Origin of the sequence: Serratia sp. MMO-28, from assembly GCF_037199905.1 — a bacterium.
Taxonomy (GTDB): domain Bacteria; phylum Pseudomonadota; class Gammaproteobacteria; order Enterobacterales; family Enterobacteriaceae; genus Chania; species Chania oryzae.
The window spans coordinates 230427-323825 of the sequence record NZ_JBBCVB010000002.1 but is presented as its reverse complement, the minus strand read 5'-3'; the positions used below and the strand labels follow the sequence as shown (position 1 = coordinate 323825).

The following is a 93399-nucleotide window of genomic DNA, read 5'->3' as shown; positions in this document are numbered from 1 at the left end:
GGAAAGGTTGATGTTGCTGTTGCGCAGCACCCAGCTTCCCGCACCATTGAGGGCATTATTCAATGCAGTCAAGGTGCCGCCCGCATAGGTATCAAAAATCAGCGTGCTGCCACTGCCGATATTGACACTGCCGCTACCCAGGTTGGCGTTTTGTGTAGCGGTCAGGATACTGTTGCCCACCAAGTCGAACAGACCGGCAAAGCCGGAGTTCGCACCAATCAAGATGGTTGATGAGCCATTATTGAGCTGTACTGTAGAACCGCTCACCCCACTTAGAGGATTACCCAGATCGCCCGCAAAGCCACTGAGCAGCAGTTGCGCGGTGGCATCTGTTAAATCCACCGCCGCAGTGCCAAGATTGGCGGCACTGGTGACGGTCAGGCTACCGTTAGTGTTAACATCAAAAATGCCACTGAAGCTGTTATTACCCGTCAGCCCGATCGCGGCGTTGGCATTCACGGTGCCCGAGCCACTGAGCACATTGGTAAACGCTGGATTCGCACTATTCAAATTCAGGGTACCGTCAACCTCAACCCCCCCACTGCCCAGATTACCCGCCCCACTGAGCGTAGTGATCGCCCCCGAGGCCACCGTGGTTTGCGCCGATAGCCCGCTGTTTGCGCCCGTCACGGTGAACGTGCCGCCATTGATATTCAGCGCCCCGGCACCGCTCAGCCCTCCTGTTCCACTCGACGTACCGCCATTGGTGATGTTCAGGGTGCCGCCAGCCAGGTCGACGGTGCCTACGTTGCTCAACGCATCCACGGTTTGCTCATTGCCCGCCAGATTAACCGTTGCCCCAGTAGCCACATCGAGCAGTGAGGTGTTCCCCAGAGAATGACTGGCTCCCAGCGTCAGGCTACCTGCATTGACGGTGGTAGATCCCGTGTAATCATTCAAACCATTACTGAGGGTCAGCGCCGTGTTATCGGCCCCAATCGCCAGATTACCAGCACCGGTTAACTGTGAGGTCAGCGTGGTATTACTGGCCCCGTTAGAGGTCAAGGTCAGCGTTTGCCCAGCTTGCAGATCCGACTTCGTCAGTTGCTCATGGATACTCAACCCCAGATTACTGAAACCATAATTGCTGACCAGATCAAAATCGTAGGTATTCACCGCGACCACTTGGCCGCCCTGTATATAGTCTGCCGTGGTTCCCGTCAGCAGGTTATTACCCAGTAAATCCTGCAGTTGGAGCCGTGCTAAGTCCGCAGCGGAAAGCGCATTGCCACTTTGCACCAGATCGGTAAAAGCCCCAGCATTGAGATCTAAAATATTACCGGCGGTCAGCAACGTAGGGTCGGCCTGGATCACCGAATTCCCGGTGACGGAGAGTAAACCCGCCCCTGTACCGCCACCGGTACTGATCAAGCCCCCCGGTGAAAACTGCAAAGTGCCGCCGTTAAAGACCAGATCCCCCACATTATGCACACCGGGATCCAGAGTGAGAATCCCTCCGGCTGAGTTACGCAGCGTGGCGTTATTCAGCGCACTGGAATTGAGGCCCGACAAATTGAACGTGGCATTACTGATATCCACGGTACCGGCAAAGTCACTACCGGCACCGACGCCAAAATCAAAGGCACCGCCCGTGTCGTTGATATTCAGCAAGCCCGTACCGGTCAAGGCATTGTTAAACGTCCCGCTATTGGAAAAATTCAACACGCCGTTAAGCGCAATCGAAGCGGTACCGAACTGGTTAAACGCATTAGCGTTTAATATGCCACCCGCATCAATCTGCCAGTTACCGGCAAAAGTGCTGGCCGCGTTTAGAGTGACATTGCCAGCCGACTGCACCCGCGCATTGCCTGTGCCACCGAGAATAGCGCCAAATGCGCCGTTATAGGTATTACCGAACAACAGGCTATTACCGGCAGCCAGATTGACATTGCCGCTGGTAATATTACTGCTGTCACTCAGGGTAATCTGGGAGTTGCCGGTCAGATTAATATCCGCGAAGTTTTGCAGCCGGGTTGCGCTGTTCAAAGTGCGGGTAGAGTTGCTCAGGTTCAGCGTATTGGTGCCGCCCCCCGCATTCAGCACCCCTAAAGAGGTGGTACTGCCGTTGGTGAGGTTATTGACATTGAAGGTGTCGTTACCGGCTCCGGTATTCACCGTATAGATCGTGGCGCCATCGTTAATGTTAACGATATTATTACCGGCCCCCAGATCGATGATCCCGGTACTGACCGAGCCACTGTTCAACGTCAGCGTATCCGCCCCTGTGCCGCTGGTCAGCGAACCCAATGTACCGTTGTTAACGACGGTATTACCGCTGTTCCCCATGGAAACGCTGCCGCTGATGCTCCCGTTATTGGTCAATGTCTCGGCAATACTGTTGCCAAAGGTGATGGCGGCAGCCCCCCCGCTGGCATTGATCGTCGTATTAGGTCCGACGGTGACGGCACCTCCGGTGGCACCCGAGGTCGCAATGCCCGTCGCCGCTGCACTGTTGACATTGATATCCAGGTAAGCGGAAGAAAGATCGAGCGAAGTCGTTGAACTGATCCCGGTGACTGTTCCACTTCCCGTCAGATTGATAGCGTTATTTGCCAAACCTTGCAGGAAGTTAAGGCCTGCCAGGGTGGTGAACACCGTGCCGCTGGTGGCATTAAATTGGACATTACTGAGATTGACACTCCCAGATGCGCCTTTAGCAATGGCACTGCCGGTTCCACCCAGGTTGAAAATGGTGCCAGTTAACGTCTGGATGCCCAGGTTGCTTGCACCGATGGTCAGGCCGGTAGCCACACCGGTGGTCGCTATCGTTCCGTTGACAAGATTAAGCACAATGTTGTTGCCGAGCGTAATACCGCTACCCCCGGTCGCCGTGATTGTCCCACCGGTACTATCTACCGAGATAACTTTACCGGCAGTCGTCGCATTCAATGCCAAACCGGCAGTGGTGCTGGTAATCGAACCGCTGTTGGTCAGCGTGACAGTGCCGGTGCCGTTATGAGTGAGTGCCACACCGGCAGTGGTACTGTTAATCGTCCCAGCGTTAGTAACATCTACCGTGCTGCTCCCCGCATCTGTGACACTGATCCCGGTGGCTTTTCTGATCGTCCCTTCCGCCTCATTGCGCACCACCACTTTGCCCGAGGAGTTAGCAGTGACGTTAATCCCAGTGCCAGCAGTGACATTTGCCGTGCCATCAGACATGGTCGCCGCTGAGCGGATATAAATCCCTCCCGTACCGGTAGTTTTGGAGGCAAGGATGCCATCGTTAGCGGCACCAGCGGCCACCACCAGATTTGACCCCGGAGCCAGGTTGTAGATCACATCGTTAGGCGAAGCCGGGCCATTGTAAATCACTGAGTTCGTAGCAGTACTGGAGGCATTGCTGATCACATCTCCCGCCGGATTATGCATGATGACAATAGCCCCGGGGCCAAATAAGCCGGTGCCCGAATTATAAGAGCCTATCTTCACGCCGTAGTTAGCCGCGCCCAATAGATTTTGTGTAGTTAATGCAAAATTTAATTTGGCGCCGTCGTCAATTTGAAAACTATAACTAGGTTGACCTACACCAACACTACCATCACTATTGGTAAGACGAGAACCAATAATTTGCACATCAGCAGTATTAGTAAAGGTAATCAGACTATTGGCGGGGCCACCATTTGTCCAAAAGACAGCAGGAAAATTAGGGCTATCGATAGCAGTTAAATGATATCGCCCCGTCATTTCAATGTGACTAGTAAGAACAGATTGGCGACCAGTACCAAAGGTCAATAAAAGATCCTGATTAAAATTACCCAGTGTTACCTTACCTATATTGTTAGGCGTTACTATAGTATCCAGCCCTAACGCTGCAATTTTACCATCAGGCACGCTTCCAATATTATCGATGCTGATATTCAGTCTGGAATCGGCATCTTGAGCGGAGAATATTCTACTGAAACTGAGGCTGGGATTAGCGAGTGATGTCGCGATAGCGTTAAAGTTAACAACACTGAAGGTTGCATTACCGCTCCATGGCCCATTAACAGCCGTATTACTCAGAAAGAAAGCTCCGGTATTCATGGTCAAAGTATGACCACCGCCATCCAGAACCAAATTTTGCCGATTACCTGAAACCAAGTTAACAGCATAAGCAAGGACAGGGTTAGTTCCACCAGAATTAACAGTATTAGCTGAGTTTTGCACGATATCGTTAGTGAGTAATATGGTCGTTGCCGTGCTTCCTGCTCCCGTTCCCAAGGCTGCTGCCAAGGCGGCACTGGTTCCTACCGTCACGCAACTGCCACCCGAAGCATTACATTCAGCCACAGTAATCGCATAAGCATTGTTATAAATCGTCAGGGCGGAAAATAGTGACAAGGCTACAGCGCTATTTTTGAAAAATTTACTACTTTCTTCTTTTTTATCAGAATGTTGCTGATTGCAGCTACTATGGCTGGCCGTTTTCTGTTTTGTATTGGTAAGTTCACTAACCACCACCCAAACCTGCAATGCAGCACTCCATATGACTCTGTAGACCTTGTTCATAAATGTTCCTTTAAAAAATATGATAACTATCAGCCATAATTGAGCTATGTACCGCCTTCGATTCGGTGTTATGTAGTGGCGTGATTTAGCGAGAAAAACGGATTCAGGTTAAATCTAGCTCTGTCCCGTTAAAAAGCAAACAAACCGTTTGCGGTTCAGATTGATGTTGGCGCTTCTTTATTGAAACTACGATAAGAATCGTGTCAGTATCAGGCCATATTAATTGCTGATACAGACAAACATTAACTCTTAATAAAAGGGGCTTTGTTAATGGAATGGTCGCCCCCTAAATCCTGTGCCACAATGAGAAGATAAATCGTCACTACTACTTGAGCGGAACGACCATCATGAACGTTCAAACTATCGGTATCGATTTGGCAAAACAGGTTTTCCAGGTCCACGGAATTGACGAGCACGGCAAGCGGTTGTTCAATAAGCAACTCAAACGTGCAAAGAGGCTTTCCTTTTTTGCCAATGTCCCCCATAGGCCGGTAGCGTCGATGACCAGGTGAGAGATTTCACCACGGGTTGGCGTTTTTATGCTGATGCTAACGCTCTTTGCCCGTTTGCTGACCAGAGAGTAATCCGGGCAGCGCAACGGCAGAGCCATCAGCTTAAAAATCGAGTCAACAAAGCCCTGTAAAGCCCGAAGCGGCAAGTTGAATACGCGCTTCATCATCAAGACCGTGGTAATCGCCATCTCGGTGTAGTGAAGCGGTCGGCCACGACCTTCAGGTTGTGTACTGTCAGTCCACACGGCAATCGCAGATTCATCAAGCCAGACCGTCAGAGGGTCGCGCTGCCTGAGTGCTTTGTTGTAAGTTGACCAGTTGGTGATTTTAAACTTTTGCTTTGCCATGGGAACCCGATGCTGAAACGACTGTAGCGCTCAGATCCGCCAATCTTCTGAAGGTTCGATTTATTCAAAGCACCTGTACGGCAGTGAACAATTAGCCGCGCAATTTACCGACATGCTTTACTTTCTAAGCTGCCTGTACGGCAGTGAACGACGAGATACTTTTCAATCATGCTTTCAATTTTTTCTAAGCTGCCTGTACGGCAGTGAACTACTGCGAGTTACTTTGTTTCTTAACCCACTTGTTTCTAAGCTGCCTGTACGGCAGTGAACCTTCGTTAGCAGGTTCATCTTCAACCACCGCATTTCTAAGCTGCCTGTACGGCAGTGAACGTAAATAAAACTTTTTCATTATCATAAACTACTTTCTAAGCTGCCTGTACGGAAGCAAACGTCAAGTCAACACAACTCCACTCAATTCGACTAATCTTAGTTTTTAGCTTTATTTTATAAATGGTTATCTATTTTCATTGTCAACACGGTTCAACTGACGCTACCCTCTATCAACAACTATTTGGGGGCCCAAATGGGGGCCCTAAACATCATTTCTACCCGAGGTTATCATGTCACGACAACCTGCCAAGAGCCTGAGTGCACTGGATATCAGGAACGCCAAACCCGGTGATAAAGAATACAAGCTCTATGATGGTAACGGGCTCTACCTGTTGGTCAAACCCAACGGAGCCAAATACTGGCGTATGAAGTATCGCATCTATGGTAAAGAGAAAAAGCTGGCTATTGGTGTGTATCCTGAAATCTCTTTGGCACAGGCACGTATCGAACGGGAAAATGCCCGTAAACTGCTGGCTGAAGGCAAAGACCCCAACACGCTGAAACGAACCACGCGAATCTCTGAGAAACGGCATCATGAAGATACCTTTGAAGCCATCGCCATGGAGTGGTTTAACTACAAATCACAACAATCTGGTGCCTGGGTGGCAACCCATGCAGACGATGTAAAATCGGGGCTGGTCAATGATGTCTTTCCCCATATTGGCAAAATCCCCATTCGGGACATCACCCCTAGGTTATTGCTGGACGTGCTGCGTCGGATGGAAAAACGGGGTGTATTTGTTCGCCTGCGTAAAGTGCGTCAGCACTGCCATCAAATCTTTGTTTACGCCATCGCGCTTGAACTGGTCAATTCCAACCCGGCCAGTGATTTGGCAAAACTGCTCAAAACCCCGGTATCTGACAACCTGCCGCATCTGAAAGAAGAAGAGTTGCCAGAGTTTCTTCGCACGCTATCAGCCTATGAGGCTAACCCGGTATTGCAGATTGCCACTAAAATATTGCTGCTGACGGGGGTCCGTACCATGGAGTTACGACTGGCAGAATGGGGAGAGTTTGACTGGGAAAATTCAGTGTGGACCATACCGGCAGAGAAGATGAAAATGCGACGACCTCACCTGGTTCCGTTGTCTCGTCAGGTGGTTGTGTTATTAAAACAACTTCAAACACTGACGGGAGGGCACCGCCTGTTATTACCTGGACGCAATGCCCCAGATAAACCCCGTGCGGAAGCGGTCATTAACCATACGCTTTATGCTTTGGGGTATAAAGGGAGGACAACCGGCCACGGGTTTCGCCATACGTTAAGTACTATCTTGCATGAGAAAGGGTTTAACACAGCCTGGATTGAACTCCAGTTAGCGCATGTGGATAAGAACAGCATCCGTGGTACCTATAACCATGCCCTGTATTTGGAACAACGGCGAAATATGATGCAGTGGTATGCTGATTACATCGATAGTCTGGAAAGTGCAAACACAACAGCATAAATGCTCAGCCCGTCGAGGGCTGAGCATTACTTTTCTTTTTTTATACATTACTTAGGGCATGTATTTTTTTAGGGAGTATCGCTTCATCCTGAAACCTATGGCATCATTCTTCGTTCCAGCTAGTGAGCTTGAAATTTTGCTTTGCCACGGTACACCGTTGTTCTCTCAGAAAGAGAGTGATCTGATCCTACTGCTCAACAATGCCACAGGCAGAACAATTTTATCTGTTGATAGCCTAAAAATAGGCACTCTCTGTTTTTTCGTCTTATCTCCGTTAATGCGACAGAGTCGGATTATTAGCCGATTTTTGTCAAATTGTGTAGATACCCGAGTGGTCAAGGCCTGATTTTGGTCAAGACTTAACATCTTTATACGCCGAGACAACCACCTGCGGGATAAAGTGGCGCACTTTAACCGAAGTCTTAACGCTACAAGCCAAAGGGGGTACACAGCAGCAAATAGCAAACGCCGACCACGCGATAATCAACGCAGTCCGGGTACAGCGCGCTGGCGATAATTTGCGGCGTGGTAAGCGATGCCGCGGCAGGAAGCGCTGCGGCAGCTACCAGCATGGCAAGCAATGAACGCGGCAGTCTCATGGGCGACTCCTCTCCCGCAGTTCGCTGGCCTGACGAATGTCCGTCGTGCCATACACCACGTCCCGATCGTCAAACACCATCGCCGGGACCTTCTGAATACCCAGTTGCCAGGCTTTCAGTACGCCCTGCCAGGCCTCGGCAATCTCTGCTGCTGCGCCACGTTGCCGACTACCTGACGGCTTTTACCTAGCGTCGGCATTTGCCAATAGTTTCCATAATAAGCATTCCAGGTTACTCCCCCAAAACGAGGGAGTGTGGCACTTACCGCACCCGAGGTGGCCAAAATTGGACGATGATCACCCCGGAAACCTGCTCACTTTTGCACTTTGTTTTACACACCGGCAGACAATGGTACTCAAAACCCAAACTGGATGGTGCCATAGGGGGCCTGGCGTGATCCTCTTGCTTGCAAGTTGGGAACTTGGAGAACCGCTTTACTTAGCCTACCGAAAGAGGGAGTTCTATTATCTTTTTAACTAGCGTATTCAAGTTTTTGCACTCAATGATAAAATCAAAATCCACATCAATATCTGTGTTTACCTGCTCCTCTAGATATTCACACAATTGAATTATATCTATTGAATCCAGTCCTAAAGAGGATATTTCTGCTTCCATATGCTTTTCATTGAAGCTTTTTGATACGTGTTGTAAGCCCCAGCTTAATATTAAACCCTTTAATTGCATCAGTTCCATTTTAACCTCTAATCCACAGTTGAAAAATAAGTTTTTATTATGCCAAGCTCATTGTTAATATATAATTCCTTACATTTCTGACGCCGAATTTTACCACTTGATGTCATAGGGATAGTTGACGGTTTTATCAGTGCAATACAATAAATAGGAATGGTGAACTCTTTGTACACTGAGGTTCGAATGTCTTTTATTACCTTATCAAAATCAGCATTTTTGTAGTGGGTTCTCTTTAGTTCATGAACTAATATCAATCGTTCTTTTTTATCAAGGTAAATTGAAAATGCAGCACAACGTTCACTTTTAAGAGCTATATTTGAACGACTACTACACAATTCTATGTCTTGAGGGTAAATGTTTCTCCCATTAAAAATCAATAGGTCTTTCGTTCGTCCAGTGATGTAGATATTTTCACCATCACTAAACCCTAAATCACCTGTATTCAAGTAATTTTTGAACTCTATATCACCATGTATATGATTATTGAACGTTGCTTTAGAGTGTCTTGTATTATTCCAATAACCGATTGAATTACTTGGGCTATTTATCCAAATTTCACCCACCTGCATACGGACTAAGGCTTTTTTAGTTTCACTATCCACTATAGTTACGGAGTTTTCAAATAAAGGTTTTCCAGAAGAAACCAGCACAGTTTTCTCTTTTGTAGAGTCTGCCTGGTGTAATTTTATTTGACCTTTTTCATAGGAGTCTCTTTCAACATTTAAGTAAATAGGCGACTGAGCCTTATCTGCACCACTAATAATAAGCGTTGACTCTGCCGTTCCATAGCATGGGTAAAATGATGACTCTTTAAATCCACAGTTTCTAAAAGCCATGCTAAATCTTTTTAAAGTACCTGCACGGATAGGTTCGGCACCATTAAATGCCACCTCCCAACTTGATAAATCAAGTTCTCTCTTATCTTCTTCCTTGATGCGTTCAGCACATAGGTCGTACGCAAAATTTGGAGCCCCACTGACTCTAGCTCTATATCGAGATATAGCGTTTAACCAATTAACAGGATTCTGTAGAAAATTATTGGGAGCCATAAATATAAAAGGTTGGCCTATATAAATAGCCTGAAGAAAGTTACCGATTAGTCCCATATCATGAAACAACGGCAACCAAGAAACATATACCGATTCACTGAAATTTCTAAAACCTTTTTTAAGAAGGATCTGATTCTCGATCAAATTGTCATGTGAAATAATCACCCCTTTTGGGGCTCCTGTCGATCCTGAAGTAAACTGTAAGAAGGCGGTATCACTTCCAGTAACGTGAACCGGAAGCTTGGGGGAAGAACTAACTAAATCTTCGTATGATTGAATCGCAATCCGGAGATTGTGTATGTGGATTCGCGAATTAACTAATAACTTTGGATAGAAATCCTCAACAATAACAGCCAATTTTGCATCTGTACTTTCAATTATTCCTTCAACTCTAACCCAGTCAGACTGCCTTTTGCCGGGTATTGGTAGCGGTATCGGTATAACCCCGGCATAAAGACACCCAAAAAAAGCCACTGCAAATTCGTATGAAGATTGAAATAATAATAAGACCCTATCACCCACATTAACTCGGCTACGAACTCCAGCGGCAAATTTCATTGCTAACTCATGTAGTTCTGAATATGTCATTGCAGGCTTCGCAATATCTCCGTTGGATATGAATATTAATGCTGTTTCATCAGGCTTTACTGAGGCCAGATCAGATAATATTTCAACAAAGTTTTTTAATATATTTTTATCAGCATGATTAACTTCTAAATCTATTATATCTTCTGTTATACGCATAATCATTTTCCGTTAGAATACATGTCATTCAGATTTTTTTGTAGTCTTAGTTTAGAGCCTATCCCAATAGGAGTTTATTCCACACAATAAGCCCACAGGAAAAATGCAACATCCCTTGGTAGTTATCGGTTTTTTTCTCCCACCGGGTCAATAAACGACGATACCGATTCAGCCAGCTGTGTGTCCGTTCGACCACCCAGCGCCGAGCTTTCTTGCCCGGCTCTTTTTTCAACGACTCTAACTCCGTTTTTCTGCCTTGAATATGGGGAATATAACGCCTCGCTTTTAACTCCTGTTCCAGCCATTCCGCTTTGTAGCCGTTATCCAGACATAAGTGTAATCGAGCGCCGGGTTTCCCTGTTTGAAGTGCATCAAGCGTTTCCTCCACCAGATTGATGTCGTGAACATTTGCCGCCGAGACAACGCAGAAGAGCGGCAATCCGTTGGCATCGGTCAGTAGGCTGCGCTTTACTCCCTGTTTTCCTCTCTCTGTCGGGTTGCGGCCCGTTTTTTTGTGCCCGCAAGGGGGGCTTTGGTCATACATCCATCGAGGGAAAGCCATGACCAATCGATACCCGACAATTTCTCACTTTTGAGCAACCCATTTTGCCAAAAACGTTCAAAAACACCGACGCAGTCCATTCCTGGAAGCGGAGCTGGAGGAACATATTCCTGTCGCCTTCAGCGCATTCCATTGGCATCCAGTACGTAGGACAAAGAAAATGGCATTCATGGCAGCCCGGTTATCCACTCGACGACGATGGCGGCCTAGGGGGTGATGAGTCTTATGTACGGGAAGCAACGGTTCCATTTGGGCCCATAACTCGTCAGAAATTAACCAGCCTGTTTCCATGATTTAGTCGATATCTATTTAACGTTTTTCCACATCGTTATAGACAATCCCTATTGGGATAGGTTCTTAATAACTCCATGGATTGTATCACTTGTGCTAGGGAATTGAGACCATCAAAATAGTTACACTACTAATGCGTTATGAGCCCTTATAGAAAAATAAGAAAAGAGGATTCCCAAACCCTTTTAGGGCCTAAATTGTAAAAAATTCGATATATCTTCTTCTTGCTTGCTTTAAAAATTAATTACACTATATCAATAACCCTCTACTATGTAAGAGTATTAATTATTTTCTTATCAAGCTCAGGGCATCCATTAAAATCAGAAAATTTTTGCAATTCATCTATTAAGCTTAAATAAAAAAAATCCCTATCAAATAGATTATTTTCTAAAAACAGGCCCAATACTTCAAAGCGCTTTTCAGCGCGATGAGCTTTACAATCAACTCTACCAATAAGTTTTTCATTATATAATATTGGCAAGCAAAAGTATCCATACTTTCTCTTATTCGGAGGAGTATAGCACTCAATCCTATAGTTAAAATCAAATAGTAAATTCAATCTCTCTCTGTGGATCACCAAATTATCAAAAGGTGATAGAATCTTCAAAGAGCAATCAGAGGGAAGGTTTTTTTCGTATTCAATTGAATCTACATAAAATTCCCTTGAGTCATCAAGAACAATCTTCTTTATGATCCCAGATTGGATCCGATCATTGAGCCCCTGACGCATGGCCTCCCTCAGTGGTTTACCCGTTTTCAGATGCATTAATTGCTTCCAGACAAATACACCGTGAGCTCTAATCGTCGTATCAAGAATGTATTCAGTATACTCGCTGATTGTTGGCTCACTCGTATTCAGACCATCGGGTAAACAGCGCTCGGGCAAGTCATAGACTTTTTCCACTCCATTGCGTTTGCAAATCATAATATCGCCCCGCATAAATAAGACCTCTAAGGCACGTTTTCTGGGGCCTGAATTAAACCAATTACTCTTTTCATTGGTCTTTTTTTCCATGCTTCTTACCTGTAGAGGCCCATCCGCTTTAATATGGGCCAATATCTCATTCATCGATTTCTCATCAGAATATTGATAGTATCTATTTTCACCTCGTCGTACTGAATTAATATGTGGTAATGAAAACCGAAAGTCCTTCATTGGTAAATATGATGCGGCATGATACCAATATTCAAAAATATCCTTACTCGCGATAAGTTGGTTTAGATGATCAGGAGCGTAGTTTGGTACTCGGTTCCATAGCACATGATGATGTGCCCGCTCAACGATAGAAAGCGTATCAATCTGCACATATCCTAGATGTTCAATAGCACTCAGTGTTCCATTAATATCATTACTGAATATTTTCTTTGATAAAAGGCCCTGTTTCGACAATGCTAACCGTCTCAATTGGTTCAACTGCTCCATAATCTCTCCCTTATAAATTACCTTCATAGCTCAGACAGTTATACCTTTCATGCCTCGAGTTGCTTGGGTGTTGGCTGTGCCCTGTCGACCCAGTCACATAGTTATCTATGCTCCTGGGCCCTCCAGTGCTTGCCTCCTACAAGCAACTCGAATTATTTTGTGTAAATGGAGGTTAATCTACAAAAGGTGAAATTATATCTTTAGAAAAAGCTTTACTGGCTGATACATGTGACAGGTTATTTTTTAGATAAGTATGTAAATGTGGGAATAGTTTTAACTCCACTTTCGCATGAACAATACCAGTCAGTATTTCGCACATAATTAAATCTGCAACTGTAAAATAATCATTTACTAAGAATCCATTCTTTTCAATCTGTTTTTCTAACATTGATAAACAACGTAATATCTCAGCTTGTTCTTTTTCGGCGATTGCTGTATTGCGAGATTTTTCATCTAACCAGGTTAAATTTAAAGAAGCAATCTCAATATGATGTTCTAGCTCCGTCATTGCCCAAACAGCCCATTGAAGCAACACCGCTTCATCTATTACATTGTTTACATACAAGGTCGTAGGTGCGTATTTTTTTGCAAGATATAAGCAAATAGGAATAGATTCAAATAGTATAAATCCTGAATCATCTAACACTGGAATTTTAGCATTTTGGTTAATTTCTCGAAAGTCAACAGAACCCGTTCCTTCGCTTCCAAGTTTTACTTGTATCTCTTCATAGGGAACTTCCATTAACTCCAAAATCCAACGAACTCGGTTTGCGCGGGAGTAAGGGTTGCCATATAATATAATCATAATAAGATATCCTCAATGTTATTGTCTATAATTTAATATTAACTGAATGAATTAATCAGTCATCTCAGTTAAGTATTTATTGTGAAAATGCTTGATAGATTCTTCATACTCTTGAGCAAAAGCGCCAATGCCTCCATATTCAGAATACATACCCTCTTGAACTCGTTCACATAATTCTACATCCTCTTTATTTACATTATAATTTTGACTACTTCCTCCACTTTCATAATACTCACCCAAATCAGGTTCATTCTCTTCCATAGATTTGCCAAAGACTCGTATTTGTATTTCGCTGGTTGTGGGAGTAATCGGAATAACCTTTAACATGGCTACGAATTTTGCACCTGTTACTACTCCGAGGTTAGGATACAACAGATGATCACCCGAACCAAACCAAATCTCATTGGGAGCAATTATTTTGGAAGGAATATACTTTTCAAACTCAGCCATTTTGCCATTGACTAGTGTCGGCTGAAAGAATGACCAGTGTCCATTGTAATAATAATTGACTTGTTTTTTATGATCTAAACCGAGTATTGAATTTTTATGGGCATACCAAAGATGATAGCTTTCTATATGATTTTCAACAAACAATTTCCAATTTGCTTTCATTGGATATTGGGTACTGTAAATCTCATCCAATTCGTTTAAATCATATGGACCAAAATATTGCTGAAACTGACCAACCCACTCTTGAAAATCCAGTGCGCCGTGTTCATTTGAATGAACAAAAATCATACCTTTAAATATCTTAATCGCCGCTGGGTGTAAGGAAAAATCCGATTTTTCTATTCCACTAAACTGTTTTGCTTGTTGTGGTATAGAGCATAATTCTCCAGAAAAATCATAACGCCAACAGTGATAACCACATTCGATAGCATTGGTAAGATTTCCTTTACCCCGCAACATCACTGTACCGCGATGCCGACAAATATTGTGAAAGGCTCTCAACTCACCCTGATTATCACGTATAATGAATATAGAGTTACTACCGACATTAGTACAGATGTAGTCGCCACTTTTCATTACGTCTTTTAGAACACCAGCGAAACTCCAATTTTTTGAAAATACATTGGTTTGTTCTTTTTTAAACCACGCATCTGAAAAATAGGCTTCCCGATTTAATCCTAAAGTCTTTATATCACTCATAGTCTTTACCGATGTTAGTAATGAATAAATTTGCGTTATTAATTTAGGGTTTGATTATATGACTAGTGAAGGTTAGTTGTTCACTAAGTTCATCAATATTAATAGAAGGTACAAAGTAGAATCATGATAATATGAACCACTCTTAAAATATCTATTTATCAATTAATGTATCATCGTTAAACCCAAAAATATCATCTTTAGCACGATTAAAAGATGAGATGTCATCGTTCCCATTCCCTGAGAGGTTTCTGAAAAATATGCGTCTAAATGCTAACCCAGGTCTATCCGCAATAACACTGACGGGTTTTGTAATACCATGAACTTGATTTGAAGAAAGCATCAACTCAACATGCTCGACGTCTTCGCCATTAAGCTGTCGTACCCATTTTTTAATTATGTAATCAACTAAAGCATTCTTTGCAAACGAACGTATATGTTCACTGAAAAACCAAGAATGTGTATCATCCGCTGGTGTCACCATGAATAATGCAATTTGTTCATGTCCAGAGAGAAATTTATCATAGAAATAAACAACTCCACCAAGATCAAAACGAAAGTAACATTTTTTGCGATCTAGTTGCGTAACACCGAGCAATTTTCGGCTAAATCCAAGCAGGCCCTCAGTGCCTTTTACCTCATCATGAATGCCGTCATTTGGATCTAACTGTCCCCAATAGCCTCTCATGTCATCGTCGTAGCGAATAACCTGCTCGGCTACTCGGGCTGGCTCTCCAGCTAGTGTTCCTGGATGGATGAAGGGGGGATGTGTATTATCTATTGCATTCTCAATAACCGTCAAGAAAGGTGCATCAGCAAATATTGGAATATCTCTTACACGTCGCATACCACGGCCATAGTCTTTTTCCAGGAAATAATAACTTGGCGGTTTTACATCGTTTGGTTCTGACTCGTCACCCCATATCCAAATGAGCCCTTGACTTTCAATTACATAATAAGCACCAACTTTTGCATGACTAGGGATCTTGTCTGAAGAACATTGGGAAGGTATAACGACACATTTACCGCTGCCATTAAACTCCCATCCGTGAAACGGACATTGTACATTACCGTTTACAATTTTTCCGATTCCTAGATCAGCTCCACGATGAGGGCACATTGCATCAATGGCCACGACCTTATCTTCTAAATTCCTAAAAAAAACAATGTTATTCCCTAGGATTTTTCGTTTTAGAGGGCGGACACTGTTTATCTCATGGCTCCAACCCGCGACGTACCACGCCTTTTTAGGATGTTTATTATTGCTCATGTGATTTTTCCGTTAAATTTTTTCTTGCTTCTGGATTTTGTAAAAATAACATGAAACTTGTTAGACACATGATGTATATGAAAGCATAATGGTGAGTGATCATACCTAATGTAACTACTCGCCAATACTCAAAAAACTCCCCGGTTATCACGATAAAGCATAAAAAAAGCATGATAACACTGATGCCACAGCCAAAAATCCCCCACTGTTTAGCTGCCTCAAATGCTTCTGGGTTTGAGTTTCTTGTTTGAAACATTTTAACTCCTGAGAACATGCAAATTGCACCGGTAAGAAATTTTGAAATATAAATAGTTGAAAATCCAATAGTGGCAAGTATAGGAGAATGTATACTTCTCCATTCTATTCCTGGAGTTCCAAGCGCGCCTTCCATACTCATGACATACTTTACCTGTTCCCAGCCGGCTGAATAGTCTAGCAGATTACTCATCCCCCCAACTAAGCCCCAAAATCCGACGCATAACATCAGTGCCATTTTTATTAAATGAGTCATATTCTTCCTTACTTTATTTGTGTAAAGGGTTTTCTTATATCTTTACGAAAACGGCTGACAAGATATAAAACTACATTTCCTCTAAATTGTATGGACATTAAGCAAATACTCATGTGATTTATCATTCACAACTTCATGTACTCGAGCTCGATCTATTTTTCCACTAGATGTACGTGGCAACCGTGTCGTCCCTAAAAAAATGAAACGATTTACCGATAACTTAAACTCATGCAAAATTTTACGACTAAGCTCTATTGCTAACTCCTCTAATTCTATTAATTCATTACTAACCTCATTAAGTCTCTGTTTTTTAATCTCTTGTATAAAGACAATTTCCGAGTCATCTCTCCCTTCATTAATCCGAGTAACACATGCACCTGTTTCGACAAAGTAATCTTTTTTTCTTACTACAAAATATTCAATTTCTTCCCCATAGTAATTTTTCCCATTAACAATGATCATATTCTTCATTCTTCCAGTTACATGAAGTTTTCCTTGCGTCAGATAGCCCAAATCTCCAGTACGTAAATACTCTTTCCCAGAAGTATCATTTATTATCTTGGCACCAAAGATGTCTTTAGTCGCTTCAGGATTATCAACGTACCCTCTTGCTACATGGGGACCTCGAACCCAAATCTCTCCCCTGTGGCAATCTGGTAGCGGTTGATAGTTCTCATCAACAATGACAAGCTCAGCCTGTTCATCTATCTGTCCTACACTGACACTTGAATCAACATCCCCAATTACGCCAGTCTCTCCCGAAACATACAAGGTTGTTTCAGCCATGCCATAACAGAAGAAAAATGATTTTTTATCGAATTTATAATTCTGAAAACGTTCTATAAATCTTTGAATAGTTGTTGGACGTATCATCTCCGAACCATTAAACGCAACTTTCCAACTACTTAGATCTAGTCCTTCAATCTTTTCCTCTCTGATCCGGGTGACACAATAATCGTAAGCAAAATTAGGCGCTCCACTTATGCTTGCTTGATACATTGAGATTAACTGCAACCATTTGTATGGATGGTGAAGAAAATCATTTGGAGACATTAATATAGAGCTACCACCTGTATATATGGGGTATAATATACCCCAAATAAGTCCCATATCATGGAAGAATGGCAACCAACTTACAGAAGTCTCACCACCAGATAATTGTGTATGTTTGCAAAAACCGTGTTCGATCATTCGCAGATTAGCAATCAAGTTATCATGGCCGACAATAACACCTTTAGGTGCTGATGTTGATCCGGAAGTAAATTGAATGAGCGGTGGTATATCTAAATCAATGTTAATAGACATATGAGCAGTATTAATACTCTCTAGTTTGTCAGTACATATTATGGTATATCGTTTATTATTGAATAATTTCTTAACCTGCTGAGTTACCTGTTCAAGTGTTGAGCTTACAGTAAACACCACCTCAATATCAACATTTGAGATAATTGAAGATAATCTACTATCCGGTTCGTTGCTCGGAGGAATATACATAGGAATAGCTAGCATATTCCCGAACATGCAACCGAAGAAAGCTTCGATGAAATCCAAGCCTGGCGGATACATTAATAAAGCATATTTTCCCCGAAAGTTATTAAATGAAATTATATTTCCAATAGAGAGTGCGCTATCGTATAGTTCTCTATAACTCAGGGATACAGCATTGGTCGAACGTGGTGAATAATATTTGTAAGCACATTTATTACCAACTCTACCTACATGATAAGTAAGCATGTGAGCAATACTATTTGTTTTCATATTTCTCAATATCCAATCAGAATATCTTATGGTTTAATGTTTCTTTTAGATTGGTTTCTAGTGAATGGAATCAGTAACTGTTTAAACCAACCATCTGGGACGTAACTACCAACACCGGTGCCTATGTCAGAAGAGGCTTCTCTATCTTTTGGATTGAAGTAAGTTCCAAATAAATGATCCCAAAATATAGACACTGAACCATAATTACTATCATGTTCCATTCTAATTTTACTGTGATGCCAATGATGTAATTCTGGCGTATTGAATATCAAAGATAACCAGCCACTCGCTACAGCAAGGTTTGAATGACTCAGTAATCCAACAGTTAATTGAAAAGCAAAATACCAATTCAGTAGCTTAATAGGAACATCAATGAATTGTACTACTAACATAATAGGCAAGAAAAAAGCAAATACTTCAAAAGGATGAACTCTTGCATTATTCAACACATGAAGTTGAGCGCTACTGTGGTGTAAAGCATGTAGTTTCCATAAAATTGGAATAGTATGAAATGCTCGATGGCAAATATACCAGATTAAATCCACTATCAATACCAAAATAATCAGCTGTAAAATAAAAGGTAAGTCCAGATCAAATAAATTGTTTTTTCCCTCAGCTGCTTGTTGCTCAACAATCAATATGGCTATTAAGGTTGCTATTATTTGTGCGGCAGGGAAGGTAATATTATAAAAAAAATCATTCCAGCCTTGCCGGTCATACTTATTCCAAGCTTTATGGTAAGGGATGAATAACTCTAAAATAAAAATCACAACCAATAGACCAAGGAAATGAACCTGTATCGCTGTTTCATAAGACATACCCAAAGGGCCAATTAGCCACCAATACATAGTTAAAGAGACAAGCATAACACTTGGCCAGACCAACACACGCAAACGGTTCCATCCCAATTTTGAGTGACTCAATTCTGTTATATTACTCATTTTCTTTCCTTCTGCTAATCTTTCTAGACTCTATTCTTTGATATGTTGGGATTTGTACGTTGCTCACTAATCCCATCCATTGCCATAGTTTGATTAATCCATAACCTAAATCTAAGTTTCGTACATATAAGCCGACATGAGCAGATCGCGGAAACGCATGATGATTATTATGAAATGACTCTCCTAAAGTGATAAAAGTCATCCACCAATGATTACGACTATTATCTCGAGTTTCAAAAGCACGTGGGCCAATAAGATGATTTAGGCTATTGATATATCCTATAGTGCTGCTAAGTACGAATGATCTTACACCCCACCCCCATAAGAACCCGGTGAATAAACCAATCGGTTTTTGAGTGATTGCGAACTCTATTAAAGCAGGGAAGATCATTGATAATACTACCCATTTATAATAATGCCTATTAACAGCACCTATTTCATCATCACGTAATAGGTCCGGCACATAGACTAATGGGTTTGGATAATTATGCTGCCTCATCCACCCAAATGCTGCATGGAATGCTCCACTCAATTTAGAGTTATGCTTAGTGGGTGTATGGGGGTCTCCTTCTTTATCAGTGAGTTGATGATGGCGACGATGGAAAGCAGCCCACACGACTGGTGGTCCTTGTCCACCCATACTAGCTAAGAGTACCAACAGTTGTTTAAGCTTTTTTACGGGCTCAAATGATTTATGAGAAAGGTAACGATGGCTACCACAAATGACGCCAACCAAGGTCAAAAACCAGAATATTAAAAACTCAAAAATATTGGATAGGGTTGGAGGAAACCATATAAATGCAATGATAGTCAATATGACAGGTAAGCAACTCAGCACCAAAAAGTGCAACATTTGTGACCTTACCATGCGTTTATCGAACATTGTGGAGTTCGTATTATCTTCCGATAGTATTTTACTTTCTTTAGAGATATTTTCCATAAGTTACACTCTACCACTGTCATAAGATCATATTTAGTAGCAATTACACAGTTTCAACAGAAAATAATTTCCGTTGAAACTGAATTGAATTACATAACTTAAGTAAGCGCGGTTATTATTTGTTTAGCTGCACGAAGTCCCGACTCCAAGGCTCCCTCAATTTGACACGGGTGCGTCTTTGCGTATTCAGCACCACACCAATAAACAGGTGGTTCTTGTTCCCTTAGCACTTGTCCTATACGACTCATTACACCAGGAGGGAAATATGCGCCATAACTCCCTCCAATCCACTCGTTCTCTGCCCAATCCTCGATATGCACTTTTTGTGGCTTTGGAAACCGACTTCCAAACATACGATCTATAGCTTCTGCCACTAATTCTTCTTGTTTAGTGCCTTCCGCCATAAAATCCTGAGCATGACTTGTTCCAATGAAGCCAGCTAATACGCCTTTCTGGCGATCGGCTGGAGAGTTATCTATGGTGTAGCTAAGAGGATATTGGTTGGTCATGACTTGTCCAGATAAGCCTTGTTCCAACCAAAATGGTTTCTCATATACCGCCTGAACCTTAATTACTCTTCCCATAGGCAGAGATTGTAATAATCGGTTTCGAGCAATGGATTTTGGCGGTGAGAACAAGATTTGTTTTGCTGCTGGCGGTGGTATTGCACATACCACAGCGCGATAACGTCCACGCATACATTCAGCATCTACATCGACAAAACTTTTCGAGACTTTGATTGATCTAACTGGTGTATTTAGGTGTATTTTATTTAAACCTATGCTAGATGCTAATTTATCGCACAATTGACTTGGCCCATGCTTGAATCTTAAGCCTTGATGTCCTTCCTCCACACTAATTAAACTCGTTAGACTCACCGAACGACTTGCGTAGTACTGCACATATAGGAAAGAAACCAGATAGGATTCAACACCAAAAACCATCTCACTTACCATCCTGAAAAACTGCTTTCCGGTCTCAGTGAAAAGTGTGCGATCAATCCACTGTCCAAAAGATAAATGGTCGTATTTGATAAATATCTTATCCCAAGGCTCTATGTTCTTTAAGCGTGCTGTTATACGCTCAAAACGGGCCATACCTTGAATAATATCTGCGTTTAACCAAAAAGATCCTAAAGAAGGTAGGGTACCGCTAAATGAACTTCGAACTTCATTCCACCATATGAGATGTTCGCCCTCGTTATGTGTTTTCACCGTCTCTAAATCAAATCGTTTGATTTGTTCTTTGATCAAAGGCTGTTGTTCAGAAAACCAATTTGCTCCGAGTTCAAGCATGAAGTTATCGTCAAAATTAGTATCTTTAACACGCCCCCCAACTTGCTCTTGAGCTTCAAATATATCAACAGATAGTCCAGATTTTTTTAAACTATCAGCAGCCATAAGCCCCGCAACACCAGCTCCTACGATACAGACATCTGCGTTACGCAGTGATTCCGTCATATCCTTTTCCCTTAGAAGCAATTTCGCAATTGCCCACGGCGTTTGATATCAAGTGATGCACAATGGAAAGAACCAACAAATGGGAAGTAATTCTCAAAATCACATAGTATTGGTTTCATTCCAAGTTTTTTTAAGAAGGCTATTGTATGTTCCTGTTTTCGTTCTACAATAATTCGTTCTTCGTCCAAACTCAGCATATTGATGTTAAGCCAACCTGAAAGCTTGCCTAACCGATTCGTAGGGCTGTAGATTACAGGAGGAGCTTCGAATATTTCCCATGTTTTAAAAATGTCAGGCAGCGCGGAGGGATCAAAGTAGTCTGGGCTATAGAGCAAACGGCCTTTACCTAAAGGCATGATAGTGTCATCAAGATGCATCGCATAGGGGTTCGTAGTTTCAATTACATGTAAAGTGAACTCTTTACCAAGAATTTTCCTGACCCAGTCAATTCCAGCATCGTTGGTTACATGACTTCTGGATACAAGAATATCTTTTCCGAACTTCATAAAATCGGCTGCATCAAAAAGAATTTCCTCTTCTGTCGTTAACCATTCAGTCGGTTGACCCTCACTGTCACGATTAAGTTCTGATACAAACGATTTTTCAGATAAGATTGGTTTTGGTGCAGAAATCCAACGAGCCCCTCGTCGGTTTAAATCTTTGAGTACCTTGCGGTAGGCAAATGTTTCGAAATAGCGGCTTCGGTCAGCCATAGGAGCTTCAATGATCATATCGCCGACTAATAGTAAACTATCGCGCGGGTTTGAAGAACAAAATTGATTAGGAACATCCCAATGAGGGGTTTTAATTGATTTAGAAAAATCTATTGGTTCGGCAACTTGTACCCGCACACCTTCAGATTCAAGCACGGCTTTTAATTCAGTCACTTCTTTTCGGGCGCACTCAATCAAATCCGCCGGATAGCAGTTAACTCCGTCTGGGAATATTTGTTCTAAAACATGACTATACTTTTGAGGAATTACTGATTCAAAAACGGTCATTTCACCAGGCTTCATTGCACCTAAAGGATCACCAAGCAATACCTCTTCTAAGGGATCCCATTCAGTGAAAGCACCTATCGTGTTTTTATTACTTACATCAATTGTCATAGTATTCTCCGTATAATTTATTGAGTTATCAGTTATATGGGGCTGATGGAACGAGATCTCGTACCATCTCTAATGCATTAATCGCACTGTCGATTTCATCAAATGTATTGGCTGCAGTAATAGTAAATCTTAACATTGAGCGTTTAATCGGTGCGTTCGGATACACCGCAGGAGTAATTAAAATACCCTCAGTCCATAAGATCTTTGCCGCTTCTGTAACAGCGGCGATCGTACCTATCTCAACACTAATCAAGGGGTAATAATCTTCACTGTGTACTACTAAGCCAACTTCTCTAACACCATTTATAAAACGCTCAGTCAGTTTATAAATATGTTTTCTTAGAAGATCTCCTTCTTCGCTTTGCGAAATTTCCAACCCTGTTTGGGCACTAGATAAACTGGCTGTTGGACATGGTCCAGAATTAATGAATGTAGGTGCCGTAGAGAAAAACTCTAATTCATCTTTATTTCGGCAAGTTATAAAAGCACCGAGTGATGAGAATGCTTTGGATAAACCAGCAACATAAATTACTTTATCAGCGCACACATCAACTTCATATTTACGTAATAGACCACCACCACCTGTTCCGTAAGGATTCTCTTCGCTAGGTGAACTACCCCATAGACCGAAGCCATGTGCGTCATCGATATACAAAGTGGTATTAGCGTAGTTTTTAATTAGTGCGATAATTTCACGTAATTTGGCATCAATTCCGGTCATCGAATAAACACCGTCAACACAAATATACACAGATTTAAATCTTTTTGATTCTTCTAGTTTTACCCTCAAGTTCTCAATGTTGTTATGCTCAAAGAATTTTTTTGAAGCCCCTTTGGCATATGCTAAATCAACACCTTCTTGTATTGATTTATGTGCTCTCTCATCCATTATAAACAATGTATCTGGAGTGGCTAGTAGTGGCAAGATACCCATGTGTATTAAAGTTACGGTGGGGAAAACCAGTACCTCTGGAACATTAACTATTTCGCAAAGTGTTTTTTCTAACTTAGTGTACAAACTTGGAGAAGCAATTGCTCTTGACCAACTTGGATGAGTCCCCCATTTTTTTAAATCCTCACTGATTTGTGTAAATATCCTCTCATCCAAGTCAAGGCCTAAATAATTAGCGGATGCAAAATCATAAACAATTTTATCTTTTATCTGTAACTTCCGACCTGATTGTGCACTCACCTCATTATAGAATTGAGGGATCTCTTGAATTAGATGTCGCTGTAAGTCAGTGATACCTATACCTAGATTTTTTTTACCGTCAGAGCTCGATATTTCATTGATTAATGCTAGCAAATCTCTAAATGATCTAGCGTTGGTTGATTTGTCTGGATCTATTGTAATCCCAAAGAGACTTTCGATATACAGCATGTACTCAACTTGGTTTATCGAGTCAAGAGCAAGGTCATCACTCAGTTTCATGTCTAAATTTAAATCTTTAGGTATATATTTCTTTTTATACTTATGACAAAAGCTAATGTATGAGCTTAGTAACTCTTCTCCATTTATTTTTACTGATTTAATTTCTTCTGAACTAATAATAGCAACTTCTTCCATAATTTAATTCTCCACATTGGTATTAAAATGAAATTTGATATTCACTATCAAAATTTGATTTAAATATAATGATTTGTATGACGCTAGTTAGCGTGTGAATCCATTTTTGTCTTTACTTGCTTAAAGTCACAATTGGAACGTCGTCCATTAGTGAATTTTTTCAATATATTATGTTCTCTCCAATGATTGAGCCGCTATAGCTATATATTGACCTGACAAGGAGATTATTCAATATGGTGTTCATTTGTGTTGATATAAACTTGCGGTGTTGATTGCTTTCTACTTACGATTTTACGTATAGCGACATAAAAAACTGGCGTCAAAAACAGGCCGAATAGCGTCACACCCAGCATACCGAATACCACTGCCACCCCTGTTATAAAACGAACTTCACTGCCAGCTCCGCTACTGAAAAGCAGTGGCAGTGAACCCATGATAAAAGCAATAGATGTCATCACGATGGGACGCAAACGCAGGTAGCATGCTTCCAATATGGCATCAATCAGTTGTTTACCTTGCATTTCCAGCTCTCGTGCAAACTCTACTATTAAAATAGCGTTTTTCGTCGCAAGCCCCATCAGCACCACTAAGCCAACTTGGACAAAAATATTATTGTCCCCACCTGTTAACCAAACCCCTGATAGCGCGGCAAACATACTCATAGGTACGATAAGCAGTACTGCAAAAGGTAATGTCCAGCTTTCATACAGCGCGGCCAAGACGAAAAAGGCCAATAGTATAGCTATAGGAAATACTATCAGAGTGCCATTCTTCTGATGAACTTGTTCATAACTCAGGTCTGTCCATTCAAGTGTAATACCAGGCGGTAAGACCTGTTCAGCGATCTGTTTTAGTTTAACGATCACCTCGGAAGAGGAAAGTACACGCGGATCAGCATCTCCTATTAAATCAGCTGCCGGATAACCGTTATAACGAATGACAGGATCGGGTCCGTAGCTTTGTACAACCGTTATCATTGAACCGATAGGTACCATCTCACCATTTGCATTACGCGTATGCAGCTTGCCAATATTTTCTATCTGTTGACGATAATCCGCGTCAGCCTGGGCCATCACGCGATAAACACGGCCATATATATTAAAATCATTGATGTATACAGAACCAAGGTAGGTTTGCAGCGTGTCAAACAAGTCTGTTAGCTTAACGCCTTGGGCTTTCACTTTCACACGATCCACCTGAACTTCAAGTTGTGGAATATTAGATTGATATGCGCTGACGGGATAAACCATACCGGGAGTTGTCGCCACTGCATATTGAAAAGCATTCATTGCCTGTTGTAGCACGGCATAACCCAAATTACCGCGATCTTCCAAGTAAAGAGAATAACCAGAACCATTACCTAATCCTTGAATAGGAGGCGGCATTAAAGAATAAGCGAACCCATCTTTTATCGTACTTAGCTTCTGACTTAGTTCCGCATTAATTTCAGCTGCACTCCGAGTACGCTGGTCAAATGGTTTGAGAATTATGTAGGAAGAAAAAAAATTGGGAGTCGTAACAAACTGTAAAGCATTCAAGCCAATTAAAGAAGCCACTCTTTCAACGCCTTCAACACCCCGAGCGATCTCAGCCATTTGAGCTTCTATTGCATCTGTACGGTTCAACGATGCTCCCGCAGGTAATTGTGCTCCAGAGAAGAGGTACAGTTTATCCTGAGTAGGAATAAAACCGCTTGGTATAGTATGAAAGAGTAATCCTGTCACTACTAATAGTAGTAAGTAAACAGAAAAAATGGAACCGCGTCGGTTTAAACAGGCTGCTACCCCCCTTTTATATCTTTCCGAATTCTGTTTAAAGAAGCGGTTAAAAGGACGAAAAATCCAACTAAAGGCGCGACTAACACCACGCTCTAAGACATCCTTCGGTGCCGCATGTTTTTTTAATAATATTGCAGCTAATGCAGGCGACATGGTTAGTGAATTAACTGCGGAGATAACCGTTGAGATCGCAATAGTAACTGCGAATTGCTTATAAAATTGCCCCGCAACACCGCTGAGAAATGCCATTGGGACAAATACTGCGCAAAGTACCAATGCAATAGCGACAATTGGACCTGATACTTCACGCATGGCCTGATGAGAGGCCTCTAGCGGCTCCAAGCCATTTTCGATATGACGTTTGACACTTTCCACAACGACGATTGCATCGTCCACGACTATGCCAATCGCCAGTACCATGCCAAATAGAGTTAACGTATTGATCGAGTAACCAAATAGATATAGGAAAGTAAAAGTACCAACAATAGACACTGGCACGGCGAGCAGAGGTATAATAGAAGCACGCCATGTTTGTAAAAAGAGGATAACAACGAGAACAACCAACACAACAGCCTCAATGAGGGTATGTTGTACCGCTTTTATAGAGTCACGAATAAAACTAGTGGGATCCCACTCAGCTCGGTAGGATACGCCGCTAGGAAAATTAGCTGAGAGCTCATCCATTTTGGCATATACTGCGCTCGCAGTATCTAAGGTATTTGCTTCTGGAGTAAGAAAAACCCCCATAAATACCACATCACTACCATTCACAGAAGTACGCATGCTGTAATCATCCGCACCTAGTTCAATGCGTGCCACATCTCCTAGACGGACAATTTGTTGATTGTCTCCCTCTTTCAGAATAATATCCTTGAACTCCTGCTCATCCTTAAGCCGACCATCCACATTGATTGAGATCAGGAAATCAGCTGCAATAGGTGATGGTTCTGAACCCAACTGACCTGCTGAAACTTGTATGTTTTGCTCACGTACTGCGCTGATTACATCACTTGATGTCAGGCCTAGAGTAGCTAATTTGTCTGGTTGCAACCATATTCGCATTGCGTAATCACCTGCACCGTACGCATGTACAGAACTGATCCCTTCTATACGCGCCAGTTCATCTTTTATGTGCAGTTTTATGTAGTTACGCAGGTAAGTGGGGTTGTAGCCTGGATCCTGAGAGCGTAATGATAGAAACATTAGTGGTGTGGCAGGTTGCTTTTGCGTCGTTACACCATATTGCCGCACGCTTTCGGGCAATCTTGGTAAGGCTTGGCTGACTCTGTTTTGTACACGCACCGCCGCAGCATCGGGGTCAACTCCCTGTTTGAAAGTGACCACAAGGCGCAGATTGCCATCTGAACTTGCGATCGACTTCATATAAGTACTGTCCTCTACGCCATTAATAGCCTCCTCTAATGGAAGGGCTACAGAGGTGGCTATTTCTTTCGGGTTAGCGCCGGGAAAAGTAGCTTGCACCACAACACTGGGTGGAATGACCTCCGGATATTCACTTACAGGCAATTTCGAAAGGGATATCAGCCCTAACACGAAAACGAAAATCGATAAAACGATTGCAAAGATTGGCCTATTAATAAAAAATTTTACTAACTCCATTACAACGCTCCTTGTGTAGTGGTGATTGGAGTGAGTAGTGGAGAACCATTCATCGCGACCATAGTTGGGTTGACAGGTGCACCTGGATAGAATATGCGCTGTAACCCGCTAATAATAACCACATCCCCTGTGTCCAGACCTGATTCGATAACACGCAACCCTTCATGCATACGCCCAATAACGATGTCTTTACGAAGCGCGATGTTGCCTTCTGTTAACACGAAGACATAGCGGCGTTCTTGGTCGGTCATAATGGCTTTATCATCAATTAATAAGGCTTGATATTCGTGGTTATCAGAAAATTGTACCCGCGCATATAAGCCCGGTGTGAAGAGACGTTCTGGATTCCTTAATATTGCACGAACTTGAATTGTTCCGGTGCCGGGATCCATTTTATTATCAACGAAATCAACCTCTCCGCTATGTGGATAACCTTGTTCATTCGCTAACCCAACGCGGACCAGCCCGTCAGGTTGTGAGCTTTGAGCTTGGTGGGCCTGCGTGCAATACCGCAAGTAGCTGTGTTCATCTAGATTAAAGTGAACATAGACGGGATCTTGGGATACCACAGTAGTTAATAGGGTTTGGTCGCTTACCGCGAGGTTGCCTAAAGTAAGTAAAGCGCGACCCACACGACCACTGACAGGTGCGCGTACTTCAGTATATTGCACATTTAGCTTGGCATTGATGACCATTGCTTCTGCCGCACGGGCATCAGCTTGACTTTGAATATAGCCTGCATGGCCGATATCGGCGTCATTTCTAGAGATTGCTGATGTACTAAGCAAGGCTTTAGTACGCTGATCTTGTATTTTGGCTAATGTAGAAGCTGCATTAGCTCTTTCTAGTTGCGCTTGTGCGCTATCTAAAGCAGCTTGGTGAGATCGTTGGTCGATAACAAACAGTAAATCTCCCCGCTTGACTTCGTCCCCTTCAGTAAAGGTAATGCGTTCTATATGACCAGTTACACGAGGTCTGATTTCAACGGATTCTACAGCACCAATGAGACCATTAAATTCATCCCATTGTTTTATGCGTTTCGCGACTACTGTGGCAACATTAACATCTGCAGGTGGTGGCGCACTTGCAGATGCAACTTTTTGTTCTTTGCATCCCAACAGCGTTACGGAAAATACTAGAATTGCGGCCACGGGAAAACGAGCATATATAGGGCATCGCATAATATTATTCTTACCCTTGTTGAACGGTGTTAAAATAAAGTGAAAATGAATGGGTGTTCATCTGAAGTAAATAGGCTAAAACGCTTGGCTTGTTCTACGCTGTCGCATTGATGTGTGTGGGCGAATCATGAGCAAGTGAACTGTGAACACGGGAATGGTCAACCAATAGCTCAGACAAAGTGTCGGGGTGTTCAAGTAACCGCATGAATTCAATATTTCTCTCTAGCGTAGGGAGTCCATAGATTTTCTGAATTACTATAAGCAGCGCTGGGGGTAAGTTCATATACTCTACCTCCCCATCTTGCGAATTTAAACGCAACAATCGCACACATTTTAGTGTTTCAATAATTTCCGTTTTTATAACACAGGGTTTCCCACCAAATCTGACAAAATAATGGGCGCCCGGAATATTAGTTAGTTCTGTAGGGTGAACAATCTCCGGGTCGATGTGAACAAACAAATAACCGGCGAATAGGGCTTTCTGTCTGACATTGGGAGATGTTCTATTTTTACGCGGGGTAATTCGTGTTTCTAATGGGTAATAACACTCGATATCTAAGCTTGAAATTTTTTGGACTACACGTTCAAAACGTTGGATTTGACAATAGAGTAGGTACCAATTTTTCATAACTCATCTCCTTTTGGGTTTTGTTGAATAAATTGGATTTCCGGGTCATGTATTCAACATATAGATTTGGTCATTGAATACTCACGCTCGATGAATGTACCAATAATGTTGTCATGCATTTCTACTGATTTTGAGTATCCGAGAGTCTTGCGATTTAGCCGTTTTAATCGGTTGCGAAGATTCAGATTTTCACGCTCAATTCGTTATGTATAAAGCTTACCTGTGATGTGCTTTTCATTCGGTAGCATGTCGTAAGCGCCGAAGTTATCTGTGCACCAGAAGGCAACCTTAAAACCCACACACAACTTCAATAACTTACGGAAAGTTTTTTCGCTTCGGCGACCAAAAGCATGGGCAGCAATACGTTTGAAACGGGGTTCCCATGCATACCATAACCAGCGCTGCTGCTTCTTGTTGCCTACAAATGACCACACTTCATCAACTTCGCAGATGAGCTGGATTTGCAGCTTGTCCAATGTCAACGCCAAGATTTATGACCGTGGCAGCGTAGTTACTTACACATCGCGGCGAGAGTTTTTTAAGGTGCGCACAACAGCATTGATACTGATACGCAACGCCCGTGCGGTATCGCGGATACCTGAGTTGTTCATAGCAAGGTCAACGAGTTGCTCTTTCATACCTGCGTGACAGGCGCGATAAGCGTAATCGAACTGGAAAGTTCGGCAGCACATTTGGCACTGATAACGCTGATGACCAGCTTTTCCCAGACCGTGTTTTTAACGGATTCAGTCTGTTCACAAAATGGGCACTTCACATCAACTTTTGCCATTCAATACACTCTGTCAAAAGGGTTATCTCACAACACAATCAACACTTTGAATACTTGACCAACAAAAGTGATTTATTCAACAACGCCATCCTTTTGAGAAAAGCCCGCCCTATACCGTGACAAAGCAGATATTATTTTAAATCAATGAATTTTGTAATATAGTAGATCTTTGATGTACTCGAATTAAACTATAACATTCTTTTAACTTCAATAAATTAACACTTTCTTTTCATATATGTCTGCCTAGACTTTACCTTCCAGGCGATTTGGCAAACTGAATGTCAGGTTGATATTGGCTTCGTTCCTTATCGCGTTGAAGTTATTCTTACTGACAGAAACAGCCTAACGTTCCTCAGTTGGTTTATCTTCACTGATACCTTTAAAATCGCCAACTGCCAGCAAGTTTAATGACAACTCAATTTCAGCCGTTTTATAACCTATATTAGGTATGAATATACTCATGTTATCCTTTCTTTAGGCTTGGCACTATTTTTACTCATAACTCATCCCTTTAGGCACTGTAAGTGATGCCAGCCAATGTGTTCATTTTTAGATAAAGCGAACGCTCCCCTCCAGATACCCTGAACAGTAGACTTAAAGTCCTAGTGGATATCCGTCACTACTCAGGCCATAACTTCTTTGTTCCTTGTAGCCAACATAAGAAACTGCGCAATGATAAAAAACCAGTCAATATCTGCAATCTTTAAGCGGGAAAATCCTTATATTAGAATTGCTTTACTTAAACAATCATCCACGATCTTAAAGGCAAAAGTCAATAAACATTTTTTTACAATCACATACAAGACATCTCTTGGACTTATGTGCCCCCCATAAAATGCTCACAAAAATAATTTCATTTGAATATTATTTAACATTAAAAAACAAGCACATATGAAAAAAAATCATAATTTAAATCTATTGGTTTTTATTTTAACATTTAATTAACATATGGATAGCTCGACATAATTCACAAATTACTAAAATATTATAATTTTTAATTTTATTAATTTTTCAAATGAAACCTCAAGTTTCACCGATAGCTTGTACTCCCAAAAGAGCTTTTCATCGTAACATCAGTAAAGCGCAGTCGTAGATCGAGTAAAATTCTGGAAATTTCACTATTTACAGTGTAATTGACTGGATCAGCGTCAATATAAAGCAAATTATCAAGAATATTTAAGATACCAACTCCAGCTTATATCGCCATTACGGGGGGGCGCAGGGTAATATTATCGCGGGGGCGTTCACCGCCGAATCGGTCGGTAACATCTTTGTTCAAGGCCACAAAGATCAGATGTTGGTCCAGGAATTTGAACATATCGTTACCGTGCCGACTGACCCTCAGTCAGGTCAGCCTTCCGGTCAACGTGCACACAAGCCATTCCGTTTCACCGTAGCGTATAACAAGGCAGTCCCTTTGATGTATAACGCGTTAGCCTCTGGGGAAATGCTGCAAACGGTTGAATTGAAATGGTACCGTACATCGATTGAAGGTAAACAAGAGCACATCTTTACCACCAAACTGGAAGATGCTACCATTATCGATATCGACTGTAAGATGCCGCATTGTCAGGATCCGGCCAAAGCCGAGTTTACTCAGTTGGTGCGTGTTTCACTGGCCTACCACAAGGTCACATGGGAACATACCACGGCGGGCACTTCAGGTACTGATGACTTGCGTGCCCCGATCGAAGCGTAAGACGATGTTGACTCAACAGCCAGTAATGAAGTGAGGTATTGGCTGCTGCCTACAGCGTCTCGGCACGTTAGATTCTCCGTATTTCTCCCCACAGGGTGACAACATCGTGCTCATCCTCTTCTCAGCGTTCAATTCCTGATCACGCATTGCATTTTATTGTGCATATGTGTAAAAAATCGCACGGCGTCAGGCTGTGGCGATAGCGAACAAACAGACGGGATTTCCGTCCCTTTTTCGCCATTGCGGAGTGTTGAGTTGCATTCAGAGAACGTTACCCGAACTGGCCCGCTTTGCCTGGTGTGGGCTGGTCGCACTTCGCCTGGCCCAGCAGGAAGGGCGTGCGTTGTCTGGCCTGCAACAGCACCTGTTTCTGATGCAGTGGCTGACCACCGCCCAGAAGCAGAAGCGGTTCCCGAAATGTGTGGCCTCGGACATCGCCTGGTTATTGCAACAAGGCAAAAAGTACGGGTTTGCGGCAAAACTGCCCCACAAGCTGGACTACCTGTATCGCTCCACCCGCGGCATGTTGGCGCAGCAAAGTGATTTATTCAGGCTGACCTATTTCCTTGAAACTCTGAAGGCCATGGGCTGGCGTAACGAATTGGTATCGCAAAAAGAGTAGCGAGACAGTTTCTCTACCTCCCCTAATACGATATACGCCGCCAAAGCGTTACTGGAAAGCAGCTATATGAGACGGGAAAATTGCTGACACCTATGGCATTACGTTTTGCTGGGGATGTTGAGGGTGTACCTGCTCTCTTAGCACAGTGCCATCTTCCCTTCCTGACCTTGACAGTCTGGCAGTATTAACTCTGTTGCCGGTACCATAGCGCTTGCCAGTGATTGAGGGTGCTGGATCTTTGTACTGAGAATAACTCACGTTCAAAGATCGTTGCTCACCGTGAACTAAAGTTGCCAATTTCTTCGCGAGAACCCTTGGCACGCAACCAGAGCATTGAAAATCAATGCCTGCTTTCATCAATGACTGTAGGGTCGAAAAAAGTATACAATGGAAAGACGACAACGGTAGCAATCTACGCATCAGGCGCAGCGGTATACCGGCATGGAGCGGAGGGTTCCAGTGTGACTGTCCCAGACTTGTATCTCTGAGGTCGCAATACGCATCCCCTTTTTTCTGAGCACCGCCACGTCGGCCGCGATCCGCTGCATACCAAACCAGAACAGACCATCCAGCGCCGTCACCGCCAGTCCATTCTCCAACGCGTGCTTAAGCCGTTCGCGGGGCATTTTTATTTCCCTGGCAATCTCCCGGGAAGGCGTAGCAGTCTCGCCTGCCCCCCCTTCCCGGCGAATGCGGGTTGACAGACGGTAGTGAAACTCATCCGGTACCTGACTCAAATCAGACTTCACGCTGTAGACACAGCCAAAACGCTTACCGTTAAATACAACATTTTTCTGACTGAGTGGCAGTTCTTCACGCAGCCCGGCAATCAGTTGCGGGGCACGCACCAGCAGCAAGCGAAAAGGCAGTTCAAAGCTGGTGACATAATCCACATTCAGCAAGGCGATATGCAGACGCTCGGCACTTCCTGCCCGAACCTGACGGCACTCTTCAATGACCTCAGCCCATTGACGTGTAAGACGCGGCGTTTCACTGATTTCCGCGAAGTGGTATTTTTCAAGGTGGTAATCAATACGTTCGACCATGCTGGTTTTCCTTCGCCTACCCATCAATGACTTTATCAACGGGTTATGCGCAAAGGAAGCTGTTCTTCTAAAGAAGGTCACGACCGATGGCCACGCTAACCGCATCAATCCGCGGTTGTGGTAATGGCTCCATGACACGGGTATCCAGTTCGCCGACATCCTCTAATAACGTCATTTTTTGTTCAGCGGTACTGCCGTATTCATTGCAGCAGTCCCCCCACTGCAATCTCGCAAGCTGACTTCGGTAGTGTAGATATAGCCCTTGCAATCGGGGCAGGTTTTCAGCCCGACATATGCCTTGTCGCACAGCACACAAAAGTAATCTGTGGGCGTTGGGCGGCCCAACGTGAGTGCGAATGCAGACTTAACGTTGGGGGATGCCGGGGGCTCGCTCCGGGTCAAACGGTGGCAACACCCCTGAGCCGCCTCACTGTCTGCCTGCTCCAGATCATGTTCAAAGTATCGCCCCTCGGTGTGCGTAACACACAACACCAACCGGCTGTGGCAATCGTCACAGTAACAGGGGGTCGTGTCACCGGGGGGGAACGCGTCTGCCTGGACCCGTTCCCCGCTGCGAGTGCAAGCCTCGCGCAGTTTTTTAAATTGCATTGTGTTGCTCCTGGTAGGGAGAGGATCGCCACAGTGTTCAATCAGCCAGAACGTCGGCACTGTGCTCGCCGGTTGGGCAGCGTTCTCCGTGATAGTCGGTGTAGTAATGGCCACAAAGCCCGTCGGCTTTTCGGCCCCGGAGATGAGCAAAGCGGTGTGAGGCAACGGGCGGGTTAACGACGATAACGCAGTGGCGTGGCGGCGTTTATACAGGCGGTGGCTCATTCAGCCTGCTTTGGTGTGGGGCGCTGATGCCACCGTGAGACGGCTTTAGGCAACAGTGGCAGTTTGACAAAACGTATTCATCCATCATGAACGTCAGCGCGTTGTTCTCTGCCTGCCGCTGGTTGACCCAGTCGTCGAGCTCGGAAGACGCGTTGAATTTCAGCGTCTCTATCCCGTCGAGTGGTGGGTAGCCGACCAGCAGGTCGTACCAACTCAGCATCACCAGCTTGTGTTTGATTTCACTGCCACCGAAGTGACGAAACAGCGAGCCGAGCCGGTTCGCCAGTGAAGGTTGCTTGAGGCGCAGGCATTCACTGAGCAAGACCCCCTCCAGCATCGGGTGGTGCAGCAGCGAATACCGGTCCATCTCCAGACTGCACGCCCGGTCATCGACCAGAAGCTCGCTGGGGAGAACCAGCCGGTAAAGAAATTCGGGGACAATGGCCACCTCGGCACGGTCGGGAAAGCGCAGGCTGGACACCACCAGGCGATGGTAGGTGTAAATCTGCGGATCGCACATGCCTTGGCGAACCAGGAGTTGGGTGAGATTGGTCAACCAGGTCTGGTAGTACCCCAGCAGGTCGTCATGACGGCTCATTTTACTCATACTAATAAGTCCAGAGGGGATTGGCAGACAGCCGGACGCCGCCGAAGGGCTCGAGCAGTGATTCTGGCTGTCTGATGGGGTTGTGTGGTGTGAGGCGACAAAGAACGGTAGTGGCTAACTCGCTGTACGAAACAGGCTCAGAGTGGCCGGGCAGCACGGCCATAACGTTCAGTCAGCGTCGTCAGGCCCCTGTAGGCTTTCTGTTTCACCGCCAGCCATTGCGCCAGCGCGTCAGGGGACAACAAGTGCAACGTCGTCCATTCGCTCATCTCCAGCCCCACGACCAGCTCACACCAGCACAGCAGTGTCAGGGCCTGCCGAATAGCCGGTGAATGCAACCTGAACAACATCTGTAGCTGCTCTGCCAGCGTGCCTCGCTCCAGACGATAGCATTCGCTGAGCAGCACACCAGGCAGCAGGGACCAGTCGGTCTGTTTGGTGATTTTAGGGGCAATGGCACAGGCTTCTACGCCAGGTGAGTGCGTTATCTGAAGCAGGCACTGCGGAATGACGATAACGGAGCCCTCAGGACAGGACGTCAGCGCCAACCGGTGCCATTGTTTGAGCTCCTGCTGACACAAACCGTGCCAAAGGCTGACGCGGGTGAAGTCACCCAGCCAGGCCTGATAATGTTGGAGCAAGGGGGATGTGTTTTGCATGTTGGGTTATCCTCGGATGTTGAATGTCAGATGTCAGGTAGCCGCCCCCCTCCGCTTTGAGCGGACAGCTAAAATACGGCCTGAAAGGGGTTGACTGGGTCGGTAGGCTTACTGGCGGGACGCGTCTATGCGGGCTTGTAGCCAGGCTTGCACCTCGCTGTGCAGCCACCGGGAGCTACGCCCGAGTTTGATCGGTTTGGGGAACGCGCCTTCGCTGATGAGTTTATAAAACCATTTGTCACTCAGCCCCGTGAATTCGGTGATGAAGGTCATCGTCACCAGGCGGTCGTGGGTCAGGTCGGGTAATTCGGTCATGGTGGTGCTCTCCGGTTGGTCAAAGGGAAACCGGAGTCGGGCAGGTAGGCTATTAGGTGCTTACCCTGCTGACTCCGCCATACCAACCGGGGAAGGTGTAAAAAATAAGTGCAGGCCGAACCGCTATTGACGGCGGGGTCTGCCCAGACCACTTGGTTGAGGGACGTCGTTATACCCCCAAATGTACTGACCGCTCTTTTGTTCCTCCTTGGCTAGATAGCTGATGATGTAACGCAGTCCGTTGACCCCCGCTTCGTCGTTATAATTAACGGGTTCACCGATATCGATAGCTGCGACATAAGAGGGTTTGTACTCACACCGATTGTAATAACCTTGATGCTCAGTGATGTCCTGCCAGACCGCGCACACGCGTTCAGCAACAGGGTACGTTGCCTGGTTGGTGTGACCATTCAGGTAAAACACGATATGCGCATGGCACCCGTGCTTACGCGTTGCTTCCAGTACCCAGAAGTAACCGACGGTGTCTGATGGCAACATGACCTTTTCCACCAGTTCACGGACTTCTCGTTGTGTATCGTGCCAGGAATGGTTGCTAAAACGCCATGAGCCTGTTTTGTAGAACAGATCGACTCTCAGCACCTGCAAGCGTGCGTAGCGTGCCAAGAGTTGATCCAGGTGGTGGTTAATCAGGGAGAGCAGAAACCAGTTCATTGTGTAGCCGGGGTTGAAGGGGTAGGGAATGTGCATGGGGTTATCCTCTGTCGTTTGTACAAAGGAAGGGGACAACATGTTTTTTTTAGTTAACGGATCGCTGGCACTGACGTTGAGGTGCATCGGATCGGAAAACATGCAGGTTCGAGGCGTAGACGCTTTGACTTATTCTTCTGCGGAGAGGTGTGATCTTACGTCTGGGGAGAGAGGAGCAGATCTGAATCTTGCGTCTGGACGCCGCAGGTTAATCACTGAACAGGCTGAATACTGCAAGTTGAACATGATAGGTTCCCCTTAATTATACTAAAAACCCAAATGTTCAAATGCCGTGGATCAACTCGCACTTTCATCCTCCACTACCGTCTTATTCGTGACTGCCGGGGCCAAGATCGGGAGGAGGTAAACAACAGTGACGGGGGGGCGGATAGGGAAACCGATCCCAATTAGAAATAACAGGTAAAGCTATTGATATATAGATTTTTTAATGTAAAGTTATTAACTTTAAAAAGAAGGGGGAAGACCCCACAATGAGGTGCCTGGCAATATCACGATTGGGCGAGTAGAAAGGGGGAGATGACGTTGTTCAAAGTGGGTACGTAAAAAGTATGAAATCGACGCTATTGCGTATTTTTAACCCAAAGTAAACCAGCGAATGTACCCAATGATTTCTTGGCAACACCAATGACAGGAACATTTTGATGGAGAAGAGAGATAAACCTAAAGGCGACCAGCGTCGTCTGTCGGTGAGCATACGCAAAGAACTGGATGATGCTCTCAGGGTTCACATGCAACAACTGCGTGGCAAGAAATCAAAATCCAGTGTGGTCTGTGATGCGATCGCTTTCTTCCTGGAGTTTAATGCGCTGACCCCAATGGAAAAAGAAGATGTGCTGAACCAGGGGCGCAACGTGGCCAGAGCGCCAGAAATTCTGTATGCAAAATGGCATCGCTCGTTGTATATGCGCAAGTTTGAGCGGTATTTATTTCCAGGTTACAACTGGGTCCTTGTTGATTTCATCGGAGAACCACTCAGTGACGAGGGCACCGAACGGATGTTACTTCAAGACAGGCTTGCGGGGATGTACCGTGGCCAGTACAAAAAAGTACCCAAAGGCAGTGCGCTGCCAAGCATACTCAAAAAGGTAAGAAAGGACGATAACATCAAAGTCCTTGCCGTCAGGCTGGCATATCAAGAACGTCAGAGTGGTAACGGCGCTCCTGTCTTTAATCTTCTCTACGCCGTCACATTGGTTGACGTTACTGAAAACATCAATGACAGCGCACATGATTACTTTGACTACCACTCCATCCGAATGATTGATCTCGCTGATTTATATGAGAATCCACTCAGGAATTTTATACGTAATGGTCAGGGTAAGTTGCCTGTTTCTTATGCACATTGGCTGCCAATTTATGTTTATCACAATAAAGTGCTCATCATCGGTGTCAAGAAAAAGACAGTGAGCAAAAAAATCATTGAAGAGGTCACGCGAAGCAAACTGATCCTGGTAACTCCCGGAAACGCTCTAACCATCACACCAGAGCAATAAGCAAAAGAGCCTCGGGATGTCAGATATAGCAGCATAATGGCATCCACGGTATGTGCACTCTGTGCATCCAGAGGAAGGGAGCCTGACTCACATTGTCCGTCAGCGCCCAGTTCACGTCCGCCAAAATTACTGGAAAAGCGGCTACGGTAAAACGAAAGAACAGCAGATGATCCTGGCACGTCCCCGTTCCCAGACTAAACCGGTACTCTGTCATGCAGAACGGGTTATCTACGTCGGTGTGAGTTCACAATGTCACTTTCGTTATGCCGCAACTGAAACCCGAGAAGCCGCCTCCATATGATCAACCATCTCGCTGATCTGTGCTTGCCCGTAGGTCAAAACAGGTCGTTGTTTAACCACACTGACCACAAGCGGCTTGATCAACATATTGGCTGCAGCACGACCCTGTTGATTAGCGGCAAAGATGATCTCCAGCGTTTTGGGGGTGAGTACACTTGCCAGATTTGCGTTAAGGTTTTCCAACTCATTTTCTGTAAGCAGGAAACTTGTCGCAAGCCATGTCACCTGCTCCTGAATTAACGTCAACACCTTGACCCGATCGTCTTCAACCAGTGCGCCCGCAATTTTTCTGGAAATAGTTGCCGTAATCATGCCCCCCAATAAACCACCTGCTGCACGTCCAGCTAAAGCGCCAAGCGGCCCCAGTGGACTAAGCATCACACCACCAGCGATAGAGCCAATGGCTCCCCCTGCAACGCCAGAAGAGGCCACCGCCAGGTTTTTGATAAACTGAGCACCTGAAATACGACCACGTACCATTTTGATCATATCCGGCCCCGTGGTCACTGCAACCAACGCGAACGAGGTCACCAGTGTGCCACGCATCATCTTATTCAGAGAGTTGAGATTATTGGCGCCGACACCCCGTTGAAGCGCATTACGTACCGTCGGGCTGGCCGCTGCGAAATCAATATTTTTAAGCATTCCCTGAACGGCACTGATGCGGTGCAATTGCTGAACCGTGACATAAACTGCCAGCGTACGAGTAAAGGTTTTCCCAGCTTGTATCACTGCGGTGTGCAACGCAGCCTTACGATCGCCGGTATTAAGATAGAAAATGGACGCCGTCAGGCCGAAACTGATCCCGCCTGCGGCGAGGCTGATGATAGACCCTTCCGCAATATCGTAAGTGATAGATTCGAAGGTGCCAAATTTAGTGATATTCTGCGCCTGGGCGTAGGTAAGATGACCTTGCCGCACCAGTTTTTCTGCTTCGGCAGGATCGTTAACACCGGGCACTTTGCCATCACGAATTTTGTTCTCCATAGTCTCAAGCGCTTTGGCGTACTGGTCTTTTGGCACTTCCAGTTGCATCGGTGCGCCGTGACGGTCGTAGTAACGATAATGGCCATTTTGCCCGTCAAAACCGGCACCTACACTGCGTGCTGCGGTTGCACAGTATTTGGTCTGAATCTCTGAGCCGTTAACCAGCCTGTCTACACCATTTTTCGCATTGTCGTCACCGAGAATATGCGCATCTTTTAGTTGGACTTTGTCAGTAAGATGATTTCCCCGTTCGGCTGCAAAACCATGCCCTTGCCCCCCCACCGCAAACATTTTTTCGTTAGTATTCCAGGCCTCTGGGAGAGTCATGAGGATCAGACCGTTTGTTGCTGCACTGGAAATAAATTCAGCCTGCGGCCTCTTATGGATTTCCAGACAAAGTTTTTCAGTTTCCTGGCAGATATCAGAGCAATACCACTCATGATTTCCGCTCTCGGCACCTTTCACGCCTTTAATCTCACTCAAACCGCATGATGCGCAGGTACAGAGTTCATCAACATAGTGGAACGAGACAAATTTTCGCCCGTCTGAAAATGAATAATAACGCCCACCATCGAGATAGCGATTCAGAAGATCATCATTTGCGGGGGCAGGCAGGTTCAGTCGATTGTTGAAGAGGCTTTTTAGCTCATCTGAAGAGTGCGTTAGCTTGCTGTTTAACCGGGCGTTGAATTCCACCATTTCTCCTTCATACCAGGCATCATTCAATAACCAGTCATCGCCCGCCAATTCTTGCTCACGTGTCTCGCCCCGCAAAATATGTTGCGAGACCAGCGTCAGATAAACACGCTCGACTAATTCTGCGGAGAGGTGGCTTTCTTTCTTTAACTCCGACAGCCAACTTCGGCTATTGATCGCTTTTTGTTTCTTCAACCCTTCGTTGATGGTAACCGTCAGCTTTTTCAGTTCCTGGATCTGGCTGGCCGCATAGCACTGCGTCAATAAGGCCGCAATCCAGTAAAGCACCCCAGCCCACCACATCAGCGAAGAGGAGATATCATATTGCCACGCAATAAACGGCGTTGCCGCCGAGCAGGCCATAAGAAAATAAGACGTGTAAAAACAGCAATAATACGCTTTAAGGTTGTCAGCGATATCGGCGGGAGTGAGTCCATTTCTCAGGATCGCGTTGGTTTGCACGGGCACCCCCAGCAGGCCTCCTGCAAACGCAGCAGTCAAAATAAACTTCATTGAATCAAAGGAGTGTGCGTCGTAAGCGATGTGTTTGCCGTCAAGCCCCCACATAAAGCTCATTATCATGCCTGCAATGGCCAGTGGAACACCCAGCAACCAACGCAGATGAAGCGCAAAAGTCACGCGTTCGACAATATAACCCGCTAATAACGGCGGGCCTGCCACGACCAATGCACCGAGGGCGAATACCACGCCCAGAATATTGAGTGATGCCCGAAACAACGCTTTAAGAACAACAAACCCTATCACCAGAAGAATCAATGCACCAATTATCTGTAGCATTATTTTTTATCCTCGCCCTGTTTGTGCCATCCCAACATGGCATCATCATAAGAGTGTCCAGAACGTCCGCATTTTTGATGATGTTACCGTTATCGACTCCGTATGCGTATGCCAGCGTAATGTATTACTCTCAGTAACTGTCGGTTATTTTCTACATTGCAGGCCGTCGCTGTCAGTTCGCCCAATACCGCGAATTCTGACAAAATACGCTTAGATGCCTGCGGCTCAAGGTCATTCAACCGACGAGTAAAATCCCTCCCTCTTTGGCTGTATAACCTGACAAACTTTACCATCCCGATTTTTTAGCAATGGCTAACGAGTTAGGGGGAACTATGCCCCCTTGTCTATGCTACACCGGCTTCCTATTGTCGATGCAGCGACGGCGAGGTTTTTACCTACTCTTTTCCCGCAATATTGACGGTAAAGGGCTTGAAGTCGCGAGAGCCCAGTGCGCTGAGGGGGAGTACCCGCGTTTTACCGTTTACGGTCTCGGTCACGCGGGTGATGTTGATAATCAGGTTGTCTTTACAGTAGTCCTCACCCATAAGCTGGGCGGTCTGATAACGTGTGGCTTCCGAGTCACTGAACGGCTCGACCTCAAGAGTATCGCTGTCCAGCCGTTTCCCTGATTTATCCAGCACATCAACGGCAATCTCCAGACGACCAATCCCCCGCCCGCTGCCATCGCTCCCGCCGCCATCCAGGGTGAAGGTTGCTGCGCACATCCCCTGATTGGCCCACACCGTATCGGAGTGCCACAGTTCAATCACCGCCCAGGATGGCAGCGACAGGGCGGACAACCCCACCAGCAGGGCCGTATTCATTAACGCTTTTCTTGTCACTTTTTTTCCTCTTTAGCATGTCACACGTTGAGGGGAAGTTCCTTTCATCGCTTGGCTTTGGACATCATGACAATGATCCAGTAACCCGCGAGCAGCCCCAGGGGGATCCCCACAAAGGGGGTTGCCACCGCACTGGTGAATCCGCCACTGCGCCAAACCCCAGCACCGGTGCCACTATTCTGATGAGGGTGATGATAATCACGCTGCCGACTTTGGATTTGTGTAACACGATGACGATCAAGACTAAAAATATCGCTGCGATAAATGGCATATGCCCCCTCTGTAAGCCTCAAGCATCACGCAGAAACGAGCTTGAGCACGCAGGCGTTCAACAATCTGTCCTTATCCTCACAACGTCTGTAACCCGTTATGAAATGAGAACAATTCCTCTTTTTCCCTAGTGTAGCCAATAAACTTAATAATAGAATAAAACGATCGATATTGATTTATCGATCGTTTATATCGATCATTAATCTACCATTGAACCGTTATGACAGGCAACATGGATAGCGACGACAGGTGAAAAACAGGAAAGAAATGACCGGGGCTCGGGCCTTCTCGACTCATCTCCTTTGAGGGTCGGCTTGACGCGGTTGAATGCAGGATGCAGGTACGAATGAAAATAATTTCAGACAGATATTATCCCCATGACAACCGCAACAACGGCGGCGAACCGGTGCGTTCACCGCCGTCGTTTTATTTTCTGTTTTGGGGAGGGATATGAATAAACACCACGGTCTACAGACCATCAGCCAGTCTCTGGCGACGCTGCCCGCGTCGGTCTCTGACACGATACTGCGGCAGATTGGCCACCTTGTCGACTACACGCCGGTGATTGGCATCATGGGTAAAACCGGCGTGGGGAAATCGTCCCTGTGCAATGCCCTGTTCCGGGGAGAGGTGTCTGCCGTCAGTGCAGTCAATGGCTGTACGCGTGAGCCGCAACGCCTAACCTTGACCCTGGGGCAGCATACCCTGACGCTGGTCGACCTGCCGGGACTCGGTGAAAACACCGAACGAGACGAGGCGTACCACGCCCTTTACCAACAATTGCTGCCTGAACTGGATTTTATCCTCTGGGTACTGAAAGCCGATGATCGTGCCCATACCGCCGATGAAACCGGCTATCAGGACATTATCCGGCGAGGGGGATTCAACCCGGCCCACGTGCTGTTTGTCCTCAATCAGGCCGATAAAATCGACCCTTGCCGGGAATGGGACCGGCACCACCGTCAGCCTTCACCCACGCAGTGGGCCCACCTGCAGGAAAAGTGCCGGGCCGTCGCCAACAGCCTGGCCCCCGTCCACGCCGTTATCCCGATATCGGTACAGGAAGGGTACAACCTGGCTGCACTGGCCGAGGCACTGATACAGCACCTGCCCAGACAAGCCAGCAGCGCGGTCGCCCGACAGTTAACACACCGTTATAAAACCGCCACCGTGGTTGACCGCGCCCGCCAGGATTTTGGCGAGAGTGTGGGGGAGGTGTTTGACCGCGTGGCTGATGCCATTGGCGTGCCTACGGGGGTACGCACCCTTATCGCCAGCGTCAGGAATACCGTGATGTCCATCGCCCGTGCCGTCTGGGGCTTCCTCTTTTGACAGCCTCTGCCCCAAGGGGAACTCAGGGGAACCGCAGCAGAAGTGCAATACACCCCATTGTCATTAAATAACCCATACCTCAAAGGAAGTCATTATCATGCTAAAAATCACTTTTCCCCTGTTGCTGTCTCTCCTGCTGACAGGGTGCGGTGACAACCTGGTCAACAAGCTGGAGAACACCAAGGTTCCGCGAAACGCCCAATACACCTACGGTCAGGTGTTGAATCACCGCGAGATGTGCCAGGAAACCACCTGGGAAGAAAGCCCGAATGAGGATGATGAAGACGTCATCAGGGTCATCTACCACTGCGTGCTGAAGCCGGGTAAAGAGAAGTATGCCTACTCGGAGAAAGAAGCCAAAAACCGCTATACCGTCATGCATGACGAAAAAATGGCCAGTTACCGTGCAGAAAGGCAGGAAAAACTTGAGCAGTATCACCAAACGGTGCAGACGGAGAAAGCCCGCCTGAAAAACCTGCAGGACTTTATGGGGGAAGGGACGCTGGACTGGCGCTTTCTGGCCGACAACGTGAACCGCAATCCCGATGTTGAAGCCCTCATTGCCCGCGCCGTAGACAAGGTACTGATACTCGGCATCATCAGCGGCCGATTCATTGATGAGTTCCCGTGGCGGCTTGACAGTGAACCCGAGATGACCTGGGTGTTTTCACGGGCGGATACGCAAGGGCCGCTGGAGTATCTTCGCCAAGCGGAGAGTTTTCTCAGCGCAGTGGAGAACGTCAGCGACCCGGCCAACCCGGTGATAAAAAGGCTGATTGAACAGAAAGCCCGCTACATGGACGTGTGCGCCCGTAATAAGGCCGAATACCGTGAAAATAACCGGCAGGCCCAGGTTCTCGACAGTGATATCGCCGAGTGCGAACTCCTCTATCAGAAAGGGCTGCCAAACGCACGTGCCTGGTTAGATATGGTTAAAAATGACCTAGCTTCGACCATCACCACTGATGCCGAGGCGAAAATAGCCAACAGTCAGGCTCACATCAAGGACAGTGAAGAGAAAATCGCCACCCTGAACAGTACCGAGACAGACCTGAAAATGAAGCGGTCCGCAGAGCGTGAGGCCGCAGAAGCCCAGCAGGCCTATGCGAACTCACATCTGAAGAAAGGGGAAGAGGTCATTATCTGGCGGTATAACCCCCTGACCCAACGCTTCTCGATGGAGGAGTCGTTGCTGATTGAGACCGATGCAGACGACCAGACGCACACGAGCGACCAGAGTTTCCAGAAGATATTCATCGCCTTCGTGCAAGGCTTCAAGAATATCGATGACTATACCAATGTGTGTACCACCACCCGCGAAGGCGGATGGGAGTGCTTCAAATAACGACGAGGTGATAATCGGGTTCTGGTTATCGGCCCGCACACACTCAGTTACCACAGTCAGTATCCACTGACATTTTAACCCCCTCTACACAGGCTCCTCCGGTTTTTCCGGTGGGGCCTGTCTCTTATTTATCACGACAACAAAGGTAATAAACATGACCCGTTTAGCTTCCCGTTTTGGTCGGGTGAACTCCGTTCGCCGTGACCGCCCGTTAACCGTCGATGAACTGGCCCAGTACGTACCCAGCGTATTGGGGGATGACAAGCATGCTTCCCGTAGCGAAAAATATCGCTACATCCCGACCATCACCTTGCTGGATAAACTGCGCGAAGAAGGTTTTGAGCCGTTCTTCGCCTGCCAGACCCGCGTGCGGGATTTGGATAAACGTGAGCACACCAAACATCTGGTGCGCCTGCGCCGTTCGGGACAAATCACCCAGAAAGAAGTCCAGGAAATTATTCTGTTAAATAGCCACGATGGATCGAGCTCGTACCAGATGCTGCCGGGCTGGTACAGACAGATCTGCTCGAACGGGCTGGTCTGTGGTCAGAGTTTTGGTGAAATTCGTGTGCCGCACAAAGGGGCCGAGATTGTAGATAAAGTGATTGAAGGGGCCTACGAGGTGCTGGGGATATTTGACCGGATAGAAGAAAGCCGCGAAAGCATGCTGGCATTAACACTGGCACCAGAACATCAACATGCGCTGGCGCATGCCGCATTGACCTACCGTTACGGCGAAGAGCACCATCCGGTGACCGAAAGCCAAATCCTAATGCCCCGGCGCTGGGAAGACAAGAAAGACGATTTATGGACAACATTCCAAAGACTGCAAGAAAATCTCAGCAAAGGAGGCTTATCCGGTCGCAGCGCCACCGGCAAACGGGCACAGACCCGCGCCGTCAATGGCATTGACAGCGATATCAAGCTAAATCGTGCGCTCTGGGTAATGGCTGAGCAACTCAAACAGGCGGTAGCCTGATGTGGCCAATCCCGGCCAACGCCCGGCAGGCCGAACCCCATCCGGTGCCACTGGACCACGCACCCGGCAGTCGATCGATATCCGATGACGATCTGTGCGCCTGGTGCGGCCATCTTTGCTATCGACCCGGTGAGCGCAGCCTGTGTCGATTCGTCGAGGTAAAAGGGCATTGGCCTGCCAGCTTTAATGCTGATGGCTATGCCCAATCCTGCACCGAACTGCGCCTGATCTTCGCTGTTCCACGCCCACCCGATCGTGGGTAAGCCATCCCCCTGTAAGCACTCACTGACTTTTATGACATCACCTCCAGGCGGCTTTGCCGGTTTTCCGACAGAGTCCATCTGGCTTATTTATCTCATTAATAAGGCTATTTACATGAACATGCATTTTGAACTGTCTGCGCCACCGTCCCAATCAGCAACGCTGAGCGCCACTGGCGTGCCAGAGAACCAGCGCTCTCGTTTCTGGCCCCAGCACTTCGGCAGCATACCGCAATGGCTCACTCTGGAGGCTCACGTCTTTGGCTGGATGGATCGCCTGTGTGCGGATTACCACGGCGGCTCCTGGGAGTTTTACACGCTCAATAATGATGGGGCCTTTATGGCTCCAGAAGCTGACGACGATACCGATAAGAAATGGGTGTTGTTCAACCCCATGAACGGCAATGGTGCCGAAATGAGTGCTGAAGCCGCAGGGATCACCGCCTGCCTGATGGCCTACAGCCACCATGCCTGCCGCACCGAAAGCGAAGCCATGACCGACCATTTCTACCGCCTGCGGGAATACGCACTGCACCATCCTGATAGCCGCGCCATTTTCGCCCTGATTGACTGAAACGAGGTTTACTCATGCCGCATACCCCATTGTTGACACCTTCACCCACCTTCACCCCCCATCAGCAGCAGATTGTCAGCCAGGCCCTGGCCATTCTCGAAACCCAGCTTAAGCAACGGCCTTACAGCCTGACGTCACCCGATGCGGTGAAAGCCTGGCTTAAACTCCACCTGCAACCCCAAAGCCGTGAATGCTTTATGGTGCTGTTTTTAGATAATCGCCATAGGCTGATTGCCAGTGAAACGCTGTCGATCGGCACCTTCAATGCCACCATCATCTATCCCCGTGAAGTCGTGATCCGGGCATTACACCACCGGGCCGCTGCGGTGATCATTAGCCACAATCACCCGTCAGGTGAAGCCGAACCCAGCAATGCCGATCGCACACTGACAGATCGTCTGGTGAATGCGCTGGATTTGGTGGGTATCCGTGTACTGGATCACCTGATCGTCGGGGATGCTGAACCACTCTCCCTAGCAGAGCGTGGTTGGTTACCTTGCTGATAACGACTTCCTTTAACGTTTCCCAACCTCATTGACAAGGAGTACCCGATGGGCTGGTTATTCTCACACCGCTCTCGCCGTGAGCTGATCGCGGCACTGATCCAAACCGATGATACAGAACACTATCAACACGTGACGCTGGCGCATGCGCTGCGGGGAAATGTCCTGTGGTCGGTTGTCCAGAGTACCCCCAAAGATCCGGCAAAAGTCGCCCAAACGGTCATTCATTGCATCCTGATGCAAGGTTCAGGTGGGAGTTGGGGCTACAAGGCGATGGATGAGTCGGTACAGCCTTGTTATTACAGTTGTCCCAGGCGCTATCTGGCGATGGCCCCTGTCATCAGTCCGGAATGGCGTGAGAAAGTCTTGGCGCATCATCAACGCCGTTATCCGCAACGGAGTGTAATAAAGGAGGCAAACCGATAATGGCAACGCCGCTTTTACGCTTCGGCCTGCAATGCAGTACCGCCCATCTCACTGAAAGCGACAATTTGCTGCTCTACCAGATCTCGCATTGTCAGGATGCATTCAGCGACGGTGAATGGATTGCTTTTTCCGGCACCGGCTACCTGTTACGACTGGAGGCGTGGAGTCACCCGGTGTTGCGCCTCAAACGGCTGGGGCTGTCTAAAACCTGCCGCCATCTGGTCACCACGCTGATGAAACGCCATCAATTAAGCTACCTGCATATTGATGCCCTGGGTGAGGTACTGCCCGACCTTACCACCTTCGACTGGTAATACTCGCCTACACCCCACGTTCCACCTTCGCACTATCCCTCTATTTTACAAGGACATTGGCTTATGAACACAAGCGCATCACCTGTGCCTGGCGTCTTTCATTTTCTGCAACATGGCAATGTGACATCGCAAGACTGGCAAGCCTTATGCCAGGCGATCACCACCGCATCTCTGAAGCTGCATTGGCAACCCGACACATTGGGACTAACCACCACACCGGTTATCTGTGAACACACAGGCAACCGTCTGTACCAGTTCGACAATAACCTGATGGGATTGGGTATGCTCGGCTTTAACGGTGAGCGACTTACGCACCTGGCAGGCGATCCGTTCATCCTCTACCAACGGCAAACACCCTATGCACTGCTCCGTTGCGATACTCGGGGCTATCCCTATCACTGGTTTGTGATGGCTGCACTGTTGCTGGCCAATACGCAGTGCCCCAATACCTGGACGATCGAATCTGACGTCCCCGTGAAGCAATGGCGCAAGGTGGCACATTGGCTGAATCACCACTGCCAACTCCCGGTTTCACCGCTGTGTTAAGGAACTCTCTGCATGAAGAACCTCAACAAAATACCCCGCACCACGCCCAACGCCAATCAGGCACGAACTGAATACCAGCAACTGCTCACCTGGCTGTTGGGCCACTGTTATGGCCTGGAACTTAACGATACGCCGTACCACGACGATCAGGCCATCGCCCAAAAGATTGAGCATGGCATCACGGTACGGGAAACCGTCAACGAACTGGTGGAGAAATTTGATCTGGTACGCATTGATCGCCCCGGTTTCAGCCTGATGGCACAGGACCCCACCTTGAGCGGTGGCGATATGCTCCGCGCCCGCAGTGCGCTGGGACTTCGCTGCCCGGTCATTCGCCGCCTGGCCTGATAACACCTGTTTACCTCACCCTCATGTTCGAACACGCCAGCCTTGCCGCAGGCGCTGTATATAAATAAGGACATTCAGCAATGAAAGACACCACTCCTGATACTGATAATCACTCAAACAGCACACCGTCGCCTGTCTGGGGCCTGCAATGTGCTATCACGCCACGCCTGGGAGCCCGGTTGGTCCAGCAGGGTAATCATCTGCATTTTCTAGCAGACCGTGCCGGTTTTGTTGGCACATTTGATCCTGATGCGCTTAAAACGCTGGATGCCGCTTTCCCGGTGCTGATTGAACATTTGGAGGCATGCCTGCGGTCGGGTGAACTCGATCAACGCCATCAGCAGTGTGTCACTGTCCAGCACGCCGGTTTTAGCGGCGAAGCTGATTCGTTAGGCAGCTTTGGCCACATCTATATCGCTGTTTATCAGACAACACCGCCCAACCCGGTATAAGCCCTAAGCGCTCACATACCCCAACCTTCAACCCTGCCTGCGATAACGCGGGCATTTCTTTCTAAGGAATTCAGCGATGCCAACCACATTGAATACTGTCATTGAACCAGAGGTTTTAACCGGTCAGACCGAAGTGATTTGTTCCACCAGCATTGAACGTATCGTCACTGGGCGTAATGCCGCGCTGATGCAGATTGAAGCCCTGATTCACCAGCTTGAAGATATCTCAGCCATCACTCGCAGTATTGGCAGTGGAGTGGCAAGAGACTGGTCAATGAAACAAGACTTCCGCTGCGGTTGCTGGTTGATGGAGAAAGCAGAAACGGCCATGCCGGTGATCACCCGCAATCTTGATCGCGACATATGGCGAGATCTGATGAAGAAGTCAGGAATGCTGAGCGTGATGGACGCTCAGGCGCGTGATCAGTGGTACAGAAATCTGGAGAGCAAAGATTTACCAGCCATCAGCACAGAGAGCATTTACAGCACTTTTGAGCAGTTGCACCGGGATAAGGGGGAAGTGTTTGAACGCGGAGTAATCAACGTCTTCAAGTCTCTGTCCTGGCATTACAAAACCAACAGTCCCTGCCGCTTTGGCAAAAAAGTGATCGTCAACGGTCTGGTGAGTCACAATCAGTGGGGATTTACGCTGAACCACAGCTATCGGCGGGATCAATTAGCGGATCTGGAGAGGATGCTGCATTTACTGGATGGCAAGGCGATCCCGGATAACCGTAGCGATCTCGCTGCTCGGTTGTATGATCATATCAGCGTCCATCGGCAGAGGGCAGAGGTTTATGAAGATGAGTATTTTTCAATCAAATACTTTATGAAAGGATCTGCGCACCTGACATTCAGAAAGCCTGAGTTGATGGACAAGATGAACGATATCATCGCCAAACATTACCCTGGTGTGCTGCCAGAACGGGTATAGTTCAGCGATGCATATGAGGCTATGTTAACGATGACCTTATCTAGTAATGCCCTCTAGCAGGGCATTATTAAACGTGGTCGTCGGGTAAGTGCTTGACGTCAATTCATATTTATGGTCGGCTAAGTCGCAGAACCAGATGTAAGCGGCGTACAACCAGTAATCCCTTTTTCGGTGTATTACATAGACAGGGAGAATGATGACAGACAGGACCATTTATTTTATTCATAGTCCCAGTCCTACATTAGACCGTTCTCCCTTGCAGAGAGGATATTTCCCATACGCTCTTACCGGGATGTATATCCAAGCCTTTCAGAGTGAAGTGAGCAAGTTATCGACTCGACGACGATGGCGGCCTAAAGGATGACGAGTCTGATGTATGGGTAGCAACGGTTCCATTTGTGCCCATTACTCGTCAGAAATTAACCAATCCGTTTTCATATTCAATCGATGTCAGTTTTAGTTTTTTCACTGTGTTATAGACAATTTCTATTGGGATAGGCTCTAAGAGTCACGCAGGATATGATGGTATTCATGGTTGAAGGCCTATTAATATTACCCGCGGCAATTTATTTCAACACAGCCGCGTTAGCTCTCATCCAATCAGCCAATGAGTCTAATGTCAAACGCAATGAGTTGCCCAGTTCGGTTATTTGGTACTCAACCCTTGGTGGAACTTCAGCGAACACTTTTCTGGTGACTAATCCCCGAGTCTCAAACTGCCGTAGTTGGCGAGTAAGTTCTTTTTGAGTGATTGGCTCAACTGCCCGCAGCAATTCGCTGAAACGAATAGGTTTATTTAATAACATCAGACGATAAAGGATTGGGATCGCCCACTTGCCCGCAATCAGGCGCACAAAACTTACCATCGGGCATCCTTCATCAGCCTCTGTGAGGGGCGAAATATTTTTTGTCATAGCATCTCCTGCCTCGCTTCAAAGCATTCCTTATGGTTTCTTAGTATCCAAACGGTGCCTACTTTCTAAAGGATACTAAAAGATAAATAATTACGCCACGAATAAAATATGGGGTAGGAAAATGGGCAGACTTGATGGTAAATATGCACTCATTACTGGTGGTACCAGCGGTATTGGTTTAGAAACTGCACGCCAGTTTCTGGTAGAGGGAGCAAAGGTAGCAATCACAGGCCGTAGCGAGCAAAAACTTCTGGAAGTAAAAAAAGAGTACGGCGACATTGCCACTTTTCTAAGTGATGCCGGAGATATCTCCCAGCAAATTAGCTTGGCCGCAGCGTTACAGGAGCAATGGCCGAGACTTGATATTTTATACATAAATGCAGGTGATGTTACGCACAAGCCGCTGGATTCCTGGGATGAACAAGCATACGATCGGCTAATGAACACAAATCTTAAAGGCCCTTTTTTTCTGATCAAGGCACTGCTTCCAATGCTTTCCAATCCCTCTTCCGTCCTTGTCTGCGGTTCAGTGAGCGCTCGGATTGGTCTTCCACAAAGTAGTGCCTACGCTGCAAGTAAAGCCGCTCTTCTGTCTCTGGCACGAACACTTTCTGCAGAGCTCCACCCTCGTGGAGTTCGGGTAAATGGTTTAAGTCCCGGGCCTACTGAAACACCTGCACTGAATAAACTGAGTGGCGGAACAAATGAAGATAAGCTCAGAGAAGATATTCGAGCTCTGGTACCTATCGGTCGTTTAGGAACACCGTATGAATTAGCTAAAGCGGCAGTTTTTCTTGCTTCTAATGAATCTTCATTCGTCGTTGGCACAGACCTGCTGGTTGATGGGGGGGTGGGTAACCTTTAGCTGAGTAATACGCTTGCTGGATTGTGTGTCATTTATTAACTATAAATGGCATATGCTCCTCCTCTGGCACCTGGCGGGGCCAGGTCTTGTGAACCGTAAGGTTTTCACACAACCAACGCCAACTGCGAACGTTATAATTATTCTCGAATAACACCTATGTAGTGAACAGCTTGATTGACCGCTACACAACAATTATCTAAGTTGACTAAGACAATTTCATCATCATGAGGACGCCGATGATTATCACCATGGAATTATTAATGGCAGGGGCAACTCAAAGAGGTTCACACAAACGGCGGCAGATTGAGTTGCTGGGTGAAGAATGGCCCCCCACCCGCGGGTGGAAAAAACGGATAATTGGTAAGGAAATTCCTGATGAAGCTGCGGAAGAGTTTATTCGACTGGGAGGTGGTAATCTTATTACTGAGACTGATGATAAATATATAACTGAGTACTGGTTTAATGCCCCGGAGCCTGTTGATATCTACATCTATGTCCTTGCACTGTCCAATAAATGCTTTTATGTCGGATTGACTGCAAATATCAAAAAAAGAATGGAGGAGCACTTTACTGGGAAAGGCGCAGAGTGGACCCGGCTAAATACTCCTCTTCGGCTTATGTATGCGGTTAATACTGGAACCAGGAACGCACGTGAAGCAGAAATGATGGAAAATGAAGCCACAGTTACGCTTATGCTTAAACATGGTATCAGTAAGGTTAGAGGAGGCTATTATACTCAAACTGAACAGAAGTTGGTTGAGCTGCAATTGCGTGCTCACGGAGCCTGGGAGCGTATAAGGCAGGTCGAACTTGGAAAAAACCCGTTTAATTGCGAGCTTAACTGGAGTGATGCGCTGGAGTATTTTCTGGGTATCGCCTTGAACTATTACGATGAAGGCTCTCCGGAGCATATGCATGAAACTGTATTTGCAGCCCTTTACTCCTTAGCGCGCTCCCCCTACTGGGATGAGGATTTTGTTCCGTGTTTAAGCTGGAACTTTTGGAAAAAAAGGGAATTCTTCCCGTCTTGTTGTCTTTCAAACACGCTCGTACTGTGGGTAGCAAATTGCCCTCCGCTTATGACGTTCTTGCAGCAGCCTTAAACAGAGGTAAAAATGGAAAACACCCCTTAAGGCGTCTATTTCTACTGGGCTGGCAAAGTTTTCAACCGCCAACAACAGACAGGCAGGCAAAAACCGTCTCCCGGTTCATGTCTTACCTTGATGAAAATACAGAATTTGATCGACAATATGACGCTTTCGTTTCTATCCTTTTCCCTGAAATGAGAGCACTGTTGCGACGTCAATAACAGCGACAAACCGTCGTACTTCTCTTTGGTCTACATATCCGCAGGCACTGCCTGCACGGAGATAAACGTCACAGATAAAGAGGTGATGTGTCTGGTAGTTTGCTCAGTCTCAGGACTGCTTTTAGCTCATATTTACAGCAAAATCATTTAGGGGCCTTTTTGGGGGCCTATTTATAGTGATAAAAAATAAAATCATTATAAATCAAAGTAATTATAGATTTAATAAGCTGCCTGTACGGCAGTGAACGCGGTGATTATGAATTCTGCATGAATTTTAGATTTCTAAGCTGCCTGTACGGCAGTGAACTCCGTGGGTTGAGGGAAACGTAATCCCATCATTTTCTAAGCTGCCTGTACGGCAGTGAACTGTTGCAGATCGTTTCTAACCTACTGTTAGCTAAATAACAACAGGCAAACCTGTTAAAAAACCCTTTTTCACAAGCAGCCAATCCTAGCCTATTAAATCAATAAGTTAGGAGCGGCCGTAAAATTAGGGTCAAAACCACGGGATGGTCGCTACTGCGCTTAAACCATATGCGCTGAATGCTCCTTCGGTTGCGCTATCGCCAATCGGCCCCTGCTCGATAAACAATAGAAAGGTTTGATCGCTGGATAAACTCTTCAGCCGAATAAAGGGCAGAGATGTGCGTTTTTCTACTGAATCAGGAATACGCAGACGCGCCTCTTCTTCCGTCAGCCACCCCTTGCTCACCGAACGGCGGCGTAAGCGTTCCGCGTTGCTCTTCGGCTGCACGCGCCGCACGGTGCGGTATTTCACTTTCTCCGGCACCGGTAAAATGCCGCTGTGCTCAGTATTATCACGCAGCCCTTTACGCCAGGGTTGCTCATCTAATGCACTGAGCGCAGTAAGAGAACCGTGCAAACGCAACCGGTCCCCCAAGGTTTTACCTGCCGCAGGGAAGCTGACCCCGATCCGGCCCTCACCTGCCTGGCCCAATGCCCGGTGTAACTTGGCAAACAGCACCTCCATCAAGGTTGAGGAGCCAAAGTCAGGATCGGGGAGAATACGGATTTCAATATAGTGATCCATACAATCCCCTTATTCGCTTTTCTCGCCAAAGACGCCACCGCGGATCAAAATGGCCATCACATAGTGCTGTTGTTCAACCGCCGGTTTATCACCCTTGGTGACCCAGTTATCCAGCAGCGTATAAAAATCCATTTTCTGCTTAGGCTGACGATAAGCCTTGCCACGGCTGGTAACGGAGCCGTAAGGTTCAACCGCGATCGGCCCCAGGCCCAATTCTGTGGCCTCTGGATACCAGGTATCGATGGTACGTAGCGCATTACCCACCTTCTGCGAATGCAGTGCTGCACCGCCTGCCACCTGATACAACACCTTGCTTTTCTTACTGTTGCTGTCGAGCACCAATTCCTGAGAAGGGAACACCTCCTGCCCATTGCCTAAACGCACAAAAGCCTCAATGCTCAAAAACGCAAAGCTGTCCCCAGCCAAGCCCTGCTCTATTTCCTGCGCCAACTCCGCTAAAGCACCCTGCGGCTGGCTGAATGCACGCAGGCTATGTTCTTCACCGTTGAATTCCCATTGCTGGGTTTTGCTTTTCACGCATACCTTGATCGCATCAGCCCCCACCCGGTTGCGCCACAAGAAACGACCATTCGCCAGGTTTGCTGCGTAGCGGGCTGCCAACTCACCAAAACCCTGCTCCGCCATGTAGCCATTAATTACATTGGCCAGTTCGGCCTGATACTCCTGATCGTTACACACCGAAGGCACGGCCAGATTGCCCAGGACGCGCAGCGTGAAACTGACTTTAAGGGTGTCGCAATCAAAAGGCAGCGCGGCAACGTCGACACGTTGCAGGTTGGCTTTCTGGATTTCGGCATCCAGCTTGGCCGGATCGCTGGCAATCGCGTTCTTCAAACGGTTGGAAATGGTGCCGCGCACCGCTTTTTCCTGAATCTCTACCGGCCGCCACTCACCCTGCTGCTCCCAATTACCGGCATACAGCATGGCATCAGAGTTTGCTAATTTACGTTCGAATGCGAGTACGGAAGCGGTTTTAATCGTTGCTTTAGCCATTTTTTATTCCTTTAAAATTACTCTTCTTCGTTAAATTCGTCGTATTCCACTGCGGCCGATGTCAAGCCACGGCAGACGTAGGTATCGTTCTGGTAGTGATAGCGCCACAGCAGAGTTTGCAGATCCTGAATGCGATGTGGGCTGCGCCACTCGCCAACGCCGTAGATCGCTTCTGCAAAGCGGAAAGGGGTTGCCGGATTGCGCGCGTTCTCCACCTCACCGGGTGGATACAGGTGGGAAATAGCCTGATAGCCGGTTTGCAGCGGCACCAAAAAGCCTTTTTCCGGTTTTGCCACATAACGCCATTGGGTAGATTCATCTGCCGTGGCCTGCATTTTCAGCGCAGCGAAATCCAGCCAGGCATCGATCATTTCCACCTGCGGATCCGCCTGCTTTAGCGCCGCGAAATGCGCTTGCAGCAGTTCGGAACGATCGAGCAGGGCAAAGCCCGGTAATAAACGGCGCATCAGGCGGCGCAGTGCCTTGGGTTCATCTGGGTAAGCCATTACGCTGACTTCACCGATGCTCACGATGGTTCCCCCCGCCAAGCGCTGGCGCAGGCACAAGGGTTCCAAATGCTCAGCCAAGGCCTTCGCGCCTTCACGCCCGTTGGCAATCACACCGTTGCACTCGATTAATAGCGAAACCGTCATATGCATCCGGCCTTCCTCATTAAAGGCGGCGGTTTTGGCCTCTTTGGTCAGCGGGTTGCGGGTGAGAGAGAAAACGCGATCGCGCCCGGATGCATGGGCATGAAGCTGCTGTTGATGGCAAATCACGCCGCAGTTTTCCAACGTCAGACCATGCGTTAGCTGCAGTTTGCGCCCAAGCGCGTGGGTAAAACCAAGAAAATGGGTGATGGCCGGGAAGCCGTAGGTGAGCCCAGCCACCGCGTTAGCGTTCTCGACCCGGACGTGGCGTAAGACAATCAGCGTGCTCATAGCGGCCCCTCCTGCAGATCTTGTTCAAACTCACGCAAGCGCTGTTTAAACAGCTTTGCCGTCGACCATTCCCGACGTTCTACTTCACCAAATTTGAGTTCTTCATGCTGCAAGCGGCGGTTAAGCCACACGCCGAAGTCCAGAGCGATCTCTTTTTGCCAATCGCCGCCTTCACGCTCAAATTTAAAATCTTCATCTTTTTCCGCTCGACCGGCATCCAACCAGAGCTGTTGCGAGCGCTTGAGCTGGCAACCTTCTTCTGCACTCCAGCCAACCTGCACATCCAGGTTTTGGATCTCTGCCACATAGTTGAACAGGGTGTCGATAATTTCGTCGGTAAAGGCTAAGCGGTGGTCGCGGATCTCTTTGGTGTTTTCGAGCTGTTTTACACTCAACAAATAGTGGCGCAGATCCCGAACGATGGGCCGTGCCATCCGGCTGAAATCGCTATTCTCGTGGAAGATCGATTTGTGCTTGGTTGGGGGTTTAGGAATGATTTCCCAACTCGGCGCAGCGCAGGAGAGCAGCCAGGTGCGGCCACCACGGACGCTGTTCAGGTAAGAGATATTCTGCGGTTTGGTGCCGCCGATATTCTGCACTGCCGTATTGGGGTAGCTCACCCGCGGTGCCGAGTGCCAAACTCCGGCTTTAAAAGCGCTATAAATCTCTTTTGCTGCATCGCTAAAGCGGGCATTCGCAATGCGCTGGTGCATGGCATGCGCTAATGAAGATGAAAATAAAGGGCTTAGCAGGTGGTAGTCGTTGTCCCCAACCGGGAAGTAGAGCTGTTTGGCAAGCTTATGGGAGCTGGGCTGTTTATCGATCAGGACCTGTTTGAAACCGCTGATCCACTGTTGCAACTGCTGGTCAGATTCGGCTAAAGCCGCCAATGGGGAATCATCGCCACGGTTAATGGCGGCAATTAACGATTCGCCTTCGTATTCCGTTTGCAGCAGCTTGGCCACATCCAACGCCGCCGCGTTGCCCACCGCATCAATCGCCGGATTACGCAATGTGGCGGTGGAAAGGTAGGCAGAATCACTGACTACTGTGGGCAGAAAAACGCTGCTGCCTTTGGCATCGCTGTGGGTGAATTTCAGCGCATGAGTCACCAGGCTGATTTGCCCGGCGCGGCTGGCAGCATCGGTCAGCCAGTTGCGCACCTCATAACGTTGTTCCAGCTCTCGCCGCTGCTGGGCGATTTCCTGCTGCAAGACAGCAAGCTGTTCGCTGTCGGTGAGCACCGCCAGCCTCTTTTCCGCTTCTTTATCGAAGGCTTCAAGCTTGGGCTGCCTTCGGCTTTCGATGTAGCGGACGATAATCCGACCGAATTCGTTGTCTTCCATACGCCTCCTTGTTCCCTTGTTTGTATCACTCGAGTGCGCCAAACACCCCCAACAGCGGGTGGTAGTGCCATAGGCCTTCCTCTTTCTCGCACAAACAGATCTCGCCAAATTTCTGGCTGACCTCGCTAAGTTCCATATTCAGTTCATCTGCCAGCCGCTGATAAACCTGCTGATAGTCCATTGTTATCCAGGCACAGTTCCCGGCGGCCAACTCAGGTTCGATCGCACTAAAGCCAAAACTCTGCTTCCACTGCCCCGGTTCACTGTCTGGGGATTGGAATATCGGCTCGTCGCTTTCATCTTCAAGCCACAGGTAATGCTGTTCATCAGGTGCAGACGTTCTGAACGGCGTAAGGCGCTGCTGCTCAGCACACCAGGTGGCCTGCTCGCGCCACCATAGAGCGGCGTAATAATCCCGTTCGTCTTTTTTACCCTGCAATTTTCTGCGCAGGCTAGCGTGTTCCAGATCGACAAAATTATCTTTCGGCAACAACGGAGATCGCTCTTGTGCCCGTGGAATGGCATTAATGGTCTGATACTGCTCTGGCAGCAGAATCTCGCTCAGATCGTGGCTGTTAAGAAGATATTTCCCAGATTCAAACCCTGGCCTGCAATACGCCAGCTCGTTCCCTTTCAGCGCCTTAACGTTTTTTTGCAGGATATGCAGGTTCGGTATTTCACAACGCTGCTGACGGTGGCGCTGAATGCGCCCCGCCAACTGGATTAAGGAGCGCATAGAGCTAGGTTCGGCAATCGCCCAATCGTAGTCATGATCCCTGCCCACTTCGGCTACGGAGGTGGCCAGCACCACAAACAGATGATGTTGTTCCGGGCAATCGAGCGCTGCCTTGATCTCCGGGATCTGCCATAACGCTGGTTCGTTATAACGCGTGAGGGTTTCGTCCAACCGCTGTTCGATATGCGAACGCATCGCCAGCGGGTGCTGGCTGTGATAAACGCAATAATGAATGCGCCACCCCTGCGGCGCAGGCGTTTGCAATAAACGTTGGGCTACGGCCACCAGCGGATCGATATTCGCCATGCGGATCACCCCCAAAGACACCGTTTTGCCCGATTCGTGGCGCAGATGGTGCGCCGTATGCAACTGCTGCATCGAACTGAGCAATGTGGCCGCAACGCTGTTCAGCACATCACTTTCACGCTGGCTCGGCGGGATAACCGGGATCAACTGCGCCCGGCGCAGAACGTCTGCACCTCGCAGTTGCTTAACCCGGCGCGCAACAAAACCTTCATGTGCCTGTTTAAAGCTCGTCGTGGCCTGAATATCCTCCTGCACAGAATCATGCTCATCAAACCAGGCACAGCAAATATTAACCGGGAGTTCCGGTTGGCCGCAGGCCTGTTGATAATCGGCGCGGCCCGCCCGATAGGCATTGAACAATGCCTGGATCAGCGCGGGCGGCAAGGTGGCGGAAGAAAGCAGCACGCGAGAGCCTAATACCCCGGCCCAATTCACCAGGCGGCACAAGGCGGGCAAATCCGCGATATCAAAATCGTCGGGTTCATCCAGCACCAAATCAGACGTCAGCAAACGCAGCATCGGCGCAATTTGCTTGCCACCGCGCACGCCTTCCGTGGCGCCAATCAGGTGATCGATAGTGCTCACCAACACCGGCGCACTCAATAATTTATGCAGCTTGGGTGAGTCGCTCAGCCAACGGCTTAAACGGCCATCATCCAGGCTGCCGTCGTAACGCACGTATTGATGTTCAGCAAATAGCTCATCCGCAGAGGCGCTGCCGGTGCCCCGTGGCACGGCCTTATCATGGCTGAGTTCATGAAGTTGGCTCACCGCCAGGGAACCGATCAGAACCGCTAAGTCGTCCTCCTGCAAACCAAGCTTTTCCCGCAGGGCATCGCCGGTTTGCAAGGTTAAGGTGCGCAATCCTAAAGCCACCGAAAATCGGCAGCCCTGCTTTTCATCCGCCAGGGCATACATGATGCGCGCGTTGGCAAACGTCTTGCCGCAGCCGGTGGAGGCCATATTCACCCCGAAAAAACCCTGCCGCTGAGTGCGCTCACGCATCGCCGCTGCCAGATCGAAAGCGCGATCCTGCCAGCGGAACTTCGCCTGTTCGCTTCGGCGTTTAAAGCCTTTATGGCGGGTGATCGCCGGTAACGTGCTGCGGAGATGCGGCAAACTGCGGCCCAGCAATAAAGCATTCTGGCCCACGCCGATATTGTGCTCATCCAGCTTCTGTTTGCATTGTTTGGTTTTGCGATCGGTATTGGCATAAGCGCGATAGCGGGCATCCTGCCAGCCTTCCGTGGCGGGCAGTGAAGAGTAAAAGTGATCCGCCAGCATCAATACCAAGCGGGCCAGGTGGCTGGTAAAGCGCTGTTCGATCACGCCGAAATGGGCCAATGAAGGCTGCTGGAGCGCACGGCTGGCAAACTTATGCGCCTTGGCGCACCACGTTGCGCTGCGCATCGGCGTGCCATGCGGGAACACCCAGGCGTTGCGTCGGTCCGCAACCGTCCAATCGGCATCAAGATGGTTGGTGGCGTTCCAATCGGCGGTCAGTTGCTGCGTCAACCAGCATTCAATCTGAGCTAAATCAGGCTTATGCTGCCCCTCCGCTGGGTAAGCAGGCAAACGGTGATGGGAAACGATCAGCCAAGCCACGGTTTTGGCCAACGGTGGCAAGTGGATGAAAGGATTTTCAAACGGATCGAGCGAATCTTTCAGCAGATGAGCCAACATTGATTCCTCATCCTGTTCGCCAATCTGACTGAGCGCGGTGAGCCATTGCCGATCGCTTTTGCCTTGCACCCAGGCTACGAACAAACGTAGCGAAATCCATTCGTGGCGATAGGGCTGAAAGCTCTTTCCCTCGCCGCGTAACCCATTCTGAAACAATACGTTGGCTTTACCGAAATCGTGAAACAGCCCGGCGATAGCGGCCAGCAGGCTGACCGTTTCCACGCTGTGCCACTGGTTCTCACTCTGGCTTTTCAGAATATCCCGTTCCGTGGCATTGGTCGGCACCGCGCCCTGCTCGTTGAAACGGCGCAGGTTGCCCACGATCCACAGCAGTTCGGTTTGATTGGCACCTTTGATCCAGTGGCAGGCCACCGCCGTATTGCGCCGGGCGGTTTTACGCAGCAGCTTTCTCAGCGTATTCAGCCCTTCCAGAGTGATTGCAGTTTGCCAAGTGCGATCCCCACGGCGTTCGGCAAACTGATCCAGAATGCGGCGCGTTTCGGTCAATGCCAGTTTGTTGCATTGCGCGATCAGCAAAATATTCATCGGGCCGCCTGGCTCAGTTGCAGGGCGGTGGTTTGCAACGCTTCAATCATCACATCCAGCGCGTCTGCCCGTTGAAAACCGCCGATGCAGCGCTGGCGAAACTCTTGTTCCTCTTCACCGGCCATCGCAGCAATAAACGCCTGCGGCAACACCAGGGCATCTTTAATCAGATCGGCGGCGTCAAACACCAAACCACCCCGGCGGGTTTTGCCGTGTAACACCGCCAGACCGTGGGGCAGGCCGATCACCCAGGTCGCCACCGCTGCCAATCCATAGGCCAGATAGTTGCCATGATCGAGAAAGCGGTTCGCCATATCGACACCGCCGCCGCGTTTGGCGCGCGTGAAATCACCGTACTTCACCGTGTCGGCCGCCAGTTTATACAGCGCCTTGGTCATAACCGCTTCCTGCGCCAATAAGTCGGTGCCGTTACGGCAACTGGAGAGATTGTTTTCGTAACTGGCAAGCAACTGGCATAAACGGTTTTCATCAGGTTCAAAGCCGTTTTCACGCTGCATGCGCGCACTTAACCAGTGCTGTCGAATCTGTTGAATGCGCACACGCTGAAAAGCTACCGCCGCCGCGAGCCGTTGCCGATCGTCAAACCAAAAGCTGACCCAGTGCTGCAGATATTCGGTGGGGCGATATTCACTTTGGGAGCTTAGCCAGGAAACGGCGGTTTCGACTTCATTACCCGCATACAGCGGCGTACCCCCACCGCCACAAAACCCGACCAGAACCCCCGCTTTAGCAAATTCACGCATTGCAGCTTGAGTAACAGAGGTTCCGGTTCCCAACATCACCACGGAGGTATTAGCGATAGGGATATTCCAATATAAAGATTGTTTACCTTCATCCGTGACATATTCAACCCGCCCGCCGTTCACTAATATCCGGCAATATTGTAAATAGTAAATATTGGCGCGTTTCGAATGCAGAATAGTTTTTAAATCCGAAGGGGAAAATTGATGACTCATGAAATAGTAACATCCCTATTTTTGGCGAATGACAGGGCGAATACCCAAGCCGCTCGAGGTATGAAGGGTATAGCATAGTTCCCCCATAAAAGAGGGTGATTAAGGCTACGTTTTTATTTGATTTTTGTGGGTAATGAATTTGAGAGATGAATACAAGATATTCATGATGAGATGAGGGGAAGGCCCCTCATCTCGGCCTTCTCCCGCAGAGAGAGGGGGAACAGGAATATCGCCTAAAGCCAATATTCCCTTTCTTTATCAGCTTAAATCCGAACCGTTGCTGGCAATGACCTTCTTATACCAATAAAACGATTTTTTCCGCGTTCTGGCTAAGGTGCCATTCCCTTGGTCATCGCGATCGACATAGACAAAACCGTAGCGCTTGCTCATTTCCCCGGTAGAGGCGGAAACCAGATCAATACAGCCCCAGGAGGTATAACCCATCACCGGGATCCCGTCGTCGATCGCCTCCGCCATCGCTTTAATATGTTCGCGCAAATAGCTGATGCGGTAGTCGTCGTCGATTTCGCCTTGTTCATTGATGTCATCTTTCGCACCCAGGCCGTTTTCCACCAGGAACAGCGGTTTCTGGTAACGGTCATACATCATGTTCATGGTGATGCGCAGGCCCAGAGGATCGATCCCCCACCCCCAATCGCTGGCCTGGATATACGGGTTCTTCAGCGATTTAACCACGTTGGCGGCGCTGCTGTTGTGCTCGTTCATCTCTGCCGAGGCACAGCGCGAAGCGTAATAACTGAACGAGACAAAATCGACGCTGTTTTTCAGGATCTCCGCATCGCCCGGCGCCATCTCGACGGTGATGCCTTTTTCCCTGAACAGGCGTCGGGTGTACGAGGGGTAAGCCCCGCGCGCCTGAACGTCGATAAAGAACAGGTTTTCGCGATCTTTCTCCAGCGCGGCCCACACGTCTTCGGGTTTGCACGACCACGGGTAGAAATTGCCACCGGCCAGCATACAGCCGACCTGATTGTGCGGGTTCACCTCATGGGCAATTTTGGTTGCCAGCGCGCTCGCCAGCAGTTCGTGGTGCGCGGCCTGGTATTTCACCTGCTCCTGGTTATCATTTGGCTCAAACACCAACCCCGCGCCGGAGAACGGGCTGTGCAGCAGGATGTTGATTTCATTAAACGTCAGCCAGTATTTCACCAGCCCGTCGAACGCTTCAAAGCAGGTTCGGGCGTAATGGGTGAAGAATTCGACCATTTGCCGGTTGCGCCACGAACCGTATTCACGCACCAAATGCATTGGCACATCGAAGTGGCACAGCGTGACCAGCGGCTCAATGCCGTGCTTTTTACATTCGGTAAACACATCGCGGTAAAACGCGATGCCCTCAGCATTCGGCACGGTTTCATCGCCGTTGGGGAAAATACGGCTCCAGGCGATCGAGGTGCGAAACACGCTGAAGCCCATCTCCGCCATTAAGGCGATATCCTCTTTATAGCGATGATAAAAATCGATGCCCTGATGGCTCGGGTAGAATTCATCTTCGCGCAGGGTAAAGCGCTTTTCCTGGCCCAGCTTGACCGCCAGCCGATCTTTACCGTGAGGGATCATATCCACCGTGGTCAGCCCTTTGCCGCCTGCAAGATAAGCGCCTTCGGCCTGGTTGGCAGCAAGAGCACCACCCCATAAAAAATCTGCGGGGAAAACAGATGCTGACATAAGATACCTCTTGTTAATTAATGAGTTACAGACAACGCGGGCGCAAGCTTGGCTTTTTCACTTTCCGCCTCTTCCGCAACGGGAATGTCTTCAAAGCCCATCAGCAGCGTAAGGATGAAGGAAAGTACGATCGCCAGGATCATCACACCAAATACCCAGACGATGGTCATAGGGTTGGAGGGATCAAAAAACTGCACGCTGGTGAACAGGCCCGGTGACGCCATCGAATGGCTTGCCAACCCGGCCACGCCAGCAACGCCGCCGCAGACAAAACCACTGATCAACGCCGCGATCAGCGGGCGTTTCAGGCGTATTGCCACCCCATACAGCGCGGGTTCCGAAATACCGGCGACAATGGCGGATGCCGCAGCGGCCAGCGCCGTCTGGCGCAGTTCCGGGTTCTTGGTGCGCCAGGCCACCGCCAGCGATGAACCGCCCAACGAAAGGTTGGCACCAATTTCTGACGGCATCACCATGCCCTCTTTACCGGTTTCCGCAATGGTCTGGATGATGGTGGGAGTAAACACCCGGTGCATCCCGGTCATCACCAGCAATGGCCACAGCCCGCCCATAATGGCGACGGATAACCACCCCAGATAGCTATGAATGGTGTAAACCAGCGCCGAAATCCCGCTACCAATCCAGATGCCCAACGGGCCGACCAGCAAGATAGCGATCGGTGCGGAAACCAGCACGATCAGCATCGGTTTGAGGAAGTTTTTGGTTACGGCTGGCGTAATGCGATCGATCCATTTTTCAATGTAAGAGAGCAGCCAGGTCATGAACAATGCCGGGATCACCGTGTAGGTGTACTTCACCGCCGTGACCGGCAGGCCGATAAACTCCACATGCTGGCCCTGCGCCGCTTTGGCCATCAGATCGATAAAGCTGGGGTGCACCAGCACCCCGGCAATCGCGATCGCCAGCGACATATTGGTTTTGAATTTTATCGCAGCGGAAGCGGCCACCATCACCGGCAAGAAGAAGAAGGCACCGTCGCCGATAACGTTAAGAATAATCAGCGTTGACGACTCTTTGCCGAAGACGCCGGTCATATTCAGGATCATGGCGAGCAATTTCACCATCGATCCGCCGATAATCGCCGGGATCAGCGGCGACATGGTGCCGATCAGCGCATCCAGGATCCCTGCTCCAATGCGTTTCAGGGTGATTTTGTTTTTTTCTGGCGCAGGCTGCTGAGCTACCGCCCCTTCTGGCAGCAGCTTCAGCACTTCGGCGTAGGCCTGTGAAACCGTATTGCCAATGATCACCTGGCATTGGTTTTCGCTTCTTACCACGCCCAGCACGCCGTTGATGGCCTTCAGCCTGGCGCTATCAACCACGCTGCCGTCATTGAGCACAAAACGGAGGCGCGTCATGCAATGCGTCACCGCCGCGACGTTACTCGCTCCCCCAACTGCATCCACTATCGATCTTGATACCGCCGCATAATTCTTAGACATGAGGACAACTCTCATAGATAGGTAACCGGTTCCACACAGGATTGTTTAATTAACAGTTAAATATCAATTTATAAATTTATTTATTGTCGATTTTGTGAAGATGATCGGTTTATCTGGCTGGGGGAAAAGCCGTATTGATAGAGGGAGGGCAGAGGGGAAACAGGGCCGAAGCAGGCTAGCGCTTTTCTCGGGCGGCGCGACGGTACAGCGTACTGCGGGCAACGCCTAAAGCCTGAGCCGCTTTGCTGACGTTGCCGTTATAACGCTCAAGGGTGGCGGCAATCACCCGTTCATCATGCTGATACAGGGCAGCGCGAGATGGTGCAGGCTCAGGTTGATATTTCTCTGGCAGAGCTTCACAACCCAACACCTCGCCATCGTCCGCCAAGGCGAGCAACACCTTGAGTAAGCTTCTTAATTCACGCACATTGCCCGGCCAGCCATGGTTCGCCAGCGTTTGCAGCAGCGCAGGGGCGAGTTGGATACCGCGTGCCACACCGCCCAGTTCCTGCCACAGTTGCAAGATAAAAGCCGGTAACGAGGGCCATTCGCGCAGCGGCGGCAGCGTCAGGGCAAACTCCTGTAGCCGGTAAAGCAGATCCTCACGGAATTCGCCCGCGGCCACACGCTGATTGAGATCCCGGTGTGTGGCGCAGATCACCGCAAAATTGACCGGCCAACTGCGGCTGGAGCCCAGCGGTGCCACCTCTTTTTCCTGCAACACCCGCAGCAGGCGGGTTTGCAGCGCTAATGGCATATCGCCAATTTCATCCAGAAACAGCACGCCGCCGTCCGCCTCGCGGATCTTGCCGATATAACCTTGCCGGTTCGCGCCGGTAAACGCCCCTGGCTGGTAGCCAAACAGCTCCGACTCGATCAGCGGTTCCGGGATAGCCGCACAGTTAATGGCCACAAATTTCCCCTCGCGCCACCGGCTTTGCTGATACAGCGCGCGGCTGACGTACTCTTTGCCGCTGCCTGTTTCGCCGTGAATACACAGCGATACCCCGGCATTCAACAACCGCACCAGTTTAGTGGCATCTACCGGCAGGGAGCATGGGCGCTCAGGCGCAGGGGTTACTGCAAAGTGCGTGCGGGCTGGCGCGCGCAGGCAGAAGAAATAGCGCTGTTGGTGATGCGTGAGGATCGGCTGTGGAACGCCGCTTGCCCGCTGTTCGCTATGGGGAAAGAGCTGCTGGAAGGTGAGCGTGCCGAAGCGATCGGCGCTTAGCTGCAGTTCACTCATCGCCAGGCGGTTGGCCGCCATCAGCACATTGTCTGAGAAAACCAGCAGCATCTCTGTCGTGCTATCAACCCCCTCGGCCTGTGCATGCAGGCTCATCAGCCACTGATCCGGGCGCAGGCTCTGCTTCAGCCATAAATACTCAATCTGCTGTGCGGCGGCTTTAACCCAGGCCAGCGTATGGGGATGGGGATAATGTGCCGGCCCTGAAATATCCAGCACGCCAGCAACCTGGCCGTTTGGCGTTTGCAGCGTCATGGCGGCGCAGTACAAGCCCTGATTGCTGGTGAGGTAATGCTGATGAGCAAGGATTTCACAGCCATCATCAATCGCCAGCGCCGTGCCGATGGCGTTGGTGCCACGGCCACATTCGCTCCACAGGTTGCCCGGGGCCAAGGCAAAACGTTGGGCTTTTTGCAAAGCCCGCATGTCACCCACGGTGTTCAAGATCAGGCCGCTGGCGTCGGAGAGCACCACGACGGATTGCTTGTCGGCAATTTTCTCTGCCAGAGTTTGCGCTGCCGGGCGGGCAAATTGCTGCAGCACGGCGTTACTGGCCAAGGCATCGGCCAGTTCGGCTTGAGGAAGGCGCGGGAAGTCATCCGCCATGCGGTTTAAGCCATAGTGCTCGCTGCGCAGCCAAGAATCATTAAGTAACAGCGTATTACCGGTGATGGCGCCGCTGGTGGCTGACGAATTTCCCCGCATTGGTGACCTCGTTCCTGCCTGCAAGTGTTGCAATATTGTAGCCAATAGGTTTTACCTGTGTTGCTATTTGCAACACAAATGGCAGATTATCCCCATTCTTCCCGCAGGTTAAACCAACGCATTAATTTTAATTAATTGATTTTAAATAAAATTTAATTTTGAGCGAAAAGTGGCACGGCGACTGCAATAGCTATTACGCAACTGCCGCCACCTGCGGTTACCACACTCTGACAACGATACCCTACATAAGGAGTTTGCGATGCGCTACGCACATCCCGGCACGCCGGACGCACTGGTCTCTTTCAAAACGGCTTACGGCAACTACATCGATGGCAAATTCGTAGAACCGCTCGGCGGCCAATACTTTATGAACACTTCACCGGTGAATGGCAGTGAGATTGCCAAGTTCCCGCGCTCCGACGCTCAGGATATTAACGCTGCGCTGGATGCAGCCCACCGGGCGGCCAGCGCCTGGGGCAAAACCAGCGTCCAGCACCGTTCTAACCTGCTGCTGCAGGTGGCCGACCGCATTGAAGCCAATCTGGAGTACCTGGCGGTCGCAGAAAGCTGGGATAACGGGAAACCCATTCGTGAAACCCTGAATGCCGATCTGCCGCTGGCGATCGATCACTTTCGTTACTTTGCCGGTTGCCTGCGCGCGCAGGAAGGCAGCACGGCAGAGATTGATGAGCACACCGTTGCCTATCACTTTCATGAACCATTAGGGGTAGTAGGCCAGATCATCCCCTGGAACTTCCCTCTGCTGATGGCGGCATGGAAGCTGGCACCGGCGCTGGCGGCAGGCAACTGCGTGGTGCTGAAACCGGCAGAGCAGACGCCGCTGGCCATTACGCTGCTGATGGAGCTGATCGGCGATCTGTTCCCTGCCGGGGTGCTCAACGTGGTGCAGGGCTATGGCCGCGAGGCGGGTGAAGCGCTGGCGACCAGCAAGCGTATCGCCAAAATTGCCTTCACCGGTTCAACGCCGGTTGGCCGCCATATTATGGCCTGTGCGGCGGAGAATATTATTCCCTGCACGGTGGAACTGGGGGGCAAATCACCGAACATCTATTTCGCCGATGTGATGGATGCCGAACCGGCATTTATCGAGAAAGCGGTCGAAGGCCTGGTGCTCGGCTTCTTTAACCAGGGTGAAGTCTGCACCTGCCCTTCGCGGGCGCTGATCCATGAGTCTATCTACGCCCCCTTCATGGAGCGCGTGATGGCAAAAATCAAAAACATCCGCCGTGGCGATCCGCTGGATACCGACACCATGATTGGCGCGCAGGCTTCACAGCAGCAGTTTGACAAGATCCTCTCCTACATCGATATCGCGCGCAATGAAGGCGGGCAAATTCTGATCGGCGGCGGCAGAGCCAGCATCACACCAGCGCTGGATAACGGCTTCTATATTCAGCCCACGCTGATTAAAGGGGATAACCAGATGCGCTGTTTCCAGGAAGAGATCTTTGGCCCAGTGATTGGCGTGACCACTTTCAAGGACGAAGCGGAAGCCTTGGCTATCGCCAACGAAACCCAGTTTGGCCTGGGTGCGGGCGTCTGGACACGTGACACCAATCTGGCTTACCGCATGGGGCGCAGCATCAAGGCGGGCCGGGTGTGGACCAACTGTTATCACGTTTATCCAGCTCATGCCGCATTTGGTGGCTATAAGCAGTCGGGCGTTGGCCGGGAAACGCACAAAATGGCGTTAAACCAGTACCAACAGACTAAGAACCTGCTGGTCAGCTATGACACGGCACCTTTAGGGCTGTTCTAAACCCAGTCTATTTTTAAGGATGAAAATATGAATACGATGAAAGCCGCCGTGGTGAAGGCCTTTGGAGAACCCTTGGTGATTGAGCAAGTGCCGATCCCCAAGGTTGGGCCGGGCCAGTTGCTGGTGAAGATTGTTGCCACCGGCGTCTGCCACACCGATTTGCACGCCGCTGAGGGCGACTGGCCGGTCAAGCCACAGCCGCCCTTTATTCCCGGCCATGAAGGCGTGGGCTATGTGGTGGCGGTCGGTGAAGGCGTAAAACATATCAAGGAAGGGGATCGGGTAGGAGTACCCTGGCTGTACTCCGCCTGTGGCCACTGCGAGCACTGCCTGGACAGTTGGGAAACCCTGTGCCACTCGCAGCAAAACGCCGGTTATTCGGTGAACGGCAGCTTTGCTGAGTATTGCCTGGCGGACGCGAACTATGTCGGCATCCTGCCGGATAACGTGGGATATAACGAAATCGCACCAATCCTTTGCGCGGGCGTCACGGTCTATAAGGGCCTGAAAATGACCGAAACCAAACCGGGTGATTGGGTGGTGGTTTCCGGTATCGGCGGGCTTGGCCACATGGCGATTCAGTATGCGCTCGCTATGGGGCTGAACGTGGCGGCGGTGGATATCGACGATGACAAGCTGGCGTTTGCCAAGCGTTTAGGGGCCAGCGTGGTAGCGAATGCCAAACATGTCGATCCGGCGAAGGTTTTCCATGACAGCTTCGGCGGCGCGCACGGTGTGCTGGTCACCGCCGTTTCGCCGAAAGCCTTTGAGCAGGCCATCGGGACCCTGCGCCGCGGCGGCACCATGGTGCTGAACGGGTTGCCACCGGGCACCTTTGATCTGTCGATCTTTAATATGGTGCTGGACGGCATTACCGTGCGTGGTTCAATCGTCGGCACCCGCAAGGACTTGCAGGAAGCCCTCGATTTTGCCGGGCGGCATAAGGTGGCAGCGAATATCACCGTTGAGCCATTAAGCAACATCAACGATATTTTCGCCCGCATGCACGCCGGTAAAATCGAAGGGCGTATCGTAGTCGACTTGGCGTTATAAGACGCGGGGCTCATCTGGTTAATCATCAAGCAGGTATCGCCGTTGGCTGTACCTGCTTTCTTTTGGGTATATACTCGTCATACTTCAAGTCGCATGGGTGTTGGCTGCGTCCGTTCGCACCAGTCGCATAGTTATCTATGCTCCTAGCGACTCTCGGACTTGCCGCCTACATGCAACTTGAATTATTTAGAGTATAGAATGTGCGTCATTGTCAAAAAGCCAGGAAATACCCATGTCTACCATGCAGGAAGTGGCCAAGAAGGCAGGCGTCTCTAAAGCCACGGTTTCACGTGTACTTTCCGGGAAGGGATACGTCAGCGAAGCAACGAAAGATCAGGTATATAAAGCCATCGAAGAGGCAGGATATCGCCCCAATCTGCTGGCGAGAAACCTGGCCACCAATAAATCGCAATGCATTGGCTTAGTTGTCACTAACACGCTCTACAACGGCAGTTATTTCAGCGAGCTGCTTTCCCAGGCGGCGCAAAAACTGGAGCAGCACGGTCGCCAGCTGATTCTGGTGGACGGCAAACACAGTGCCGAAGAAGAACAGCAGGCGATTCAATTTCTGCTCGATTTACGCTGTGATGCCATCATTATCTACCCGCGTTTCTTAACCATCGATGTCATGGACGACATTATCGAGCAGCATAAACAGCCCATTATGGTGGTGAACAGAAGGCTGAGGAAACACCAAAGCCACTGTATTTGCTGCGATCATAAAGGGGCCAGCTTTAACGCCACCCAATATCTGATCACCCGGGGCCACCGCGATATTGCCTTTATCACCGGCTCACTGGATTCACCCACTGCCATTGAGCGGCTTTCCGGCTATAAAGAAGCCTTGAGTCAATATGGTATCGCGCTGCAGGAGGATCTGATCGTTAAAGGGAAATGGACGCCGAACAGCGGTGCCACAGCGGTAAGCGCTTTACTGAACGGTAAAATAAGCTTCAGCGCCGTGCTTGCCAGCAATGATGAGATGGCCGTGGGTGCCATCAAGCAGTTAAACGCAGCGGGTATCAGCGTACCTAATACCGTCTCGGTGGTTGGTTTTGATAATATCCCCACCGCTCCATACCTGATCCCGGCATTGTCCAGCGTGAAAGACCCTGTCAGCGCCATGATGAATGAAGTGATCGACCGGCTGATTTCTATGCTCGATGGCGGGTATTTATCCAAAGATAATCTGTTTACCTCAGAGCTGCTGGTCAGAGATTCGGTGGGAAATGGGCCATTTTGGCAAGAATAATTCGTTGCCCCCCCCACTCGCCACAAAGGGAAGTGGGGGGCGGAACGAAAATCGATTTAATAAACCGATAGGTTACAGGGTGAACCCGCAAGCGCTTCCTCTGGCAGAGAACCGGCAATATCAGCCGGTGCTAACGCCGCTTTAGTCCAGATTATCCATGCCAATGAGCCATTAGTCGCGGTTGAGGTTGCCGCGCCAGAACCGAGAGAGAAATAATTACCCGGCCCCGAGAGTGACACGGCATTTAATACGCCACGATAAGGCAACGCCGGCCCTGATTTCACCTTCGCCGCTTTGCCGTCAATAAACAGGTTCACCGTTCCGGTATTGTAGTTCTCCATCGCGATACTGACCTGATACAGATGATATTGACTGGTGTCGGTTTGCACCACAGAACTGCTGCTGCCGTCTATGCTGTTAAGCTGCACGCCGGTAGCGGAACTCGTCTTCTGGATCACCGTTTTCACCCGGCTGCTGTAATCTGGCCCTAGCAGAAAATCGCCGGTTGCTACTTCGATCTCAAGCGCATTCTTGCTGCTGGGCTCATTAGCTTTGACACAGGCTAACCAAGTAAACCCTTTCGGGTAACCATCGCTGGTGACGCTGTCGGCGCTGGCCTTTAGCCCTTTATTGGCATTATCACAGGAACCGGTATTGCACAGACGGACCGCGGTAGTAACGGCAGACCCGGTGTTGTCATAACGCAGCGTATTATCCGGGTTAATGCTGAACGGCGTGAGATTGCCATTCACCGCAAACAGATTCGCCGTGCCATAACTGTTGCTCACCGCCCCGCTCACATTCGGCAGCAGGCCACCGTTAGTGAGGGGCGCGTACAGATTCCATTTGATCGAGCCATCGTCGATATCATCCCCCGGATTCTCCCCCTCTTCTGAACCGCCCGCGTTCGCCAACCCGGTGGTCCAACTCGATCCTGGCGTGATGCCATTGCCATACCAGGGTGCCACGGTCTGTTCCAGCCAGGGTTGCTCTAAATCAACCGGGATCGGTGAAGCGACCACCCCGTCATAGATATCGATCAGCACATGCTCCATCTCCAGCGGTGACAGCCCGGCAGCGATGTCGCTGCGTGCCCGGTAGTAGTGGTATTCACCGCTGCCGTCAACGGCATAGACCGCACTGCCTGCCGGGTAATTTTGCATGGCAGACCAAGCCTGATAGCCCGGCTGTGGATGGCATGACGGCCCGTTGCTCTGCTGATCGCGGGTTTTATGTGTTGTCACTAACCCCAGTGGAGAGGCTGTGGTCACGGTAAAATCATCAAAATAGGCATATTGATCGGTTTGCGGCGCCCAATCCGCCGTTCCACCACCGAAAAACGTATCCATCTTCAGCGTGCTGATAGAAACCGTATTATCTGAACGCCAGTTCCAGCTATCCAGCTCCAACACTTTTACGCCATCGACAAATTGAATTAATTGCCCATTCTCTTTCCCTGGATCACCGAGCTGAACATACTGCGTAATGGTGTACCACTGGCCCGGCAGGAATTGGGTATTCAGCGCCGCATAGTCGCCACAATGTTCGGTCTTGGTGGGGTAATAAAGGTAGTTATACATCGAGCCGCGTTCGCGCCACATTAACCGCGTGGTGAAGCCATTAAATTTACTGTTATCAATACAGCCTGAGGGGGCCTTACCACCGCCGCCCAAGCCGGGTAATTTCCCACCGCGAACCCAGGTGAATTGGTTATCAAAACGCACCTTATACTGCAGCCAGAGCGCTGTGTTGCCTTTTGGCAACGGTGCATCAAAAGTCATTGCTGAATTACCACCAATCCCAGGGGTCGGGTTACCCGTTGCATCCTGCCCTGCCGTAGCGCTGTAGGTAACGCGTAACACCTTATTGGCAGGCGCGTCTGGATCGGCCACAATATTCAACCGCCCCTGCGCTAACCCCGATGAATTACCTGGCGTTACCCCCCAGTCTTTCAAGAAATCTGCTGCCGTGTAAGGCCCGGGCGTATCATCCTGGAAATCAACGCGGGTAATAAAAGCATTGGGAGGAGCATCGTTTTTCCCCTGCGGCAATGGCCACCAGGCTTTATTATTGAAAGAGCAGACCGCTGCCAGATCTTGCACTTTATTATCATTAACCGGTGAGGTCACACCCGTATTATCACTTAGCGGTACCGCACTATTATTGATTATCTCTGATGAGGCTTGGCTGTTATCACACGCCGCCAAACAGATAATAAACCCGAGGAGTACCATGCCTTTCCCTGAACCGTGCTTTGCAAAAAATCTCATTATTCTTCTCCAAGAATGAATGATGGAAATAGTATACCCAGCAGATTTCAAGTAGCAGGCAAACGAAGGAGCATTGGAAACTGACTCGCATCGATAAAAAGACGGGAAGGCTAGCCTGCACATCAGCACGGGTATATGCGTGATATTCAATTCGCTGACAGCACAGGTGGAAAAAACGTTATGTAATCAACCTGACAGAAAATACATTGATATATTAGTTCAATAAAAAGGAAACGCAATTTCAAAAACACAGGCAACCTCACAAAAATGATGACGGATAACCTGTTTTAAGTATTATGTTAACCTCTTCGCTACCCTAGATCCGAGCTTACGTTAATCATCTTTACACTGCCTCTACGGCAGTAACCCTCCAAGAATTAAGCTAACTGCATTAATGATCATTGAATAACAATCTAAAAGGCTAAAAAAACCCTTTTTCAACCTATTCGTTTCTGCCTTTTAAAATCAACGCATTAGTTATTTCCTAAAAACAGGTGCAATAGCGCGTATGGAGCTAAAGCGATTAAAATATCGAATGAATTGGCTGACTGAAAAACAAAAAAAGAGGCGGGAGCTTCACCCACCTCTCTCACCGCAATACTTACTACTGCCCGTTAAAACCGCCCAAAAGGCGCCGAATACTCCACCAGCCCGCTCACGCCGTTAAGGGCATCTTCTGCCAGTGGGTAAACCTGAAATGCGGTTTCCGTACCCGGCCAACGGCAGTGCAGATCGTACTGGGCGGCGGCTCTGAAACCAAAACGCCCATAGTAGGCCGGATCGCCCAGCACCACGACGGCGGCATAGCTGAACTCGTTCAGCGCATCCAGCCCTTCGTATATCAGCTTTTCACCCAAGCCCTGGCGGCGCAGGCTTTCGTCAACCGCCAACGGCGCAAGCCCCACCCACTGACGATCGACGCCCGCCACATCAACCGGGCTGAAGGCCGCATAGCCAACCACACCGCCTTGATCGTCGGTGGCAACGATACCCAGCGTCAGCAGGCCGTCTTCACGCAGTTGCTGCACGAGATCGGCTTCATCATCACGGCCAAAAGCCCTGCGCAGCAAAGCATCAATACCCGCAGCATCAACCGGAATTTCAACACGGATCAGCATGGCTGCGGCACACGGGAGGATTGCACCGTGCCCTCCTGCAAACCGGCTTCAATAAAGGCCGCCAGTTGTAACAGGCCAACGCGCAGCGGCGCAGGCATGGCATCCAGATCGATGGCGTCCATCAGATTTTTTACGTACAGGCCCAATTCGGTATCTCCTTCAATCTGCAGCCGACGCTGGAAAAACAGCGTATCGGGATCTTGCTTACGCGCTGCAATCAACACCAGATCGTTGGCGTCACCGCTGAAGCTGACATCCGCCTCAGCCTGTTGGCTCACCACCAACCTGCCGTTTTCAACCGTCATAAACCATTGCAGTGCCAGATCGCGCACCTCAATCTTCAGCCAACGCGATTCGAGAAAATCTAAATCCCCGTCCGCCAACGCCTGACGAAACTGCCAGCCCAGCACCTGTTCCAGAAGCTGACGCTGCAGAGCAAACGGCGTGAATTTTAGCGGCACGCGCAACAGCGACGGCCCCTGACGCACAATGCGTGCCCGTAGTTTTTCCAACACTGTCATTCACTCCTTTCCACTCAGTCTGCCGCTATTTTGCCACATTGGCACACGGCATCACCGGCCTATATCAACAAATAGTGCAATTAACACCCACAGTCACCTTTCTATCAATACGCCAGAAACTGCCTCAAATCAAAACCTGTTAACAGCAGGTTGACTAAAATTATCCCCCCGTTGACCTCATTGCCGGGCGCAAACCTTAACCGGCAACCATTATCACAGCGTATGCCTTACTAGGCACACGGCTGAATCAGGATTAAATCTATGGAGCTGCTTTGCCCCGCCGGTAATCTGCCGGCCTTGAAAGCTGCGGTGGATAATGGCGCAGATGCCGTTTATATCGGCCTGAAAGACGATACCAACGCACGCCACTTCGCCGGGCTGAATTTTACCGAGAAGAAGCTGCAAGAAGCGGCCGATTATGTGCATCGGCATGGGCGCAAACTGCATATCGCCATCAATACCTTTGCCCACCCCGATGGCTATGCCCGTTGGCAGCGCGCCGTGGATATGGCCGCGCAACTCGGGGCCGATGCGCTGATCCTGGCCGACCTGGCGATGCTGGAATACGCCGCACAACGCTATCCGCAGGCCGAGCGTCACGTTTCGGTGCAGGCTTCCGCAACCAATGAAGAAGCCATCCGCTTTTATCAGCGCCATTTTGATGTCGCCCGCGTGGTGCTGCCACGGGTGCTGTCGATGCATCAGGTCAAACAGCTTTCGCGCACCAGCCCGGTGCCGCTGGAAGTATTCGCCTTCGGCAGCCTGTGCATCATGGCCGAAGGGCGCTGTTATCTCTCTTCTTACCTGACGGGTGAATCCCCCAACACCGTAGGCGCCTGCTCGCCCGCGCGTTTTGTGCGCTGGCAGCAAACGCCGCAGGGGATGGAATCACGCCTGAATGATGTGCTGATCGATCGTTATCAGGACGGCGAAAACGCCGGTTATCCTACGCTGTGCAAAGGCCGCTATCGGGTGGATAACGTGCTCTATCACCCGCTGGAAGAGCCCACCAGCCTGAACACGCTGGAGCTGTTACCGGAGCTATTGGCTGCCAATATCGCCTCGGTGAAGATCGAAGGCCGCCAGCGCAGCCCGGCCTATGTCAGCCAGGTGGCGCGCGTCTGGCGGCAGGCGATCGATCGTTGCAAAGCCAATCCGGCGGCCTATCAGGCCGATGCTGCCTGGATGGAAACGCTCGGTGCAATGTCCGAAGGCACCCAGACTACACTCGGCGCCTATCACCGCAAATGGCAGTAGCAGGAGGAACCATGAAATATGCCTTAGGCCCGGTGCTCTACTACTGGCCAAAAAACGATGTGGAGGCGTTTTATCAGCAGGCCGCCAATAGCAGCGCCGACATTATCTATCTTGGCGAGAGCGTCTGCACCAAACGGCGCGAGATGAAAGTGGGCGACTGGCTGGCGCTGGCGCAGGAGATCGCCAAATCCGGCAAGCAGGTGGTGATCTCCACTCTGGCGCTGCTGCAAGCGCCTTCAGAACTGAACGAACTGAAGCGCTATGTGGAAAACGGCGAGTTCCTGATCGAAGCCAACGATCTCGGCACGGTGAATATGGCCGCCGAGCGCGGTTTGCCTTTTGTCGCCGGGCATGCGCTCAATTGTTACAACGCCTACACGCTGCGCCTGTTGCATCAGCAGGGCATGACCCGCTGGTGTATGCCGGTGGAGCTTTCCCGCGATTGGCTGGTGAACCTGCTGAACCAGTGCGAAGAGCTGGGGTTCCGCCAACGGTTTGAGGTGGAGGTGCTGAGCTATGGCCATCTGCCGCTGGCCTATTCCGCGCGCTGCTTTACCGCGCGTTCGGAAAACCGCGGTAAGGACGAATGTGAAACCTGCTGTATTAAATATCCACAAGGGCGCATGGTCAACTCACAGGAAAATCAGCAGGTGTTTGTGCTGAACGGTATTCAGACCATGAGCGGTTATTGCTACAACCTGGGTAACGAACTGGCTGGAATGCAGGGGCTGGTGGATATTGTACGCCTGTCACCGCAAGGGGAGGAGACACTGGCGATGCTCGATCGCTTCCGCGCCAACCAGCAGGGAGCACAGCCGTTGGCGCTGACCGATCGCGCTGAGTGCAACGGTTACTGGCGGCGCGTGGCCGGGTTGGAACTGGTGCCATAACCCACGGGGTTGCGGGGAGAAACACTCTCCCCGCCAAGCCATCAGTCGTAGGAAATATTAAACTGTATCGCGCTTTTCACTCGGCCGGGAGTGGCTCGGCCAGTGGCGTAATACTCATATTCAATATCACACTGGCTCTGATTATTGACGATCACCGCGCACCCCACGCGCGGGCTGGTGCGTAAATCCAGTGGCGTATCATTCATCAACAACCTGATTTCGACGTTTGTAGCCTCATCACTCAAGGTATTAACCAGATTACCGGTACCCGCATTGACGGTGGCGCCATTATTCAACGTGATATAGGGAGTATACCCATTGGTACAATGTGTCCCGCCAATATGGATGCTGCCCTGAGTGCGGCCATGAGTCATGCCTGGGCTATTCAGATTCCCCATGTACACCTGCGGTAACACCCAATCATAGGTCTTGTTGTCTTGCCCCTCTATACTATCGAAATAGCAGGTGGCGATCTTAATAGAGCCCGTGACATTCAGCACCCCGGTGGAAGCGGCCTGCACGCTTGCGGCATAACCGAACAGCACCAGCAGAGAGAGGCTTTTTAACGTATTCGCTATTTGCATTTCACGCTCCCGGTCACTGATAGGTGATCATAAACTCGATTTGAGCATCAGCCTTGCCTGCCCGGATCGGGGCGGCGGTCTGAATATACGCCGCTTTCACCCCTAAATGATAATCACTCTCGCGATCTTCAAAGAAGGTAATAAAGTTGGCCAGATCGATATCCTGGTTAAACTTGGCTAACTGATAGCTGCCGTTTTCCTGCTTAAAGCTCAGTTGCACCCCCACCCCTTCGGCGGCATCGCCCGACGCGGTATTGAGCTTCGAAATCCCCTGTTCGGCATTTTCGAAGCCATTGCGCGGCGTTAGCTTGATGCTGATAACGTTAGGCTTGAATACGCTATAGGAGGTTCTGCCATAGAAGGCAGGACAGCCCGAAAGCACGATCTGGGTTTCGGCGTTACCGGCCGTGCTGCCGACGCCGTTGAACTCATCTGGGTAGTGTTCACCCAGCGGCAGGTAATAGTTACTGCCCACGTTGCAGGTGGCCGTTTTCACCTCCAGAGAACCGCTGATCAACGTTTTCTGATAGACAAAATTCTCGCCATTGCCATTCAGTGAAGTTTCAAAGCTGGGCAGATTGCTCCCCTCAATACGGCCACCGCTGGTGACGTTACCGGTTTTGATAAATTCAATATTGAAACTGACCGAAGCATCACTCTGGCCGGTAAAGCTGAAAATGCTGGCGCTGCTGTTGGATAAATACCCCGGGATCCGCCCAGGGAGCTGCAAGCGTGCTCCACTGCTACCATCTGGGGTCCCCTGCCATAGCGCTACGCCAATACCTTCGATATTGGTATTGAACACGTACGGAAACGAGGAGTCGCTATAGCTTGATTGGCCGTAAGGTGTGCTGATAAAGGCACTGACCAGGTCATAGACACCCGCCTGGCAGAGCAGTTTGGCACCGTTGCCACTGGTTTGGATCCGCTGGGAGTAGATCACGCTGCCGATCGGTAAATCCGCCCCGACGCTGACCGTGCCGCCGATGGGCAAACGGGTATCAAGCGGTGAGAAGATAGCGGAACTGCTATCCCAATCACAACCGGCGTTCGCCGCTGCCGCACCTTGCGCATATAACCCTGCGCAAAGCAGCAACGATACCGCTATTCCTGACGCGATTCTTATTTTCATCTGTTTTCTCATTAACCTTGGCGCTCTGTTATTGGCAGACACCCTGAATCACAGGCCTGCTCTCGTCAGTTGGGGACGCGGGGAGTGAATAGTTGAGACTGCAATGTTCTGTTTGCGCATCCCCCCATCTCACCAGCAGCACTCCCGATGGGGCCAAATCGTGGGCAATCACCAGACTCGCCTGCCCGACGATGCCAATAGCGTTGTTCTGCGCATCATAAACATTGGCGGCAAAAGGCAGTGGTGTGCCGTCCTTACGCTTCGCCTTGATGTAAGTGACTTTGCTGTTCTTGGTTTCATAATCGAGCAGCACCAGTGCCCCGGCGCGAGGAACGGCGGTACTTTTGCTGGACAGCAACTCAACATCCTGTGAAGTGCCCTTAGGATCGAGATCCACCTGATTCAGGTAGTAAGGGCGCAGGTAAGGCACAATCGCATAACCAAAACGATCGACCTCCACGCCGGAAGCGTTGGTGACCAGGGCTCCTTTTGCACCCGGAGCACGTACCAGGCCGCTGGTTTCCCCCAGCGTTTGCCCCAACGTGATACCGCCACGGTGAACCACAATCGCACCGTCGATACTGGATGACAGCTGCCGGTTACCCTGACCGTAGCTATAGCTGGCCCCCATATTCGCTTGCGGCGCGCGATAACCCACGCCGCTGTTGAAGAAGTTGCCATTCGATGCGGTATCACGGCTGGTGCTGACGACATAGTTAAACTGGTTCTGCTCACCGGCGTTCCCCGATAGCCCCACCAGAGCATTGCTGCCCTTGTTATCGCTGCTTCCGGTCATATTCAGCGTTGGGGCATGGGTACTCGCCCCCAGCGGCAGAGAGAGACTCAGAGAGTACTGGGTTTCACGTCGATCCAGCGTGCCGTCTTGCCCCCCTGAAAACTGGCTGCTCAACGTCCGGTTAACCGAGAAGGTGTAGCTGAGGTTGTGCCAGAAATTGCTGTAGCCGATTTGCATACTCTGCTGTGAGCCATCCTGGTTCCAATAAGTAATATGGCTACCGGTGGCATACAGGCTGCCCCAACGTTCGCCCAGCGGCTGGCTCACCGACAGCGTAAACATGCTGCGCTGCCGCCCGTAACCGTTGATATCTTCATTACGCAAAGCCAAGTCGCGCAACTGTACGGCGTCATTCAAATTCAGGAAGCCGTCGGTTGAATAGCGATAGGCCATCACCGAGAAACTGGTCTGTGTTTCTGCATACACCTGGCTGAACCCAACACGATAGCTCTGCCCTGAACGTTGATCCTGACCGGGCAGACGAGTGATTGATTGAGTAACATCCAAAGAGAGTGCGCCGACAGGGGTGTTAAGGGCCGCCCCCAGCAAGGCAGAAAAATAACTTTCGCTGCCGACCACGCCGGTATATCCAGTGACCAGATTACTCAGGCCAAGCTGGTAGGTCAGGCTGCCAAAATCAGGTTTATCGACCAACCCATTGGTATTGATTTTACCTGCGGCGACTTCATAACGGCTGATACCGGGCCGCAACATCTGGGTGACCGAGGCGTAAGGAACCGCAAAGGAGCGCACCTGACCATTAGCTTCTTCGATACGTACCGTCAGTTCGCCACCGTAGCTGGTGGGATAGAGATCGTTAATCTCAAACGGCCCGGGCGAAACGGTAGTGGTATAAATGGTAAAGCCGTTCTGCACGATGGTGACTCTGGCGTTGGTATTGGCAACGCCACGCACGACGGGAGCGTAACCGCGCAGGGAATCTGGCAGCATGCGATCGTCTGAGTACATTCTGACGCCGCGGAAACGGATACCGTCAAACAGCTCACCGCTGGTGAAGGCATCACCGATGATCAGTTGGGATTTCAGCGCCGAAATATCGCGGCCAATGTAGGTAGAGGTGCTTTTGTAGCCATCGCCACCACCGCCTGACACCCAGTTAACGGCCCCATTATTGCGCACGCGCCAGGGGCCAACATTCAAGCCATTACGCAACCCGAGATAACCGTAGGTATTGGTATTTTCCCGCTGCTTGGATTGATACAGGTTGGCATTATAGTTAACCATCAAAGCGGTCAGGCCATCTTCCCATAGCTTGGGGCTGACATAACCGCGTGGTGCTCTGTTCAACAGCAATTGTGGTATCGATAGCGTCAGCTTTTGCTCGCCAGGATCAAAACTGGCTGAGGCACCGGGCAGGAGCTTGCTGAGCGAACCGCAATATCCTTCGGCCTCCAGTTGGCTAAGATGCAGCGGTGGCGTCTGTTCCAGCAGTTTCTTTTCGCTCAGATTGAGCAGGGAAAAAAAGCTACCGCTGTAGCAAGGGATGGTGGCATATTGACTGCCAGACTGTGATTTAAAACGGATCTCTTCGTTGCCGAGCGGTTGCCCGTTGAGTTCAATGAGTGCACTGTAAACACCGGGCACCACGACGTTGCCGCGGCTGAACTGGGCAGGATCGAACTTCCCGGCTTTACCGCCAGGAAAGAAGCTGGGATCAAACTTCACCTCTTCCGGTGCATCTGCGGCATAGGCAGACGTGGCCGAAATCATGACATAAGACAGGATCCACTTCAGTCCCGTTTTTCTTGCTGGTTTATACGTAGTCATAGCATCCTTGACGACTCTGATAAGCCAATAATCCTAAAAACGACAATGCTAACGAGTTAGTGGGTAGGTTTTTTCCACAAACGCCCCATAGTCATTGATCGCACTGGCCGTTATAGTGTTCGGCAACCCGCCTGCGGCGTTACCACTGCGTTTAATCTGAAATGCCTGTTCAGAAAAGGGCGCAATCATGCCACCGTTACTTCCTGCCATCACGGCTTTCGCTGTGCCAATGAGCCGCACAGAGGCGTAGCTGATGTAATAAGGGGTAGGGTTCTTGCCGATAAGTTTGTCCCCTTGCAAACGCCAACTGACCTGCCCGATGACTTCAGGAGACAGGCCCTTCAACGCAACGGGGCGGTAAAACACTTTCAGACGATTGCGATAGGCAATGGAGAGATAATTCTTATCCCCTTTCGACTGAGGAGGAACTTCAAGCACGTTAATCCAGTAAAGCGTTTCGCGATCGGTTGCCAGATTTGCAGTGGGTGTCGCGGCAATACGCAGCGTTTGCGCCTTGTCCGGTTCAATACGTGAAACCGGTGGCATAATAGTAAAAGGAACGTCGCTATCCTCAGGAGAGGAATTAGCATCTCCGCTATCAATCCAGGATTGTACTAACAGAGGAACACGGCTTTTATTTTCCAGCTTCAGCGTGACTTCTTTTTCATTAGAGGGGTAGATAACGCGAGTGCCAGAAATAACAATACCTGCATGCAGGCATGAAGAAAATAATCCGGCGACAAGCACCAATGATGACAACCAATATCTTTCCATGAAGAACATAACCGCCTTGTAGGTATAGCGATGTTAAACAGAGGCCCGTTTAAGCAGGCCTCTGTCACTACTGTTATAACTTACTGATAAACGATACTGTATTTGACGGTAGAGGCTACATGACCAACAGTCGCGGCACCACCTACGGCAATATACTGACCGTAATACGAATACACAGCCGTATTATCAACAATCGTTGTTGGTGCATAGTTATTCGAGTTGCTCAACAAGTTGATTGCCTGGTTGGCAGTCGCATTCAAGATTTGTATCTCAACATTGCTGGCCACGCCGCGAGCATCTGTACTGGTGTTTTTCAACCAACCAGTTGCTCTGTCGATCGCAGGGCTGGTAGGTTCGAAATACACCTGAGCAACTTTTCCGTTGGCACAGTTAGTGTCACCAACGCCACCCAGAGTGATGCTAAACGGCGTCGCATTTGCCGTAGCACCTTCAAAGCCCAGCGCAGGAGCTTCAACCTGTTTCAAATCGACGTTCACATCAACAGCGCCGTTCGGAGTTTGGCCATTGATTTTGCAAGTCGTATCGATAACCTCACCGGTGAAATTGATATTACCATCAACAGCAAAGGCAGAAGTTGCAGTCAGGCCGCCCATGACACATGCGATGGTCATTAATAGAGTATTTCTTTTCATTTAAATAACTGTCCTGTTAATTATCCTTAAACACTCTGAATCTTTGGGATTAACCGTAGTTTCAGAGCCATTATTTCACTTTATAGTGAAATCCTGTCTCCCTATGAGTTGCACCCCAAAAACTATACAAAGGTACAATCAGTGCTCCTTGCAACGTATATCCTTTTCCGCGAGAGGCTTTAATAAAACCATCATCTATACCAATTGTTGCCAACCGCGCTTTAAGTTCGGTAATCACTTGCGTCAGTCTGGTGGAAGAGGAGGACAAATTATAGTTCTCCCAGACATTCACCAATATGTCTCTGTTAGATACATAATCAAGGCTTGCATTTTCTAATAAATAAACCAACAATCTCATCATCGTCTCGCGCAATTTAAAATAATTGCTAAAACGATGGTCGGAATGACTACCATATTCTATAGTATTATATAATTTGATGACTGAACCAGACTTTATATCAACCTGGAACTCATCGTTAACGACATAGCCAAAAAGCATCAATTTATTCGCATCAATCTTAATAGTTGATTTTTCTGCATCTATCTTTTGGCTTACGGTGTCCATTCTCACTCCATAGCATCACTGCTGCAACTGCCTAACTATTTTATTTTTAAGTTAAAATACCGTACCTATATATTATCTGCCCGGTCTATATTATTGACTAGGATTATAATGTCAATTCATAACGCTAAAAAAAATCGCTCAAAAAAAAGAATTTAAAACCAAATAAATAAATTTAAATAGAAAATTCAGATTAAATTGCTTTATTTTTGTCATTTTTAAGATAAAAATACCGATCATGCAAAAAAATTAATACATAAGCATGAAATGCTTTTTTTACCCTTTATTTGGATAGGTTTTTCGTTATTTTTGAGTTCAATTCTCATTGACTAACATTAAAATATAATGTTGGCGTCTTGGTTGCGCAGCCATTTCGGCTTTTTCACATGGTTCCCTTTCTTAATTACCCACTCTTATTAATTAATCCCCCTGTTAGTGAAGCCTGCTGAACATTCCAAGAGAATAAATAGAAAATTAATTGATTTTAAGTATGTTTTGATTTTAATTCATTTTAAATATTAATTATTAATACGGGAATAAACCAAGATATACCCAAGATAACACCGATGCACGTCAAAATCGCTCAAGCACGGATATCCCCTTTTCTCACCGCGAATTGGATTATGCTTTCATCGCTTGCAGATCCCTGCACTCGCCCTTTAAGCGATCACACTCACAGGCAGCAGCCTTAAGCACAATGGACGATGAAATGACTGAAAACACACGGGTGCCGCTTTCGGTACTGGATTTATCCCCCATACCTCTGGGCGCAAAACCACGAGATGCGTTCCATTTCTCACTGGATTTGGCACAACATGCTGAAAAGTGGGGATATCAGCGCTACTGGATGGCAGAACATCACAATATGACCGGTATCGGTAGCGCGGCGACCTCTGTGCTACTGGGCTATCTGGCGGCGGGCACCACCAGCATCCGCCTCGGCTCCGGCGGCGTGATGCTGCCAAACCATGCGCCGCTGGTGATTGCTGAACAGTTCGGTACGCTGGAATCGCTCTACCCTGGGCGCATCGATCTGGGGCTTGGCCGTGCGCCGGGCACCGATCAGCGCACCATGATGGCGTTACGCCGCCACCTCTCCGGTGATGTGGATAACTTCCCGCGTGACGTGCAGGAACTGCAACGCTACTTCGGTGAAGTGCAGCCAGAGCAAGTGGTGCAGGCCGTTCCCGGCCAAGGGCTGCACGTGCCAATCTGGCTGCTGGGCTCCAGCCTGTACAGCGCACAGCTGGCAGCGAAGCTCGGCCTGCCGTTTGCCTTTGCCTCTCACTTCGCCCCAGACATGCTGTTTCAGGCGCTGAACCTGTACCGTGAAAACTTTACCCCTTCCGCACAGTGCCAGCAGCCGCATGCCATGGTGTGCGTGAACGTGATTGCTGCCGACAGCGATCGTGACGCGCGTTTCCTGTTTACCTCCATGCAGCAACAGTTCATCAATCTGCGTCGAGGGTCGCCAGGGCCACTACCGCCACCGGTAGACAATATTCACGCCCTGTGGACCGCAGGCGAGCAATATGGCGTTGATCAGGCACTGCACATGTCGATCGTCGGTAGCGAAAGCACGGTGCGCCAAGGGCTGCAAACGTTGCTGCGTGAAACCGACGCCGATGAGATCATGGTTAACGGCCAGATTTTTGATCATCAGGCGCGTTTACGGTCGTTTGAGATTGTTGCCGGGGTGAAAGGCGACTTAATGAAGAGATAGGGGTTACGTATCGGTGATGCCCCTCTCCCACAGGGAGAGGGAACCGATCGAGTATGTTTGAAATTACAGTGATTCACCTTGGAAGAGAAAGCGAACGAGTTTGCTGGGATTATCTCTTTACTGCCAAACGAGCAGGGGCTATCAGCACCCTCTCCCTGCGGGAGAGGGTTGGGGTGAGGGGCTCAGCGTTGGATCAGGTAGCGAATGGTTGGGCCATCCTGCTGAATATCCAGCACCTTATAGCCGTGGTTACGGGCGTCCAGTGGGATGTTATTGATCGACTGCGGGCAGTCGCTGATCACTTCCAGTATTTCACCCGGCTTAAGCTGGGGCATCGCCTCCAGCGTAGCCACTGCCGGATAGGGACAAGGTTCGCCCACCATATCCAGCCGATAATCGGGCACAACGTCTGCCTGTTTCATGATGCACTCCTTAAGTCAGCCGCCTGCGCATCCGATTTAGCGCGGAAAAAGCGTTTCTCCCACCACAGCATGGCGGCAAAAGCGATCGCCAGCAGCAGATAGGTTACCAGCAACCCACCGATTGGCCCGAAGACCTCCAACAGGTTGATTTTATCGTAATGGGTGGCGAGCGCCGGGGCCAGATCGTCCCAATAATACGCCAACAGCGTTGCCCCGATGATATTCCCCAAGCCAACCCACCAATAGTGGATCTGCCCTTCGACTGCACGATACATCCAACCGGTTTCACAACCACCGGCCAGTACGATGCCAAAACCAAACAACAAACCACCGATGACCGCATTCGGCCCAGCCCACATGATCTTCGGCGCAACCCCCAGTTGCACATAGCTGAAAATGCCAATAGCGCTCACCGCCATGCCAAGAATAATCGCTTTGGCCATATGGGTGCGGCCGGTGATCCACAGATCGCGGAACGCCGAAGTGAAGCAGATCTGCGCTCGTTCAATCAGCAGGCCAAAGCCAATACCAAACAGCATTGCAATGCCAAGCTTCGGTGCAGCGAACAGGGTCCATAAAGACCAGGCCACGGCCAGGAAAAAAATCACCATGCCCAAGCGGAAACGGCGGCACGCCTGCTCCGGCTTCTGCGTTAACGGCGCGGCGGCATTGACTTTTTGCAGCTTCACAGGGATACGGAACATAGGCAGCAGGGTAAATTTTGCGCCGAAGTAAGAACCTGCGGCGGTCGCCAGGGCGAAGAACCAGGCGTGTAATGAAAACTGTGGGATCCCGGTGAAAAAGGCAGCCAGGTTACACCCCATTGCCAGGCGGGCACCAAAACCGGCAATAATGCCGCCCAGAAGCGCCTGTGCGATGCGGATACGGTGCTGTGGCATGCGTAACTTGACGTTATTCGCCCACAGCGCGGCGGCGATACAGCCGGCAAACATGCCGATAATCATCCTGCCATCGATACGCTCGAGCGGCGTGCCCTGCAAGCCAATCACTTTGAAATAGCCCCACTGCTCAGGGTGGAAGCCCAATCCCTGCAACACATGGCCCCCCCAACGGGTAAACTCACCGGTCACCGCCCAGAAAGTGCCCGTCATGCCAAAGTAGTAGGTAGACAGGATCCCGGCCGCCATCACCGCCGGTAAGGGGGCCCAAAAACGCACCAGATACTGAGATTTGAATTGCTGCCAGTTCATGGCATCTCCTGTACACAATATTCGTAAAATAAACCTTGCGAATGATACGTTATTTATTTCTTTTCACCGCTATTCAGGCATAAAAAAACCAGCCCGAAGGCTGGTTGTTTAAATTGATTAACCGCACGCGGTTAAATCAGCAATTATGCATCACCAAAACGGCGACGTGGCGCAGCAGGTGCTGCATCGTCACGGCGTGGGGCTGGCTTGCGGCGCTCACCACCAGCAACGCTACCCCCTTCACGACGCTCACCGAAAGAACGACGCGGAGCACCAGCCCCTTCACGGCGCTCGCCGTTGAATGAACGTGGAGCACCACCGCGACGCTCACCGCCGTTGCCACCAGCAGGACGCTCACGGCGCTCATGTGGCTGTGCATCGCCCAGCAGTTGCATGTTCATCGGCTTGTTCAGAATGCGGGTGCGAGTGAAGTGATTCAGGATCTCGCCCGGCATGCCCTTTGGCAGCTCAATGGTGGAGTGGGAAGCAAACAGCTTGATGTTACCAATGTAACGGCTGCTGATGTCGCCTTCGTTAGCGATAGCACCAACGATATGACGAACTTCTACGCCGTCATCCCGGCCCACTTCAATGCGGTACAGTTGCATCTCACCAACGTCACGGCGCTCACGACGTGGGCGATCGCCACCGTCACGGCTGTCTGGACGTGCATCACGACGACGCTCGCCGCCACGCTCATCACGTTCGTTGAACTCACGGCGCTGACGTGGTTTGAACACCGGATCCGGTGGCAGGATCAGAGGACGTTCGCCCTGGGCCATTTTCAGCAAGGCTGCGGCCAGGGTTTCCATATCCAAATCTTCTGCAGGCTGCAGCTTGGCCAGCAGAGCACGATACATGTCCAGATCGCTGCTTTCCAACTGCTGCTGCACTTTAGCGGCAAACTTGGCCAGACGGCGCTCACCCAGCAGTTCTGCGTTCGGCAGCTCGACTTCTGGAATGGTCAGCTTCATGGTGCGCTCGATGTTGCGCAGCAGGCGACGTTCGCGGTTTTCCACGAACAGCAGCGCGCGACCAGCACGGCCAGCACGGCCGGTACGGCCGATACGGTGAACGTAAGACTCTGAATCCATAGGGATATCATAGTTCACCACCAGGCTGATACGCTCAACATCCAGACCACGTGCCGCAACGTCGGTAGCGATCAGGATATCCAGGCGGCCATCTTTCAGGCGCTCCAGAGTCTGCTCACGCAGGGCCTGATTCATATCACCGTTCAGGGCAGCACTGTTGTAACCGCTGCGCTCCAGCGCTTCGGCCACTTCCAGAGTGGCGTTTTTGGTACGTACGAAAATGATCGCCGCATCAAAATCTTCTGATTCCAGGAAACGCACCAGCGCTTCGTTTTTACGCATGCCGTGCACAGTCCAGTAGCTCTGACTGATGTCCGGGCGCGTTGTCACGCTAGACTGAATGCGTACTTCCTGCGGCTCTTTCATAAAGCGGCGGGTAATACGGCGAATCGCTTCCGGCATGGTGGCAGAGAACAGCGCGGTCTGATGTTCAGCCGGGATCTCCGCCATGATGGTTTCTACGTCTTCGATAAAGCCCATGCGCAACATTTCATCGGCTTCGTCCAACACCAGGCCTTTCAGGCTGGAGAGGTTCAGCGTGCCACGCTTCAGGTGATCCAGCAGACGGCCTGGAGTACCCACCACGATCTGTGGCCCCTGGCGCAGAGCGCGCAGCTGCACGTCATAACGCTGGCCGCCGTACAGGGCAACCACGTTAACGCCATGCATATGCTTAGAGAAATCGGTCATTGCTTCAGCAACCTGAACCGCCAGTTCGCGGGTGGGTGCCAGCACCAGGATTTGTGGTGCCTTCAGAGCTGAATCAAGATTGTGCAGCAGTGGCAACGAGAACGCTGCCGTTTTACCGCTCCCGGTCTGCGCCATGCCCAGCACGTCGCGACCGTTCAACAGGTGAGGAATACACTCAGCCTGGATCGGTGATGGTTTTTCGTAGCCCAGGTCGGTCAGGGCGGCAATGATCGGAGCAGATAGCCCCAGGTCAGCAAAAGAGGTTTCAAACTCAGTAGTCATGTACACGTGCCTCATTAATAATGGCAGCCAGTCTACATAACTCGTCGAGAAAATTTTCAGTCATTTTCATTGAAAAGTGTGAACCGGCTCAAATTAGATTGTAAAACAGACAAAAAAGCCCTCGCCCGCCAAGGCGATTACTTTGGTTAAAAAAACCAATGTAAATCAGGCTGATAGATGTCCGTCAGCTATTGCTGGTCCGATTCCGATAGGTCGTCTTGTTCTTGGCTTAACATCGCCAATTCCAACAATGCATAGCGGTGCTCAACAAAGTTATGAACGTTGTTAGCTACCGTCAGTTTGAACAGCGCCGAAGCGGTGTCCTTGTCCCCCAGACTTAGGTAATGTTTACCTAAATAGAAGTCAGTTTCACTGAGATGCTCAGCGAGCGAAGTGTTATCCGTTGCATCTGCCTTGAGGCGTTCCATCAGCGTTTTTTCGCTGATTTTGCCCAGGTAGAATTCGACAATATTCCATCCCCATTGCCCTCGGTTCGCCTTGTCATAACGCTGCTGGAGCGTTACGGCAGCTTTCTTGGGATCGATTTCTCTTTCCACCAGATAAAGCCACAACGAACGGAAGGGATCGTTTGGGTCGTCTTGATAAAACGCCTGCAGATCATCCTGCGCCAACGGGAAGCGACCACCATAATACAGTGCAATGCCCCGGTTTAAACGCGCGTAATTATAAGTTGGATCAAGCTCTAGTACAGAATCAAACGCTTCATAGGCAGCATCAAAATTGCCTGCCTGCGTTAAGTAAATGCCCAGGTAGTTGAAAACTTCCGGCATATCAGGACGTATCGCCAGCGCTTGTGAGAAATCATTGCGCGCCAGTGCACGTAGCCCGAGACTATCATACAGCACACCGCGCTCATATAAAAGCTGCGCACGCTCATCGTCCGTCAGTGCCCGGCTGGCAAGTATTTGTTCCATGCGCGCCAGGATCACTTCCTGCTGCAGCGTTGGCTGCAACGGGATAGCCAGAACTTCGTCTTTACGCCAATCATGGTTGCTGCATCCTGCCAGCATAAGTGCTGTCGCAACATAACACCAGCGCAAGAAAGGCTTCATTTCCCACTCCCGAAGACAAACATTGGATGAACGTCCTGTCCTCCGCTTGCTAATACGCGGATATCCTACCCACGTGATAAGAACAGCTCCCAACCCCACGGCGGGGAGCTGTAAAACTTCTGGTACCGTTATTCTGCTTCAGGAGCCGGTGCGGCCGCCGTTTCTGGCGCCGTCGCTTCTTTGATGCTTAAGCGTACACGGCCCTGACGATCAACTTCCAGTACCTTAACCGGAACTTCCTGGCCCATCTGCAGATAGTCAGTCACTTTCTCAACACGCTTGTCAGCGATTTGTGAAATATGCACCAGGCCTTCTTTACCGCCACCGATAGCCACGAAGGCACCGAAATCAACGATACGGGTTACTTTGCCCTGATACACACGGCCAACTTCGATCTCAGCAGTGATTTCTTCGATGCGGCGAATCGCATATTTCGCTTTCTCGCCATCGGTAGCAGCAATTTTCACTGTACCATCATCTTCAATTTCAATGGTCGTGCCTGTCTCTTCAGTCAACGCACGGATCACAGAACCACCCTTACCAATCACATCTTTGATCTTGTCTGGATTGATGCGGATTGTGTGGATACGTGGTGCAAACTCAGAGATATCGCCACGCGGCGTGCTGATTGCCTGTTCCATCACGCCCAGAATGTGCAGACGCGCGCCCTTGGCCTGGTTCAGAGCCACCTGCATGATTTCGCGGGTGATGCCTTCAATTTTAATGTCCATCTGCAGCGCGGTAATACCGGCACGGCTACCGGCCACTTTGAAGTCCATGTCGCCCAGGTGATCTTCGTCACCCAGAATGTCGGACAGAACGACAAAGTTGTCTTGCTCTTTCACCAGGCCCATTGCGATACCCGCAACCGCAGCCTTGATCGGTACACCTGCATCCATCAGTGCCAGAGAAGCACCACACACCGAAGCCATGGAAGAAGAACCGTTGGATTCTGTGATTTCAGACACCACACGCACGGTGTAAGGGAAATCTTCTGGCTTAGGCATCATAGCCAATACGCCACGTTTCGCCAGGCGGCCGTGACCGATTTCACGACGCTTAGGTGAACCGACCATGCCGGTTTCACCCACCGAGTACGGAGGGAAGTTGTAGTGGAACAGGAAGTTATCGGTCTTCTCGCCCATCAGTTCGTCAATGCTCTGCGCGTCACGTGCTGTACCCAACGTGGCGGTAACCAGCGCCTGAGTTTCACCACGGGTGAACAGCGCTGAACCGTGAGTACGCGGCAGCACGCCAGTACGCACGTCCAGACCGCGGATCATGTCTTTCTCACGGCCATCGATGCGCGGCTCGCCACGCAGCACACGGCTACGTACCACGTTCTTCTCAACGTTACCCAGAATGTCCTGAATTTCGGCGGCATCCAGCGTTTCGTCCTGCGCCAGCAGGGCTTCCACTACGCTGTCTTTGATCGCATCAACCTGAGCATAACGCTCTTGTTTTTCGGTAATGTGGTAAGCATCGCCCAGACGGCTTTCTGCCAGTTCAGCCACGCGCGCACGCAGCGCTTCGTTGACCGGAGCCGGCTGCCAATCCCACTTCGGTTTACCCGCTTCAGCAACCAAAGCGTTGATATTTTCAATCACCACTTGCTGTTGGTCATGACCGAACACTACCGCGCCCAGCATCTGATCTTCGCTCAGCACATCAGCTTCGGATTCCACCATCAGCACCGCACCGGCAGTACCGGCAACCACCAGATCCAGACGGCTTTCTTTCAGCTCATCGGTAGTAGGGTTCAGCACATACTGATCGTTGATATAACCCACACGCGCTGCACCGATTGGGCCATTGAACGGAATACCGGACAGGCTCAGGGCAGCAGAAGCACCGATCATCGCCACGATGTCCGGGTTAATCTGCGGGTTAACGGAAACCACGGTGGCAATCACTTGCACTTCGTTCAGGAAGCTGTCTGGGAACAGTGGGCGGATTGGACGGTCAATCAGGCGGGAGGTCAGGGTTTCGCCTTCGCTCGGACGGCCTTCACGACGGAAGAAGCTGCCTGGGATACGGCCAGCAGCGTAGGTACGCTCCTGATAGTTCACGGTCAGCGGGAAGAAGCTCTGACCAGGCTTGGCCTTTTTCTGGCCTACAACGGTAACGAATACTGCAGTGTCATCCATGCTTACCATAACGGCGGCAGTGGCCTGACGTGCCATCATACCGGTTTCAATAGTAACGGTATGTTGGCCATACTGGAATTTGCGAATGATCGGTGTCAGCAAAATTTAATCCTTAATTAACGGCGCGCAATCGTAATGACGACTCGACACGCCAGTGACTCACTTGCCTTCACATTACATCCTCGCGACTAATGACAACCCTTACCTGCCTGAGATAAAGCCTCTCATTAGCCGCGCGAACCTCTGTAACGGAAGGTCCTCATATTACATTAACCTGATTTACTTATGCTTCCTAGAAGAAAGGGGCCACATTTGGCCCCTTTCCACTGAAACTTGCTAGATTAGCGACGCAGACCCAGACGCTCGATCAGGCTGGTATAACGTGCTACATCTTTACGCTTCAGGTAGTCCAGCAGCTTACGACGCTGAGAAACCATACGCAGCAGACCACGACGGCTGTGGTGATCTTTTTTGTGCTCTGAGAAGTGGCCTTGCAGATGGTTGATCTGCGCAGTCAGCAGGGCAACCTGAACTTCGGTAGAACCGCTGTCGTTAGTACCACGACCAAAATCAGCTACGATTTGAGCTTTAGCTTCAACACTTAGAGACATTGTCATACTCCAGATTATAGATAATAAATACGGGCGCCGATCTCTAATTCAGCAACCCAATGCATAAGCTGCGCCATTCTACTCTTATCCCCGCCATCCTTCAAGCTATCGGGGAGCTGCGCAGGGCAAGGCGATCAGTCGAAATATTCGACCACCAGACGGCGCGGCGCGACTCGCCCGTCGTCAGCAATCTCGCCAATGCCGATAAATTTACGCGCTTCACCTTCGGTGATACGCACCAGGCCAGAAGCCGGTGCCCCTGCAACCTGCACCGGCTGCCCCTGCTTAACGTAACCGGCTACCACGGGCAGTAAATTCACCTCAGGAAAATCTTCTGCCGGGCTGTCCATTGGCATCAACAGCGGATCGAGCAGTTCGCTTGCAGCGATCCCCCGCTCCTCGGCCTGTGCCACCAGGGCATGCAACTGCTCCAATGTGACCATACGTGCGATCGGATACTTCGCCACCTGCAGGCGGCGCAGGTAAATCACATGCGCGCCGCACCCCAGCAATTCGCCGAGATCGTCGGTGATGGTACGAATATAGGTGCCTTTCGAACAATGGACTTCCAGCTCCAGTTCATCCCCTTCCCAGCGGATAAACTGCAGCTCATAAACGGTGATGCTGCGCGCTTCACGTGGCACTTCGATACCCTGACGCGCGTATTCATACAGCTTTTTGCCCTGATACTTCAGTGCTGAGTACATTGATGGCACTTGCTGGATATCCCCCCGGAATGTCTCCAGTGCGGCATCAAGCTGGGCCTGCGTGAAGTTAACAGGCCGCTCCTGCACCACCTGCCCATCGGCATCCGACGTATCGGTACGCTGGCCCAAGCGGGCAATCACGCGGTAACGCTTGTCAGAATCGAGCAGATATTGTGAGAACTTGGTCGCCTCACCCAGACAGATCGGCAGCATACCCGTTGCCAGTGGATCGAGCGCGCCGGTATGGCCCGCCCGATTGGCATTGTAGATACGTTTTACTTTCTGCAGGGCGTCATTGGACGACAGGCCCTGCGGTTT

The 93399-nt window shown here is 49.4% G+C and carries 75 protein-coding genes, 8 pseudogenes and 1 CRISPR repeat array (1 of these 84 cut by a window edge); of the genes and pseudogenes, 25 read left to right on the top strand and 58 right to left on the bottom strand.

Going from position 1 to position 93399, the window contains the following annotated elements:
- A partial coding sequence (locus WG891_RS03120) for an ESPR-type extended signal peptide-containing protein (protein ID WP_443006022.1) occupies positions 1-4491 on the bottom strand: 4491 nt, incomplete at its 3' end.
- A gap of 347 nt (positions 4492-4838) precedes the next feature.
- Here WG891_RS03120 and WG891_RS03115 point away from each other — a divergent pair.
- Positions 4839-4973 (top strand): annotated as a pseudogene (locus WG891_RS03115) (IS110 family transposase); the annotation flags it as partial.
- A gap of 2 nt (positions 4974-4975) precedes the next feature.
- Here the strand turns inward: WG891_RS03115 and WG891_RS03110 are convergent.
- Positions 4976-5350 (bottom strand): annotated as a pseudogene (locus tag WG891_RS03110) (transposase); the annotation flags it as partial.
- Between the two features lie 121 nt (positions 5351-5471).
- Positions 5472-5740: a CRISPR direct-repeat array (repeat unit 28 nt; unit sequence TTTCTAAGCTGCCTGTACGGCAGTGAAC).
- Between the two features lie 170 nt (positions 5741-5910).
- On the opposite strand from WG891_RS03110, the gene WG891_RS03105 reads away from it, so the two are divergent.
- Complete coding sequence (locus WG891_RS03105; protein WP_337261377.1) at positions 5911-7128, top strand: tyrosine-type recombinase/integrase; 1218 nt, start codon at positions 5911-5913, stop codon at positions 7126-7128.
- 367 nt (positions 7129-7495) lie between these two features.
- Here WG891_RS03105 and WG891_RS03100 read toward each other — a convergent pair.
- From WG891_RS03100 to WG891_RS03005, 20 genes and pseudogenes are all read right to left on the bottom strand, one after another.
- Positions 7496-7727, bottom strand: a pseudogene (locus WG891_RS03100) (TIGR03756 family integrating conjugative element protein); the annotation flags it as partial.
- A pseudogene (locus WG891_RS03095) lies at positions 7724-7870 on the bottom strand (DUF1525 domain-containing protein); the annotation flags it as partial. The pseudogenes WG891_RS03100 and WG891_RS03095, both read right to left, overlap by 4 nt.
- A 295-nt stretch (positions 7871-8165) precedes the next feature.
- Positions 8166-8420 (bottom strand): acyl carrier protein, encoded by a 255-nt coding sequence (locus WG891_RS03090; protein ID WP_337261378.1) that lies wholly within the window; start codon positions 8418-8420, stop codon positions 8166-8168.
- An 8-nt stretch (positions 8421-8428) separates the two neighbouring features.
- On the bottom strand, positions 8429-10210 hold the full coding sequence (locus WG891_RS03085) for a fatty acyl-AMP ligase (protein WP_337261379.1): 1782 nt from the start codon (positions 10208-10210) through the stop codon (positions 8429-8431).
- 58 nt (positions 10211-10268) lie between these two features.
- Positions 10269-11063: pseudogene (locus WG891_RS03080) on the bottom strand (IS5 family transposase).
- 268 nt (positions 11064-11331) lie between these two features.
- Positions 11332-12486, bottom strand: a complete 1155-nt coding sequence (locus WG891_RS03075; protein ID WP_337261380.1) for a winged helix-turn-helix domain-containing protein — start codon at positions 12484-12486, stop codon at positions 11332-11334.
- Positions 12487-12658: 172 nt separating this feature from the next.
- Complete coding sequence (locus WG891_RS03070; RefSeq protein ID WP_337261381.1) at positions 12659-13291, bottom strand: glutathione S-transferase family protein; 633 nt, start codon at positions 13289-13291, stop codon at positions 12659-12661.
- 51 nt (positions 13292-13342) lie between these two features.
- A complete protein-coding gene (locus WG891_RS03065) occupies positions 13343-14440 on the bottom strand; it encodes an aromatic ring-hydroxylating oxygenase subunit alpha (RefSeq protein ID WP_337261382.1) in 1098 nt (365 codons plus the stop codon).
- 151 nt (positions 14441-14591) lie between these two features.
- Positions 14592-15707, bottom strand: coding sequence for a Rieske 2Fe-2S domain-containing protein (locus tag WG891_RS03060; RefSeq protein ID WP_337261383.1), 1116 nt, complete (start codon positions 15705-15707; stop codon positions 14592-14594).
- On the bottom strand, positions 15697-16218 hold the full coding sequence (locus WG891_RS03055) for a DUF2165 family protein (RefSeq protein WP_337261384.1): 522 nt from the start codon (positions 16216-16218) through the stop codon (positions 15697-15699). Before WG891_RS03055 ends, WG891_RS03060 begins: the two co-directional genes overlap by 11 nt.
- Before the next feature lie 81 nt (positions 16219-16299).
- Entirely contained in the window at positions 16300-17976 is a 1677-nt protein-coding gene (locus tag WG891_RS03050; protein WP_337261385.1) for a fatty acyl-AMP ligase, read from the bottom strand.
- 26 nt (positions 17977-18002) lie between these two features.
- Complete coding sequence (locus WG891_RS03045; RefSeq protein WP_337261386.1) at positions 18003-18917, bottom strand: sterol desaturase family protein; 915 nt, start codon at positions 18915-18917, stop codon at positions 18003-18005.
- Positions 18910-19857, bottom strand: a complete 948-nt coding sequence (locus WG891_RS03040) for an acyl-CoA desaturase (protein ID WP_337261387.1) — start codon at positions 19855-19857, stop codon at positions 18910-18912. Before WG891_RS03040 ends, WG891_RS03045 begins: the two co-directional genes overlap by 8 nt.
- 98 nt (positions 19858-19955) lie before the next feature.
- Positions 19956-21317 carry a flavin monoamine oxidase family protein gene (locus WG891_RS03035; protein WP_337261388.1) on the bottom strand — a complete coding sequence of 454 codons (1362 nt, stop codon included), beginning with the start codon at positions 21315-21317 and terminating at the stop codon, positions 19956-19958.
- 11 nt (positions 21318-21328) lie between these two features.
- Positions 21329-22426 carry an amidinotransferase gene (locus WG891_RS03030; protein WP_337261389.1) on the bottom strand — a complete coding sequence of 366 codons (1098 nt, stop codon included), beginning with the start codon at positions 22424-22426 and terminating at the stop codon, positions 21329-21331.
- Between the two features lie 28 nt (positions 22427-22454).
- Positions 22455-23993 (bottom strand): aminotransferase class I/II-fold pyridoxal phosphate-dependent enzyme, encoded by a 1539-nt coding sequence (locus tag WG891_RS03025; protein WP_337261390.1) that lies wholly within the window; start codon positions 23991-23993, stop codon positions 22455-22457.
- A gap of 224 nt (positions 23994-24217) precedes the next feature.
- Positions 24218-27391, bottom strand: coding sequence for an efflux RND transporter permease subunit (locus WG891_RS03020; protein WP_337261391.1), 3174 nt, complete (start codon positions 27389-27391; stop codon positions 24218-24220).
- A complete protein-coding gene (locus WG891_RS03015) occupies positions 27391-28572 on the bottom strand; it encodes an efflux RND transporter periplasmic adaptor subunit (protein ID WP_337265193.1) in 1182 nt (393 codons plus the stop codon). Before WG891_RS03015 ends, WG891_RS03020 begins: the two co-directional genes overlap by 1 nt.
- 94 nt (positions 28573-28666) lie before the next feature.
- On the bottom strand, positions 28667-29200 hold the full coding sequence (locus WG891_RS03010; RefSeq protein ID WP_337261393.1) for a transcription termination/antitermination NusG family protein: 534 nt from the start codon (positions 29198-29200) through the stop codon (positions 28667-28669).
- 53 nt (positions 29201-29253) lie between these two features.
- Positions 29254-29990 (bottom strand): annotated as a pseudogene (locus tag WG891_RS03005) (IS1 family transposase).
- A 1181-nt stretch (positions 29991-31171) separates the two neighbouring features.
- On the opposite strand from WG891_RS03005, the pseudogene WG891_RS02995 reads away from it, so the two are divergent.
- Positions 31172-31689, top strand: a pseudogene (locus WG891_RS02995) (Hcp family type VI secretion system effector).
- A gap of 250 nt (positions 31690-31939) precedes the next feature.
- The gene (locus WG891_RS02990) at positions 31940-32311 is read left to right on the top strand and encodes a DUF2913 family protein (protein ID WP_337261394.1); all 372 of its coding nucleotides are present in this window, start codon (positions 31940-31942) and stop codon (positions 32309-32311) included.
- A gap of 419 nt (positions 32312-32730) precedes the next feature.
- Here WG891_RS02990 and WG891_RS02985 read toward each other — a convergent pair whose 3' ends face one another.
- The 6 genes from WG891_RS02985 to WG891_RS02960 all read right to left on the bottom strand — a co-directional run bounded on the left by WG891_RS02985 (position 32731) and on the right by WG891_RS02960 (position 36480).
- The gene (locus WG891_RS02985) at positions 32731-33357 is read right to left on the bottom strand and encodes a DNA-binding protein (RefSeq protein WP_337261395.1); all 627 of its coding nucleotides are present in this window, start codon (positions 33355-33357) and stop codon (positions 32731-32733) included.
- 171 nt (positions 33358-33528) lie between these two features.
- Positions 33529-34191, bottom strand: a complete 663-nt coding sequence (locus WG891_RS02980) for a putative zinc ribbon protein (RefSeq protein WP_337261396.1) — start codon at positions 34189-34191, stop codon at positions 33529-33531.
- The gene (locus WG891_RS02975) at positions 34172-34798 is read right to left on the bottom strand and encodes a hypothetical protein (protein WP_337261397.1); all 627 of its coding nucleotides are present in this window, start codon (positions 34796-34798) and stop codon (positions 34172-34174) included. The genes WG891_RS02980 and WG891_RS02975 overlap by 20 nt, the downstream gene beginning before the upstream one ends.
- Before the next feature lie 137 nt (positions 34799-34935).
- Positions 34936-35457, bottom strand: a complete 522-nt coding sequence (locus tag WG891_RS02970) for a secretoglobin family protein (RefSeq protein WP_337261398.1) — start codon at positions 35455-35457, stop codon at positions 34936-34938.
- A gap of 108 nt (positions 35458-35565) precedes the next feature.
- Positions 35566-35772, bottom strand: coding sequence for a helix-turn-helix transcriptional regulator (locus WG891_RS02965; protein ID WP_337261399.1), 207 nt, complete (start codon positions 35770-35772; stop codon positions 35566-35568).
- A 123-nt stretch (positions 35773-35895) separates the two neighbouring features.
- Positions 35896-36480 (bottom strand): YagK/YfjJ domain-containing protein, encoded by a 585-nt coding sequence (locus tag WG891_RS02960; RefSeq protein ID WP_337261591.1) that lies wholly within the window; start codon positions 36478-36480, stop codon positions 35896-35898.
- 662 nt (positions 36481-37142) lie between these two features.
- On the opposite strand from WG891_RS02960, the gene WG891_RS02955 reads away from it, so the two are divergent.
- Positions 37143-37994: a hypothetical protein gene (locus WG891_RS02955; protein WP_337261400.1), complete on the top strand. Its 852-nt coding sequence runs from the start codon at positions 37143-37145 to the stop codon at positions 37992-37994.
- A gap of 261 nt (positions 37995-38255) precedes the next feature.
- Here WG891_RS02955 and WG891_RS02950 read toward each other — a convergent pair whose 3' ends face one another.
- Together WG891_RS02950 and WG891_RS02945 are read right to left on the bottom strand one after the other, a co-directional pair.
- Entirely contained in the window at positions 38256-40775 is a 2520-nt protein-coding gene (locus WG891_RS02950) for a hypothetical protein (protein WP_337261401.1), read from the bottom strand.
- A 395-nt stretch (positions 40776-41170) separates the two neighbouring features.
- A complete protein-coding gene (locus tag WG891_RS02945; protein ID WP_337265192.1) occupies positions 41171-41599 on the bottom strand; it encodes an IrmA family protein in 429 nt (142 codons plus the stop codon).
- 738 nt (positions 41600-42337) lie between these two features.
- On the opposite strand from WG891_RS02945, the gene WG891_RS02940 reads away from it, so the two are divergent.
- The 12 genes from WG891_RS02940 to WG891_RS02885 all read left to right on the top strand — a co-directional run bounded on the left by WG891_RS02940 (position 42338) and on the right by WG891_RS02885 (position 49900).
- Entirely contained in the window at positions 42338-43219 is an 882-nt protein-coding gene (locus WG891_RS02940; RefSeq protein ID WP_337261403.1) for a GTPase family protein, read from the top strand.
- Positions 43220-43316: 97 nt separating this feature from the next.
- Positions 43317-44564 carry a hypothetical protein gene (locus tag WG891_RS02935; protein WP_337261404.1) on the top strand — a complete coding sequence of 416 codons (1248 nt, stop codon included), beginning with the start codon at positions 43317-43319 and terminating at the stop codon, positions 44562-44564.
- A gap of 154 nt (positions 44565-44718) precedes the next feature.
- On the top strand, positions 44719-45543 hold the full coding sequence (locus tag WG891_RS02930; RefSeq protein WP_337261405.1) for a DUF932 domain-containing protein: 825 nt from the start codon (positions 44719-44721) through the stop codon (positions 45541-45543).
- The gene (locus WG891_RS02925) at positions 45543-45806 is read left to right on the top strand and encodes a hypothetical protein (RefSeq protein WP_337261406.1); all 264 of its coding nucleotides are present in this window, start codon (positions 45543-45545) and stop codon (positions 45804-45806) included. The genes WG891_RS02930 and WG891_RS02925 overlap by 1 nt, the downstream gene beginning before the upstream one ends.
- Positions 45807-45918: 112 nt before the next feature.
- Positions 45919-46377: an antirestriction protein gene (locus WG891_RS02920; RefSeq protein WP_337261407.1), complete on the top strand. Its 459-nt coding sequence runs from the start codon at positions 45919-45921 to the stop codon at positions 46375-46377.
- Between the two features lie 14 nt (positions 46378-46391).
- A complete protein-coding gene (gene radC / locus WG891_RS02915; protein WP_337261408.1) occupies positions 46392-46880 on the top strand; it encodes a RadC family protein in 489 nt (162 codons plus the stop codon).
- Between the two features lie 48 nt (positions 46881-46928).
- Positions 46929-47306 carry a hypothetical protein gene (locus WG891_RS02910; RefSeq protein WP_337261409.1) on the top strand — a complete coding sequence of 126 codons (378 nt, stop codon included), beginning with the start codon at positions 46929-46931 and terminating at the stop codon, positions 47304-47306.
- Complete coding sequence (locus WG891_RS02905) at positions 47306-47620, top strand: DUF5983 family protein (protein WP_337261410.1); 315 nt, start codon at positions 47306-47308, stop codon at positions 47618-47620. Before WG891_RS02910 ends, WG891_RS02905 begins: the two co-directional genes overlap by 1 nt.
- 63 nt (positions 47621-47683) lie before the next feature.
- On the top strand, positions 47684-48166 hold the full coding sequence (locus tag WG891_RS02900; protein ID WP_337261411.1) for a hypothetical protein: 483 nt from the start codon (positions 47684-47686) through the stop codon (positions 48164-48166).
- A 12-nt stretch (positions 48167-48178) separates the two neighbouring features.
- Entirely contained in the window at positions 48179-48514 is a 336-nt protein-coding gene (locus WG891_RS02895) for a TA system toxin CbtA family protein (RefSeq protein ID WP_337261412.1), read from the top strand.
- 80 nt (positions 48515-48594) lie between these two features.
- Complete coding sequence (locus tag WG891_RS02890; RefSeq protein ID WP_337261413.1) at positions 48595-48966, top strand: type IV toxin-antitoxin system YeeU family antitoxin; 372 nt, start codon at positions 48595-48597, stop codon at positions 48964-48966.
- A 76-nt stretch (positions 48967-49042) separates the two neighbouring features.
- Complete coding sequence (locus WG891_RS02885; protein ID WP_337261414.1) at positions 49043-49900, top strand: DUF4942 domain-containing protein; 858 nt, start codon at positions 49043-49045, stop codon at positions 49898-49900.
- Positions 49901-50227: 327 nt separating this feature from the next.
- On the opposite strand, the pseudogene WG891_RS02880 reads toward WG891_RS02885, so the two are convergent.
- Together WG891_RS02880 and WG891_RS02875 are read right to left on the bottom strand one after the other, a co-directional pair.
- A pseudogene (locus tag WG891_RS02880) lies at positions 50228-50338 on the bottom strand (IS5/IS1182 family transposase); the annotation flags it as partial.
- Between the two features lie 128 nt (positions 50339-50466).
- A complete protein-coding gene (locus tag WG891_RS02875; RefSeq protein WP_337261415.1) occupies positions 50467-50814 on the bottom strand; it encodes a winged helix-turn-helix transcriptional regulator in 348 nt (115 codons plus the stop codon).
- Between the two features lie 121 nt (positions 50815-50935).
- On the opposite strand from WG891_RS02875, the gene WG891_RS02870 reads away from it, so the two are divergent.
- A complete protein-coding gene (locus WG891_RS02870) occupies positions 50936-51679 on the top strand; it encodes an SDR family oxidoreductase (protein ID WP_337261416.1) in 744 nt (247 codons plus the stop codon).
- A gap of 236 nt (positions 51680-51915) precedes the next feature.
- On the top strand, positions 51916-52782 hold the full coding sequence (locus WG891_RS02865) for a GIY-YIG nuclease family protein (protein WP_337261417.1): 867 nt from the start codon (positions 51916-51918) through the stop codon (positions 52780-52782).
- A gap of 702 nt (positions 52783-53484) precedes the next feature.
- Here the strand turns inward: WG891_RS02865 and cas6f are convergent.
- From cas6f to WG891_RS02820, 9 genes are all read right to left on the bottom strand, one after another.
- Positions 53485-54039: a type I-F CRISPR-associated endoribonuclease Cas6/Csy4 gene (cas6f, locus tag WG891_RS02860; protein WP_337261418.1), complete on the bottom strand. Its 555-nt coding sequence runs from the start codon at positions 54037-54039 to the stop codon at positions 53485-53487.
- A 9-nt stretch (positions 54040-54048) separates the two neighbouring features.
- The gene (gene csy3 / locus WG891_RS02855; protein ID WP_076942990.1) at positions 54049-55053 is read right to left on the bottom strand and encodes a type I-F CRISPR-associated protein Csy3; all 1005 of its coding nucleotides are present in this window, start codon (positions 55051-55053) and stop codon (positions 54049-54051) included.
- Between the two features lie 17 nt (positions 55054-55070).
- Positions 55071-55994, bottom strand: coding sequence for a type I-F CRISPR-associated protein Csy2 (gene csy2 / locus WG891_RS02850; protein ID WP_337261419.1), 924 nt, complete (start codon positions 55992-55994; stop codon positions 55071-55073).
- A complete protein-coding gene (gene csy1 / locus WG891_RS02845) occupies positions 55991-57340 on the bottom strand; it encodes a type I-F CRISPR-associated protein Csy1 (protein WP_337261420.1) in 1350 nt (449 codons plus the stop codon). The genes csy2 and csy1 overlap by 4 nt, the downstream gene beginning before the upstream one ends.
- 25 nt (positions 57341-57365) lie before the next feature.
- Complete coding sequence (cas3f, locus tag WG891_RS02840) at positions 57366-60611, bottom strand: type I-F CRISPR-associated helicase Cas3f (protein ID WP_337261421.1); 3246 nt, start codon at positions 60609-60611, stop codon at positions 57366-57368.
- On the bottom strand, positions 60608-61588 hold the full coding sequence (gene cas1f, locus WG891_RS02835; protein WP_337261422.1) for a type I-F CRISPR-associated endonuclease Cas1f: 981 nt from the start codon (positions 61586-61588) through the stop codon (positions 60608-60610). The genes cas3f and cas1f overlap by 4 nt, the downstream gene beginning before the upstream one ends.
- A gap of 258 nt (positions 61589-61846) precedes the next feature.
- Positions 61847-63277: a 6-phospho-beta-glucosidase gene (locus tag WG891_RS02830; RefSeq protein WP_337261423.1), complete on the bottom strand. Its 1431-nt coding sequence runs from the start codon at positions 63275-63277 to the stop codon at positions 61847-61849.
- A 17-nt stretch (positions 63278-63294) separates the two neighbouring features.
- Positions 63295-64740, bottom strand: coding sequence for a PTS cellobiose/arbutin/salicin transporter subunit IIBC (ascF, locus tag WG891_RS02825; protein ID WP_156292726.1), 1446 nt, complete (start codon positions 64738-64740; stop codon positions 63295-63297).
- A gap of 175 nt (positions 64741-64915) precedes the next feature.
- A complete protein-coding gene (locus tag WG891_RS02820; protein ID WP_337261424.1) occupies positions 64916-66691 on the bottom strand; it encodes a sigma-54-dependent Fis family transcriptional regulator in 1776 nt (591 codons plus the stop codon).
- Positions 66692-66950: 259 nt separating this feature from the next.
- Between WG891_RS02820 and exaC the strand changes: the two genes are divergently transcribed.
- The 3 genes from exaC (at position 66951) to WG891_RS02805 (ending at position 70776) form a co-directional block, all read left to right on the top strand.
- Positions 66951-68471, top strand: coding sequence for an acetaldehyde dehydrogenase ExaC (gene exaC / locus WG891_RS02815; RefSeq protein WP_337261425.1), 1521 nt, complete (start codon positions 66951-66953; stop codon positions 68469-68471).
- Between the two features lie 27 nt (positions 68472-68498).
- Entirely contained in the window at positions 68499-69524 is a 1026-nt protein-coding gene (adhP, locus tag WG891_RS02810) for an alcohol dehydrogenase AdhP (protein ID WP_076942999.1), read from the top strand.
- A gap of 232 nt (positions 69525-69756) precedes the next feature.
- The gene (locus WG891_RS02805) at positions 69757-70776 is read left to right on the top strand and encodes a LacI family DNA-binding transcriptional regulator (protein ID WP_337261426.1); all 1020 of its coding nucleotides are present in this window, start codon (positions 69757-69759) and stop codon (positions 70774-70776) included.
- 56 nt (positions 70777-70832) lie between these two features.
- On the opposite strand, the gene WG891_RS02800 is transcribed toward WG891_RS02805, so the two are convergent.
- The 3 genes from WG891_RS02800 to ubiT all read right to left on the bottom strand — a co-directional run bounded on the left by WG891_RS02800 (position 70833) and on the right by ubiT (position 74679).
- The gene (locus tag WG891_RS02800) at positions 70833-73046 is read right to left on the bottom strand and encodes a polysaccharide lyase (RefSeq protein WP_337261427.1); all 2214 of its coding nucleotides are present in this window, start codon (positions 73044-73046) and stop codon (positions 70833-70835) included.
- Positions 73047-73660: 614 nt separating this feature from the next.
- Positions 73661-74164: a GNAT family N-acetyltransferase gene (locus WG891_RS02795; RefSeq protein WP_076943002.1), complete on the bottom strand. Its 504-nt coding sequence runs from the start codon at positions 74162-74164 to the stop codon at positions 73661-73663.
- A complete protein-coding gene (ubiT, locus tag WG891_RS02790; protein WP_337261592.1) occupies positions 74158-74679 on the bottom strand; it encodes a ubiquinone anaerobic biosynthesis accessory factor UbiT in 522 nt (173 codons plus the stop codon). The genes WG891_RS02795 and ubiT overlap by 7 nt, the downstream gene beginning before the upstream one ends.
- Before the next feature lie 267 nt (positions 74680-74946).
- Here ubiT and ubiU point away from each other — a divergent pair, with 267 nt between their 5' ends.
- Both ubiU and WG891_RS02780 read left to right on the top strand, forming a co-directional pair.
- Entirely contained in the window at positions 74947-75942 is a 996-nt protein-coding gene (ubiU, locus tag WG891_RS02785) for a ubiquinone anaerobic biosynthesis protein UbiU (protein WP_337261428.1), read from the top strand.
- A gap of 11 nt (positions 75943-75953) precedes the next feature.
- On the top strand, positions 75954-76832 hold the full coding sequence (locus tag WG891_RS02780; protein WP_337261429.1) for a U32 family peptidase: 879 nt from the start codon (positions 75954-75956) through the stop codon (positions 76830-76832).
- A 41-nt stretch (positions 76833-76873) separates the two neighbouring features.
- Here WG891_RS02780 and WG891_RS02775 read toward each other — a convergent pair whose 3' ends face one another.
- The 6 genes from WG891_RS02775 to WG891_RS02750 form a co-directional block, all read right to left on the bottom strand.
- Positions 76874-77416 (bottom strand): fimbrial protein, encoded by a 543-nt coding sequence (locus WG891_RS02775; protein WP_337261430.1) that lies wholly within the window; start codon positions 77414-77416, stop codon positions 76874-76876.
- A 13-nt stretch (positions 77417-77429) separates the two neighbouring features.
- Positions 77430-78548, bottom strand: a complete 1119-nt coding sequence (locus WG891_RS02770; RefSeq protein ID WP_337261431.1) for a fimbrial protein — start codon at positions 78546-78548, stop codon at positions 77430-77432.
- A 28-nt stretch (positions 78549-78576) separates the two neighbouring features.
- Positions 78577-81132 (bottom strand): fimbria/pilus outer membrane usher protein, encoded by a 2556-nt coding sequence (locus WG891_RS02765; RefSeq protein ID WP_337261432.1) that lies wholly within the window; start codon positions 81130-81132, stop codon positions 78577-78579.
- Between the two features lie 48 nt (positions 81133-81180).
- Entirely contained in the window at positions 81181-81915 is a 735-nt protein-coding gene (locus WG891_RS02760; protein ID WP_337261433.1) for a fimbrial biogenesis chaperone, read from the bottom strand.
- 71 nt (positions 81916-81986) lie between these two features.
- Positions 81987-82559 (bottom strand): fimbrial protein, encoded by a 573-nt coding sequence (locus WG891_RS02755; RefSeq protein ID WP_337261434.1) that lies wholly within the window; start codon positions 82557-82559, stop codon positions 81987-81989.
- Between the two features lie 70 nt (positions 82560-82629).
- Complete coding sequence (locus tag WG891_RS02750) at positions 82630-83124, bottom strand: winged helix-turn-helix domain-containing protein (protein ID WP_337261435.1); 495 nt, start codon at positions 83122-83124, stop codon at positions 82630-82632.
- 706 nt (positions 83125-83830) lie between these two features.
- Between WG891_RS02750 and WG891_RS02745 the strand changes: the two genes are divergently transcribed.
- Positions 83831-84844, top strand: coding sequence for a luciferase-like monooxygenase (locus WG891_RS02745; protein ID WP_337261436.1), 1014 nt, complete (start codon positions 83831-83833; stop codon positions 84842-84844).
- A 182-nt stretch (positions 84845-85026) separates the two neighbouring features.
- On the opposite strand, the gene yedF is transcribed toward WG891_RS02745, so the two are convergent.
- The 8 genes from yedF to truB all read right to left on the bottom strand — a co-directional run.
- Positions 85027-85266, bottom strand: a complete 240-nt coding sequence (gene yedF / locus WG891_RS02740; protein ID WP_337261437.1) for a sulfurtransferase-like selenium metabolism protein YedF — start codon at positions 85264-85266, stop codon at positions 85027-85029.
- The gene (gene yedE / locus WG891_RS02735; RefSeq protein WP_337261438.1) at positions 85263-86477 is read right to left on the bottom strand and encodes a selenium metabolism membrane protein YedE/FdhT; all 1215 of its coding nucleotides are present in this window, start codon (positions 86475-86477) and stop codon (positions 85263-85265) included. The genes yedF and yedE overlap by 4 nt, the downstream gene beginning before the upstream one ends.
- A 143-nt stretch (positions 86478-86620) precedes the next feature.
- Positions 86621-88543 carry a DEAD/DEAH family ATP-dependent RNA helicase gene (locus tag WG891_RS02730; RefSeq protein WP_337261439.1) on the bottom strand — a complete coding sequence of 641 codons (1923 nt, stop codon included), beginning with the start codon at positions 88541-88543 and terminating at the stop codon, positions 86621-86623.
- Positions 88533-88607 carry a protein YrbN gene (gene yrbN, locus WG891_RS26995; RefSeq protein WP_223499600.1) on the bottom strand — a complete coding sequence of 25 codons (75 nt, stop codon included), beginning with the start codon at positions 88605-88607 and terminating at the stop codon, positions 88533-88535. Before yrbN ends, WG891_RS02730 begins: the two co-directional genes overlap by 11 nt.
- Before the next feature lie 124 nt (positions 88608-88731).
- Complete coding sequence (gene nlpI / locus WG891_RS02725) at positions 88732-89616, bottom strand: lipoprotein NlpI (RefSeq protein WP_337261440.1); 885 nt, start codon at positions 89614-89616, stop codon at positions 88732-88734.
- 128 nt (positions 89617-89744) lie between these two features.
- The gene (gene pnp, locus WG891_RS02720) at positions 89745-91865 is read right to left on the bottom strand and encodes a polyribonucleotide nucleotidyltransferase (RefSeq protein WP_337261441.1); all 2121 of its coding nucleotides are present in this window, start codon (positions 91863-91865) and stop codon (positions 89745-89747) included.
- Positions 91866-92104: 239 nt separating this feature from the next.
- Positions 92105-92374: a 30S ribosomal protein S15 gene (gene rpsO / locus WG891_RS02715; RefSeq protein WP_004933502.1), complete on the bottom strand. Its 270-nt coding sequence runs from the start codon at positions 92372-92374 to the stop codon at positions 92105-92107.
- A 134-nt stretch (positions 92375-92508) separates the two neighbouring features.
- Positions 92509-93399, bottom strand: the 3' portion of a protein-coding gene (gene truB, locus WG891_RS02710; RefSeq protein WP_337261442.1) for a tRNA pseudouridine(55) synthase TruB. The gene runs 54 nt beyond the window's last position; the window shows 891 of its 945 coding nt (coding positions 55-945); its start codon lies off the right edge, out of view; the stop codon is at positions 92509-92511.

Excerpts from the sequence above, each read along its gene's own strand:
- WG891_RS03010 (WP_337261393.1), bottom strand. The coding sequence starts at position 29,200 with ATGAAAAATTGGTACCTACTCTATTGTCAAATCCAACGTTTTGAACGT.
- yedE (WP_337261438.1), bottom strand. The coding sequence starts at position 86,477 with ATGAACTGGCAGCAATTCAAATCTCAGTATCTGGTGCGTTTTTGGGCC.
- WG891_RS02890 (WP_337261413.1), top strand. The coding sequence starts at position 48,595 with ATGAAAGACACCACTCCTGATACTGATAATCACTCAAACAGCACACCG.
- WG891_RS02750 (WP_337261435.1), bottom strand. The coding sequence starts at position 83,124 with ATGGACACCGTAAGCCAAAAGATAGATGCAGAAAAATCAACTATTAAG.
- WG891_RS02970 (WP_337261398.1), bottom strand. The coding sequence starts at position 35,457 with ATGCAAAACACATCCCCCTTGCTCCAACATTATCAGGCCTGGCTGGGT.
- csy2 (WP_337261419.1), bottom strand. The coding sequence starts at position 55,994 with ATGAGCACGCTGATTGTCTTACGCCACGTCCGGGTCGAGAACGCTAAC.
- WG891_RS03035 (WP_337261388.1), bottom strand. The coding sequence starts at position 21,317 with ATGACGGAATCACTGCGTAACGCAGATGTCTGTATCGTAGGAGCTGGT.
- WG891_RS02920 (WP_337261407.1), top strand. The coding sequence starts at position 45,919 with ATGAACATGCATTTTGAACTGTCTGCGCCACCGTCCCAATCAGCAACG.
- WG891_RS02940 (WP_337261403.1), top strand. The coding sequence starts at position 42,338 with ATGAATAAACACCACGGTCTACAGACCATCAGCCAGTCTCTGGCGACG.
- yedF (WP_337261437.1), bottom strand. The coding sequence starts at position 85,266 with ATGAAACAGGCAGACGTTGTGCCCGATTATCGGCTGGATATGGTGGGC.
- WG891_RS03105 (WP_337261377.1), top strand. The coding sequence starts at position 5,911 with ATGTCACGACAACCTGCCAAGAGCCTGAGTGCACTGGATATCAGGAAC.
- WG891_RS02985 (WP_337261395.1), bottom strand. The coding sequence starts at position 33,357 with ATGGTCGAACGTATTGATTACCACCTTGAAAAATACCACTTCGCGGAA.
- ubiU (WP_337261428.1), top strand. The coding sequence starts at position 74,947 with ATGGAGCTGCTTTGCCCCGCCGGTAATCTGCCGGCCTTGAAAGCTGCG.
- WG891_RS03040 (WP_337261387.1), bottom strand. The coding sequence starts at position 19,857 with ATGGAAAATATCTCTAAAGAAAGTAAAATACTATCGGAAGATAATACG.
- WG891_RS02770 (WP_337261431.1), bottom strand. The coding sequence starts at position 78,548 with ATGAAAATAAGAATCGCGTCAGGAATAGCGGTATCGTTGCTGCTTTGC.
- WG891_RS02765 (WP_337261432.1), bottom strand. The coding sequence starts at position 81,132 with ATGACTACGTATAAACCAGCAAGAAAAACGGGACTGAAGTGGATCCTG.
- WG891_RS02795 (WP_076943002.1), bottom strand. The coding sequence starts at position 74,164 with ATGCTGATCCGTGTTGAAATTCCGGTTGATGCTGCGGGTATTGATGCT.
- WG891_RS02745 (WP_337261436.1), top strand. The coding sequence starts at position 83,831 with ATGACTGAAAACACACGGGTGCCGCTTTCGGTACTGGATTTATCCCCC.
- WG891_RS02775 (WP_337261430.1), bottom strand. The coding sequence starts at position 77,416 with ATGCAAATAGCGAATACGTTAAAAAGCCTCTCTCTGCTGGTGCTGTTC.
- WG891_RS02805 (WP_337261426.1), top strand. The coding sequence starts at position 69,757 with ATGTCTACCATGCAGGAAGTGGCCAAGAAGGCAGGCGTCTCTAAAGCC.
- WG891_RS02885 (WP_337261414.1), top strand. The coding sequence starts at position 49,043 with ATGCCAACCACATTGAATACTGTCATTGAACCAGAGGTTTTAACCGGT.
- WG891_RS02955 (WP_337261400.1), top strand. The coding sequence starts at position 37,143 with ATGGAGAAGAGAGATAAACCTAAAGGCGACCAGCGTCGTCTGTCGGTG.
- WG891_RS03025 (WP_337261390.1), bottom strand. The coding sequence starts at position 23,993 with ATGGAAGAAGTTGCTATTATTAGTTCAGAAGAAATTAAATCAGTAAAA.
- WG891_RS03055 (WP_337261384.1), bottom strand. The coding sequence starts at position 16,218 with ATGACTCATTTAATAAAAATGGCACTGATGTTATGCGTCGGATTTTGG.
- adhP (WP_076942999.1), top strand. The coding sequence starts at position 68,499 with ATGAATACGATGAAAGCCGCCGTGGTGAAGGCCTTTGGAGAACCCTTG.
- WG891_RS02960 (WP_337261591.1), bottom strand. The coding sequence starts at position 36,480 with ATGCACATTCCCTACCCCTTCAACCCCGGCTACACAATGAACTGGTTT.
- WG891_RS02870 (WP_337261416.1), top strand. The coding sequence starts at position 50,936 with ATGGGCAGACTTGATGGTAAATATGCACTCATTACTGGTGGTACCAGC.
- WG891_RS02800 (WP_337261427.1), bottom strand. The coding sequence starts at position 73,046 with ATGAGATTTTTTGCAAAGCACGGTTCAGGGAAAGGCATGGTACTCCTC.
- WG891_RS02980 (WP_337261396.1), bottom strand. The coding sequence starts at position 34,191 with ATGAGCCACCGCCTGTATAAACGCCGCCACGCCACTGCGTTATCGTCG.
- WG891_RS03045 (WP_337261386.1), bottom strand. The coding sequence starts at position 18,917 with ATGAGTAATATAACAGAATTGAGTCACTCAAAATTGGGATGGAACCGT.
- WG891_RS03015 (WP_337265193.1), bottom strand. The coding sequence starts at position 28,572 with ATGCGATGCCCTATATATGCTCGTTTTCCCGTGGCCGCAATTCTAGTA.
- WG891_RS02905 (WP_337261410.1), top strand. The coding sequence starts at position 47,306 with ATGGCAACGCCGCTTTTACGCTTCGGCCTGCAATGCAGTACCGCCCAT.
- ascF (WP_156292726.1), bottom strand. The coding sequence starts at position 64,740 with ATGTCTAAGAATTATGCGGCGGTATCAAGATCGATAGTGGATGCAGTT.
- cas1f (WP_337261422.1), bottom strand. The coding sequence starts at position 61,588 with ATGAGTCATCAATTTTCCCCTTCGGATTTAAAAACTATTCTGCATTCG.
- WG891_RS02830 (WP_337261423.1), bottom strand. The coding sequence starts at position 63,277 with ATGTCAGCATCTGTTTTCCCCGCAGATTTTTTATGGGGTGGTGCTCTT.
- WG891_RS02875 (WP_337261415.1), bottom strand. The coding sequence starts at position 50,814 with ATGACAAAAAATATTTCGCCCCTCACAGAGGCTGATGAAGGATGCCCG.
- exaC (WP_337261425.1), top strand. The coding sequence starts at position 66,951 with ATGCGCTACGCACATCCCGGCACGCCGGACGCACTGGTCTCTTTCAAA.
- csy3 (WP_076942990.1), bottom strand. The coding sequence starts at position 55,053 with ATGGCTAAAGCAACGATTAAAACCGCTTCCGTACTCGCATTCGAACGT.
- WG891_RS02900 (WP_337261411.1), top strand. The coding sequence starts at position 47,684 with ATGAACACAAGCGCATCACCTGTGCCTGGCGTCTTTCATTTTCTGCAA.
- nlpI (WP_337261440.1), bottom strand. The coding sequence starts at position 89,616 with ATGAAGCCTTTCTTGCGCTGGTGTTATGTTGCGACAGCACTTATGCTG.
- WG891_RS02925 (WP_337261406.1), top strand. The coding sequence starts at position 45,543 with ATGTGGCCAATCCCGGCCAACGCCCGGCAGGCCGAACCCCATCCGGTG.
- WG891_RS02865 (WP_337261417.1), top strand. The coding sequence starts at position 51,916 with ATGATTATCACCATGGAATTATTAATGGCAGGGGCAACTCAAAGAGGT.
- WG891_RS03060 (WP_337261383.1), bottom strand. The coding sequence starts at position 15,707 with ATGAGCAATAATAAACATCCTAAAAAGGCGTGGTACGTCGCGGGTTGG.
- WG891_RS02755 (WP_337261434.1), bottom strand. The coding sequence starts at position 82,559 with ATGAAAAGAAATACTCTATTAATGACCATCGCATGTGTCATGGGCGGC.
- WG891_RS03020 (WP_337261391.1), bottom strand. The coding sequence starts at position 27,391 with ATGGAGTTAGTAAAATTTTTTATTAATAGGCCAATCTTTGCAATCGTT.
- csy1 (WP_337261420.1), bottom strand. The coding sequence starts at position 57,340 with ATGGAAGACAACGAATTCGGTCGGATTATCGTCCGCTACATCGAAAGC.
- WG891_RS03030 (WP_337261389.1), bottom strand. The coding sequence starts at position 22,426 with ATGACAATTGATGTAAGTAATAAAAACACGATAGGTGCTTTCACTGAA.
- WG891_RS02895 (WP_337261412.1), top strand. The coding sequence starts at position 48,179 with ATGAAGAACCTCAACAAAATACCCCGCACCACGCCCAACGCCAATCAG.
- WG891_RS02760 (WP_337261433.1), bottom strand. The coding sequence starts at position 81,915 with ATGTTCTTCATGGAAAGATATTGGTTGTCATCATTGGTGCTTGTCGCC.
- WG891_RS03065 (WP_337261382.1), bottom strand. The coding sequence starts at position 14,440 with ATGAGTGATATAAAGACTTTAGGATTAAATCGGGAAGCCTATTTTTCA.
- WG891_RS02945 (WP_337265192.1), bottom strand. The coding sequence starts at position 41,599 with ATGAATACGGCCCTGCTGGTGGGGTTGTCCGCCCTGTCGCTGCCATCC.
- cas6f (WP_337261418.1), bottom strand. The coding sequence starts at position 54,039 with ATGGATCACTATATTGAAATCCGTATTCTCCCCGATCCTGACTTTGGC.
- WG891_RS03050 (WP_337261385.1), bottom strand. The coding sequence starts at position 17,976 with ATGAAAACAAATAGTATTGCTCACATGCTTACTTATCATGTAGGTAGA.
- WG891_RS02820 (WP_337261424.1), bottom strand. The coding sequence starts at position 66,691 with ATGCGGGGAAATTCGTCAGCCACCAGCGGCGCCATCACCGGTAATACG.
- WG891_RS03085 (WP_337261379.1), bottom strand. The coding sequence starts at position 10,210 with ATGCGTATAACAGAAGATATAATAGATTTAGAAGTTAATCATGCTGAT.
- WG891_RS02780 (WP_337261429.1), top strand. The coding sequence starts at position 75,954 with ATGAAATATGCCTTAGGCCCGGTGCTCTACTACTGGCCAAAAAACGAT.
- radC (WP_337261408.1), top strand. The coding sequence starts at position 46,392 with ATGCCGCATACCCCATTGTTGACACCTTCACCCACCTTCACCCCCCAT.
- WG891_RS02950 (WP_337261401.1), bottom strand. The coding sequence starts at position 40,775 with ATGCTACAGATAATTGGTGCATTGATTCTTCTGGTGATAGGGTTTGTT.
- WG891_RS03090 (WP_337261378.1), bottom strand. The coding sequence starts at position 8,420 with ATGGAACTGATGCAATTAAAGGGTTTAATATTAAGCTGGGGCTTACAA.
- WG891_RS02935 (WP_337261404.1), top strand. The coding sequence starts at position 43,317 with ATGCTAAAAATCACTTTTCCCCTGTTGCTGTCTCTCCTGCTGACAGGG.
- WG891_RS02975 (WP_337261397.1), bottom strand. The coding sequence starts at position 34,798 with ATGAGTAAAATGAGCCGTCATGACGACCTGCTGGGGTACTACCAGACC.
- WG891_RS02930 (WP_337261405.1), top strand. The coding sequence starts at position 44,719 with ATGACCCGTTTAGCTTCCCGTTTTGGTCGGGTGAACTCCGTTCGCCGT.
- WG891_RS03070 (WP_337261381.1), bottom strand. The coding sequence starts at position 13,291 with ATGATTATATTATATGGCAACCCTTACTCCCGCGCAAACCGAGTTCGT.
- WG891_RS02910 (WP_337261409.1), top strand. The coding sequence starts at position 46,929 with ATGGGCTGGTTATTCTCACACCGCTCTCGCCGTGAGCTGATCGCGGCA.
- rpsO (WP_004933502.1), bottom strand. The coding sequence starts at position 92,374 with ATGTCTCTAAGTGTTGAAGCTAAAGCTCAAATCGTAGCTGATTTTGGT.
- WG891_RS03075 (WP_337261380.1), bottom strand. The coding sequence starts at position 12,486 with ATGGAGCAGTTGAACCAATTGAGACGGTTAGCATTGTCGAAACAGGGC.
- WG891_RS02730 (WP_337261439.1), bottom strand. The coding sequence starts at position 88,543 with ATGACTACTGAGTTTGAAACCTCTTTTGCTGACCTGGGGCTATCTGCT.
- cas3f (WP_337261421.1), bottom strand. The coding sequence starts at position 60,611 with ATGAATATTTTGCTGATCGCGCAATGCAACAAACTGGCATTGACCGAA.
- WG891_RS02965 (WP_337261399.1), bottom strand. The coding sequence starts at position 35,772 with ATGACCGAATTACCCGACCTGACCCACGACCGCCTGGTGACGATGACC.